The organism is Pseudomonas sp. P4_C4 (genome assembly GCF_056402055.1).
Window position 1 is genome coordinate 1 of record NZ_JBFUID010000012.1, and the last position, 103837, is coordinate 103837.

At 60.1% G+C, this 103837-nt stretch carries 98 protein-coding genes, 3 tRNA genes and 6 pseudogenes; 54 read left to right on the forward strand and 53 right to left on the reverse strand.

What is annotated here, in order from left to right:
• Positions 1–724: pseudogene (locus AC1DXW_RS08755) on the forward strand (hypothetical protein); the annotation flags it as partial.
• A gap of 175 nt (positions 725–899) precedes the next feature.
• On the opposite strand, the gene AC1DXW_RS08760 reads toward AC1DXW_RS08755, so the two are convergent.
• Positions 900–1541, reverse strand: coding sequence for an SDR family oxidoreductase (locus AC1DXW_RS08760; protein WP_477759964.1), 642 nt, complete (start codon positions 1539–1541; stop codon positions 900–902).
• 153 nt (positions 1542–1694) lie between these two features.
• Between AC1DXW_RS08760 and AC1DXW_RS08765 the strand changes: the two genes are divergently transcribed.
• Positions 1695–2954, forward strand: a complete 1260-nt coding sequence (locus tag AC1DXW_RS08765) for a hypothetical protein (RefSeq protein ID WP_477756774.1) — start codon at positions 1695–1697, stop codon at positions 2952–2954.
• Positions 2953–3271 (forward strand): annotated as a pseudogene (locus tag AC1DXW_RS08770) (transposase family protein); the annotation flags it as partial. The gene AC1DXW_RS08765 and the pseudogene AC1DXW_RS08770, both read left to right, overlap by 2 nt.
• Before the next feature lie 120 nt (positions 3272–3391).
• Here AC1DXW_RS08770 and AC1DXW_RS08775 read toward each other — a convergent pair.
• The 5 genes from AC1DXW_RS08775 to AC1DXW_RS08795 form a co-directional block, all read right to left on the reverse strand.
• Entirely contained in the window at positions 3392–4159 is a 768-nt protein-coding gene (locus AC1DXW_RS08775) for an SDR family oxidoreductase (protein ID WP_477759946.1), read from the reverse strand.
• A gap of 178 nt (positions 4160–4337) precedes the next feature.
• Complete coding sequence (locus AC1DXW_RS08780) at positions 4338–5405, reverse strand: phosphotransferase family protein (protein WP_477753273.1); 1068 nt, start codon at positions 5403–5405, stop codon at positions 4338–4340.
• A gap of 144 nt (positions 5406–5549) precedes the next feature.
• Positions 5550–6515, reverse strand: a complete 966-nt coding sequence (locus AC1DXW_RS08785) for a 2-hydroxyacid dehydrogenase (RefSeq protein WP_477753274.1) — start codon at positions 6513–6515, stop codon at positions 5550–5552.
• The gene (locus AC1DXW_RS08790; RefSeq protein WP_477753275.1) at positions 6506–7147 is read right to left on the reverse strand and encodes a TetR/AcrR family transcriptional regulator; all 642 of its coding nucleotides are present in this window, start codon (positions 7145–7147) and stop codon (positions 6506–6508) included. Before AC1DXW_RS08790 ends, AC1DXW_RS08785 begins: the two co-directional genes overlap by 10 nt.
• 29 nt (positions 7148–7176) lie before the next feature.
• The gene (locus AC1DXW_RS08795; RefSeq protein ID WP_477753276.1) at positions 7177–7560 is read right to left on the reverse strand and encodes a tautomerase family protein; all 384 of its coding nucleotides are present in this window, start codon (positions 7558–7560) and stop codon (positions 7177–7179) included.
• A 379-nt stretch (positions 7561–7939) separates the two neighbouring features.
• Here AC1DXW_RS08795 and AC1DXW_RS08800 point away from each other — a divergent pair, with 379 nt between their 5' ends.
• From AC1DXW_RS08800 to AC1DXW_RS08810, 3 genes are all read left to right on the forward strand, one after another.
• A complete protein-coding gene (locus tag AC1DXW_RS08800) occupies positions 7940–9220 on the forward strand; it encodes a serine/threonine transporter (RefSeq protein WP_477759947.1) in 1281 nt (426 codons plus the stop codon).
• Between the two features lie 180 nt (positions 9221–9400).
• Entirely contained in the window at positions 9401–11053 is a 1653-nt protein-coding gene (locus AC1DXW_RS08805; RefSeq protein WP_477759948.1) for a SulP family inorganic anion transporter, read from the forward strand.
• 362 nt (positions 11054–11415) lie between these two features.
• Positions 11416–12453, forward strand: a complete 1038-nt coding sequence (locus AC1DXW_RS08810; protein WP_477753279.1) for a GGDEF domain-containing protein — start codon at positions 11416–11418, stop codon at positions 12451–12453.
• Here the strand turns inward: AC1DXW_RS08810 and AC1DXW_RS08815 are convergent.
• The 4 genes from AC1DXW_RS08815 to AC1DXW_RS08830 all read right to left on the reverse strand — a co-directional run bounded on the left by AC1DXW_RS08815 (position 12450) and on the right by AC1DXW_RS08830 (position 16599).
• Positions 12450–12809: a cupin domain-containing protein gene (locus AC1DXW_RS08815; protein WP_477753280.1), complete on the reverse strand. Its 360-nt coding sequence runs from the start codon at positions 12807–12809 to the stop codon at positions 12450–12452. The genes AC1DXW_RS08810 and AC1DXW_RS08815 overlap by 4 nt on opposite strands.
• Before the next feature lie 13 nt (positions 12810–12822).
• Complete coding sequence (locus AC1DXW_RS08820; RefSeq protein ID WP_477753281.1) at positions 12823–14220, reverse strand: NAD(P)/FAD-dependent oxidoreductase; 1398 nt, start codon at positions 14218–14220, stop codon at positions 12823–12825.
• A 71-nt stretch (positions 14221–14291) separates the two neighbouring features.
• Complete coding sequence (locus tag AC1DXW_RS08825; RefSeq protein WP_477753282.1) at positions 14292–15566, reverse strand: nucleotide disphospho-sugar-binding domain-containing protein; 1275 nt, start codon at positions 15564–15566, stop codon at positions 14292–14294.
• A 100-nt stretch (positions 15567–15666) separates the two neighbouring features.
• Entirely contained in the window at positions 15667–16599 is a 933-nt protein-coding gene (locus AC1DXW_RS08830; protein WP_477759949.1) for a GntR family transcriptional regulator, read from the reverse strand.
• A 198-nt stretch (positions 16600–16797) separates the two neighbouring features.
• On the opposite strand from AC1DXW_RS08830, the gene AC1DXW_RS08835 reads away from it, so the two are divergent.
• From AC1DXW_RS08835 to AC1DXW_RS08875, 9 genes are all read left to right on the forward strand, one after another.
• A complete protein-coding gene (locus tag AC1DXW_RS08835; RefSeq protein ID WP_477753284.1) occupies positions 16798–17853 on the forward strand; it encodes a polyamine ABC transporter substrate-binding protein in 1056 nt (351 codons plus the stop codon).
• Positions 17854–17935: 82 nt separating this feature from the next.
• Positions 17936–18796 carry an ABC transporter permease gene (locus AC1DXW_RS08840; protein ID WP_477753285.1) on the forward strand — a complete coding sequence of 287 codons (861 nt, stop codon included), beginning with the start codon at positions 17936–17938 and terminating at the stop codon, positions 18794–18796.
• Positions 18793–19599 carry an ABC transporter permease gene (locus tag AC1DXW_RS08845; protein WP_477753286.1) on the forward strand — a complete coding sequence of 269 codons (807 nt, stop codon included), beginning with the start codon at positions 18793–18795 and terminating at the stop codon, positions 19597–19599. The genes AC1DXW_RS08840 and AC1DXW_RS08845 overlap by 4 nt, the downstream gene beginning before the upstream one ends.
• Positions 19592–20671, forward strand: a complete 1080-nt coding sequence (locus AC1DXW_RS08850; protein ID WP_477753287.1) for an ABC transporter ATP-binding protein — start codon at positions 19592–19594, stop codon at positions 20669–20671. Before AC1DXW_RS08845 ends, AC1DXW_RS08850 begins: the two co-directional genes overlap by 8 nt.
• A gap of 32 nt (positions 20672–20703) precedes the next feature.
• Positions 20704–21987: a nucleotide disphospho-sugar-binding domain-containing protein gene (locus tag AC1DXW_RS08855; RefSeq protein ID WP_477753288.1), complete on the forward strand. Its 1284-nt coding sequence runs from the start codon at positions 20704–20706 to the stop codon at positions 21985–21987.
• On the forward strand, positions 21980–22348 hold the full coding sequence (locus tag AC1DXW_RS08860; protein WP_477753289.1) for a cupin domain-containing protein: 369 nt from the start codon (positions 21980–21982) through the stop codon (positions 22346–22348). The genes AC1DXW_RS08855 and AC1DXW_RS08860 overlap by 8 nt, the downstream gene beginning before the upstream one ends.
• A gap of 160 nt (positions 22349–22508) precedes the next feature.
• Positions 22509–22853 (forward strand): cupin domain-containing protein, encoded by a 345-nt coding sequence (locus tag AC1DXW_RS08865; RefSeq protein ID WP_007976122.1) that lies wholly within the window; start codon positions 22509–22511, stop codon positions 22851–22853.
• 5 nt (positions 22854–22858) lie between these two features.
• Entirely contained in the window at positions 22859–23932 is a 1074-nt protein-coding gene (locus AC1DXW_RS08870; RefSeq protein WP_477753290.1) for an aminoglycoside phosphotransferase family protein, read from the forward strand.
• Positions 23913–25424, forward strand: a complete 1512-nt coding sequence (locus AC1DXW_RS08875) for an aldehyde dehydrogenase family protein (protein ID WP_477753291.1) — start codon at positions 23913–23915, stop codon at positions 25422–25424. Before AC1DXW_RS08870 ends, AC1DXW_RS08875 begins: the two co-directional genes overlap by 20 nt.
• A gap of 55 nt (positions 25425–25479) precedes the next feature.
• Here the strand turns inward: AC1DXW_RS08875 and AC1DXW_RS08880 are convergent, their stop codons facing one another.
• Positions 25480–26439: an HlyD family secretion protein gene (locus tag AC1DXW_RS08880; protein ID WP_477759950.1), complete on the reverse strand. Its 960-nt coding sequence runs from the start codon at positions 26437–26439 to the stop codon at positions 25480–25482.
• A 3-nt stretch (positions 26440–26442) separates the two neighbouring features.
• Positions 26443–26814: a DUF3302 domain-containing protein gene (locus AC1DXW_RS08885; RefSeq protein WP_477753293.1), complete on the reverse strand. Its 372-nt coding sequence runs from the start codon at positions 26812–26814 to the stop codon at positions 26443–26445.
• Between the two features lie 151 nt (positions 26815–26965).
• Between AC1DXW_RS08885 and AC1DXW_RS08890 the strand changes: the two genes are divergently transcribed.
• Positions 26966–27628 carry a hypothetical protein gene (locus tag AC1DXW_RS08890; protein WP_477753294.1) on the forward strand — a complete coding sequence of 221 codons (663 nt, stop codon included), beginning with the start codon at positions 26966–26968 and terminating at the stop codon, positions 27626–27628.
• Between the two features lie 77 nt (positions 27629–27705).
• Positions 27706–28788 (forward strand): sterol desaturase family protein, encoded by a 1083-nt coding sequence (locus AC1DXW_RS08895; RefSeq protein ID WP_477753295.1) that lies wholly within the window; start codon positions 27706–27708, stop codon positions 28786–28788.
• A 144-nt stretch (positions 28789–28932) separates the two neighbouring features.
• On the opposite strand, the gene mug is transcribed toward AC1DXW_RS08895, so the two are convergent.
• Together mug and AC1DXW_RS08905 are read right to left on the reverse strand one after the other, a co-directional pair.
• Positions 28933–29454, reverse strand: a complete 522-nt coding sequence (gene mug / locus AC1DXW_RS08900) for a G/U mismatch-specific DNA glycosylase (RefSeq protein ID WP_477753296.1) — start codon at positions 29452–29454, stop codon at positions 28933–28935.
• Complete coding sequence (locus AC1DXW_RS08905; RefSeq protein WP_477753297.1) at positions 29447–30073, reverse strand: TetR/AcrR family transcriptional regulator; 627 nt, start codon at positions 30071–30073, stop codon at positions 29447–29449. The genes mug and AC1DXW_RS08905 overlap by 8 nt, the downstream gene beginning before the upstream one ends.
• Before the next feature lie 260 nt (positions 30074–30333).
• Between AC1DXW_RS08905 and AC1DXW_RS08910 the strand changes: the two genes are divergently transcribed.
• The 5 genes from AC1DXW_RS08910 (at position 30334) to AC1DXW_RS08930 (ending at position 36435) form a co-directional block, all read left to right on the forward strand.
• Positions 30334–31470 carry an HlyD family secretion protein gene (locus AC1DXW_RS08910; protein WP_477753298.1) on the forward strand — a complete coding sequence of 379 codons (1137 nt, stop codon included), beginning with the start codon at positions 30334–30336 and terminating at the stop codon, positions 31468–31470.
• A complete protein-coding gene (locus tag AC1DXW_RS08915) occupies positions 31470–32966 on the forward strand; it encodes a DHA2 family efflux MFS transporter permease subunit (protein WP_477753299.1) in 1497 nt (498 codons plus the stop codon). Before AC1DXW_RS08910 ends, AC1DXW_RS08915 begins: the two co-directional genes overlap by 1 nt.
• Positions 32967–32985: 19 nt before the next feature.
• Positions 32986–34464, forward strand: a complete 1479-nt coding sequence (locus AC1DXW_RS08920; protein WP_477753300.1) for an efflux transporter outer membrane subunit — start codon at positions 32986–32988, stop codon at positions 34462–34464.
• Positions 34465–34487: 23 nt separating this feature from the next.
• Positions 34488–35438, forward strand: coding sequence for an aldo/keto reductase (locus tag AC1DXW_RS08925; protein WP_477753301.1), 951 nt, complete (start codon positions 34488–34490; stop codon positions 35436–35438).
• Between the two features lie 64 nt (positions 35439–35502).
• Positions 35503–36435, forward strand: a complete 933-nt coding sequence (locus AC1DXW_RS08930) for a LysR family transcriptional regulator (RefSeq protein WP_477753302.1) — start codon at positions 35503–35505, stop codon at positions 36433–36435.
• Positions 36436–36491: 56 nt separating this feature from the next.
• Here the strand turns inward: AC1DXW_RS08930 and AC1DXW_RS08935 are convergent, their stop codons facing one another.
• A complete protein-coding gene (locus AC1DXW_RS08935; RefSeq protein ID WP_477753303.1) occupies positions 36492–36764 on the reverse strand; it encodes a DUF2790 domain-containing protein in 273 nt (90 codons plus the stop codon).
• A 216-nt stretch (positions 36765–36980) separates the two neighbouring features.
• A pseudogene (locus AC1DXW_RS08940) lies at positions 36981–37205 on the reverse strand (Lrp/AsnC ligand binding domain-containing protein); the annotation flags it as partial.
• A gap of 4 nt (positions 37206–37209) precedes the next feature.
• Between AC1DXW_RS08940 and AC1DXW_RS08945 the strand changes: the two are divergent.
• A pseudogene (locus AC1DXW_RS08945) lies at positions 37210–37293 on the forward strand (polar amino acid ABC transporter ATP-binding protein); the annotation flags it as partial.
• 292 nt (positions 37294–37585) lie between these two features.
• On the opposite strand, the gene AC1DXW_RS08950 reads toward AC1DXW_RS08945, so the two are convergent.
• The 4 genes from AC1DXW_RS08950 to AC1DXW_RS08965 form a co-directional block, all read right to left on the reverse strand.
• Positions 37586–38011, reverse strand: a complete 426-nt coding sequence (locus tag AC1DXW_RS08950) for an N-acetyltransferase (RefSeq protein ID WP_477759951.1) — start codon at positions 38009–38011, stop codon at positions 37586–37588.
• A 275-nt stretch (positions 38012–38286) separates the two neighbouring features.
• Positions 38287–39342 (reverse strand): YkvI family membrane protein, encoded by a 1056-nt coding sequence (locus AC1DXW_RS08955; protein ID WP_477753305.1) that lies wholly within the window; start codon positions 39340–39342, stop codon positions 38287–38289.
• 96 nt (positions 39343–39438) lie between these two features.
• Positions 39439–39819, reverse strand: coding sequence for a RidA family protein (locus tag AC1DXW_RS08960; RefSeq protein ID WP_477753306.1), 381 nt, complete (start codon positions 39817–39819; stop codon positions 39439–39441).
• A gap of 27 nt (positions 39820–39846) precedes the next feature.
• Positions 39847–40983 (reverse strand): NAD(P)/FAD-dependent oxidoreductase, encoded by a 1137-nt coding sequence (locus tag AC1DXW_RS08965; protein WP_477759952.1) that lies wholly within the window; start codon positions 40981–40983, stop codon positions 39847–39849.
• A gap of 183 nt (positions 40984–41166) precedes the next feature.
• Here AC1DXW_RS08965 and AC1DXW_RS08970 point away from each other — a divergent pair, with 183 nt between their 5' ends.
• Positions 41167–41781 carry a helix-turn-helix domain-containing protein gene (locus tag AC1DXW_RS08970; RefSeq protein ID WP_477755646.1) on the forward strand — a complete coding sequence of 205 codons (615 nt, stop codon included), beginning with the start codon at positions 41167–41169 and terminating at the stop codon, positions 41779–41781.
• A gap of 105 nt (positions 41782–41886) precedes the next feature.
• Here AC1DXW_RS08970 and AC1DXW_RS08975 read toward each other — a convergent pair whose 3' ends face one another.
• The gene (locus tag AC1DXW_RS08975; protein WP_477755647.1) at positions 41887–42321 is read right to left on the reverse strand and encodes a helix-turn-helix domain-containing protein; all 435 of its coding nucleotides are present in this window, start codon (positions 42319–42321) and stop codon (positions 41887–41889) included.
• Positions 42322–42402: 81 nt separating this feature from the next.
• Between AC1DXW_RS08975 and AC1DXW_RS08980 the strand changes: the two genes are divergently transcribed.
• On the forward strand, positions 42403–42897 hold the full coding sequence (locus AC1DXW_RS08980) for a DUF2938 domain-containing protein (protein WP_477755648.1): 495 nt from the start codon (positions 42403–42405) through the stop codon (positions 42895–42897).
• A 71-nt stretch (positions 42898–42968) separates the two neighbouring features.
• A complete protein-coding gene (locus AC1DXW_RS08985; RefSeq protein WP_477755649.1) occupies positions 42969–43739 on the forward strand; it encodes an APH(3')-II family aminoglycoside O-phosphotransferase in 771 nt (256 codons plus the stop codon).
• On the opposite strand, the pseudogene AC1DXW_RS08990 reads toward AC1DXW_RS08985, so the two are convergent.
• Together AC1DXW_RS08990 and AC1DXW_RS08995 are read right to left on the reverse strand one after the other, a co-directional pair.
• Positions 43722–43958: pseudogene (locus tag AC1DXW_RS08990) on the reverse strand (DJ-1/PfpI family protein); the annotation flags it as partial. The gene AC1DXW_RS08985 and the pseudogene AC1DXW_RS08990 overlap by 18 nt on opposite strands.
• Positions 43959–44024: 66 nt before the next feature.
• Entirely contained in the window at positions 44025–44783 is a 759-nt protein-coding gene (locus AC1DXW_RS08995; protein ID WP_477755650.1) for a DUF899 domain-containing protein, read from the reverse strand.
• 84 nt (positions 44784–44867) lie between these two features.
• Between AC1DXW_RS08995 and AC1DXW_RS09000 the strand changes: the two genes are divergently transcribed.
• Entirely contained in the window at positions 44868–46088 is a 1221-nt protein-coding gene (locus AC1DXW_RS09000; protein WP_477755651.1) for a tetratricopeptide repeat protein, read from the forward strand.
• 35 nt (positions 46089–46123) lie between these two features.
• Positions 46124–46756, forward strand: coding sequence for a Vgb family protein (locus AC1DXW_RS09005; RefSeq protein WP_477755652.1), 633 nt, complete (start codon positions 46124–46126; stop codon positions 46754–46756).
• Between the two features lie 574 nt (positions 46757–47330).
• On the opposite strand, the gene AC1DXW_RS09010 is transcribed toward AC1DXW_RS09005, so the two are convergent.
• From AC1DXW_RS09010 to AC1DXW_RS09025, 4 genes are all read right to left on the reverse strand, one after another.
• Complete coding sequence (locus AC1DXW_RS09010; RefSeq protein WP_477755653.1) at positions 47331–48191, reverse strand: CAP domain-containing protein; 861 nt, start codon at positions 48189–48191, stop codon at positions 47331–47333.
• Between the two features lie 148 nt (positions 48192–48339).
• Positions 48340–48969 (reverse strand): helix-turn-helix transcriptional regulator, encoded by a 630-nt coding sequence (locus AC1DXW_RS09015; protein ID WP_477755654.1) that lies wholly within the window; start codon positions 48967–48969, stop codon positions 48340–48342.
• A 19-nt stretch (positions 48970–48988) separates the two neighbouring features.
• A complete protein-coding gene (locus AC1DXW_RS09020; RefSeq protein ID WP_477759953.1) occupies positions 48989–49618 on the reverse strand; it encodes a hypothetical protein in 630 nt (209 codons plus the stop codon).
• 126 nt (positions 49619–49744) lie between these two features.
• Complete coding sequence (locus AC1DXW_RS09025; RefSeq protein ID WP_477756125.1) at positions 49745–50533, reverse strand: alpha/beta hydrolase; 789 nt, start codon at positions 50531–50533, stop codon at positions 49745–49747.
• Positions 50534–50659: 126 nt separating this feature from the next.
• Here AC1DXW_RS09025 and AC1DXW_RS09030 point away from each other — a divergent pair, with 126 nt between their 5' ends.
• Together AC1DXW_RS09030 and AC1DXW_RS09035 are read left to right on the forward strand one after the other, a co-directional pair.
• Positions 50660–51604, forward strand: coding sequence for an aldo/keto reductase (locus AC1DXW_RS09030; protein WP_477756126.1), 945 nt, complete (start codon positions 50660–50662; stop codon positions 51602–51604).
• Between the two features lie 123 nt (positions 51605–51727).
• The gene (locus tag AC1DXW_RS09035; protein ID WP_056727305.1) at positions 51728–52381 is read left to right on the forward strand and encodes a peroxiredoxin; all 654 of its coding nucleotides are present in this window, start codon (positions 51728–51730) and stop codon (positions 52379–52381) included.
• A gap of 142 nt (positions 52382–52523) precedes the next feature.
• Here the strand turns inward: AC1DXW_RS09035 and yghX are convergent, their stop codons facing one another.
• From yghX to AC1DXW_RS09065, 6 genes are all read right to left on the reverse strand, one after another.
• The gene (gene yghX / locus AC1DXW_RS09040; RefSeq protein ID WP_477756127.1) at positions 52524–53411 is read right to left on the reverse strand and encodes a YghX family hydrolase; all 888 of its coding nucleotides are present in this window, start codon (positions 53409–53411) and stop codon (positions 52524–52526) included.
• A gap of 161 nt (positions 53412–53572) precedes the next feature.
• Positions 53573–53974 (reverse strand): heme-binding protein, encoded by a 402-nt coding sequence (locus tag AC1DXW_RS09045; protein WP_477756128.1) that lies wholly within the window; start codon positions 53972–53974, stop codon positions 53573–53575.
• A gap of 19 nt (positions 53975–53993) precedes the next feature.
• Positions 53994–55211: a glycolate oxidase subunit GlcF gene (gene glcF / locus AC1DXW_RS09050; protein WP_477759954.1), complete on the reverse strand. Its 1218-nt coding sequence runs from the start codon at positions 55209–55211 to the stop codon at positions 53994–53996.
• Positions 55212–55214: 3 nt separating this feature from the next.
• The gene (glcE, locus tag AC1DXW_RS09055) at positions 55215–56279 is read right to left on the reverse strand and encodes a glycolate oxidase subunit GlcE (protein ID WP_477755861.1); all 1065 of its coding nucleotides are present in this window, start codon (positions 56277–56279) and stop codon (positions 55215–55217) included.
• A complete protein-coding gene (glcD, locus tag AC1DXW_RS09060; RefSeq protein ID WP_477755862.1) occupies positions 56279–57778 on the reverse strand; it encodes a glycolate oxidase subunit GlcD in 1500 nt (499 codons plus the stop codon). Before glcD ends, glcE begins: the two co-directional genes overlap by 1 nt.
• Positions 57779–57938: 160 nt before the next feature.
• Positions 57939–59702: an L-lactate permease gene (locus AC1DXW_RS09065; RefSeq protein ID WP_477759955.1), complete on the reverse strand. Its 1764-nt coding sequence runs from the start codon at positions 59700–59702 to the stop codon at positions 57939–57941.
• A 180-nt stretch (positions 59703–59882) separates the two neighbouring features.
• Here AC1DXW_RS09065 and AC1DXW_RS09070 point away from each other — a divergent pair, with 180 nt between their 5' ends.
• Positions 59883–60119, forward strand: coding sequence for a hypothetical protein (locus AC1DXW_RS09070; RefSeq protein ID WP_090456183.1), 237 nt, complete (start codon positions 59883–59885; stop codon positions 60117–60119).
• Between the two features lie 23 nt (positions 60120–60142).
• Here the strand turns inward: AC1DXW_RS09070 and AC1DXW_RS09075 are convergent, their stop codons facing one another.
• On the reverse strand, positions 60143–60403 hold the full coding sequence (locus AC1DXW_RS09075) for a hypothetical protein (protein ID WP_477755864.1): 261 nt from the start codon (positions 60401–60403) through the stop codon (positions 60143–60145).
• Positions 60404–60723: 320 nt separating this feature from the next.
• Between AC1DXW_RS09075 and AC1DXW_RS09080 the strand changes: the two genes are divergently transcribed.
• Together AC1DXW_RS09080 and AC1DXW_RS09085 are read left to right on the forward strand one after the other, a co-directional pair.
• On the forward strand, positions 60724–61788 hold the full coding sequence (locus AC1DXW_RS09080; protein WP_477755865.1) for a hypothetical protein: 1065 nt from the start codon (positions 60724–60726) through the stop codon (positions 61786–61788).
• 17 nt (positions 61789–61805) lie between these two features.
• A complete protein-coding gene (locus AC1DXW_RS09085) occupies positions 61806–62159 on the forward strand; it encodes a DUF1428 domain-containing protein (RefSeq protein ID WP_477755866.1) in 354 nt (117 codons plus the stop codon).
• 14 nt (positions 62160–62173) lie between these two features.
• Here the strand turns inward: AC1DXW_RS09085 and AC1DXW_RS09090 are convergent, their stop codons facing one another.
• Positions 62174–62368, reverse strand: coding sequence for a hypothetical protein (locus AC1DXW_RS09090; protein ID WP_056727280.1), 195 nt, complete (start codon positions 62366–62368; stop codon positions 62174–62176).
• A 391-nt stretch (positions 62369–62759) separates the two neighbouring features.
• On the opposite strand from AC1DXW_RS09090, the gene thpR reads away from it, so the two are divergent.
• Positions 62760–63308 carry an RNA 2',3'-cyclic phosphodiesterase gene (thpR, locus tag AC1DXW_RS09095; RefSeq protein ID WP_477755341.1) on the forward strand — a complete coding sequence of 183 codons (549 nt, stop codon included), beginning with the start codon at positions 62760–62762 and terminating at the stop codon, positions 63306–63308.
• A gap of 258 nt (positions 63309–63566) precedes the next feature.
• Here thpR and AC1DXW_RS09100 read toward each other — a convergent pair whose 3' ends face one another.
• From AC1DXW_RS09100 to AC1DXW_RS09120, 5 genes are all read right to left on the reverse strand, one after another.
• Positions 63567–64664, reverse strand: a complete 1098-nt coding sequence (locus tag AC1DXW_RS09100) for a polyamine ABC transporter substrate-binding protein (protein WP_477755342.1) — start codon at positions 64662–64664, stop codon at positions 63567–63569.
• Between the two features lie 192 nt (positions 64665–64856).
• Positions 64857–65741 carry an ABC transporter permease subunit gene (locus tag AC1DXW_RS09105; protein ID WP_477755343.1) on the reverse strand — a complete coding sequence of 295 codons (885 nt, stop codon included), beginning with the start codon at positions 65739–65741 and terminating at the stop codon, positions 64857–64859.
• Positions 65738–66652: an ABC transporter permease subunit gene (locus AC1DXW_RS09110; RefSeq protein WP_477755344.1), complete on the reverse strand. Its 915-nt coding sequence runs from the start codon at positions 66650–66652 to the stop codon at positions 65738–65740. Before AC1DXW_RS09110 ends, AC1DXW_RS09105 begins: the two co-directional genes overlap by 4 nt.
• Positions 66649–67791 (reverse strand): polyamine ABC transporter ATP-binding protein, encoded by a 1143-nt coding sequence (potA, locus tag AC1DXW_RS09115; RefSeq protein WP_477755345.1) that lies wholly within the window; start codon positions 67789–67791, stop codon positions 66649–66651. Before potA ends, AC1DXW_RS09110 begins: the two co-directional genes overlap by 4 nt.
• 366 nt (positions 67792–68157) lie before the next feature.
• Positions 68158–68919 carry a gamma-glutamyl-gamma-aminobutyrate hydrolase family protein gene (locus AC1DXW_RS09120; protein ID WP_477755346.1) on the reverse strand — a complete coding sequence of 254 codons (762 nt, stop codon included), beginning with the start codon at positions 68917–68919 and terminating at the stop codon, positions 68158–68160.
• 284 nt (positions 68920–69203) lie between these two features.
• On the opposite strand from AC1DXW_RS09120, the gene AC1DXW_RS09125 reads away from it, so the two are divergent.
• The 6 genes from AC1DXW_RS09125 (at position 69204) to AC1DXW_RS09150 (ending at position 75712) form a co-directional block, all read left to right on the forward strand.
• Positions 69204–70580 carry a glutamine synthetase family protein gene (locus AC1DXW_RS09125; RefSeq protein WP_223456650.1) on the forward strand — a complete coding sequence of 459 codons (1377 nt, stop codon included), beginning with the start codon at positions 69204–69206 and terminating at the stop codon, positions 70578–70580.
• 184 nt (positions 70581–70764) lie between these two features.
• Positions 70765–72255, forward strand: coding sequence for an aldehyde dehydrogenase (locus AC1DXW_RS09130; RefSeq protein WP_477755347.1), 1491 nt, complete (start codon positions 70765–70767; stop codon positions 72253–72255).
• 53 nt (positions 72256–72308) lie between these two features.
• Positions 72309–73607, forward strand: coding sequence for an NAD(P)/FAD-dependent oxidoreductase (locus tag AC1DXW_RS09135; protein ID WP_477759956.1), 1299 nt, complete (start codon positions 72309–72311; stop codon positions 73605–73607).
• Positions 73608–74058: 451 nt separating this feature from the next.
• Positions 74059–74607 (forward strand): cupin domain-containing protein, encoded by a 549-nt coding sequence (locus AC1DXW_RS09140; protein ID WP_108216007.1) that lies wholly within the window; start codon positions 74059–74061, stop codon positions 74605–74607.
• 83 nt (positions 74608–74690) lie between these two features.
• On the forward strand, positions 74691–74975 hold the full coding sequence (locus tag AC1DXW_RS09145) for a hypothetical protein (RefSeq protein WP_477756593.1): 285 nt from the start codon (positions 74691–74693) through the stop codon (positions 74973–74975).
• The gene (locus tag AC1DXW_RS09150) at positions 74972–75712 is read left to right on the forward strand and encodes an ATPase (protein WP_477756592.1); all 741 of its coding nucleotides are present in this window, start codon (positions 74972–74974) and stop codon (positions 75710–75712) included. The genes AC1DXW_RS09145 and AC1DXW_RS09150 overlap by 4 nt, the downstream gene beginning before the upstream one ends.
• Positions 75713–75772: 60 nt before the next feature.
• Here AC1DXW_RS09150 and AC1DXW_RS09155 read toward each other — a convergent pair whose 3' ends face one another.
• Positions 75773–76066, reverse strand: coding sequence for a fructose-bisphosphate aldolase (locus tag AC1DXW_RS09155; RefSeq protein ID WP_477756591.1), 294 nt, complete (start codon positions 76064–76066; stop codon positions 75773–75775).
• A 486-nt stretch (positions 76067–76552) separates the two neighbouring features.
• Positions 76553–76912, reverse strand: a pseudogene (locus AC1DXW_RS09160) (alpha/beta fold hydrolase); the annotation flags it as partial.
• 142 nt (positions 76913–77054) lie between these two features.
• On the opposite strand from AC1DXW_RS09160, the gene AC1DXW_RS09165 reads away from it, so the two are divergent.
• The gene (locus tag AC1DXW_RS09165; protein ID WP_108232172.1) at positions 77055–77501 is read left to right on the forward strand and encodes an anti-virulence regulator CigR family protein; all 447 of its coding nucleotides are present in this window, start codon (positions 77055–77057) and stop codon (positions 77499–77501) included.
• 120 nt (positions 77502–77621) lie between these two features.
• Complete coding sequence (locus tag AC1DXW_RS09170; protein ID WP_477756328.1) at positions 77622–78119, forward strand: hypothetical protein; 498 nt, start codon at positions 77622–77624, stop codon at positions 78117–78119.
• A 247-nt stretch (positions 78120–78366) separates the two neighbouring features.
• Here AC1DXW_RS09170 and AC1DXW_RS09175 read toward each other — a convergent pair whose 3' ends face one another.
• Complete coding sequence (locus AC1DXW_RS09175) at positions 78367–78819, reverse strand: hypothetical protein (RefSeq protein ID WP_477756327.1); 453 nt, start codon at positions 78817–78819, stop codon at positions 78367–78369.
• Positions 78820–79143: 324 nt separating this feature from the next.
• Here AC1DXW_RS09175 and AC1DXW_RS09180 point away from each other — a divergent pair, with 324 nt between their 5' ends.
• The 3 genes from AC1DXW_RS09180 to AC1DXW_RS09190 all read left to right on the forward strand — a co-directional run bounded on the left by AC1DXW_RS09180 (position 79144) and on the right by AC1DXW_RS09190 (position 82823).
• Positions 79144–80865: a SulP family inorganic anion transporter gene (locus AC1DXW_RS09180; protein ID WP_477756326.1), complete on the forward strand. Its 1722-nt coding sequence runs from the start codon at positions 79144–79146 to the stop codon at positions 80863–80865.
• Between the two features lie 58 nt (positions 80866–80923).
• The gene (gene ppk2, locus AC1DXW_RS09185; protein WP_477759957.1) at positions 80924–81742 is read left to right on the forward strand and encodes a polyphosphate kinase 2; all 819 of its coding nucleotides are present in this window, start codon (positions 80924–80926) and stop codon (positions 81740–81742) included.
• A 298-nt stretch (positions 81743–82040) separates the two neighbouring features.
• Positions 82041–82823: a DeoR/GlpR family DNA-binding transcription regulator gene (locus AC1DXW_RS09190; RefSeq protein ID WP_477756999.1), complete on the forward strand. Its 783-nt coding sequence runs from the start codon at positions 82041–82043 to the stop codon at positions 82821–82823.
• Between the two features lie 154 nt (positions 82824–82977).
• Here the strand turns inward: AC1DXW_RS09190 and AC1DXW_RS09195 are convergent, their stop codons facing one another.
• The 9 genes from AC1DXW_RS09195 to AC1DXW_RS09235 form a co-directional block, all read right to left on the reverse strand.
• Positions 82978–83751 carry a 3-hydroxybutyrate dehydrogenase gene (locus AC1DXW_RS09195; RefSeq protein WP_477759958.1) on the reverse strand — a complete coding sequence of 258 codons (774 nt, stop codon included), beginning with the start codon at positions 83749–83751 and terminating at the stop codon, positions 82978–82980.
• 7 nt (positions 83752–83758) lie between these two features.
• A complete protein-coding gene (locus tag AC1DXW_RS09200; RefSeq protein ID WP_150723644.1) occupies positions 83759–85150 on the reverse strand; it encodes a GntP family permease in 1392 nt (463 codons plus the stop codon).
• Positions 85151–85438: 288 nt separating this feature from the next.
• A complete protein-coding gene (locus AC1DXW_RS09205; protein WP_477756268.1) occupies positions 85439–86854 on the reverse strand; it encodes a sigma-54 interaction domain-containing protein in 1416 nt (471 codons plus the stop codon).
• A gap of 168 nt (positions 86855–87022) precedes the next feature.
• Complete coding sequence (locus AC1DXW_RS09210; RefSeq protein WP_477759959.1) at positions 87023–88600, reverse strand: ABC transporter ATP-binding protein; 1578 nt, start codon at positions 88598–88600, stop codon at positions 87023–87025.
• A gap of 13 nt (positions 88601–88613) precedes the next feature.
• Entirely contained in the window at positions 88614–89636 is a 1023-nt protein-coding gene (locus AC1DXW_RS09215) for an ABC transporter permease (RefSeq protein ID WP_477759960.1), read from the reverse strand.
• Positions 89636–90697 carry a microcin C ABC transporter permease YejB gene (locus AC1DXW_RS09220; RefSeq protein WP_477756408.1) on the reverse strand — a complete coding sequence of 354 codons (1062 nt, stop codon included), beginning with the start codon at positions 90695–90697 and terminating at the stop codon, positions 89636–89638. The genes AC1DXW_RS09215 and AC1DXW_RS09220 overlap by 1 nt, the downstream gene beginning before the upstream one ends.
• Complete coding sequence (locus tag AC1DXW_RS09225) at positions 90697–92565, reverse strand: extracellular solute-binding protein (RefSeq protein WP_477759961.1); 1869 nt, start codon at positions 92563–92565, stop codon at positions 90697–90699. The genes AC1DXW_RS09220 and AC1DXW_RS09225 overlap by 1 nt, the downstream gene beginning before the upstream one ends.
• Before the next feature lie 135 nt (positions 92566–92700).
• Positions 92701–92982, reverse strand: coding sequence for a peptidylprolyl isomerase (locus tag AC1DXW_RS09230; protein ID WP_477756370.1), 282 nt, complete (start codon positions 92980–92982; stop codon positions 92701–92703).
• A gap of 106 nt (positions 92983–93088) precedes the next feature.
• Positions 93089–93970, reverse strand: a complete 882-nt coding sequence (locus AC1DXW_RS09235; protein ID WP_477756369.1) for an esterase/lipase family protein — start codon at positions 93968–93970, stop codon at positions 93089–93091.
• A gap of 338 nt (positions 93971–94308) precedes the next feature.
• Here AC1DXW_RS09235 and AC1DXW_RS09240 point away from each other — a divergent pair, with 338 nt between their 5' ends.
• The gene (locus tag AC1DXW_RS09240; protein ID WP_477756368.1) at positions 94309–95373 is read left to right on the forward strand and encodes a hypothetical protein; all 1065 of its coding nucleotides are present in this window, start codon (positions 94309–94311) and stop codon (positions 95371–95373) included.
• Positions 95374–95430: 57 nt separating this feature from the next.
• On the opposite strand, the gene AC1DXW_RS09245 is transcribed toward AC1DXW_RS09240, so the two are convergent.
• Complete coding sequence (locus tag AC1DXW_RS09245; protein ID WP_477759962.1) at positions 95431–96510, reverse strand: 3-deoxy-7-phosphoheptulonate synthase; 1080 nt, start codon at positions 96508–96510, stop codon at positions 95431–95433.
• Between the two features lie 664 nt (positions 96511–97174).
• On the opposite strand from AC1DXW_RS09245, the gene AC1DXW_RS09250 reads away from it, so the two are divergent.
• The 8 genes from AC1DXW_RS09250 to AC1DXW_RS09285 all read left to right on the forward strand — a co-directional run bounded on the left by AC1DXW_RS09250 (position 97175) and on the right by AC1DXW_RS09285 (position 102834).
• Entirely contained in the window at positions 97175–97648 is a 474-nt protein-coding gene (locus AC1DXW_RS09250; RefSeq protein ID WP_477757092.1) for a GNAT family N-acetyltransferase, read from the forward strand.
• Positions 97649–97745: 97 nt separating this feature from the next.
• Positions 97746–98387 (forward strand): response regulator transcription factor GacA, encoded by a 642-nt coding sequence (gene gacA / locus AC1DXW_RS09255; RefSeq protein ID WP_008015884.1) that lies wholly within the window; start codon positions 97746–97748, stop codon positions 98385–98387.
• Between the two features lie 2 nt (positions 98388–98389).
• Positions 98390–100213, forward strand: a complete 1824-nt coding sequence (gene uvrC / locus AC1DXW_RS09260; RefSeq protein WP_477756493.1) for an excinuclease ABC subunit UvrC — start codon at positions 98390–98392, stop codon at positions 100211–100213.
• A 32-nt stretch (positions 100214–100245) separates the two neighbouring features.
• A complete protein-coding gene (pgsA, locus tag AC1DXW_RS09265; protein ID WP_477756494.1) occupies positions 100246–100806 on the forward strand; it encodes a CDP-diacylglycerol--glycerol-3-phosphate 3-phosphatidyltransferase in 561 nt (186 codons plus the stop codon).
• 63 nt (positions 100807–100869) lie between these two features.
• A tRNA-Gly gene (locus tag AC1DXW_RS09270) sits at positions 100870–100945 on the forward strand.
• Positions 100946–100992: 47 nt separating this feature from the next.
• Positions 100993–101066 (forward strand) — tRNA-Cys (locus AC1DXW_RS09275).
• 195 nt (positions 101067–101261) lie between these two features.
• Positions 101262–101348, forward strand: a tRNA-Leu gene (locus AC1DXW_RS09280).
• Positions 101349–101520: 172 nt separating this feature from the next.
• Complete coding sequence (locus tag AC1DXW_RS09285) at positions 101521–102834, forward strand: tyrosine-type recombinase/integrase (protein WP_477759963.1); 1314 nt, start codon at positions 101521–101523, stop codon at positions 102832–102834.
• Positions 102835–103837 lie beyond the last annotated feature (1003 nt).

Here is a 103837-nt window from a genome sequence, read left to right on the forward strand (position 1 = left end):
CGGCACGTTCAAACTGGAGTTGAAAGGTGCGGACATGTCCACTGGCATTACGCTGCCCGTGTGCAAGGTGATATCGCGCAACCTGGCTGATGAGGTGATAGTTAAATTAAACGGCGTTGCGATACCGGCAACCGGGGCAGATTTCATCGGTGGCGGGGAAGCCCAAACACTCACTTTGGATTACAAGAACGCAGAAATGTTGAGGGGTGTTCCCTTGGCCCTTGACTGGGATCCTGCCTCGGGTCTTGTAACGGGTGATCTTGTTAGCCAGCCGCCTCTTCGCCAGCTATCCACAACCCACAAGTGGGCGCTCACAGGCGCAGCGAAAGATGGAACGTTCAAGTTGAAGTTGTCTAGCGAGGGAGAAGCCACGAGGCTTCTTACGCCGACTAACCGATTATTGGGACGTTATAAGCTGAGGTTCTTGAAGGCGCTTGATGGTGACTACGTGGAATTACCTGTTCCCCCAGCCGTGATAAGACTCCCGGAAGGTTATTATGACGCAGCTGTTCGGGTTACCGGACCGAACGACGCCCCCGTAGCGAATGTTTCATTGACGGTTGATGGCTCCGCTATTCTCTTGCCAACAATGAGCAGAACTGATAGCAGCGGGATATCGTCTGGCCAGCTGATATTACCCCTTGGTGAATATCATCTATCAGCAGTATCGACACTGGGTGGAAAACAGTACATGGGGACGATACGTTTGAATGTGCGGAATTGATAATTTAGTTGCATTTTCGGAAAATGGATAACCATCAATTTTTGCAGGGTTATTGGGGTTGGAGGTGTATCAGGCATTGGAAAATATCGATCCGCAGGATTCACCTAGGTAATTGATCGACGGCAAATAACAAAAGGCAGTCAGAGACTGCCTTTTGTTCATCCAGTGCAGCCGTTCAGGACAAGAACCCCCCATCCACATTCAACGAAACCCCAGTCGTGTAACTCGAAGCATCACTGGCCAAATAAAGCACTGCCCCCGCCATCTCACTCGGATCCGCCACCCGCTTCAGTGGAATCTGCTGTAAAGCAGTGTTCAGAATGGCTTCGTTTTTCACCAGCGCCGAAGCGAATTTGGTATCGGTCAGCCCCGGCAACAACGCATTGCAACGAATCCCGAACTGCGCACATTCCTTGGCAAACACCTTGGTCATGTTGATCACCGCCGCCTTGGTCACCGAGTAGATGCCCTGGAAGATCCCCGGCGAAACGCCGTTGATCGAGGCGACGTTGATGATGCTGCCGCCGCCGTTTTCGCGCATCAGCTTGCCGGCTTCCACCGACATGAAGAAGTAGCCGCGGATGTTCACGTCGACGGTTTTCTGGAAGGCGCTGAGGTCGGTGTCGAGCACGTTGCAGAACTGCGGGTTGGTCGCGGCGTTGTTGACCAGGATGTCGAGGCGGCCGAACTGTTCCTTGATGCCGGCGAAGACCTGGCTGGCCTGTTCCATTTCACCGATGTGGCAGGCGATGGCTTCACCAATGCTACGGCTGGCGCCGGAGACAAACGTGACCCTGCTGTCGAGTCGAGCACTGATTTCATTCCGTACATGACTTTGATAAGAAAGTTGGAGCTTTTATTGCATTTTGTTCTAATTGACCTGTCAGTTATGACAGTTTCCGACACATCGATTTTTCCTGATAGTTAACGGACTGTTTTTTATGTCCATCGCTGAAAAGGAATCGTCGTCATGACCGCCGAACTAAACGCTGTAACCGCTGCAGCAAGCCCTTGGGAACAAGCCACGTTAACCGTCAACGGTAAGGAGGTGAAATGGAACGAACCCATTTTGTTGCACCGTGGGCAGGCAAGCGATGTAACGGTGGAGGCTCCACCGGGAATTGCCAGGGAGCTCAACCTGGGGCTGGCTGAGGGTGGCGGTTTGAACATCGCAGCATCGCCGAGTTTTGGCGATTGGGTGACTCCCGTCGATGGCCAGTTCAAGTGGAAGATTACGCCGGACGCTGGCAAGAGCGGTCGTATCACCCTGGTGTTTTTCAGCAGGGAAGTGCTGGTGTCTTGGGAGCATCGAAGCCTGGTGATTTCGAGCAACCTGGCTGATGAAGCAACTGTGTTGATTGATGGTCGTCCAGTTCCCGAGAACGGGGCAGATTTTCTTTGGGAAAGACCCCGCGAACTGACCTTGGAGGTCGATCCTGATAGTCCTGTCGCGATCCTGCCCATTTCGTTGAATTGGGTTAGCGGTACGGGGGTTGCACGTGATGATCTTGACGTAAGCCCTGAACTGGGGGAGCCACAGACAGAATACAAATGGACCATTACAGGGCGGCCAACTAATACGGGTACCTTCAATATGGCGTTTGTCGCCAAGGATTTGCCTGTGCCACTTTCGCTTGAGTCCTGCAGGCTGGTTGACCGTTTAACGTATAAAGTTTTGATCGACGGTGTGGAGCACAAGCCTGGGGTGGATGTGGCTTATCCGGTCCGGAATAAGTACATGTTGATTACATTGAAACCGGAGGCCGGTTCAAAGAATGATCCTGTATTTTCACTGAAGCGACCTTTCTATCCAGGGACAATCGAACCGACCCCGGGTTTTGGGATTTCTGTGCCAGTAGGTGTTGATGGACATACCTGGCGTGTGTATTTGTCTGGTGATGACAGGCCCTTCATTCTTGAATTTGGTGGAACGCAAACCATTGCATTGAGCATGTATCCGGGCTTTCACAGGTCAGATTTTAGTTTAACGCGTATTACAAGTATTATTGGTGGCAGCACGAGGGTTGTTAAGGTAACGGTACTTGGAGATGGTGAACTAAGACCCAGTTATGTCAGGGTTTCTTGGGAGTTTAATGGAAAAATCTGGCATTCCTTTTCAGGGTTGGATGGTGTATGTACGACGGAGATACCCAGTACCCAGACAGGTCTATTTAGTGCCTGGGTCTATGTTCAAGGGGAGCGTCACTCCGTCCAGCAAATTCGGTTCTGAGCGTTTCGGCCCTTGGTCAACGGTTTATCAACGTTTTCGTGACTGGGGCAATCGCGGGACGTTTGACCAGATGCTCAGACGGCTTCACATCAAGCTGAGCGAGCAAGGGTAAATTGATCTGGAGACTTGGATGATTGACTCCACGGCAGTAAGCGCAACCCGGGCCTCTTCTGGTGCCGGGAAAAAAGGGGGCCTGAAGAACCGCAGATCATGCGCTCGGCCGCAGCCCGGGCGGCCTGACCACCAAGATTCACATGCTGTGCGATGCCAACGGTGTACCCCTGACATTTCTATTGTCGGGCGGACAAGCCAGTGACCCGAACCTGATTAACGTTCAGCCTTGACCTGTTGGTTGGCAAGTGGACCAGTGGAACCCGATTGGCACCGATAGCGTTCCCACGAACGCTATCGTTTTTTTGTCAATCCGGTGAACCGTATCAGGACAGGAAACCCCCATCCACATTCAACGAAACCCCAGTCGTATAACTCGACGCATCACTCGCCAAATAAAGCACCGCCCCCGCCATCTCACTCGGGTCCGCCACCCGTTTCAGCGGAATCTGCGCCAGTGCGGTCTTCAAAATCGCATCGTTCTTCACCAGTGCCGAAGCGAACTTGGTGTCGGTCAGCCCCGGCAACAACGCATTGCAACGAATCCCGAACTGCGCACACTCCTTGGCAAACACCTTGGTCATGTTGATGACCGCCGCCTTGGTCACCGAGTAGATGCCCTGGAAGATCCCCGGCGAGACACCGTTGATCGAGGCGACGTTGATGATGCTGCCGCCACCGTTTTCGCGCATCAGCTTGCCGGCTTCGACCGACATGAAGAAGTAGCCGCGGATGTTCACGTCGACGGTTTTCTGGAAGGCGCTGAGGTCGGTGTCCAGCACGTTGCAGAACTGCGGGTTGGTCGCGGCGTTGTTGACCAGGATGTCGAGGCGGCCGAACTGTTCCTTGATGCCGGCGAAGACCTGGCTGATCTGTTCCATTTCGCCGATGTGGCAGGCGATGGCGGTGGCCTTGCCGCCGGCGGCGATGATCGCGTCGGCTACGTGCTGGCAGCCTTCGAGTTTGCGGCTCGAGACGATTACGTGGGCGCCTTGCTGGGCCAGCAGTTTGGCGATGGCTTCACCGATGCCACGGCTGGCACCGGAGACGAAAGCGATCTTGCCGTCGAGGTCGAACAACTGAGTCTTGGACATTGGGATTCCCTTATAAAAAGTCTTGTTATCGAGTCGAATGCCGGGGTTTTGCTGATGCTGTTTGGTAGGGACGGCTTGCTGCGTTTGGTCAGTAAGCGAGCGTTATCGTTAAAGACCTTCGCGAGCAAGCTCGCTCCTACAGGAGTTCGGTGGATCGGTGGATTGAATAGAATCAGGCTCAGAGGCTGGATTTCTGGATGACTTGCAAGCTCATCTGCTCCAGCAGCTTGTTCATGTGAATGAACTGCGCGAAGCGTTTGTCCTGGGTCTGGCCGTGGTAGAAGCGGTAGTAGATCTGCTGCACGATGCCGGCCAGGCGGAACAGGCCGTAGGTGTAGTAGAAGTCGAAATTGTCGATGCGGATGCCCGAGCGTTCGGCGTAGTAATCGACGAACTCGCGGCGGGTCAACATGCCCGGCGCGTGGCTTGGTTGGCGGCGCATCATCTGCACCGGCGCCGGATCATCGGCTTCGATCCAGTAGGCGAGGGTGTTGCCCAGGTCCATCAGCGGATCGCCCAGGGTGGTCAGTTCCCAGTCGAGCACGCCGATGATCTGCATCGGGTTGTTCGGGTCGAGGATCACGTTGTCGAAGCGGTAGTCGTTGTGCACGATGCTGGAGACCGGATGGTCGGCCGGCATCTTGTCGTTGAGCCAGGCCTTGACCGTTGCCCATTGTGGCGCATCGGGGGTCAGGGCTTTTTCGTAGCGATCGCTCCAGCCTTTGATTTGCCGCGCCACGTAACCTTCGGGTTTGCCCAGGTCGCCCAAGCCGTAGGCGTTGTAGTCGACCCGATGCAGTTCCACGAATTTGTCGATGAAGCTCTTGCACAAGACTTCGGTTTTCGCCGGATCCAGGCCCAGTTCCAGCGGCAGGTCCGAGCGCAGGATGATGCCGTTGACCCGTTCCATGACATAGAACTCGGCACCGATCACCGATTCGTCGGTGCAGTGCACATAGGCTTTCGGGCAGTACGGAAAGCCGTCGCGCAGTTGATTGAGGATGCGGAATTCACGGCCCATGTCGTGGGCCGACTTGGCCTTGTGGCCGAAGGGCGGGCGACGCAGGACGAATTCCTGTTCGGGGTATTCCAGCAAGTAGGTGAGGTTGGAAGCGCCGCCCGGAAACTGGCTGATCCGTGGCAAGCCGCTGAGCCCCGGAATATGGGCCTTGAGGTACGGATCGATCAGGCTGGCATCGAGCTCTTCGCCGGTGCGGATACGGGTGGACTGGTCATTAAGCGCCATGCTTATCCCTTCTGCTTATTCTGGAGGCCTGAAACTATTGGCTAATCTAATGCCCAGACTGCGCACCCACAACCGCGAATGGCTCTTATAGGCGAGCGTGTTGCCGGCCAATCATTGTTTTTGATACAGCTGTTTGAATCGCTGTCACTGGGCGACATGGCTCGTGGCAGGTGGCAAGTCGATCGGCGTCAGCACCGGTTGGCTGGAGAAAAACGCCACGAGGTTCTTGCCCACCAGTTCGACGGTACCTTGGGTGGCTTCCGGGGACAGCCCGGCGACATGGGGCGTGAGGATCACGTTGCTCAGGGTCTTGAGCACATCCGGCACCTTCGGTTCGGTGTCGAATACATCCAGCGCGGCACCGGCGATCCGGCGTTGCTCCAGGGCGCTGATCAGGTCAGCGGTGGCAATCACGCTGGCCCGGGCGATATTGACGATAAACCCCTGGGGACCCAACGCGTTGAGCACCTGGCGATTGACCAGGTGCCTGGTGGCCGGGCCGCCGGGCGTGGCGACGATCAGGAAGTCCGAGGTGCGCGCCAGTTCGGTCGGGGTCGAGCAGAAGGTGTAGGGCGCATCGCTGCGAAGCTGGCGATTGTGGTAACCAATGGTCATGTCGAAACCGGCGCTGGCGCGTTTGGCGATGGCCATGCCGACCGCGCCGAGGCCAAGGATGCCCAGGCGTTTGCCAGCGAGGGAAGGGCGCATGATCTTCGGCCACTCGCCGCGTCGTACGGCAGCATCACAGCGGGGTATGTCGCGCACCAGCGACAGCAGCAGCGCCATGGCATGGTCGGCGACGGACGAGGCGTTGACCCCGGCGCCATTGGTGACGGTGATGCCCCGGTCGGCGGCGGCCTGCAGGTCGACGTGTTCATAGCCGGCGCCGATCACGCAGATGATCTTGAGGTGGGGCAGCGCGGCGATTTCATCGGCATACAGCCCCAATGGGCCACGGGTGAGGACGGCGTCGATCTGTCCGGCGTGCCGGTCGATGGCTTCGGCGCGCTCGGCGGGTGTCGGGGCCAGAATCAGATGGAAGCCCTGATGCTCGAGGATGGGCAGGTAATCATTGATGGTTTCAACCAGTACCAGAACGGTTACGGGCATGCTTGGCTCCCTGTGGGCATCGTAAAATCAGCTCGAGCGGCGCTTTGTTTCGGCGACATGAGGGTGGCACGGGCGGCTTCGAGAATCTCGTCCGAGAGCGGGTCGCCGCGGGTGGCCCGGGACAGCATCAGCGCGCCGAACATCAGCGAATACTGCACCAGCGCCTGCTGCCGTTTGCCGGCTTCGTCCTCTGCGTCCAGCAGCGAGCCGAGGGAATCGAGCAGGTTGTTCAGGCCCTGCATGTAGGTTTGGCGCAAGCCACTTTCGGCGGCCTCGTGGCACATGTCCCCGGCAAAGGCCACCACCGGGCAGCTGTCGCCCGGATGGTCCCGGCTTTCGCGAGACAGGTACGGTTCGACCACGGCGCGGCGGGCGGCGTCCTTGCTGTCATGCTCGGCCACCCGCGCTTGCCAGCGCTGCGCGGCCTGCTCGAAGGCTCTGCCGCTGGCCTCTTGCGCCAGGGCTTCCCTGGATTCGAAGTGCCCGTAGAAACCGCCGTGGGTCAGGCCCGCGGCGGCCATCACATCGACCACACTGATCCCGTGCAAACCGCGTTCGCGAAACAGCCGTGTGGCGGCTTCGACTATGGTCTCGCGGTTGAGATCGGCTTGTTTGCGGGAAACTCGGGGCATGGGGCATTCTCGGGGTTGCAGGTTGAGTATCAGAGGGCGTATTGGGCAATCCCGTTGCCGAACGACCAGTTCTCTTTTTTCACTTCCACCAGATTAATGAAAACGTCCTCCAGGCGCACGGCCAGCTCTGTGTTAAGGCTCTCGGCGATTGTTTTGTAGAGGCGTTGTTTCTGCTCGACGGTCCGGCCTTCGCTCATGGTGATCTGGATTACCACCAGTTGGTCCGTGCGGTTGATGCCCAGATAACCGGGATCAAAGATGAAATGCTGCGCATCGTGTTCGGCGAGTATCTGGAAATTATCGTTCTCCGGCACGCCGATGGTGTTGTGCATGGCGGCATAGATCAGTTGGCCGATGCGCTTGGCGTAGTTGGGGTCCTGATGTTTTTTGATGTCGACGCGAACCAGTGGCATGGGAAGACTCCAGAAGGAATGCAGGTCAGTTAAAAATACATGACGATGGACCTTTATCAAGTGACGGATGCCATCTGGCGATGAAACGTAGCCTCGAAAACACCGCAATTCCTTGTGGGAGCGAGCTTGCTCGCGATAGCGGTGTGTCAGTCAAATAGATGTTGGATGTGCCAAAGCCATCGCGAGCAAGCTCGCTCCCACAGGGGATCTCCCACAGGGGATTTTCGTCTATCTGGTACCACCGTTCCTCACCTAAGCCTTTGCTTCTGTTCACTAATCCTCCAGAATCGCGCCCCTGTTTCGGCCGGACGCCGCCTGTCGGGTATTCCGACGCGTCCAGGCCGGGTGGCAAGTGACCGGAATGTGGAGATCCCACCGGATGAATGATCAGGCCAATAGCGTTAACGAACGCTATGTAGACGCGACACCAGCAACACTGTCGAGCTGGAATCGCCAAGACACCACCTGGATGCTGGGCCTGTTTGGCACGGCGATTGGTGCGGGTACTCTGTTTTTGCCGATCAACGCAGGCCTGGGCGGTTTCTGGCCGCTGCTGATCCTGGCGTTGCTGGCATTCCCGATGACGTTCTACGCACACCGCGGGCTGACCCGTTTCGTACTGTCCGGTCGCGAAGGCGCCGACATCACTGAAGTGGTGGAAGAGCATTTCGGCATCAAGGCCGGTGCCCTGATCACCTTGCTGTACTTCTTCGCCATTTTCCCGATCCTGCTGATCTACAGCGTGGCGCTGACCAACACCGTGGGCAGTTTCCTCGAGCATCAACTGCACATCATGCCGCCACCGCGCGCCGTGCTGTCGCTGGTGCTGATCCTTGGCCTGCTGGCGGTGGTGCGTTGCGGTGAGCAGCTGATCGTCAAGGCCATGAGCCTGATGGTCTACCCGTTCATCGTTGCGCTGCTGTTCCTGGCGGTGTACCTGGTTCCCCACTGGAACGGCGGGATCCTGGCCACCGCCAGCAGCGTGCCGGCACCATCGGCGCTGTTGCATACCCTGTGGCTGGCGATTCCGGTGATGGTGTTCTCGTTCAACCACTCGCCGATCATCTCGGCGTTCGCCGTGGACCAGAAGCGCCGCTATGGGGAGCACGCCGAGGAGCGCAGCTCGCAGATCCTGTCCCGCGCCCACCTGCTGATGGTGGTGATGGTGCTGTTCTTCGTCTTCAGTTGCGTGCTGACCCTGTCGCCAGCGCAACTGGCTGAAGCCAAGGCGCAGAACCTGTCGATCCTGTCGTACCTGGCCAACCACTTCAGCAACCCGACCATCGCCTTTGCGGCGCCGCTGATAGCCTTCGTGGCCATTTCCAAGTCGTTCCTGGGCCACTACATCGGCGCCAGCGAAGGTCTCAAGGGCCTGATCGTCAAGAGCGGCAAGCGTCCATCCGCCAAGAGCCTGGACCGTATGACCGCCGCGTTCATGCTGGTGGTGTGCTGGATCGTCGCCACGCTGAACCCGAGCATCCTCGGCATGATCGAAACCCTGGGTGGCCCGGTGATTGCGGCGATCCTGTTCCTGATGCCGATGTACGCCATCCGCAAGGTGCCGGCGATGGCACGCTATCGCGGTCAGGCGTCCAACGTCTTCGTGACGGCGGTGGGCCTGGTGGCGATTACGGCGCTGATCTACTCGCTGACTGCCTGACGTTAAAGATCAAGAGATCGCAGCCTGCGGCAGCTCCTACAGAGATCGGGTTGACCGATACATCGCAGCGGTTCGCGGCCGGTGTAGGAGCTGCCGAAGGCTGCGATCTTTTGATTTTCAGCTACAGTGGCCGCTGCACGTGATATGTGCAGCGGTTTTTTTTCGCCTGGAGACACCGGATTGTCGAGCGCCCCAAACGCTAATCCCACCGAGCAACCCAATCGCTGGCAGGACCTGTTGGCAGGGTTGTCGATTGCCGGCCTGTTGCTGCCCGAAGCGGTCGCCTATTCAAGCATCGCCGCACTGGCGCCCCAGGCCGGGGTGATCGCCTTGTTCGCCGGGTTGCTGTGTTATGGCCTGTTCGGCACCAGCCGATTTGCGATTGTCTCGGCCACTTCATCTTCCGCCGCCGTGCTGGCCGCCGCGACCGCCACCCTGGCCAATGGCGATCCTGAGCTTCGCTCGACCCTGGCCATCGGCCTGGTGCTGGTGACTGGGGGGTTCTTCTTGCTGGCCGGGCTGTTCAAGCTCGGCAGCGTGACCTCGTTTATCGCCAAACCGGTGCTGCGCGGGTTTGCCTTTGGCCTGGCGCTGACCATTATTTTCAAGCAGGTCGCCAGCGTGGTCGGCGTGCATTTGACCGAGGCCAGCCTGGTGGGTTTTCTGCCGCAATTGCTGGAACAACTGCCGCAATGGAACTGGGCGGCGGCTGGCGTCGGCGCCGTGGCATTGGCCTTGTTATGGCTGTTCGCGCGCTTGCGGCGCCTGCCAGGTGGTTTGTTGGTGGTGGTGATCGGCATTGCGGCGGGGCAGTGGCTGGACCTGCCGGCTTATGGCGTGAAGCTTATCGGCGTGATCGACCTGAGCCTGGAGGTGCCGAAATTGCCGGTACTGCCGTTTGCCGACTGGCTGCGTCTCGGTGAATTGGCGTTCGCCATGGTGATGATTCTGTATGCGGAGTCTTATGGCTCGATCAGTGCCTATGCGCTCAAGCACGGTGATCGCGTCACCTCGAACCGCGACCTGCTTGCGCTGGGGGCATCCAACCTGTTGTCCGGCCTGTTCCACGGCATGCCGGCGGGGGCAGGGTATTCGGCAACGTCGGCCAATGAGGCGGCGGGTGCCACTTCGCGCCTGGCCGGTGTCGTGGCGGCGCTGGTGGTGCTGATCATTGTCGTGACGGTTCTGCCTTACATCGCCCTGACCCCGGAACCGATCCTCGCCGCCATCGTCATCCATGCCCTGGGGCGCGGCTTGAGCCTGCAGCCGCTGGGACGGTATTTCATCTGGCGCCGTGACCGCTTGCTGGTGATCTGCGCCGTGGGTGCGGTGTTGGTGCTGGGGGTGCTGGACGGCTTGCTGGTGGCGGTGGCGATCAGTATGTTGCTGATGCTCAAGCAGATGTCGGCGGCGGATATCCAGATTCTGGGGCGCATCGATGGCGGTCACGACTTTGTCGACCTGCAACGCCACCCAACGGCGCAAGCAGTGTCTGGCGTGATGATTGTGCGGCCGGGGGAAGCGTTGTTCTTTGCCAACGTCGAGCGGATTCTTGGCGGCGCCTTGCGTCTGATCCGGCATTCGCAATCGCCGATTCATACGGTGATTCTCAGTCTTGAGGAATCGCCCGATCTGGATGGCACCAGCATCGAGGCGTTGCAGGAGTTTTTTGTGCGGGTGCATCAGGAAGGCAAACAGCTGATTCTGGCGCGTCTGAAGGACGACGCACAAACGGCGTTGGCGGCGTTGCCGCAGGTGGAGGTTAGCGGGGTGCTGCTGAGTGGGTTTAGCGTGGATGGAGCGGTGCAGCAAGCCCTCAGGCTGAACAAATGACTGTGCTGGCCTCATCGCGGGCAAGCCCCCCAGTGATTTATGTCGTTCACAAAAACCTGTGGGAGCGGGCTTGCCCGCGAAGGCGGTATGTCGGTCACATCGATGTTGGATGTGCCGCCGTCTTCGTCGGAACGCCGCCCGGAGCAGGCTCGTTCCCACCAAAAGCAGGCTGGCCAATTGCGATACCGCGTACCGTCGGCGCCAGAACATGGCCGGTTTGATGCCGACCAACAGTTGATCGGGCCTGTGGGACAGGCGTACCGGGTTGAAATGATTGTGTGATTCGGGATGGTCGTTTGTCGGGCGTATGGCTATGCTCAGCGAGTTTGCCAATCGCCGATGATAACAACCACAGTGAAACCATGAGCCAATCAGACACGCGTGCGACTGTTCTAGCGCTGTATCCGGAAGACTCCCGCGAGGCAGCGGCGTTGCTCAAGCAGGCAGTGCCGCTGATGGTTCGTCACAACATTGCGCCCAACCCGGTGCACTACGCGCTCTGGTACACCTACAGCAAAGGCCAGGAGCCGGAACTCAATCGGCACCTGGACCGGGTGGTCAGCGACTTCGACTATTTCCCGCCGGAGTCGGCCGCCAAACTGTTTCGCGAGTACATCATCCGCGATGAACTGACGGACGCCCGTTCCGGGCAACAGGAAGCGATCAACCTGGTCGACGACATGGAGCGCGATGTTTCGCGCAGCGTGAAGGGCAATCAGAATTTCCAGGCCAACCTTGGCCAATACCTGAAAATGCTCGAAGAGCCCGCCAGCGAGCACTTGCCGAGCATCCTGGTCCAGCTGCAACAGAGCACTCGGCTGATGCAAGGGCAGCAGGAACACTTCCTCGCCCAGTTACAGTCGGCGCAGCATGAAATCAAAAGCCTGCGCGACAAACTGGAGCGCGCCCAACTGGCCGCGACCCTCGATGGCCTGACCGAATTGCTCAACCGCACCACCTTCAATCGCAAGCTCGAGCAGGCGATGAACAACGCGGCGACCGGCGTGGCCCTGGTGATGCTGGATATCGACCACTTCAAGCATTTCAACGACCAGTACGGCCATCCCCTGGGTGACCGCGTGCTTCAGCATGTCGCCCAGGTGTTGCGAGACTCGCTGCCGGCCGAGGCCATTGCCGCGCGTTACGGTGGTGAAGAATTCTGTGTCGTGCTCAAGGATTGCCCGGATCTGGCGGCCGCCGGTGCTTTTGCCGAGCGCCTGCGCCTGAAAATCCAGGCGCTGCGGGTCAAGGCCCGAGGTACTGACACGGTGCTGGACACCATCACCGCGTCGTTCGGCGTGGCTCATGCTCAACCCGGTGACACGCCGGAAACCCTGCTGACCCGTGCCGACGATGCGCTGTATCAGGCCAAGCGCAGCGGGCGTAATCAGGTACGTTAGCCGAGGATGAAGTAGACCTTGCGCACCGGGGTGAGGTTTTCCCAGGTGCCATTGAACCCGCTGGCTACGACGAAAGAATCACCGGGGCCGAACGTGCGCGCAACGCCCTTGGCATCGGTCAGACGCACCGTGCCTTGCAGAATGTGACACAGCTCATCGTAATCGCACTGACAGCGCTCCCGATGCGGTCCCGCCTCCCAGATGCCGGCCACGGCGTTTTTCCCGGGTGCCACAAAGTGCCGCCAACTTTTGCTGCGATAAGGCGCGTCGACCACGGCCGGGTCGTTGATTTCAGTTTCACGGGGGGCAAGGTCGCTGGCGAAGTCGAGGACATGCCGGGGCAGGGCTGTGGACATGGTGGTCTCCGGATCAGGAATCGAAGCCGATGCCAAAGGCATCGAAGGACTTGAGCAGCCAGTCGCGGTGACCGTCGCGGTCTTCGCGCGCCAGTGAGCGTTGGGCCAGTTTCACCCCGACGTAACGCAAGGGTTCGGGCGGAAAGCGGAATGGCGCCTTGGAGGTCATCAGCAGCTCGGTGCGTTCGGTGCGCTCGCCGGCCAGCAGGTCGAGCATGTTCAGTGCGGCGAAGCGGCTGGCGGACACCCCTTGCCCGGTGAAGCCCAAGGCATAGGCGACGCGGCCCTGGTGCTCGCAACCGGTGAACATCGTGGTGCGTGCGGAGGTGTCGATGATGCCGCCCCAGGCATGGCTGAAACGCACATCGCCCATGGCCGGGAAGGTCTGTTGGAATTGTTCGGCGAGGCGCTGGAAGCTTTGCGGGCGCTGGGTCAGTGCCTCGTCGCGGCGTCCGCCGAAATGGTAGATGGCATCAAAGCCGGCCCAGAGAATGCGGTTGTCGGCGGTCTTGCGCAGGTAGTGGAACCGGTTGCCGGCGTCGGCGATGCCGTAGCGGCCGGTCCAGCCGATGGCTTGCAGCTGCGCATCGCTCAAGGGTTCGCTGACCAGGCTGTAGTCGTAGACCGGGATCACGCTCGATGCCAGATGGCCGAGCAGCGGCGGGGCGATGTTGGTGGCGAGGGCGATTTTCCCGGCGCTGACTTCGCCGTCGGCAGTGCGCAGGCGCAGGCTGTCGTTGCGGGCATCCAGTTGCAGGACCGGGCTGTTTTCGAACAGTTGAATCCCTTGTTCAAGGCAGACGCGGCGCAGTTCGGTGGCCATTTTCGCCGGGTTGAGCAGGGCGTAATTGGGCTCGAACAGGCCCGCCGCATACGCCGGGGAGTCGAGTTTCTGTGCCAGATCGCTGCCTTCCAGCCACTGGCAGTCAATACCGAACTGCGCATAGTTGCGCTGCATCGAGCGCAACCCGTCGATCTGCCACGGTTGGCTGGCGACGTTGAGTTTGCCCTGGCGTTCGAACTCGACGTGCATGCCAAAGCGTTGCAGGTCGGCGGCCAGTTCATCAAGGTTCTGCCGGCCGAGGCGGATCAGTTGCTGTGCTTCATCCGGCCAGCGCTTGAGCGCGTTGGACACCCCATGGGAAATGCTCGGTGCGCAGAAACCGCCATTGCGCCCGCTGGCCTCGCCGCCGCAGCGTCGCGCCTCGATGATCGCGATGCTCAGCCCGGGGTTGCGCTGGCGCGCCAGTAACGCCGTCCACAATCCAGTAAATCCACCACCGACCACTGCCAGGTCGCATTGCAGCGTGCCGGTGACGGAAGGTGCAGCGGGCGGTGGGGTGACAGTGTCCTGCCAAAAAGGATGGGGCAGGACATGGTCGAGGGAATCGAGACGCGGTGGGGCCTTCATGCTGAAACTCCGGCGGTGTGTCGGGCAGCGACGATTGCGTTCGGTTGCCCGACGGGTTTTTGTTGTTTTGGCTAGAGATCAAGAATGGCGCGCGCGGCAATGTCGGTGCCGCGGGTCGCCTGCATGCGTTCGCTGAACGCTATGAGGCGTTGTTTCATCGGTTTATCCGCCAGCAGCTGTTCGAGGGCGGCGGGCAGGGCGGCCAGGGGATCGGCAAAGCGCGGCAGATAGCGGCCGACACCGACTTCCTCGGCGCGGGCGGCATTGTCGTGGCCGTCCCAGCAATACGGAATGATCAGCGACGGCAAGCCGAAATACAGCGCCTCGCAGAAGCTGTTGTTGCCACCGTGGTGGATGAACACATCGCATTCCTTGAGCACCGCCGGCTGGGCAAACCAGCTGTCGAGGTACACGTTGTCCGGCACGGTGGTGTACATGTCGCGGTAGGCACCGACGTTGACCAGGAAACGGTACGGCAAGGTTTCGATAGTGTTGATCAGGCGTTTCATCATCCCGGTGTCGGCCGCGCCGAGGCTGCCGAAGCTGAGGTAGATCAGCGGCGCGTCGTTGTGCCGTGGAAAGTCCGGGACGATGTACGGCGCTTCCCGTCGTACGCAGCCGTCGAGGTAGACGTAGCGCTGCGGGTCGAGCGGTTGCTGGCGTTCATAGCGCACTGGCGTCGGCGACAGCAGCAGGTTCAGCCATGGCGAGTCAGTGAGGAACTGCCCTGCAGGACACGGCGCCGTATTGTTGCTCAGGAGAAACTGCGAAAAGCGTTCATGGGCCGGTGCGACGGCTTTGAGGTAATGCTCGGAGTAACGCTCGCAGGCCTTCGTGTCACTGGCCAGGCATCCGGACAGGTACGGCGGGACGGCCGCATCCGGCAGCTCGGTTTCAGCGCAGGACACCATCCGCACCCACGGGCAACCGGCGTTGGCAATGGCCGGGAACATCACCACGTTGTCGAGCACGATCACGTCGGGCTTGAGGCGGCCGAGCAACTGCTGCAAGGGTTTTTCCGCTTCGATGGCGGTGTCGGTGATGGCTTCCCAGGCCGGCGCCACGTAGCTGTCGATCTGCGCCAGCGGGGTCTGGTCGAAGTAGGGAATGCTGCGCTCGATGAAGCGCTCCCAGTAGTGCTGGTGTTCCGCCGCCGACAACGGGCTCACTTGCGGAATCGGGTATTCATCGAAACCGTATTCGGCGAACAACCCCTGGAAATGTTCATGGCAGATGAACACCGGCCTGGCGCCCAGTTCGCGCAGCGACTGGGCGATACCAATGCAGTTCAGGGCCGCGCCGAAACTGGCTTCCGGAAACAGGGCGATCAGTTTTTGTTTTTGCATGGCGAGGGACTGTCCATGGCGGGTCAGCCCCGCCGCTCCTGAAGGTGTTTTGGATGCTGTCTTATTTTCAAAAAAAAATCATCATGTTTTTACGTGATGATTAGCGACGCCCGAACAGATGACTTTGCGGGATGCCACGGTTGGCGGTTTGCGGGCGTTGCGCGGCGCTCAGGCGCAGGTGCAGGCGCAGCAGGTCGGCGGCGATCTCCATCTGCCCGCGTTCGATCTGCGCGATGATCTGCAGGTGTTCGCGCAGCGCCTCCTGCAGGCGGTGCACGCTCACCGATGGCAGCAGGTTCGGCAAGCGGCGCAGGCCCTGGTGTTGGAGCAGGGCGTCGCTGATGAAGCGGTTGCCGCAGCTTTGGGCCAGCAGTTCGTGGAAGCTGATGTCCAGTTCGCGAAACTGCTGGATATCGAAGTCTTCCACCGGGCTTGAGAGCAGGCTTTGCGTGGCGCTACGCAACAGCGCCAGGCGTTGCGGGTCGGCATTGAAGCTCGGGCTGAGCAAGGCTTCGGGCTCGAGAATCAGGCGGAACTTCAGGCTTTCTTCCAGAGCGGCCAGGCTGTTCAGCGACGGACGAAACAGCCAGGACTGGCCGGGGCCGCGCTCGATGGCCTGGCTTTCGCTCAATTGCTGCAGGGCCTTTTGCGCCGCTGGCCGGCCGATGTCGTAGCGGCGCATCAGTTCGCTGATGCTGATGCTGTCGCCCAGGCGCCCGGCCATGCGATCGCGCAGTACCGAGGCAGCCAGTTCTTCTTCCTCGGCTTGCGGCAGGGTGGCGTTGAATGCCTGGCCTGTCGGCGATGCCAGCAATCGGTAACCCTTGCCGGCTTCATGGCTCAGCAGGTTTTCTTCCAGCAGCACTTTCAGCGCGCCGCGAATCAGCGTGCGCGAGACCTGGAACGTGCGGGCCAGGGCCTGTTCGGCCACCGGGTCGCCGGCCATCAGGCCGCTTTCCTGAGTGTGCTCGAGGATGCGCCGGGCCAGTTCCAGGTGATTGGTGCGCGGTTTTTTTTCGGCTGTCGTGCTCAAGCGTCTGTTCTCGTGGTGATCCGCTGTCGGGCTCGGTTGCTCATCTTATGTCATGCGCCGGTCAGTCGTCAGGCCGGAAAAAAGCGTTGACATCTTTTGATACTGGTCCTAATTTCTAAAAAAAAACACCAGCAATCGTTTCTCGTTTTGCCGTACTGCCTTCGAACACAACAATAAACAATCGTCGGGTGAGTATTTATGAGCAAGCTGAATGATCTTCTGTGCGTGGGGTTGGCCGTTTCCCTGGCGATCGCTTCACAGGCTGCAAGTGCGAAAGACATGGTGATTTCCATCTGGGACGGCTACATGGCTCCGGATGCGCTGGAGAAGTTCAAGGTTGCCAGCGGTGTGGACGTCGACAAGGCGCTGCACGCCACCAACGAAGAAATCATGGGCAAGCTGATGGCGTCCGGTGGTGAAGGGTATGACGTGGTGTTCGTCTCCTCGCCTTTCGCCGAAGTCCTGCACAAACAGGGGCTGCTGGCGGACATCGATCCGGTCAAGGTCCCCAACCTGAAAAACCTCTACCCCGAAGCCACTCACCTGGAATATGACCAGGGCAACCAGTTCTCCGTGCCTTACACATGGGGCACCACAGGCATCTGCTATCGCTCCGACAAGGTGACGCCGGCGCCGCAGAGCTGGAACGAGCTGCTCAATCCGAGCGATGCCCTCAAGGGCAAGGTGACGATGCTCGCCACCGACCGCTGGATGCTCGGTGCCGGTTTCCTCGCCAAGGGCTGGTCGGTCAACGATAGCGACCCCGCGCAAATCGCCGCGGTTCGCGATCAACTGATCGCCACCAAAAAACGCATTCTGTCCTTCGACGACACCACCTTCTATTCCAAGCTGGCCTCCGGCGAATCGCTGATGGCCCACGCCTGGGACGGCTGGTGCAACTACGGCACCCAGGCCAACGCGGCGATCAGGTTCGTGGTGCCCAAGGAAGGTTCCGACCTGTGGGTAGACACCATGGTGGTGCTCAAGAATTCCAGGCACCAGGACCAGGCCTTCAAGTTCATCAACTTCATGTTGGCCAAGGAAAACCACGCCTGGGTCGCCGAGAACATCCTCTACAAAGTCCCCAACCAGGCGGCCATGGCCGGGTTGTCCGCTGACTTGCTCAAGCAATACCCCAACCTGACCATTGCCCCCGCCGAGCTGCTGAAAATGGAGCAATTGCGCGACCTGGGCGGCACCACGCAAAAGGCCTACACCCGCGCCGTCACCGAAATCATGGCGGCGCAGAACTAACGCCACGTCGACCCGAGGCATGCCCGGCACGCCTCGCCACGCTCGCAAGCCGCCTCTGCCCTGAGGCGGGAGGATATGGGTAATGAGTGCTTTGCATGCTGACAGGCGCCTGTCGGCCTGGCTTCTTGCGCCCGGCTTCGGCTGGCTGCTGATGTTCCTGGTGATTCCGTGCCTGCTGGTGCTGGTCTACAGCTTTGTCGAACGCGGCGCGTATGGCGGCATCGACTGGTTGTTCACCTGGGAAAACTACCAGCGCGCGTTCGATCCGCTGTACCTCGGCATCCTGCTCAAGTCAGCGAAGATCGCCGGGCTGGCCACGGTGTTTGCGGTGTTGATCGGCTACCCGGCGGCCTATGCGATTGCCCGCGCGCCACGGCGGCGTCAGGCGGTGTATCTGTTTCTGGTGATGCTGCCGTTCTGGAGCAATTACCTGATCCGTACTTACGCCTGGATCGTCCTGCTCAACCGCGAAGGCCTGATCAACCGCCTGCTGCAAGTGTTCGGCTACAGCGGCGACCCCATCAGCCTGCTGTACACCGAATCGTCCGTGGTGCTGGGGCTGGTCTACAACTATATCCCCTTTGTGATCCTGGCGATTTTCTCGTCGCTGTCGCGGATCAACAACGAATTGTGGGACGCCTCGAAAGACCTCGGCGCCTCGGGCTGGATGACCTTTCGCCGGATCATCCTGCCGCTGAGCGTGCCGGGTATCGCAGCGGGCGCGGTGTTTGTGTTCGTGCTGAGCATCGGCAACTTCATCACTGCCGACCTGCTGGGCGGCAAGCAGGTGCAGATGGTCGGCAACCTGATCTATTCGCAATTCCTCACGGCGCGGGACTGGCCGTTTGGCGCGGCGCTGAGCTTCTTTCTGATCGCGATCATGTTGATCCTGTTGTTCATCCAGGCACTGGTGGCCCGTCGTGCAGAAGGGGCGCGTTCATGAGTCAGTCTCGTTCTGTCAGCGGCACCGTGCTGGGTTCGCACCTGGGTCTGGTGTACGCCTTCCTTTATATACCGATCCTGGTGTTGATCCTGCTGTCGTTCAACAAGTCCGGATTGCCCACCGCCTGGGGCGGCGTATCGCTGAAGTGGTACGCGGCACTGGCGCACAACACGGCGATTCTGTCGGCGGCGCTCAACACCCTGATCGTTGCGTTGTCGGCGACCTTCATTGCCTGCGTGCTTGGCACCTTCCTGGCACTGGGCATCGAGTTGCGCCGCAAGGGCAACGACAAAGGCCAGGTGGTCGACACCTTGCTGATGGCGCCGATGATCATCCCCGACATCGTGCTGGCGATTGCGCTGCTCAGCTTCTTCAACCTGCTCAAGGTCGGCCTGGGGCTGCACTCGATCATCATCAGCCACGCCGTGTTCAACATCGCCTTCGTCTGCGCGGTGGTGCGCACGCGGCTCAAGCACTTCGACTATTCGATTCTCGAAGCCTCGATCGATCTCGGCGCGAGCTGGTTCACCACGTTCCGTCGAGTGCTGTTGCCGGTGATCTTTCCCGGCGTGCTGGCGGGCGGTTTGCTGTCGTTCACCCTGTCGGTGGACGAATTCATCATCGCCTTTTTCAACTCCGGTTCCGGCCAGGCGTCCACCACCTTGCCCATGCAGATCTACGCCATGATCCGCTTCGGCGTCACCCCGGAAATCAACGCTCTGGCGACGCTGGTGATGCTGGTCAGCATCACCGCGCTGCTGGCTTCGCAGCGTCTCAACAAGGCTCCTCGCACCCATGAATAATTCATCTGCGGTATTGATCCTGGATAAGGTCAGCAAGTCTTATGGCAACGGCCTGGCGGTCAACGAGGTGTCGCTGAGCATCCGCGAGAACGAGTTCTTCGCGCTGCTGGGGCCGTCCGGCTGCGGCAAGACTACGCTGCTGCGCATGCTCGCCGGTTTCGAGACCCCCAGCGGTGGCTGCATCTACCTGGACGGCAATGACATCTCGCCGCTGCCGGCCAACAAGCGTCCGCTGAACCTGATGTTCCAGTCCTACGCGCTGTTTCCCAACATGACCGTGCGCAAGAACATTGCCTACGGCCTGGAAATGGAGCGCCTGCCGGAAAGCGAAATCCGTCGCCGGGTCGATGAAGTGCTGGGCACCGCGCAACTGGGTGAGCTGGCCGAGCGCAAGCCCGATCAGCTTTCCGGCGGCCAGCGCCAGCGAGTGGCATTGGCCCGGGCACTGGTCAAGCGTCCTCGGGTGTTGCTGCTCGACGAGCCCTTGGGCGCCCTCGACAAGAAGCTGCGGGAAAAGATGCAGCTGGAACTCAAGCGCCTGCAACACGAGAGTGGCATCACGTTCATCATCGTCACCCACGACCAGGAAGAAGCGCTGGTGATGTCCGACCGCATGGCGGTGCTCGACGGCGGCAAGGTCTGCCAGTGCGGCAGCCCGGCCGAACTCTACGAAAACCCCAACAGCCGTTTTGTCGCCAACTTCATCGGCGTCAGTAACTTGCTCGAAGGCGTGCGCTCGGGCCAGCACTCGGTGCGGGTCAATGGCCAGGAGCTGAGCGTCGAAACCGACGCACCGCTGGTGACCGGCCAATCCGTCGCCGTGGTGGTTCGTCCCGAACGCCTGCAAGTGCTGACGGAGCAGGGCGGCGATTGCGCCAATCAGGTCAGCGGCAAGATCGTCGAAGTCGCCTACCACGGCCTCGACACCAACCTGCACGTGCTGACCCCCCTCAGCGACAAGCCGCTGATCGTGCGCGTGCCGTCCTCACAGTTCGAATTCGCCCATTTTGCAATCGACACGACCATCCGGCTGGGCTGGCAGGCCCGGCATGCCCGCGTATTGACGCGCTGAACAATAAAAAGACCAGGCAGGAGCAGCACTCGATGAAACAGAAAGTGATCGCATTCTTCCCCGAAGCCGCCTACGGCCCGGCGCTGAACTCAGTCGGTATCGCCCAGGCCTGTGAAGCCCTGGGTCATAAAGCGGTGTTCCTCACCGACCCGGGCATGAGCGGTGTGTACGCCGGTTATGGTTTTGAAGAGCACAGGGTCAACATGTCGGCACCGATGCCGGCCGAAGAGATGGCCCGCTACTGGGTGGACTTCATCAACGGCCACATACCGAATTTCCGCAAGTCGCCGCTGGGCCAGATCGACAACTACGTCAAGGAGTGCTGGGCGGCCATCGTCGAAACCGCCAAGTGGGCGCAAAAGGACCTGCCGGCGGTGCTGGACAAGGTCAAGCCCGACCTGATCTGCGTCGACAACGTGATCCTGTTCCCGGCGATCAAGCAATACGGCAAGCCGTGGGTGCGGATCATTTCCTGCTCGGAAAACGAGATCGAAGACCCGGATATCCCGCCGCACCTGTCGGGCATGAGCATCGACGACAAGGCGGGCCACGCGCAATTCCGCCAGCGTTTCGAGGAAGTGGTCGGGCCGATTCACGAGGACTTCAACCAGTTTCTGCAGGCCCATGGCGAGCAGCCCTATCCGCTGGGCACCTTCTTTGAAGCCTCACCGTACATGAACCTGTTGTTGTACCCGGATGCGGTCAAGTTCGACCGCCGCCATCCGTTGCCGGCCGAGCGTTTCCATTACCTGCAAGGTTGCGTGCGCCACGACACGCCGTACGAGATTCCGCCGTTCCGCGCCCACAACGACAGGCCGCTGCTGTACGCCAGCTTCGGCAGCCTCGGTTCCGGCGATGTCGAGTTGCTCAAGCGCCTGATCGATGCGGTGGGCAAGCTGCCTTACCGGGCGCTGTTCAACGTCGGCGAACACCTCGACGAATACCCGGACCTGCCGGACAACGTGCAGATTTCCAACTGGTTCCCGCAGCCGTCGGTGATTGCCCAGGTCGACGCGGTGATCCACCACGGCGGCAACAACAGCTTCACCGAGTGCCTGTTCTTCGGCAAACCGGCGATCGTCATGTCCTACGTCTGGGACGGCCATGACAACGCCATGCGCGCCGAAGAAAGCGGTCACGGCTTCAAGCTCGATCGCTACGAATGGAGCGAAGAACAGCTCGCGGAAAAACTCCACGCGTGCCTCAACGACGAGGCGATGCGCCAACGCCTGCAGCGCACCAGCGCGCAAATGCAATCGCGCAAGGGGCCGCAAGACGCGGCCGCGATTCTCGACAAGGTGCTCAACGATGCCTGATTCATCTACCACGGCGGGTATCACGCCGTACCTCGAAGCCGTCAGCAGCCGCACCGACCTGGTGGACTGGGGCGTGCAGAGCGACGCCGTCGAAGGCGTCTCGCATTCCAGCGGTCGGCTGCTGTTCAAACGCCCGGACAACAGCCCGGAAACCGGGTTGTGGGTGTGCACCCCCGGGCGCTGGCGGCTGTCGATTCCCCGGGACGAGCTGTGCCACTTCATCGCGGGGCACGCCACGTACCGCAACGACAACGGTGAAGTGATCGAAGTGCGCCCCAACACCCTGGTGCTGTTCCCGGCGGGCTGGACCGGCGAATGCGACGTCCGGGAAACCCTGCGCAACGTTTATATGCTGGCTTGAGCCTGTGGGAAACACTGCAATCCCTGTAGGAGCCAGCCTGCTGGCGAAGAGCGTCAGGGCAACGCGGCCATCCAGACAGCACGCGTCATCGTTGACGTCCATCGTCGGAACGCCGCCCGGAGCAAGCTCGCTCCTACATACACAACCTGGAGAGCAACACATGACTACCCCGTTTCTGTACGACCCGCTGAGCATCACTGACGTCAAGGATTGGGGCGTGATTCCGACCATGCTCGAGGGTGAATCCCGTGTCTCCGGCGTGGTGCTGCACAAAGGCCCCGAAGGCCAGTCCGAATGCGGCATCTGGATCTGCACCCCGGGCAAGTGGTTCTGCCATGTCACCAGCGACGAGTTCTGCCACTTTCTCGAAGGTCGCTGCACTTACGTCCACGAGTCCGGCGAGGTGATCGAGATCAAGCCGGACACCGCCGCCTTCTTCGGCAAGGACTGGAAGGGTGTGTGCACCGTCCACGAAACCATCAAAAAGGTCTACATGATCCGGTGATCGCCATGACAGATGCATTGGCGCAATTGCCAACCCGTGAGGACCAGCGCGCCGCCTTTCTGGCACACGCCGGTTACGCCGGGGCCTTGCTGGTCGCCTTGCCGGCGGACGCTTCGACCCGGCGTTATTTCCGCCTGGACGGCGCCGGCCTGTTGCTGATGGATTCGCCGCCACACAGCGAGCCCATCGGCCCGTTCGTGCGGATCGCCCGGCAGTTGCAGGGGCTGGGCCTGTCCGCGCCGGCCTTGCTGGCGGTGGACGAGGCGGCGGGGCTGGCGTTGATCGAGGATTTCGGGCACGACACCTACACCCGGCTGCTGCTGGCCGGGCATTCGGAGTCGGCGTTGTATCACCTGGCGGTCGATACGCTGGTGGCGTTGCATCGCGCAGCGCCAGCCGCGGAACTGGCGCCATACGACGAGCATCGACTGGCGGACGAGTACGCGCTGTTTATCGACTGGTATGTGCCGTTGTTGATTGGCAAAGAGGCGGCACAGGCCTTGCGCGATGAGTATCTGGCGCTGTTCGCCGAGGCCTGCCGCGACGTTGCACAGTGTCGCGAAGCCTTGGTGCTGCGCGACTTTCACGTCGACAACCTGATGCTCCTGCAAGGCCGCGAAGGCGTCGCCGCCTGCGGCTTGCTGGATTTCCAGGATGCCCTGGTCGGGGCGGCAGCCTATGACTTGATGTCGCTGCTCGAAGACGCCCGGCGCGATGTGCCCGAGGAACTGCGGGCGGCACTGATCAGTCATTACCTGCTGCAACGCCCGGAGCTGGATGCGCCGGGTTTTCTCGAAGATTACCGGCGCCTGGCCGCCCAGCGTCACGCCAAGGTGCTGGGGATTTTCGTGCGCCTGGCCGGTCGTGACGGCAAGCACGGTTACCTGGCGCACCTGCCGCGCACCCTCGGTTTGTTTGTCCGCGCCCTGGACGCCGAGGCCTTTGCGCCGCTGCGCCAATGGCTCGACCGGCACGTGCCGGGCTGGAGTGAAGAACTGCCCGCCGAGACCCTGGCGACGTTACGCGAAACCCCTTATCGATTGGTTCAAGGATCATCCCATGGCCACGTTCAACACTGACACTGCATTGCGTTTCATCAATTCTGAATTCCTGCCGCTGACCGATGGCCGTGTGCGCGAAGTGCTTGACCCGGCGACCCTGCAACCGGTCGGGCAAGTCGGCGTGTGTGGCGACGCCGATGTGCAAGCCGCCATCGATGCCGCCACCGCCGCACAAAAACAATGGCGCGTAGTGGATGCCAAAAGCCGCGCCGCGCGCCTGCATCAACTGGCCAACGCCATCGAGCAGAACGTCGCCTGCAACCGTGAAGTGGCGCGCCTGATGACCCTGGAGATGGGCAAGCCGTTTCCCGAAGCCATGGGCGAACTGGCCAACTGCGCGCCGATCTTTCGCTACTACGCGGAGATGGCCCGGGACGATGCCGGCAAGGTTGCCGGCACCACGCAGATCGGCTCGTTCCAGCATGTGCGCTACGAGCCGCATGGCATCAGCGTGCACATCATGCCGTTCAACTTTCCGATCCTGCTGATGTGCTGGACGGTCGCCGCGTCGCTGGCGGCGGGCAATGCCTGCATCATCAAACCGGCGGAAGCCACGACCCTGTGCACCCTCAAGTTCATGGAGCACTTCACCGCGCTGTTGCCGGGGTTGGTGTCTTGCGTGCCGGGCGATGCTGTCACCGCGCAGTTGTTGGTGCAGTCGGCGCAGACCCACGCGGTGGCCTTCACCGGCAGCGTGGCAGCAGGCAAAGCGGTCGCCGTGGCCTGCGCCGAACGGATGAAGCCTTGCGTGATCGAGGCCGGTGGCAGCGATCCGTTGATCATCTCCCGACATGCACCGCTGGAAGTGGCGGCGGCGGGCGCAGTGACCGCTGCGTTCCACTTGAGCGGGCAAATCTGCACCTCGGCGGAACGCTTCTACGTCGTCGATGAAATCCATGACGAGTTTGTCGCGAAATTCGCCGAGCGCGCCCGTGCCTTGCGCATTGGCCATGGCCTGGAGCGTTCGGAAATCGGGCCGATGGTCAGCGAGGCGGCGCGTAATAAAGTCATGCGCCTGGTCGATGACGCCGTGGCCAAGGGTGCGAAAGTGGTCTGTGGCGGACGGATTCCACCCGGGCACAGCGTCGGCTGGTTCTATGAGCCGACCATCCTCACCGGCGTGACCGGTGACATGGCGATTCTTCAGGAAGAGTGTTTCGGCCCGGTGGCGGCGATCTGTCGTGTCAGAGATTTCGATGAAGCGGTGCGGTTGGCCAACGACTCGCCGTTCGGCCTCGGTGCCTCGCTGTTTACCACGGATCTGGCCGAAGCCATGGAAGCCGCCGAGCGCCTGGAGGCGGGGATGGTCTGGGTCAACAATCCGCTGATCGACAACGATGCGCTGCCGTTCGGTGGCTGGAAGATGTCGGGGCTTGGGCGTGAGCTCGGGCGTCAGGGGCTGGAAGCGTTCCGCCGCTCGAAAATGGTCATCATCGACCACCAGCCGAAGATTCAGGACTGGTGGTATCCGTATACCGACGACGTGTTCTATCGCGATCAGGCCGGTTAGCTGTACCGGCAACTGACCCAATTCAAGGATTGAGCCAGTTGCCGTCGCTGCCGGGTTAGTGGAACGGAAAGATGTAGTTCATCCACGCGGCCATGCGCAGAAGGATCTTGCGCATCATCGCGATGTGATGGAAATGCTGGCTGTACAGCGCCGCCTGGCCGTAGGCGCCGCCGGGCATCTGGTCGGCGTACTGGGCATAGTCGGGATCGGTGATTTCAATGACCACCGGGACCCGGCCGGCTGGTGGTGAACCGGTGAAGCCGAGCAGCGTGCCCGAAGGTTGGACCTGGCCTTCGGCGATGACCGAAACCACGGTTTTGACCTTGCCTTCGAAAACCTTTCCGGGAATGCCGTCGAAAGCGACTTCGGCCTCGTCGCCCTCGGTCAGGCGCAACAGGCTGTTCTGGCGCATCCACGCTGCGAAGTAATGCCCTTCGGCGGGAATGAAGACCATCGAGGGGCGCAACGGCAACTTGGTCGCCATCATGCCCGGACGCAACGAAACGTGGGTAACGAAGCCTTTGCTCGGCGCGCGCACCGTGGTGTTGTCGAGTTCGTACTGCGCGCTGTCCAGTTGTGCCTTCAGGTCATCACTGCGAGCGACCACCGCATCCAATTCCCGTTGGGTGCCGAAATTACGCTTGATCAGCTCGGTGATCCGGGCGCGATCGGCCTGGGCGGCAACCAGTTGTGCCTTGAGGGATTTCAGCCGGTATTCGAAAGGCGCGGGATCGATGCGAAACAGCACATCGCCTTTTTCCAGGGGCTGGTTGGTCTTCACCGGCACGTCGATCACCTGGCCGCTGACCACGGGTATTACCGGAACCGATACGAAATAGGAACGCGCCACCTCGGAGTAGGGGTGGTTGTAGTTCATCGTGAAAATCAGCGCGCCGATGATCACGATCCCGCCCAGCACCGCCGTGGGCACCGTCCATTTGTTCAGGGGAATGCGGAAGATCTTGAAGATGGCTACGCAGAGAGCGGCATACGTCAGAATGAGTAAGAGATCCATGGCTCAAATGCCCTCGCCGAGATTGTCCGTTGGCAGCCTGCTCAGTGTCGTGCCCGTCGCCGCCTCGAGGCGCTCGATCCGCCCTTGCAGTTCGGCGACCTGTTGTTCGAGGTGAACCACATGGCTTTTGGGTGAGTGTCCGTCACTGAAACCCCAGCCCCGGTCCTCTCGATAGGCCATCGCCCAGATCCACAGGAATGGCCAGAGCGCATGCAGGGTGAACAGGCTGACCCAGCCGGTGGCGTGGATCGCATCCTGGTGAGGGTGGTTGCGGTGGACGGCAATTTCATAGGGGATGTCGTGGAGCAGGATGACCCCGTAGAACAAGATGAGCCCGACAAAGATCAGCAGGCCCAGCGCGAAGTAATCAAGCATGAATCACTCCTCTTGAAACAGGTGACGTGTGCGCATGAGTGTAGCCGTTCAATCTACACTTGACGGGGACGCGGATATCCAGCTTGAGCACCCGCTGCCTGGGCGAAGCGTTGACCGATATCGTGCAGGTACCCCCGGGCGAGGTGAATTCATGCAAACCCAAGGTCAATTCGAAAGGGCGCCTGTACTTGACCCTGTCGAGCGCATTACCGAGGTGATCTTCGGCCTGCTGATGGCCATGACGTTCACCGGCACCATCAGCGTGGCCACGGCAGACCAGGCAGCCGAGCGCTCGATGATGATTGCCGCACTCGGTTGCAATCTCGCCTGGGGACTGGCCGATGCAGTCATGTACCTGTTGCGCGCACTGGTCGAGCGCACGCGCAGGATCAAGCTGTACCTCGCCCTGCGCAATGGCACGGACGCCGCGGCCGGTCAGGCACTCATTGCGCAAGTGTTGCCATTGCAATTGGCGGTGGCAGCCGGCAGCGAGGGCCTGGAGTTGTTGCGCCGTCGACTGCTCGAGCAGCCCCCCTTGCCGACCAGGGCGGGCCTGGGCTGGAACGACTTCAAGGGTGCGCTCGGTGTTTTCCTGTTGGTCGTGTGCTCGACATTTCCACTGGTGGTGCCGTTCATACTGCTCGATCAGACGGCACTCGCCATCCGCCTGTCCAACCTGATCGGCCTCGTGGTGCTGTTCATCGCCGGCTGGATGCTCGCCAGATACGCTGGCGCCACGCAATGGCAGGGTGGGGTGATCATGGCTGCCACGGGGGGCGTGCTGATCCTTGCAATCATTGCGTTGGGTGGCTGACAACTGGGCATAATTCAACACACTAAAGACTCATTCTCATTTACTATTGCCCTTCCATTTACGTCGGGCAGCCTGGTATGGATGTTCTTGCCGCAATCCATTTTCATTTATTCCAGTGGGTGATCGAGCCGGTCACCCGGCAGTTCCTGGGCATTTTCGACGTCAACGGTCGACTCGGTCTATCCTTTCTCTGCATGTCTTACGGCGCCGCTTATTGCCTGTTCCGCTGGCGAAAATCCCGGGGCTTGACCGACGCACGTTCGTTCGGCCAGTTCATCGGCGGCCGTCGGGTTTACCTGCACCGCTCGGCGCTGCTCGACTACCGCTATTACTTCGTACTCGCCATCCTCAAGGTTGCCCTGGTGTTGCCCATCGTCGGCCTGGTCGATCCGTATGTCTTGCGTTCAGCGGACTACATCGCGTTCTTCACCCACCTGTGGGGCGCGCGCACGCAAGTGGAGGAACACCTGGCGCTGACCCTGCTTTATGGGCTGGGCGTATTTCTGGTCAAGGATTTCAGCCATTACTGGGGCCACCGCGCTTTTCATTCGCGGTACCTGTGGGCGTTCCACAAAGTCCATCATTCGGCGCCCGTGCTGGTGCCGGCGACGGCCAGCCGGGTGCACTTTCTGGAAGAAGTGGTCGAAAAGCTCACGGACATCATCTGCGTCGGCGCCTTTGCCGGTGTCTTCTGGTACGCCTGCGGCGGGGAGATCAGCCGCTATACGCTGTTTGGCGTGACCTACATGGTGTTTATCTTCAATAGCCTGGCGGCCAACCTGCGCCACAGCCATGTCTGGTTTTCCTTCGGGCCGGTGTTTGAGCGGGTGCTGAGCAGCCCGGCGCAACACCAGATTCATCACAGCGATGCACCGAGACACTTCAACAAGAACTTCGGCATCAATCTGTCACTGTGGGACTGGATGTTCGGCACGCTCTACGTCACCCGGTCCAGACCCGAGTCCATTCACTTCGGCACGGGTGAGCAGGATCACGAGCGTTACCTGACGCTGCACGGTTTGATCGTCACGCCGTTTGTGGACATTGCGCGCAAACTCCTCTCTGGGAAACGCGCGAAAGCACGGCCTGAAAGCGGATCTGATCCGTATTTTTCAGCGCAATCTGCCTCTGTAACGGATACAGCCACCAGCCCACAATAAATCTCCGGTACGGCAGCGCACGACGCCCCTGTACCGCCAATTCATAGTGTGGGAGGCCGCATGGCCAAGATGACGATTTTTCTCGGCGGTTTTCTGCTGTTGACCATCCTGATCGGTGTGCTCGCGACGATTCCACCGACGTGATTACACCCGCTGCTGTTCGTCGACGGCCAGGCGCAGTTCGCGGTAGGCCGTCACCAGTTGCTCGAGGCTGAACCCACGATTTCTGCCGCTGGGGTTGGGCAAAACCCAGACCGAGGCATGGCCGAAGGTTTTCGCTTGAAGGCCCCAGGCAATGTCGCGCTGACCGGACAGCGCGCCATACGCTGCCTTGCCCAAAAACGCCACGAAACGCGGCGCATGGCGTGCGATTTTCTGTTCGAAGTCCGCTGCGGCAGCGCTGAACTCATGCACGGACAACTGATCCGCGCTGGCCGTCGGCCGTTCGACCACCGCGGTCAATCCGCATCGATAGCTCAAGATCGTCCGATCGTCTTCCGGTCGCACAAGCTCCGGGGTAAACCCGGCGAGATGCAGCGTGCGCCAGAAGCGATTGCCGCGCCCGGCAAAATGGTGCCCCTGGGCGGCGGCCGTCATTCCGGGGTTGATGCCGCAGAAGATCACGGCCAACTGTCCGGCGAGGACATCTTCGAGTTTTTCACTCACCGCAGATCACTCTGATCGCCTGGCGTGCCAGCGCCGTCAGTTCGGCTCGGGATTTACCGGCCCGGGCACGGATCGAAATACTGTGCAGCAGAGACGAGGCGAGCACGGCAAGAGCCGACGGGTCTGCATCGCCTTTCAACTCGCCGGCATTTTTCGCCGCTTGCAGGCGAACTTCCAGGTCGGCATCCAGCCGGCTCAAGCGGTCGGACAGCACTTCACGAATTTCCGGGTCTTCGACGGCTTCGGTGGTTGCCGTGCCGATGGCGAAGCAACCGCGCGGCTGGCCGTCTCCCGAGAAGTAAATCGATAACTGCCCCTCGTAGAAACGCTGCAAGGCCTCGGCCAACGGCAGCTCCAGGTCCGTCAGCGCCTCGCGCATGGACGCCGCGGCAAACTCCCAATATTGCTCCAGCGCTTTGATATAGAGCGCGTGCTTGTCGCCGAATGCCGCATAGAGGCTGGGGCGATTCATGCCGGCGGCGGTGGCGATGCTATCGAGCGACGCGCCGGAATAGCCGGTGTTCCAGAACACACCGAGCGCCTGTTGTAACGCTGTCTGCGGGTCGTAGGCGCGAGGGCGGCCGCGGGCTTTGCCCTCTGTCGATTTATTTTGTGCCATGTCGTACAAAATCCTTGTAGGAGGATGGGTCGAGGGATATTCTTACACCATCGCACAAAATTAAGGAATCAGAAATTCCTTGTTCCAGGGTTTGTGGTAGCCGAGCGCGAACTGAGTGTTGCGGCGACGAAACCGACGCGGTGGGAGCGATCCTCCTGACCGCGCACGGGCTTGTTTGTTTACAGCATTTATTGACCTGCGGGCCGCTGGCGCTTGTTGCCGATGCCGGCCCGATTACCCGGCTAAAGGTGAACTCGATCATGACCAAATCGTTCGATATCCCGGCTTCGCAGACCTTCGAGCACCCAGGCCCAATCCCGGCTGACTCGCGTATCAACAAACCACTGAAACAGCGGTTGCGCCCCTGGCTGATGGTGGGTGTTCCTATCCTGTTCGCGGCGCTGGGCTATGCCCACCATGTGTCGGGGCAGGCGTATGTTTCGACCGACAACGCTTACGCCCGAGTGGCGAAGGCATCGATCAATGCGCGGATCTCTGGACAAGTGGTAGAGATCGCCGTCGAGGACAATCAGCAGGTCCGCAAGGGCCAGGTGTTGTTCCGGATCGACCCGAAACCGTTCCAGATCGCCGTCGACCGCGCGCAAGCACAACTGGGCGTGGCGCGGCTGCGTATTGACGGGCTCAAGGCCAGCTATCGCCAGCAACAAGCTGAACTGCAATCGGCGAAAGAGTCGGCTGACTTCGACCAGAAGGATTTTGCCCGCAAGAAGGCCTTGGTTGCGACTGAGTTCGTTTCGAAGTCGATTTACGAACGTGCCGACACCGACGTGAAGGTGGCGCGGCAACGGATCGCGTCCATCGAACAACAGATCGCCAGCACCGTGGTTGCCTTGAACGGCAATCCGGACATCGATGCCGACAGTCACCCGACGGTGCGCGAGGCCCGGGCGCAGCTCGACGAGGCGCAGTTGTACCTCTCGTACACCACGGTGTATGCGCCGCAGGATGGCATCGTGGCCAAGGTCGATGACCTGCAGGTGGGCAACCATGTGAACAACGGCGCGCCGGCCTTTGCCTTGCTGTCCGGTCACGAGATCTGGGTCGAGGCCAACTTCCGCGAGACCGACGTGACCCACATGCGCCCGGGGCAGGAAGCCACCATCCGCATCGATACCTACCCGGATCGCGTGTTCAAGGCCCACGTCACCAGCATGAGCCCGGGGGCCGGGTCGGATTTCGCGCTGCTGCCGCCGGAAAACGCGACCGGTAACTGGGTCAAGGTGACGCAGCGGGTGCCGGTACGGCTTGAACTCGACGAAGTCGACCCGGCACTGCCGCTGTTCTCCGGGACCAGCGCCACGGTGCGGATCAATACCCAGTTTCAAAGCCCCTGGTGGCACCCGCTCAAGGCATTGCTGACCGCAGGTAACTTCTGATGAACACCCAATCGGTGGTAAACCCCGGAGGGGAGGGGGCGCGCTCGCTCAGGTTCGCCGCCTTGCTGGCGACCTACATGCAGTCGGCGAACCTGCCGCTGCCGAACGCGGCACTCAGGTTGATTCAGGGCAGCCTGTCGATGAGCGACGATCAGGCGGGCTGGATTTTCACTTCGTACCTGGCCGCGAGTGCGATCAGCATGCCGCTCGCGCAATGGCTGGCCGGACGCTTTGGTTTGAAGCTCGTGTATCAGGCGGCGCTGGCGATGTTCGTCCTTGGCTTGTTGCTCGCCACGGTGGCGGCGACGCCGCTGGAGTTCGTGGGGGCGCGCATCATTCAAGGCATCGCCAGTGGCGTACTGGCGCCGCTGTCGATGGCGATTGCCATGGAAACCTTGCCGCAGGACAAGCGTGCAACGTTTGGCGCGAAGTGGACGGCGATTGTGCTGTTCGGCATCGTCAGCGGCCCGAGTATCGGCGGCTGGATCGCCGAACATTTTGGCTGGCGGCCGATGTTCTACCTCAGCGTGCCACTGTCGGCGTTTATCTTCCTGGTGGCGGCGCTGTTGCTGACCGAGAAGAAGGCGGAGAAACCTCCTGCGTTCGATTTCTTCGGTTTCGGCACCTTCACCCTCGGCCTGATCAGTCTGCAAATGTTGCTCGACCGGGGTGAGCGCCTGGACTGGTTCGCTTCGCCCGAGATCTGGCTTGAAGCCGTGGCGTCTGCGTTGGGGGCCTATCTGTTCGTGGTGCATGTGCTGACCTCGAATGTGCATTTCCTCAACAAGCGCCTGCTCAAGGACCGCAACTTTGTGTTGTCGACGGTGATCTTTTTCGCCCTCGGTTTCGTGCTGTTGTCGACCATGGCCCTGACCTCACCGATGCTGGACGAGATTCTCGGCTATCCGCCGGACACTACCGGCGCCTTGACGATTCCCCGTGGCATGGGCCTGGTTGGCGCTTTTCTGCTGATGGGGCGGCTGCCCGAGCGCTTTGACCGTCGTCCCTTCGTGGCGGCAGGCGTGGCGGTGGTGGTTTATGCCAACTGGCTGATGCTCGGCTATTCGCCGCTGATGGACGAGTGGCCCGTGGCCGTCGCCGGTGCGATCCAGGGCGTGGGCCTGGGCATCCTGATGCCGGCGGTGACCAAGGTCGCGTTCAGCACGCTCGACCCGACGCTGCGCCCCGAAGGCACAGGCCTGTTCAACCTGGCTCGTGTCTACGGCAGCACCCTGGGCGTGGCGATCGTGCAGTTGTTCTTCTTCAACAACACCCAGGCGATGCACATGGCGCTGGCCAGCAACCTGACGCCGTACCGCGCTGCTGCGCATTCGCTGGCCTCGGCGCCGTTGCAGGTGCTGGGCGGGCTCAACGAAATGATCACCGGCCAGGCCGCGTTCATCGCCGTGATCGACCAGTTCAAGATCCTGATGGTGGTGATGCTGGTGGTGAGCCCGCTGGTGTTGTTGCTTCGCAAGCCCGTTGCGGCCAATTAGTTTTCGTGGAGTTTGCCAAATGAAATCTTATGCGCTGGTCATCAACCGCTATCTGCTGCAAACGAAATTCGCGGCGTTGTCGCTGCTTGCATTCCTGACGGCCTGCACCGTTGGCCCCGACTACCAAACACCGGCGGCGAGTACGTCGCAGCACTATGACCCACAGGCCGAGCAGCGTCTGGCCCAGGGTGGCAACCCTCGCATCGACCTCGGCAGGAAGGTCAGTGGTGACTGGTGGACTGCCTTTCGCTCGCAGAAACTCGACCATGTGGTTCGTCGAGCAATCGACGGCAACCTCGATCTGGTGGCCGCCGATGCCACGATCCGGCAAGCCGCGTCTTCTGTGGCGGCGGCGCAGGGTGCGCTGTATCCGCAGGTTGATTTCGCTGGCGTGGCCGGTCGTCAACGGCTGCACAACACCAAGGAACCCTCCATTTCCAATTTCTATGCGATTGGGCCGCGGGTGGGGTTCGACCTCGATGTATTTGGTGGCAACAAGCGATTGGTCGAACAGCAGCAGGCGTTTACCGAGCTGCAAAAACACCGCTTCGAAGCGGCGTACCTGACGTTGACCGGCAACGTCGCCAGCCAGGCGTTGCTGGTGGCTTCCGCCAACGCGCAGATACAAGCCGTGGAAAAGCTGTTGGCCAATGACGCAAGGAACCTTGAGCTGGTGCGCATGGCCCACCTCAATGGCAGCACCACGCAGATCGATGTATCGCTGGCCGAGACCCGTCTCGCCCAGGACCGCACGCTGTTGCCGCCTCTTGCTCAGCAACGCGATGCCGCACGCCATGCGCTGTCAATCCTGACGGGGAAGGGGCCGGCGGACTGGATCGCTCCCGACTTCGACTTGAGCGAGTTTGCCCTGCCGTCGAACATGCCGGTGAGCCTGCCGTCGGAAATGGCCCACGACCGGCCGGATGTGCTGCAAGCCGAGGCGCAACTGCACATGGCCAGCGCAGCGGTGGGCGTGGCGACGGCGAATCTCTATCCCCACGTCACGCTGTCCGCGTCCCTGGCGCAGGCGGCTTCCGGCAATGGCGGCGCGGCACTCTGGGGTTTCGCTGCCGGGTTGGCCGGACCGCTTTTCGATGGCGGCACGCTCAAGGCTGAACAACAAGCTGCCGTCGACGGCTACAAAGCGACACTCGCCGGTTACCAACAGACGGTCATTACCTCGTTCGGCCAGGTCGCCGACACCTTGCAGGCGATCAACCATGACGCCGAGGAACATCTGGCCCAGACCGACGCATTGCGCGCGGCCGAAACCAGTTTGCAGTTGAACCAGCAGGCCTTCGCGCAAGGCGAGAACAGCATTCTCCAGGTCCTGGAAGCGGAGCGTGCCTATGAGCAGGCACTGCTGGGACAGATCCGCGTGAAAACCGCGCAGTACCTCGACACCGTGCAACTGTTCGTTGCGCTGGGCGGCAACTCCGTCGGTGCCTTCGAGCAACGCGTTGCGTCGGGCGACGGGCAGAAACCTTCGTATCAATAATGGCTGCGGCCTGGAGTAATGACATGACCTATGAAGCCTTTCACGACGGACTGCGCGATACCGGATTCCTGCTCAACCATGGTGCGGTCGAGATGCCGGCGGTTGGATTCGGGACCTTGTTCCGTGATCTCGCCACCACGACTGAAGCGGTGAAGGAGGCGCTGGCCGCCGGTTTCCGCCATTTCGATTGCGCCGAGCGTTATCGCAACGAAGCGCAGGTTGGCGTTGCATTGAAGGAAGTGCAGGAGGCCGGCAAAGTCCGGCGCGAGGAACTGTTCATCACCACCAAACTGTGGAACACCAACCATCGTCCCGAGCGCGTCGAGCCCGCGTTCGAAGCCAGTTGCCGACGCCTGCAAGTGGACTACATCGACTGCTACCTGATCCACACGCCGTTTGCCTTTCAACCCGGCGACAACCAGGACCCGAGGGATGAGCAGGGCAATGTCATCTACGACGACGGCGTGACGTTGATCGAGACGTGGCGGGCGCTTGAGCGGCTGGTGGATGAGGGGCGGGTGAGGTCCATCGGGGTGTCCGATATCACGCTGCAGGCGCTGAAGGCGCTGGTTGCCGACGCCCGGATAAAACCCGCCGTGGTGCAGGTCGAGTCCCACCCTTATTTGCCGGAGTGGGAGTTGCTGGAGTTCTGCAAGGCGCACGGGATTATCCTGCTGGCGTTTGCGCCACTGGGGCATGGCATGGAACCGAATGTGCTGCAGGACCCGGTGCTTGCCGGCATCGCCCGGCGTGTGCAGAAAACCCCGGCCCAGGTGGCGCTGGCCTGGTCGGTACAACGTGGGGTAGCGTTCCTGACCACCTCGGCAACGCCGAGCCATATCCGGGAAAACATCGATATCTCGACCTTGCCGCTCAGGGCCATGATCGAGATTCAACAAGACATCACAACCCGTATACGCTTCAACTCGGTGGTTGAAACCGGTATCCCCGGATTCATTCCGCGCAAGCAGTAGTTGCTGACGCCAGGGCGGTCCGTCACGGGGCCGTCCTGTTTGCCTATCCCTTGAGGTGAAAACGATGGATGTTTTCCAGACCCTGCGTTGTTTCGCGGCAGTGGCCCAAAGCGGCAGCTTCACCGCGGCGGCCGCGATGTTGGACACCACCACGACCAACGTTTCAAAAGCCGTTTCCAGCCTGGAGGCCCGGCTGCAAACACGGCTGATCAACCGCACCACCCGGCGCCTGGCTCTGACCGAAGCCGGCGTGCGCTATTTGCAGCGCTGCGAGCGGATTCTGCAGGACATGCGCGAGGCCGACGAAGAGGCGGGTACGGCTCAGGTCATGCCCGCAGGCCGGCTGAAAATCCATGCCATGTCGGCCATCGGCAACCATTACGTGATCGGCGCCATTGCCCGCTACCGAGAAACCTATCCTTCGGTTCTGTTTGACCTGACCGTGACCAATCGGCTGCCGGATTTGCTGGAGGAAGGCTATGACATGTCGATTGTACTGGCGCGGGACCTGCCCGATTCCGGGTTTGTCGCCCAGCGGCTGGGTATCACCTACAGCATTCTCTGCGCCTCGCCGGCTTACCTGAAAAAACGCGGGACGCCCGAATCGCCGGGTGATCTGGAAGGCCATGATTGCCTGCGAATCGTCAACACGGTCATGCCAGCCGAGAACTGGGTGTTTGAAGGCCCGCTTGGGATAGAAACGTTCAGCACGCCGGTGTCGCCCTTTCACGTCAACACAGCCGACGCCATGACTTTCGCGATCAAGAACGGGATGGGGATTGGTATTCAACCGATTGCTTCGGCCGTCGAGGGCCTGCGGGCGGGGACTTTGGTGCGGGTACTGCCAGGGTATCGGCTTGAAGAGCTGAACCTGTTTGCGATCTACCCGTCACGCAAGTTCGTGGATGCAAAAATAAAAACCTGGGTGGAATTTCTGAAGCATTCCATTCCGGGTTTGCTCGCGGCTGATGAAAAAATTGTCGGTGCATCTGTATAGCGTTGTGGTTGGCGCTGTACGCATGGAGTGTCGACCCTCCATCGTCCATACAGTGCTCAACCGTTCGAGCAACCGCTGCCCATTACTTGGTACTCAATGGTGCGGCGTTGACCCCGGGAATCTTCATAGGTCATGCGCGCCGGGACCGGTCCGCATTCATCGGCGACTTCCGATACTTCGATGACGCGCTTGATATCGAGCCTGGTGCCGTATGTGTAGGTTTCAACCGGCGTTTGGCTGGTGGCGGCAGTTGAGTGGCTGTCCTCTGCAAAGGCCTGGGCACCGGCGGCGCCAAGGGCAACAAAGAGTGCGATGTTCAACAGTTTCATGATCTTCACCTCGTGGTTGAAGCGTTGTCCTGCAAGGATGTTTAACCTTGTGAGCGGGTTGCATCTGACTGGGTTTGCTCACTTGGGTAGAGCCGATATTAGGCGTTTGGCGGGGGCGCAAAAATCGGTCGGCGGGATAAACACTGTTGCCGGATTGCTCATGAATCGAGGGGGCTTTGGCGGGGAGCCGGTCTCAAGACTTCTCCCCCAGGCAAATCAGGAACTCTGCCGATCAATATCGCGTCGCAGAACGACAGCGGTGGTGATGTCTTCAACGGATTCGTGACTGGCTACTGCATCTCTGACCCGGTTCAGATCATCAATGGTTCGCGATTCGACCTCAATGACCAGGTCGAGCTGGCCACTGACCGAGGAGACTCGTCGTACCTGCGAGTTTTGCGCAAGCAGGTCCAGCAAGCTGATTGCGGGTGTGCGTTTCAGGCATGAGGGGGCACCGCAAGAGATCCTGCAAAACCCTGTCCAGGAACGAACCCGGTCGTTCTTGAAAAAACATCTGCACGATAGATAAGTTGCGCTTTCGCTTCTGAACGCCCGGGGCAGGCGCGATCAAACGTCGAAGTTACGACGCGGGCAATGGACTGAGTCGCTTCTGGAGCTGCTGATCTTCATCGGCGTTACGGTTTGAGATCGCGGATGGTACGGAGTACCCGCCGGGGTTGCGCCAGCTGTTGATTGCTCCTTGTCCGACTTCCCATCGAAAATCACAGGCCCTTAACGACGCAAGGTCAGTTGGGCAGACGCTTACGCTGAAGCTAGCGCGACCTGTCATTTTCCTTTCGCCTGTAGCTACATTAGTCAGATTAGGCGACCCAGCGCATCACCTTCTCAAGGTGGCCAGTGTGCGCATCCAGTTGTTCATTGAGAACTACAAAGCCCTGGTTCTCATAGAAATGGATACTGGGCGCATTCGCCGAATACACAGTCAGCTGTAGAGTTGACTTGGATGCCATGACGTCCGCGAGAAGCTGCGTACCTATGCCGTCCCCCTGACGCTCAGGCGATACGAATAGCGCCGCAAGTGTGTCTCCATACACAGAGCAGAATCCTGCTACCGTCCCGTCTGCCTCAAACACTCGGGACATGGCGCCGGGTAGGTAGACCTCACGCATGGCAGCAAGCTGGCTACGCCAGAATTCGGGGGCTATGAAGTGATGCGCCTGGATTGACGCTCGTAGCCAAATGTCCAATACGGGCTCCAGGTCAACGTTTCGAAAGTCGCGGATCATGAGGCCTCAACGATTGAGTCAGGAAGAAAACATTGTGCCAAATGCGTGCTCCGCGCAACGGTCCTCCGTTTGCAGATCTACCTGGCACTGATTCTGATCGATCAGCCATACATGGGGCTGGAACTGTGACCGCCAACGCCAGCACCGGTTTGCTCTGGACGCTGACAGTCTATTTGAGCCGCTGGCATGAGTATCGCCCCGTACGGCCTGCCGATTCCGTTGATGGTCATGGTCGCACTGATCGTTTTTTTGCTCAGCACGCCACTATCGACTGATTAAGCCTGGGCCAGGCGTCCTACGCGTAACCAGCCAACGACCACTGCGCCAATCAGCAAAAAGCCCAGGTAGCCAAAGAGTGGATAGACCTGGCCCACCAGGTTGACAAACCCGACCAGGCTACCGACGAAAGCCAGTGCGCCAGCGGCCGCTGAGCCGACGCGGAATTTGCGAGTGCCTGCCGGCAGTAGCCGGGCCGAAAAGGAATACAAGGTACCGACGGCCGTGTTGACGATCATCAGGAAAATGATCACCGCCATCAGCAGACCGAGGACTGGCGAAACCTCCGTGGCGATGGACAGCATGGGCATTGGCAAATCCGCCACGCTGTCCAGGCGTGACAGCAATCCCAGGCTCATCACCAGCATCAGCAGCCCCAGCAACGCGCCACCGAAGATGCCACCCCAGATGGCTTGCTTCTCGGATTTCGCAGCGCCGCCCATGATCGCCAGAAACGGCACCCCGGCCACGATGTTGTAAGACACGTACAATAACGCTCCCAGCAGCCAATGGCTCGCGCCAGCGTCTTGCTGGCTGGCCAGTTGATTTAGCTCACCGAAACTCAAGCCCCGGGTGGCGACGCCATACAGGGCCACCGCTACCGCCGTCAGGATCAACAGCGGAGTGACGGCGCCAATCATGCCAATCACTTTCTGCACATCCAGGCACACGATGGCGACCACGATCAGGGTCACCGCCACGCTGCCGAACATGGCGGGAATGCCGAACTGTTGTTCCAGCAAGGCGCCGCCGCCGGCCAACATGACCACGGTCACCGCAAACATGAAGAAGGTGATCATCAGGTCGACAAAGGTGCCCAGGTAGCGTCCGCACAGTGCATGGACTACGTCCTTGTGGGACTTTGCCTGCAGTCGGCTACCCATGCCCGCCAATGCCATCCCGAGAAAGGTGAAGAGTGCGGCGCTGACCACCGTCCCGAGCAGTCCCCATACGCCGAAATCCACGAACATCATCTGCAGCTCCCGGCCGGAGGCGAATCCTGCACCGACAATCACACCGACAAATGCACCGGCTATTTTCAGACTTTCTTTCATGACGATTTCCCTCGAATTGTTTTTGTTATGGCTTATGGGGACGACCACTGTTCATGGCCGTCCCGGGGCATCGCACTGGCAAACGGCAGGGGTGGATCAGCGGGCGCCGACCCAGGCCTGGACTTCGATTTCCACGTCGACCCCCAGCGCCAACTGGGCGCCGCCGACCGTGGAACGCACCGGGTAACCATTCTCGAAGTGGCGCTTGTACACCTCGTTGAAACCGGCGAAATGTTGCATGTCCGTCAGCCACACTGTGGCCTTCACCACCTGGTCAAAACCCACGCCGCATTCGGCCAGGGTCTCCCCGATGCGGGCCATGGCAGCCTCGGTTTGCTCGCGGATATCACCGAGCACCACTTCGCCCAGAGGGTTCATCGGGACTTGCCCCGAGAGGAACAGAAAGTCGCCGACCCGAATGGCCTTGGAGAACGGATAGGGCAGGTGGCTGGGGTAACGCTGGAAATTGTCAGACATGGTATGCAACCTCATTGGGGTGATTGATTAGCGCAAGCGACCAAGTGCCAGGCGTTGTGGCTCGACGCCCTGGCGGCGCAGTGCTTCGGGTAGGGGTTGATCGAGCAATTGGGCACAGGCCAGTTGCGATACGCCAGCCGCGGACTGAATGCCATAACCGCCCTGTGCCGCCAGCCAGAAGAAGCCTTCGCGGTGATCGTCCCAGCCAACCACCAGATCACCGTCGGCGACGAACGAGCGCAGGCCGGCCCAGCTGTGGCGTGGGCGGCGGATGGACAAGGAGGTGGCGGCTTCGATGTGGTAGATCCCGGTGGCGATGTCCAGCTCTTCGGGCATCACGTCCTGTGGCGGGACGGGATCGGCGTTGGCCGGCGAACCCAGCAGTTGGCCGGCGTCCGGTTTGAAGTAAAAGCTTTCGTCGATGCCGATCACCGCAGGCCAGCGTGAGAAGTCGATGCCTTCAGGGCCGTCGAAGGTAAAGGCGCTGCGTCGGCAGGGCTGCAACCCAATGGGCTGCACGCCGCACTGCTGTGCCACCTGGTCGGCCCAGGCGCCCGCGGCATTCACCAGGTTGCGTGCGCGCAACTGGCGGCCGTCGGCCAGTGTCAGGTGCCAGTGACGACCTTCGCGGGTGGCGACGCTCAGTTGGGCATCGCACTGCAGCACGCCACCGGCACGGCGCATGGCCCGTAAAAAACCCTGGTGCAACGCGTGGACGTCCAGGTCGCGGGCGTCGGTTTCGAGCATCGCCCCGACAATCGCTTCCGGGCGCAGGCAGGGCACCAACGCGAGGGCCTGCTCGGTATCAATCAATGAAACATTGCCAGCCTGTGCCTGCCCGGCATCGAAGGTTTGTTGCAGCAGGGATTGTTGCCCCTCGCCGGCGATGTACAGACAGCCGCGAGGCTCCAGCAGTGCATGTTCGGTGAAGTCAGTGGGCGGTTGCTCATAGAAGTCCCGGCTGGCGCGGGTCAATGCCTGGATCTGCGGTGTGCCATAGCTTTCCATGAACATCGCGGCGGAGCGTCCGGTGGCGTGATAGCCCGGCTGGCTCTCACGCTCGAGCACCACAACGCTGGCTTGCCCGGCCAAGCGATAGGCCAGGGAGGCCCCCGCAATACCACCGCCGATGATGGCGAAATCGAAACATTCGCTGTCCTGCATACCGAAATCACTCCTGTCTCTGGGGATGGGGAAAAAAGTTTTCCCCTTATTTTTATAATTCTCAGATACGAGAAATGTAAGATATGAGAATTCCGCAGTCAACCCATTGCCTTGAGGTATTATTTCCAGCCCTTGTCTTGGCTCAGCCCCAGGCACCGTTTTTCGTACGACAGAGAAGTCTGCATGAGTTCCGATCGAGTCTCGTGTCCCACGGACCATCCCTTGATAGATCGCGCCCAGGTCGGTGCGCGCCTGCGTGTCATCCGCAAAAACCAGAAGTTGACGCTTAAACAACTGTCCGAGCGTTCGGGCGTGGCGCTGTCGACCTTGTCGAAGATGGAGCTGGCGCAAGTGTCGGTGAGTTACGAAAAACTCGCGGCCGCCGCTCGTGCCCTGAGTGTGGACATTGCCCAGCTTTTCAGTCCGGCCAAGGCGGGGGTCAGTGCTGTACAGCCCACGGTGGTCAGCACCGCCATCGACAGTGCGGCGGGTTACAGCACGGGCAATTACGAATATCACCCGATGGCGGGGGATTTCCCCGGACGCAGCATGACGCCCATGTACGCGCGGATCTGTGCGCGCGAACTGAATCAGTTCGAAGACTACATCCGTCACCCCGGACAAGAGTTCGCCGTCGTCCTTTCAGGTCGTGTGCGCATTCAATTCGAAACGGGTGAATCCCTCAGCATTGGCTGTCGAGAAACAGCCTATTTCAACAGCTCAATAGGTCATATTTATCTGGCGGAAGGCGAGGATGGCGCCGACGCTGAAGTGATGGTGGTGATGTCGGAGTATTGACGCTGAGGGGGCTGTCAGTTCCAGGTTGAACTCACATTCCAGCTCGAGATAGCGACTGCCATATTCCAAGGATGCCAGGAACTCCATTGCGCTCGTGCGGTGTGCTCAAGGCCGAACGGGCGCAGGATGTGGCGCCGAATGCCTGCCCCGTTTAAAGACGCCAGCCGCTGCGACCTTGAGTAACCGATGAAATCTCGGGCATTCTGCGTGGCTAGGGGCTGGACATGCGGCCGCATGCCGCAATCCCCGGCTCATCGCCTGTAGTTGCTTGACGGTCGCATCAATCTCATCCGCCTTGGCCAAAAGCACGTCTCTATCAACAACGGCCTTACCATTCGGGGAAAGCATGGCACGTATCTCGTCCAGTGAGAGACCGCCTGCCTGTCCGAGTGCGATAACAGCCAACTGCTCAACCACGGCAGACGCAAACTGGCGGCGAGCCCCGCGCGGGCTGACTGACGCGATCAAGCCTTTCTTCTCGTAGAAACGCAATGTGTGGGCAGGAACTCCCGTGCGTTTGACGACCTCAGTGATATCCATTTTCAGCCCATTGACTTGAAGTTGACTTCAACTTCTATCATGCAACGGCAAGATTAATTGGTCCATGAACAAGAGGTAGGTATGGCATCGCTGGAAGTGGTTGCACACGTTTTTCTGTTGGGGGTTGGCGCTACCGTCGTCATGGATTTGTGGATGTTCCTCATGAAGGCCTTTGGCGTTCCAACGCTGAATTTCGCTTTCGTCGGGCGCTGGGTAGGTCATGTATGCCAAGGCAAATTCGCTCATGCCAGCATTGGACAAGCGATGCCGGTGCGAGGTGAAGTGGTCCTGGGCTGGGTGGTGCACTACGCCACGGGAGTTGCTTTCGCGGTGTTACTGGCGTGCATTCAAGGCGTCGCCTGGCTGCAGGAACCAACTTTCCTGCCAGCAATCGCTTTGGGCGTGGCAACAGTGGCAGTCCCGCTTTTTGTTATACAGCCCGCCATGGGGGCAGGATTTGCATCCTCCAAGACGCCGACGCCGGCCAAGAACTGCATGCGCAGTTTAATAAATCATACCGTCTTTGGCGTTGGCCTCTACCTGTCCGCGGTGGTGATTGCCTTGGCTTCGAAGTGAGCAGGGTTTGAGTCTTGCTTGTCATGCAACCGACTGGCAGTAAATCCGCCAACACTTGAGTAAGTGACAGTATGTACATTCCTACCCAATGGTCCCAAACATTCAGTGGGGCGCCTATTGAACGACAAACTATCGGAGAGTCAGGAGCCGAGGTTTCTCGCATCCGCTGCATCAATGGGGAACACCTGTTCGTGAAGTCCGAGCCCATTGGCGTACACAGTGAGCTGCCGGAAGAGATTGAGCGTCTTCGTTGGATGAACCGGCTTGACCTGCCTGGGCCAACAGTTCTTGATGCTACGACAGAAAATAATCGCCATTGGTTACTCATGAGTGCCGTCCCTGGACATGATCTGGCCAGTGCCAACGATTTGTCTCCACCCCAAGTCATCAGCATCCTGGCGGCGGCACTACGTACTCTGCACCAGATGCCAATTGATACATGTCCCTTTGATCACCCCTTGGAGCAGCGCATAGCCGCCGCCAGGAGTCGAGTGAGTGCCGGGCTCGTTGACGAGGCAGACTTTGACGATGAGCGGCTGGGTCGGACCGCTGAGGGTGTTTTCGCAGAGATGCTGTCGACGCTCCCTGAAACCTGTGATCTTGCGGTCACCCACGGCGATGCCTGCCTACCGAATTTCATGGTCGAAGGAAGCAGCTTTACCGGCTACATCGACTGCGGCCGGCTAGGCATCAGTGACATCTATCAAGATCTTGCACTGGCTGTCCGAAGCATAGAGCGCAACCTTGGACAGGCATGGGTAGCGCCATTTTTTCGCGCCTATGGTGTAGAGCCAGATCAGCAACGTATAGCGTTTTACTGTTTGCTAGACGAGTTCTACTGATGAGCCGACTTCTCCTTGTCGGATGCGGAGCCCGATCAAGGCATCATAGAGCTCTTGCTGCCCAGCTGGCAGAACCGGGAGCAGCGTCGCGCGGCGTTTGTCGACATCGAACCAGGACTCGACCAGCCGTCCCACAAGATAGAGCGCCGCAAGGCATCCGCCAGCGGTTGCAACGTTCCCCTGCCATACCAGCGGCTGGTCCATGGGCTCCAGTTCTAGACCAAGCCTGCGTCGGTGGACAAACTGGCGGATGTCTTCATCGACGGTCAGTGACGCCGCTGGCGCTCACTGGTATTCATCATGCCGGCGCCACCAGGGCCCCGTTTCATTGCGCCCCTTGGGCGCGCGGTCGAGCCATTGGTACATGCCCCACAATCCGTCCAGGCCCCGGGCGTAGGTGGAGTAGGTGTGATAAATCTCGCCGTCCTCCAGCACGAACGTACTCAACCCCGGCCGGTCGCGGGTGTAGGTCGGCGCATCGGTGCCACAGGTCGCGGCGAACTGTTTCACCGGTTCCGGTATTTCACTGGCGTCCATGGCATGGCCGCCGCGCTGATAGTTGTACTCGACCTGCCCTTCACGCTGCTGCGCTTCGGTGAAGTAAACGTTGAAGTCGGCGGTGAAATCGCTGTCGGCGGCCGAGGCCCAGGGAAAGGTCCAGCCCATCCGACGTTTGTAGGCCTGCAGTTTCGCCAACGGCGCGCGGGATATCGCCATCAGGGTCACGTCGTGGTTCGCCAGGTGGATGACGACGGGGTCGAAACTATCGGCGATGGCTGAGCAGGACGGGCAGCCGGCCGTGTAGTCGGGCCCGAACATGAAGTGGTAGACCAGCAGTTGCGAGCGCCCTTGAAAGAGCTCGGCCAGGGTTGCGCCGCCGCTGTCGGTATCGAAACGGTACGTCTTGTCGAGGCGAACCCATGGCAATGCCTGGCGTTGCCTGGCGACTTCATCGCAGCGTCGGGTCAGGGCCTTTTCCGCTTCGAGCAGTTGCAAGCGTGCCGCCAGCCATTGTTCCCGGGTCGCGGTTTTGTGCGTGTTCATCGTTGTACGCTCCTGGTGAAAGGTCGTGATTTAGACTAAACCCGGGTATCGAATGATGGGAGTGACAAGCGTGGCGGGATTTCGATGGACTCGATGATCGCGGCCGCCGCCCAGGCGCTGGCGGCGGGCAATCCGCTGGGCGCACTGGACCGTGTGGCCTTGCGCGACGATGCGCCGGCGCTGGCCCTGCGCGGTATCGCCATGGCGCAACTGGGCGATCTGGTGCGGGCCCGGGCGCTGGTCAAGCGTGCGCAACGGGCCTTTGCGCCCAGGGAAGTGCTGGCCCGTGCCCGATGTGTGGTGGCCGAGGCCGAAATCGCCCTGGCTTCGCGGGAACTCGGCTGGCCGGTCAAGGCGCTCGAAACGGCGCGGGTCACCCTTGAACACCACGGTGACCGGGTCAATGCCGCCCATGCGCGGTATCTGCAAATCCGCCGGTTGCTGCTGATCGGGCAGCTCAACGAGGCGCAGCAGTTATTGGCCGAACTCGACCCCGACCCATTGCCGCCAGCCTTGCGGGCAACCCATGAACTGGTGCTGGCGGGGATCGCCATTCGCCGCCTGCAATCGCACGCGGCGCGGGAGGCGTTGAACAGGGCCGGGCAAGCTGCCAGTCAAGCGGGGATTGCCGCGCTGATGGCTGAGGTCGAACACGCTGCGCGCCTGCTCGATGCCCCGGCGGCGCGCCTGATTGCGCGGGGTGAAGTACGGCCGCTGTTGCTCGATGACGTTGAAGCGTTGTTCTGTTCAACGTCACTGGTGGTGGATGCCTGCCGGTACGTTGTGCACGGCTGTGGCATGTCGGTGTCGCTCGCTACAAGGCCGATCCTGTTCGTACTCGCCCGCACATTGGCCGAGGCGTGGCCCGCCGACGTTACGCGGGAAACGCTGATCGCCCGGGCGTTCCGTTTGAAACTCTCGGATGAATCCCATCGCGCACGGCTTCGCGTGGAAGTCGGCAGGCTGCGTCAAGCACTCAAGCCCTTGGCCGGCATCACCGCGACGGCTCGCGGTTTTGTCCTGCAATCACCGGTGTGTACACAGGTGGTGACACTGGCGCCGCCGGTCGAGGAAAAATTTGCCGCGGTATTTGCCTGCCTCGCCGATGGCGAGTCGTGGTCGAGCTCCGCCCTGGCATTGGCGCTGGGTACCAGCCAGCGCACGGTACAGCGGACACTCGAGACACTGGCGGAGGAGGGCAAGGTGCAATGGTTTGGCCGTGGCCGCGCGCGGCGCTGGATGACGCCGCCCGTGCCGGGATTCACGACGACCTTGTTACTCCCGGCGCCGCTGCCCGGTGGCTAGGATGAACGCCACCAACCCCAATGAGGAATGCCGGAATGAAACACGCAACTGCTGAAATCATTCGTGAATATGGCCCGTTTGCCGATGTCGACCATGTGTGCGGCGTCACTTGGGACGGCGAAAAGGTCTGGTTCGCATGCAACAATAAAATCAACGCCCTGGACCCGGAAAGTGGCAAGGTGCTGGGCTCGATCGATGTCGCTGCCCATGCCGGCACCGCGTTTGATGGCGTACACCTGTTCCAGATCGCCGAAGACCGCATCCACAAGATAGACCCCCGCACCGGTCGTATCCTCTCGACCATTCCTGCCCCCGGCGCAGGCACCGATTCGGGGCTGACCTGGGCCGAAGGGACGTTGTGGGTGGGCCAGTATCGCGAACGCAAGATCCACCAGATCGACCCCGAGACCGGCAAGATCCTGCGCACCATCGAATCCAACCGTTTCGTCACTGGTGTGACCTGGGTGGACGGCGCGCTGTGGCACGGTACGTGGGAAGGCGATGAAAGCGAGCTGCGCCGGATCGATCCGCAATCGGGCGAAGTGCTGCAAAGCCTGAAAATGCCCGAAGGCGTGGGCGTGTCGGGGCTTGAGTCCGATGGTGGCGAGCGGTTGTTCTGCGGTGGCGGCGATAGCGGCAAGGTGAGGGTGGTGCGTCGGCCTGCCTGAGGCACCGGTGTTGGATGTGCCGGCCCCTTCGCTGTGTAGGAGCGAGCTTGCTCGCGAAGGGGCCGTTAGCTTCAACATCAATGCTGACTGATACTCCGCTTTCGTCGGAACGCCGCCCGGAGCAAGCTCGCTCCTACACAGCGAAGGCGGCGTGTCAGGCGCCATCAATGTTGGATGTGCAGCCCCTTTCGAACCGCGCTGCGGGCTTAGTTTTTTTCCGTCCAGCCATGTTTTCTGCTGGTCGAAATCGGTCTAAAAGCCTGGTTGGCAATCGTGTCTGTTTTGCTATCCTCAACCTTGTAGGTGAAGACGCAGACTGATGCGCAAAAGGATAGCAAGGAGACGTGGGGCGCGTTCCGAAGGGTACACGGTTAGAAAGATCCCCGCGCTGGGATCCAGCCCTTATGCCGTGTGAAGCAGAAGAGTTCCATTACAGTTTCACGGCTCTTTTGTGGGAGGCCTGATAAACCTTGTAAGCCGGAGACCAGCGCCGGCCACCTACTTATTACATTCACCCACGAAGCCCGCCCAGTGCGGGCTTTTTAATGCCCGCAAGGTGGGTCCGGTCAGCGGCTCAGGGCGCGCCAAACAGCATCGTCCAGTAAACACCGTTGTCGCTGCGCGCGTTGGCGGCGTACGCGGCACCGACCTGGGTGAACATCGGGTTCATCAGGTTGGCGCAGTGCCCGGGGCTGGCGAGCCAGCCGGCCATGGCCTTGCTGGGTGAACCTTGCCCGGCGGCGATGTTTTCACCGATCTGCCGGCCACGGTAGCCGGCGGCCTTTGCACGGTCATAGGGCATGTCACCGTCGGGATCTTGATGCGCGAAATAATTGCCGTAGGCCATGTCCTTGCTGTGGCCTTGTGCTGCGGAGCCCAGGGCAGCACTCCAGGACAGCGGCCGTGCGGCGGCAAAACGCTGGCGACCGCAAAGTCGCGGCTTGGCCCGGGCCGCGTTGACCTGCGCCAGCAACGCCTGTGCGGCGCTGCGTGGATCGCTGGTTTGCCCGTCGAGTACCGGCTTGGCGAGTACCACTTGCCACTCGCTCCCGGCGCGGCTGACACCGATGTCGGCGTATTGGTTGTCGAGCAGTGCGGCGCAGTGCTCGTCCTGGAACATATCGAAGGCTTCTTCGGCATCCCGTGCACCCACCACGCGGATGGACCGCACCATGGTTGCCTGATAGCCGGAAGCCTTTAACCGGTCCCGCAACCCACCACCATAGCCAACGGGCAGGGCCAGGTTCGACTTGAGCTTCAGGGGTGATAAGCGTTGCGTCGGCCGCCGGTCGCAGCGTTGCGGATGGGCGCGATAGTCGTTGATGGCGTCTACCAGTTGCCGTTGCCCATCGGCGTGGGCGGGGCTTGCAAAAACCGGAAGCAGGGAAAACAGGCACAGCGAAGAAAAGCGCAAGGCAACGACAGTTTGGCGCATGGGACGGGCAACTCGGATGAGATGACGACGATAGGAGTGGGGAAAGCGCTGGGTATGACTGGTGACTCGACACAAGGTTCACGGCGGACAAACAGCTGCCTGTCGTCCAGCCGAGGCGTCCGACGAAGGGTAAGGCGTGGTGCGCCGTTTAAACGGGATCCTGGTCCTCGCTCGGTCGCAGCCTGAAACGACAGACATGCCCGCCGCGCACCATGCATTCGCTGTGTTCGACTTCACCGCCGCCCAGTGCGCCGATCAAGGCCAGGTCCAGTTCGCAGACCACCGGGTGGGCGGCGGCCAGGCGATGGAACACGCAGTTATGCGCGACGATTTCCGGGGTGCCTCCTGAGCGAAAAAACACCTCGGCTTCGTAGCCCGTCTGGTTCATGTGCTGCACGATCCTGGCTTCATCCACGACCTGTTGCTCCAGGTCCGAAGCCAGTTTTCGGCCCATGCTGCGCATCAGCGAGGCCAGGGCTTCAGGACCGATGATGCCCGCCACTTCATCAATCAATATGCTGGCCAGTAGCTGATAGTGGCGAGGGAACTGCTCCCGCGCGTGGTCGGTGAGCCGATACAGCTGCTCCGGACGCCGGCCCGTCGGACGGGTGTCGCCGCGCAGCACCAGAGCGTCACGCTCCAGCGCCGCCAGGTGTTGGCGGATCGCCGTGCGCGTGACGGCCAGGTGTTCAGCCAACTCGTCAATGCTCATGCCGCCCGCATGGTGCAGCAGTGCATTGAGCAGGTCCTGCTGTGTTCGGCCCAGTCCTTCCAGCATGGGATGCCCTCGCGCGATATCAGAACTTGTCAGGGAATTGCTTGACCAGCGCGGCGGTCAGCGCGTCGGCCAGGGCCAGGATGTGCGTGCGCATCATCGCCCAGGTACGGGCTTCGCCGGCGTAATCGTGGGCGGCAAACTCATCGATCTGGGCGACGTGGTGACCGCCATGGGCCGACAACATCGTCACCAGTGTCGCCTCAGGCAGATTGGGGTTCGCCGTAGCCAGAAACGCCGCAATCGCCTTGGCATTGCTGGTCAACTCGGTGACGGCAGCCTGCTTGCCCTTGGCGTCTTTCGCGACGGTGGCATCGCTGTAGTGTTTCACCGCGCCCCAGTGACCGGCAAGCAGCTTGAGCAGTTGATCCGCCGCCGGTTGGCCGTAGAGCGGGGCGATGCTGTTGGCGATTTTGGTCGCGTTGTCGACGACTTGGTCCGCCGCGACTTTGGCTTGCTTTTTGTCGGCGGATTGATTGGCCAGCGCGTAGTTTCTGATCCAGAAAATGTGTTCGACCCAAAGGTCACGCTCGGCCAGGCGCGTGGTCAGCGCGGGGCTGTCGGCAGCGGCAGGTGAGGCGGCGGGCGTCTGGCTCCAGACCGGTTGCGCACAGAAAGCCAGCAGGAGCAAAGCCAGGGTTTTGATATTCATGACGGCACCCTCTGAGAGTGGGAACGTTCGACAATATCAATATAGGCATAAAAATATGTTTTTATTGAGTGCTGGTGAATTCTCGGATGAACGGCCACAGGTCACAGGTATGTTCTACCTTGCTTGCTACAACCCATCCCCCAGCCTCTTGAGGTACTCAGGGCTGTCGCTGATCGAGTTATGTCCTGTCCCCGGTATCACCTGCAATGACGCCACACCGCGGGTGAAATGACTTAACAGACGCTCGGTACTTGAGCGCGGAATCACTTCATCATGCTCGGCGGCAATCAGACGAGTCGGCACCGTGATGCGGGCGGCGTAGCGCCAGGACTGGTATTTATCCTTCAACAACCAGCGCACCGGAAACCAGCGAAATTGACGGGCAGCCAGCCCTTCGAGGCTGTTATAGGGCGTGATCAACACCAGTCGCGCGGCCGGGCGTTCGCTGGCCAGGCGCACGGCAACCCCGGAACCCAGGCTGCGTCCGACCACCGCCACATGCGGATGGCTGACATACACCTGGTCGAACAAGGTGATGGCATCGCGGGCAATGGCCTCTTCGGAAGGTGAGCCGGAACTGCCGCCATAACCCCGGTAATGCAGTAGGTACAGCGCGTAGTCAGGGAAGGCTTGGGAGAACTCGGGCAGGTTGCGCGAGACGTCTTCGGCATTGCCGCCGAAATAGATCAGCGCGTTGGGACCCTCGTGCGGTCGGATGGAGACCAGCACCTGTGCGTCGGCGACAGGCAGGGTGAGCAGCGTCGCGGCGGTCCCGATGGCGCGCGGTTGCGGGTAATAAATCAGCGCCCGCTGGAACACGAACAGCGCCACGCACAGCGCCAGGTACAACGCAGCGATGATGACGACGAGTAATAACAGGGTGCGCGACATTCGACTAACGTTAGTGGGCGGCATTGACTGCTCGGGGTTTGAAAGTGGCTGGCGCAAGGCTTTCTGAGTGTAGTCAATCGACCCTTGGCGCGGGTTTTCCGGGTTGTCGGCGCAACAGCCCGGACCCCGGCGACTGGTGAGAAGCGTTTTATGAGCCATCCTGAGGGTTACACCCGTAGAGAAGTACTCACGCTGGCTGCCGGTGCTTCGGCGGTCTTCACGTTCGGTCCGGCGGGTGCACAGCCCGAGCCGTCGACGGGAACAGGAGGCAAGACCATGCAGACCCGCGCCATTCCTTCCAGCAACGAGTCCTTGCCGATCGTAGGGTTGGGCACTTATCGCGGATTCGATGTCGAACCTGCGCAACCGGCCTGCAAAGACTTGCCCGCGGTGCTCGATGCGTTGTTCGACAAGGGTGGCAAGCTGATCGACAGCTCGCCGATGTACGGTCGCGCCGAACAGACCATCGGCGAACTGCTGTCGATCCATGAGCCGCGCTCACCGGCGTTCCTGGCCACCAAGGTGTGGATCCGGGGCCGCGAAGAAGGCATCGCGCAGATGGAACAATCCTTCGCCCTGTTGCAAACCGACCGGATCGATCTGATGCAGATCCACAACCTGCTGGACTGGCAGACGCACTTGCCGACCCTGCGCCACTGGAAGGAACAAGGGCGTATTCGTTACATCGGCATCACCCATTACACCGCATCAGCCTATGAAGAAGTGGAAGCGGTACTCAAGGCCGAGCCACTGGACTTTTTGCAGATCAACTACGCCCTGGATGATCGCGCAGTCGAGAAACGCCTGCTGCCGTTGTGCCGTGAGCGTGGGGTAGCGGTGATTTGCAACCGGCCGTTCGGCGGTGGCGGCTTGCTGGCCAGGCTGAGGGATAAGCCGCTGCCAGGCTGGGCGGCGCAAGTCGGGGTCAAGAGCTGGCCGCAACTGGCGCTGAAGTTCCTGCTGTCGCATTCGGCGGTGACCTGCGTGATTCCGGGCACCGGCAACCCGCGCTACATGGCGGAAAATGCCCGGGCCGGTTTCGGCCCGATGCTGACCGACGCCCAGCGTCAGCAACTGATTGCGCTGGTGGGCTAGCGACTCAGCCAACGCAGGCCGGCGAGTCCCGGAACCTCTCCTATACTGTTTCGCGTCCATGCCGTTGAAAGCGCATTCGCTGCCCTGACGGCGTCCCTGTCCATCACTGCAAGGAGATCGAACATGGCTATCCGTATTGGCGACGAAGCACCGGACTTCACCGCCGACACCACCGAAGGCACCCTCAACTTTCACCAATGGATCGGCGATGGGTGGGCCATCCTGTTTTCCCATCCCAAGGATTTCACCCCGGTGTGCACCACCGAACTGGGCTACCTGGCCAAACTCAAGCCGGAATTCGACAAGCGCAACACCAAGGTCCTCGGCCTCAGCGTCGACCCGGTCAGTGACCATAACCGTTGGGTCGGTGACATCGCCGAGACCCAGGGCACGGCGGTCAACTATCCGCTGATCGGCGACGAAAACCTGGTGGTGGCCAAGCTCTACGACATGATCCATCCCAATGCCAGCGGCGGCGCGCGCACGGCAGTGGACAACGCCACGGTGCGTTCGGTGTTCATCGTCGGCCCGGACAAGAAGGTCAAGGCCATGCTGATCTACCCAATGAGCGCCGGGCGCAACTTCGATGAAGTGCTGCGCCTGCTCGATTCCCTGCAACTGAATGCCAAGCACACCGTTGCCACGCCAGTGAACTGGCGGCCGGGTGAAGACGTGATCATCCCGACCTCGGTGTCTGACGAAGACGCGAAGAAGAAATACCCGGATGGCTTCAAGACCTTGAAGCCGTATCTGCGGACTGTGGCTCAGCCGAAGTAGTCACCAGCAGTGGGACCGCCATCGCGAGCAAGCTCGCTCCCACAGGGATCTCCAGCGAACACAAGAACTGTGTACGACAGAGATCCAATGTGGGAGCGAGCTTGCTCGCGATGAGGCCAGTTCTGCCGGCCTCAACTTCCGGTCAAACCAGATACTTCTTAAACCACCCCAACGTCCGCTCCCACGCCAGCTTCGCCGCCGCCTCGTCATAACGCGGCGTCGAATCATTGTGAAAGCCATGATTGCAGCCCGGATAAATATAGGCCTCATAGGTCTTGCCCCCGGCCTTCAACGCTTTCTCATAGGCTGGCCAGCCTTCGTTGATCCGCGTATCCAGTTCGCCGTAGTGCAGCATCACCGGTGCCTTGATCCGTGGCACCTCCTCGGCCGTTGGCTGACGGCCATAAAACGATACGGCGGCACCCAGTTCCGGATAGGCCACGGCAGCGGCATTGGTCACGCCACCGCCGTAGCAGAACCCGGTGATACCGACTTTTCCAGTGGCGGCGGGGTGTTTCATCATCCACTCGACGGCGGCGAAAAAGTCGTTCATCAGCTTTTCCGGGTCGACCGTGGCCTGAAGTTCGCGGCCCTTGTCGTCATTGCCGGGATAACCGCCGACCGAACTCAGGCCGTCCGGGGCGAGGGCGATGAAACCAGCTTTGGCCACACGCCGGGCGACGTCTTCGATGTACGGGTTGAGCCCGCGGTTTTCGTGCACGACCACCACCGCCGGCACCTTGCCGGTGGCCTTGGCCGGACGCACCAGATAACCACGAACCTGGCCGTGGCCCTTGGGCGACGGGTAGGTGATGTATTCGGCAAGAATGTCCGGATCGGTGAACTCGACCTGCTCGGCCAGTGCGTAGTTGGGGCTCAACGCGGCGAGCAGGGCACCCGCGGTCAAACCGCCGAAGGTAAACAGCGCCGCACGGTCGAGAAACTCCCGGCGGTTGATCTTGCCGTGGGCGTAGTAGTCGTAGAGTTCCAGCAGTTCAGGGGCGAAGTCTTTGGCAGTTAGACGGGTCATTGCTGCAACTCCTCTCGGCTGGTTTAACACGGACCCTTGTGGGAGCGAGCTTGCTCGCGATGGCAGAGTGTCATTCAACATAGATGTCGACTGGTCTGCCGCCATCGCGAGCAAGCTCGCTCCCACAGGGGGCTATGGTGGATGTTTGATGTGCATTCTGTTCATTTCACGCACTGCGCCCCGGCCTTGGCCACCTGCGCATCCTGCCCGGGCTTGACGCCCGACACACCAACAGCACCAATCACCTGCCCATCGAAAACGATCGGCACGCCACCCTCAAGCGAGGTCAGCAACGGTGCTGACAGGAAAGCGTAGCGCCCAGCGTTGACCATGTCCTCATAGCTTTTCGATTGGCGCCGCCCGAGGGCTGAGGTCCGCGCCTTTTCGGTGGCGATGTAGGCACTGCCAGGCGCGCAGCCGTCGAGGCGCTCGAGGGCCAGCGGGTGGCCGCCGTCATCGACTACCACGATGGTCACGGCCCATTGATTGGCCTGTGCTTCGGCGCGGGCGGCTTTGATGATCTGCTGGACTTCGGTCTGGCTCAGCACGGCTTTGCGGTTCATGGACATCTCCAGGGTTTAGTTAAGGCAGGGCGTCTTCGACCAGTTCGATCCAGTGCCGCACCGGGGTTCGGCCCGCGCCGTCGAGGTGCGTCTGGCAGCCGATGTTGGCCGTGACAATCACCTCGGGATGGCCGCTTTCCAGGGCGTTGAGCTTGTTGTCGCGCAACTGCCGCGACAGTTCGGGCTGAGTCAGCGAATAGGTGCCCGCCGAGCCGCAGCACAGGTGCCCGTCGGGGACTGACGTCAGGTTGAAACCGAGTTCGGTCAGCAGTGCTTCCACGGCACCGCCGAGTTTCTGTCCATGCTGCAAGGTGCAGGGGCAATGGAAGGCCACGCGTTGGGAGGCGTGGATGCCAAGTTTCCCCAGCGGCTCGTCGCGCAACACTTCCACCAGGTCCCGGGCCAGCACGCTGACCTTTTTTGCCTTGTCGGCATAGGCCGGGTCGCTGGCGAGCAGATGGCCGTAATCCTTGATAAAGGCGCCGCAACCGCTGGCAGTCTGCACAATCGCTTCGGCGCCTTTTTCGATGCCCGGCCACCACGCGTCGATGTTGCGCCGGGCGCGATCGAGGCCGGCGGCCTGGGCGTCCAGATGGTAATCCACGGCGCCGCAGCAACCGGCCTCGCGGGTCGCGATGACGCTGATCCCCAACCGGTCCAGCACCCGCGCCGCCGCGGCATTGGTGTTGGGTGACAGGCTGGGCTGCACGCAACCTTCGAGCATCAGCACCTGACGCTCACGCAGGGTCATGGGCCGCGGCTTGGCCGGGTAGACAGTTCGCGGCAACTTGCTTTGCAGGGTGCCGGGCAGCAACGCGCGGAACACCTGACCGCTATTGACCAGGCTTTTAAACAAGTCCGGATGCGGCACGGTCTGCCGCAACCCCTCGCGCAACAGGCGCTGACCGAGCGGGCGCGGCACCGCCGCATCGACCACCGCTCGACCGATGTCCAGCAGGTTGTGGTAGTCGACGCCCGACGGGCAGGTGGTTTCACAGTTGCGGCACGACAGGCAGCGATCCAGGTGCTGCTGGGTCTTTTGCGTGACGTCGTTGCCTTCCAGTACTTGCTTGATCAGGTAGATACGGCCCCGTGGACCGTCCAGTTCATCGCCGAGCAATTGATAGGTCGGGCACGTGGCATTGCAGAACCCGCAGTGCACGCAGGTGCGCAGGATGCTTTCGGCTTCTGCGGCGCGGGGCAGATGGCTGGCGCTTTCACTCAAGGTCGTCTGCATGGTTCAAAGCTCCGCGTACAGGCGTCCGGGGTTGAAGATGCCCCGTGGATCGAGTTGTTGTTTGAGGTTGCGGTGATAACGCATCAGCGCCGGGGGCAGTGGATGGAAGGGGCTGTCGGTCAGGCCGTGGCTGAAGCAGGTGACATGGCCGCCGACCTCGTCGACGACCTGGCGGATGTACGCTGCTTCGGCATCGGATTTCAGCCAGCGCTGGGCGCCCCCCCAGTCGATCAACTGACGCCCCGGCAGCGACAGGAGCGGCGTGTTGTTCGGCAAGGACAGGCGCCAAAGCGGTTGGTCTTCATCGAAGAAACTCAAGCGCTGTTCATTGAGATCGTCCCACCAGCAAGCCTCCAGCCGTTCGCCTCCGAGGCGCTCGTGGGCCGCTGCCACCGAACCTTCACCGCCCTCAAGCCGCAGGTGCAGGCGTGAGCCGTCGTGACAAGCCGCGCTGATCGGCAACGGCTGCTGGCCCCATTCCGCCAGACGCAGCAAGGCGCGTTCAGGGTCCATTTCCAGGCTGATGCTTAAGGCTTGCCGGGGTTTGGGCAGCACTTTGAGGGAAACTTCGGAGATCAGCCCGAGGCAGCCATAACTGCCGGCCATCAGGCGTGACAGGTCGTAGCCGGCGACGTTTTTCATCACTTCGCCACCGAAGCGCAACAGCTTGCCTTGCCCTGTGATCACCCGCGTGCCAAGAATGAAGTCCCGCACCGAACCGACCCACGGGCGTCGTGGCCCGGACAGCCCGCAGGCGATCATGCCGCCGACGGTGGCGCCGTCGCCAAAGGCCGGCGGTTCGCAGGGCAGCATCTGTTGCGCGGCGTCCAGCACCTGCGTCAGTTGCGACAACGGTGTGCCGCAACGGGCGGTGATCACCAGTTCAGTCGGGTCGTAACTGACGATGCCCCGGTGCGAGCGGGTGTCGAGAATTTCCCCGGCCGTGGTGCGGCCGAGAAAGGCTTTGCTGTTGGAACCCTGGATGCGCAACGGCGTGGCGTTTTCCAGCGCCTGATTGACCTGTTCCAGCAGTGACTGGCTGTCATCGAAATCTTCAGGGCTGCGCATCAGAAACGCTCCAGCTCAGGGAAGGGCAATTGACCGCCATGTATGTGCATGGCACCGAATTCGGCGCAGCGGTGCAGGGTCGGGATGTTCTTGCCGGGGTTGAGCAGGCCGCTCGGGTCGAAGGCGGCCTTGATGGCATGGAACAGGGTCAGTTCATCGCTGTTGAACTGTGCGCACATCTGGTTGATCTTCTCGCGGCCCACGCCGTGTTCACCGGTGATGCTGCCGCCGACTTTCACGCACAACTCCAGAATCCTGCCGCCCAGGGCTTCGGCGCGATCGAGTTCACCGGGTTGATTGGCGTCGAACAGAATCAACGGATGCATGTTGCCGTCGCCGGCATGGAACACGTTGGCCACCCGCAGGCCGTATTCGTTCGAGAGTTCGGCGATGGCGTGCAGTACGCCGGGCAGTTCGCGACGGGGGATGGTGCCGTCCATGCAGTAGTAGTCCGGGGAGAGGCGGCCCACCGCCGGGAAGGCATTCTTGCGCCCGGCCCAGAAACGCACGCGCTCGGCTTCGTCTTTCGCCTGGCGCAACTCGATGGCGCCGGCCTGTTGCAGCACCTGGCGCACCCGGTCGCAGTCATCGCAGACATCGGCTTCAACGCCATCGAGTTCGCACAGCAGAATGGCCTGGGCGTCCACCGGATAACCGGCGTGGATGAAGTCCTCGGCGGCGCGGATGGCCAGGTTGTCCATCATTTCCAGGCCACCGGGGATGATGCCGGCGGCGATGATGTCGCCGACTGCGCGCCCGGCTTTTTCCACGGAATCGAACGCAGCCAGCAGCACTTTGGCGGTCTGCGGTTTGGGCAGCAGTTTGACCGTGACTTCGGTGATCACCCCGAGCAGGCCTTCGGAGCCAGTGAACAGCGCCAGCAGGTCGAAACCGGGAGAGTCGAGGGCATTGGAGCCCAGGCTCAAATGCTCGCCATCGACGGTAAGGATGTCGACCTTGAGCACGTTGTGGACCGTCAGGCCGTACTTCAGGCAATGCACGCCACCGGCATTTTCCGCGACGTTACCGCCGATGGAGCAAGCGATCTGCGAGGACGGATCCGGCGCGTAATACAGGCCGAACGGTGCCGCCGCCTGGGAAATCGCCAGATTGCGCACACCGGGCTGAACCCGTGCGGTACGGGCGGCGGGGTCGATGCTCAGGATGTTGTTGAAGCGCACCATCACCAGCAGCACGCCTTTCTCCAGGGGCAGCGCCCCGCCGGACAAACCGGTGCCCGCGCCACGGGCCACCACGGGGACGTGCAGCTCATGGCAGACGCGCAGCACCCCTTGCACTTCGTCGATATATCGGGGCAACACCACCAGCATCGGCGTGGTGCGATAGGCCGACAGTCCGTCGCATTCGTAGGGCCTGAGTTCCTCCTGCTGATGCAGGATTTCCAGATTCGGCAACCGGGTTTTCAGGGCGTGCAACAGCGCCTGTCTGTCGACGTCGGGCAAGGCGCCGTCAACGCGCTCATCGTAGAGAATGTTCATCGATTCATGACTCCCGCTGGAGGCCACTGACTTTCATCATTGGCCCGTCAGGCTCCGCTGTCCATGAGATCGTTGTCTGCTCGACGTACCACCGTCCACTGTGGGAGCAAGCTCGCTCCCACAGTGATCAGGTTTGAGCAGGATTACGCGTGTATTCGATTCAGTGCCCACCCACCACCATATGGCTGAACGGCGCGACGTAGGCCTGCAACGACACCAGCCCGCCAACCAGGATCGCCAGCACAATCGAGTGGAAGAACACGTAGCGCAGGATTTCTCCTTCATGGCCGTACCAGCGGGTGGCCGTGGAGGCAACCACGATCGACTGGGCGTCGACCATCTTGCCCATGACCCCACCGGAACTGTTGGCGGCGGCCATCAACACCGGGCTGATGCCCAACTGCTCGGACGTCACCCGTTGCAAGCCGCCGAACAGTACGTTGGACGCCGTGTCCGAACCGGTCAACGCCACGCCGAGCCAGCCGAGCAAGGTACCGAACATCGGATAGAAGATGCCCGTCGCGGCGAAGGCCAGGCCCATGGTCGCATCCAGGCCCGAGTAGCGCGTGAGGAAGCCCAGCGCGAGCATCGCCGCAATGGTGATCAGCGAGTAACGCACCACCCACAGGGTGCGCAGGTACTGGCGAATCAGTTGCGGGATCGAGTAACCCATCAGCAAACCGCCGACAATCGCCGCCAGCAGAATGCCGCTGCCGGTGGCGGTGAACCAGGTGAACTTGTACACCGCCTCTTCGGTTTTCGGCGCGGGTACCACTGGCGGGACTTTCTCGACCTGCAAGTGCAGGGTGGTGAAGGTCACGACCGGCGCAAACAGCGGGTTCGCCTCGCGCAGCGGTTTACCTTGAGGATCGAGCTTGGCAGCACTGGTTTGCGGGTCGATGGCAGGGCGGGTGTCGAAGGTGTTCTTGAAGCCCTGGGTGCCCCAGATGAATACGAAGATCGTCAGGATGATCCACGGCATCCACGCGCGCATCACTGCCGGCTTCGCTTCGTTGGCGAAGGTTGCAGTGGGTACGGGTTTCTCGTCGTGCTCGGCGTCGATCTTCGAATTGTCGACCCGGCCGGACAGCGCCGCGGAGGTGTGCACGGTGGCCGGTTTCCACACCCTGAGAAAGCCGGTCAGGCAGGCCATGGAAATCAGCGCGGCGATCACATCCACCAGCATCGGCCCGTGATAGTTGGAAACCAGGAACTGCGGCACGGCAAAACTGACCCCGGCCACCAGGATCGCCGGCCAGATTTCCAGCATCTTGCGCCAGCCGGCAAAGGCCCAGATCAGCCAGAACGGCACCAGCACCGAGAAAAAGGGCAACTGTCGGCCGACCATCATCGACAGCTCCATTTCATCCAGCCCGGTGACCTTGGCCAGGGTGATGATCGGCGTGCCGAGGGCACCGAACGCCACGGGGGCAGTGTTGGCGATCAGCGCCAGCCCCGAAGCGGCAAGCGGCGAAAAGCCCAGCCCGATCAGAATCGCCCCGGTCACCGCCACCGGCGTACCGAAACCGGCCGCGCCTTCGAAAAACGCACCGAAGCAGAAAGCGATCAGGAGCAATTGCAGGCGTCGGTCATCGGTGATGCGCGCCAGGGAGTCTTGCAACACTTTGAACGAACCGTTCTCGGTGGTCAGGCGGTGCAGGAAGATGATGTTCAACACAATCCAGCCAATCGGCAGCAGACCGTTGGCTGCACCGAACAGCGCAGCCGACCCCGCCATGTTCGCCGGCATGCCGAAGGCGAAGATCGCGATCAGCAAGGCCGAGGTCAGGGCGAGCAACGCCGCCAGGTGTGCCTTGACATGGAAAAACGCGAGGGACGCCAGCATCACCACCACCGGCACAGCCGCCATGAGCGTTGAAAGCACCGGGTTACCGAACGGATCGTAGACTTGCTGCCAGACCATGTTCCACCTCTGCTTTTTATTGTTGGACGTGCAGATCCCCTGGGGGGGAGGTGGACTTCAGTATAGGTGGCATTGCGCCGCTGTCAGGGCAAGCCTCCGGTCCTGCCAATCGGCGCATTTCGGAGGGCTGAGCTAGCATGGCCAGTAGGGTTTGAATTCAGTCAGGGGAGCAATGCAGTCATGACCGAGCGCCATATGGAACACAAGGAAACGCTATCGAACGGATGCAACATCAAGGTCAAGGCCGAGATATTGAAGGACGGTTCGTTGGGCATGTTCATCGGTGTCTATCGGCCGGACGGCTCGGCCATCGATGAAAACCACGACCCACGGCCGCACATGCTGGACATGGAAGCGGCGATGGATTGGGGGATCGATATTGCCAAGGGGATTGGCAATAGCCAGCGAACGTTGTGAGCCCAGGCGACCGGCGGTCGCTGTCAGAACCCGAACGAACGGGTCGAGCCTTTTACCAGCTCGATATCCAGCAGATGCTCGACCAGCACGTCATTCAAAAAACGGAACTGATCATTGAATCCGACCACTTCGTTGCTGAAGTGATGATCGGCTGCCGGGATCAGCAATGCCTCGAACTTCTCGTCGAACAGCAGAGTCAACTCTTTACGCGACTCGAATTTCTGCGCGTAGAAATTGTTGCCGAACACCGGAAAACGCACGGCGAGGGTGACGGTGTGAATCATGATGTTTGCTCCTCGCTCAGGACGTACCAGGAAAATACGCACAATGTGAAAGCCGTCAGAGCCAGGCAGGTCAGCAGATGGATCAGCATGATGTCCCCCTCCGATTCGGGGTTTCGTGTTGGCTTGGGATCGATCCTACGCTGACGGCCATCAAACGGAAGGCAATCGCGGCGATGGTGATTATCGATGCAAGTGATGGCGGTTTTTTCGCTGTTGATGCGGGCCCTTTCGCGGGCTCCGGGACATCGCCACCTATACTTAAACCGAAAGTTTTGCGTGTCGGGCATTTCGCCCGGTGCCAACTTCAGGAAGCCGCCATCTTGAACCTGCGTTCGCTGATCATTGCCGTGCTGGTGGTGTTGGCGGGGTGTGCCACATCTGTGCGCGCGCCGGTGGAAGTGGCACCGGTAATCGTTCCTGCCAGCACCTGGCAACAAGTGGACCGGGAGATCGTCATCGCGTCGCAGGCGGCCACCGAGCAGAGCAAAATCTACGCCCGCGGCGCCATGGATTACTGGCGCACACGGGTCTATGAATTGACCGAACAGAATTTCATTCCGTGGTTCAGCAGTTACTGGACCCAGGAATGGCTGTCGATGAAGGTCAGCTGGTACACCATCAGCGCCAAGGGTGAGCAGGACGCCGTGGAAAAACGCCTGGCGGCGTACCTGCTTGAAGCCTATCAGGATAAGGTCCTGGCCCCGGCGGCCGTGGAAATCGATCCCGATGCGATTCTCGGCCTGGCAGCGGCGTTCTATGTCGACATCCTCAAGGAAGAACTGCAGAAAATCTCCAACCGCCACGGCGTGCCGATGGCCCAGCTCAACGGGCGCATCCAGAAAGTCCCGGCCATCGCCCTTGGGCCTCCGCCGACGAGGGACGCCTCGTTGTACCAGGTCGTGCACACCGAACCGCTGAACTCCTTGCCGGCCTTCGCCGCGCTGATCGACAAAGTCCATAAGGCCGGTGGCGACAAGGGGGTGGGCTCGACCGACACCGCGATGGCGCCGGTGGCCAGGCGCGCCAGCCGGCGGATGGAAGCCGAAATGGCCCCGCGCGGGGCCGCCAGCGCCGTGGCCGCAGCGACCGGGAAACTGGCCGGTGGCTTGATCACGCTAGGGGTGGCTGGCATTCGCGCATTCATCCAGGCCTTTGACCGGCCCGATAGCGAGGCGCTGATTCGCCGTAGCCTGGGCAATACCTTCGACAAGGCCTGGACCAAACTGGTGCAGAGCCCGACCAGCGGCGTCATGGCCTGCACGCTTTACATGGCGGCGCAGATCGAAGGCAGCCTGGCGGAACGCACTGCACCGCCGGTCGGTTTGAGCACCGGCACTGTCGATCGGACGCCAGCGCAATCGACTACCCAGCAGCACACCCCATGACCGAAGGAGAAAAACGCATGTCTTACGTCGATGGTTTTATCGCTGCCGTACCCACCGCCAACCGTGAGCAATACATCAAACACGCCGAAATCGCCGCCTCGATCTTCAAGGAAAACGGTGCCTTGAGCGTGGTCGAATGCTGGGGCGAAGACGTGCCGCAAGGCAAGGTCACCTCGTTCCCGATGGCGGTGAAACTCAAGGACGGCGAAACCGTGGCTTTTGGCTGGATCATCTGGCCGGACAAGGCCACCCGCAATGCCGGGATGGACAAGATGATGCAGGACCCGCGCATGCAGCCAAACGTCAATCCGATGCCGTTTGACGGTCAGCGCCTCGTGTATGGCGGGTTTGAAGTGCTCCTCAAAGTCTGACGCCGGCCGCGGGATCACTCCGGCGTCGGGGTGATCCTGCAACTCTTGCGCTGGCGGATCTCGTCGTCCGTCGGCCGCTCGCGGATGAACTCGAAGCGCGGCTCGCCTTCGCTGTAATGCACCAGCCAGCCCCATTCCAGCTTGAGTTCATCCTGGCCGGGCTCGGGCGGTCTGGCCCACCATGGTTCCTTGCTGATGATCTGTCGCATGGCCCCCTCCGGTTTTTCGGGATGCTAGGGGGCGTTCTCAATTAGTTTTCCCGTCGCGTTGTTGCCTTAAAGCGGGCCAGGCAAGGCGCAGGCCGCTGGGAATGGTTGTTCCCTTTCCAAGGCCTGCAACGCAGCCTGGCCCGCTTTAAGGCACAACCCGAAGGGCCGGGCCTGCTGTTGTGCAGGGCTGCGTTGCTCGAAGCTTATTTGGAATGACCAAACCACGCTTCTCGCGCCTTGCCCTGCACAACAGCAGACCCGGCGCGGCGGGAAAACTAATTGAGAACGCCCCCTGGAACTATAACGCGCCTGCCCCACGGCGCCAGAAATGCGCTGGCCGGAACGCGGCTGTTGAGTACACTCAGGCAGTCTTATCCAGGAGGTGTCCGGCATGAACGACGAATCCCGCGAGCCGTTCAAACGCCTGTTCTTTGCGCTGAACTGTGCCCCGGCCATGCGCCGGGAGATCGCCCAGTGGCGCAGTGCGCTGCAACTGCGCAACGGACGGCCGGTGCCGACGGAAAACTTTCACCTGACGCTGAAGTTTTTGGGGGCGGTGGGTGTGGCGCAGATCGCCGAGCTCTGCACCGCTGCGGCGTCCATCCGTACACCGGGCGAGCGCTTGACGGTGGTGCTGGATCGGCTGGACGTGTGGCGCAGGGCAGGGGCGCTGGTGCTCGCGCCGCAGCAGGCGCCCCCGGCATTGCTGCGCCTGGTGTATGCCCTGGAACAGGCGATGTTGCCGTTCGGGCTGGAGGAAGCACCAAGGGAATATCGTCCGCACCTGACCCTGGCACGGCAGTATCGGGCGCCGGTGCCGGAGTCCACGACCGCACCGGAATTCTTCCTGCGTGCCGACCGATTCACCCTGTTCGAATCCCACAAGGGCCGTTATCGGGCGCTGGCCGAATGGCCGTTGATTGATTTTGATCGCCCATAAAAAAGGCGCCCGAGGGCGCCAAACTTCACCTGAACCGAGGGAGCCAGGTGAGGCCGTTCTACTGCAGGAGAGGCAGCGGTGGTAAGGCGCTGCGTGAACGGAAATGGGTAAAGCTGAAATGTGTGCTGGATGTACTGGCCTCATCGCGAGCAAGCTCGCTCCCACAGGGACAGCGCGAACTTCAAGGTACATGCGGTACCTGTGGGAGCGAGCTTGCTCGCGATGGCAATGTCAGACTCAGTAGATCAATTGAGTGAACTACTGGCCCAACTTCACCTTGGTCCAGCCACGGGTCATGATCCGCTGGATGGCAATCGGCTGGTCCGGCACGGCATAGAGCGTGGCCATCACCGCTTGTGGCGGGTAGGAGCCCGGATCGTTACGGATGGCTTCATCCACCAACGGCGTGGCCGCAGCGTTCGCGTTGCTGTAGCCGATGTTGTTGGTGATGTCGGCGATCACGTCGGGGCGCATCAGGAAGTTCATGAACAGGTAAGCGTTCTCGACGTTGGCGGCATCGCGGGGGATGGCGAGCATGTCGTAGAAACTGGCGGCGCCTTCTTTCGGGATGCTGTAGTCGATCTTCACCTTGTCCCCGGCTTCCTGGGCGCGGGCCTTGGCCTGCAGCACGTCGCCGGAGTAACCGACGGCCACGCAGATGTTGCCGTTGGCCAGGTCCGAGATGTATTTCGAGGAATGGAAGTACGCCACGTTCGGGCGAATCTTCATGAACAGCGCCTCGGCTTCGGCGATGTGCTGTTTGTCCTGATCGTTCACCGGGTAGCCCAGGTAGTGCAGGGCGGTCGGGATCATTTCAGTCGGTGAATCGAGGAAGCTGATGCCGCAGGCTTTGAGCTTCTCGGCGTTTTCCGGTTTGAACAGCAGATCCCAGGAGTTGGTCGGGGCGTTGGCGCCGAGCACTTCCTTGACCTTCTGCGGGTTGAAGCCGATGCCGATCGAGCCCCACATGTACGGAATGGCGTGGGCGTTATCGGGATCGCTCGCCGAGGCATTTTTCAGCAGCACCGGGTTGAGGTTTTTCCAGTTCGCAAGCTTCGACTTGTCCAGTTCCTGATAGACGCCGGCCTTGATCTGCTTGGCCAGGAAACTGTTGGACGGCACGACGATGTCGTAGCCTGATTTGCCCGCCAGCAGGCGCGCTTCAAGGGTTTCGTTGCTGTCGAAGACATCGTAGGTCACCTGGATGCCAGTCTCGTCCTCGAACTTCCTGACGGTATCCGGGCCAATGTAATCCGACCAGTTATAGACGCGCAGAACCTTGTCATTGGCCTGGGCGCCAGTGGCGATTGCGCCCAATAAGGACAGTGTCAGCAGAGTCCTGCCAAACATTTTCATCGGTACAACTCCATTTCTTTTTTATTCAAAAACACATAGCAAACATTTGTGGCGTGAGCGCTCCTTTGTAGGAGCGAGCTTGCTCCGGGCGGCGTTCCGACGAAAAACACAAGGACGTCGCGTTAATTCAGACAGCCCACGTCATCGTTTACGTCCATCGCGAGCAAGCTCGCTCCTACAGGGGGGGCGGCACTAGGCCGTCGCTCCTGCCATTTTCTTTTCAGGTTGCTGCCAGGATTCGCTGGCGGTCTGGTCCATGGCTTCCTGGATCGCGCGCTTGCGGGTGGCTTCGGCACGGCGGCTGAAGTACCAGACCATAAACGTCACGATCGATACCGCCAGCAGGATCAGGCTGGCCACGGCGTTGATCTCGGGCTTAACCCCAAGGCGCACCGCCGAGAACACTTCCATCGGCAGGGTCGTGGAACCCGGACCGGACACGAAGCTCGCCAGCACCAGGTCATCCAGCGACAGGGCGAACGACATCATGCCGCCGGCCGCCAGTGACGGCGCGATCATCGGAATGGTAATCAGGAAAAACACTTTGAAAGGCTTGGCGCCCAGGTCCATAGCCGCTTCTTCGATGGACAGGTCCAGCTCGCGAAGGCGGGCGGAGACTACCACCGCCACGTAGGCCGCACAAAACGTGGTGTGGGCGATCCAGATGGTGACGATGCCGCGTTCCTGCGGCCAGCCGATCAACTGCGCCATGGCCACGAACAGCAGCAACAGCGACAGACCGGTGATCACCTCAGGCATCACCAGCGGCGCGGTGACCAGGCCACCGAACAGGGTGCGACCCTTGAAACGGGTGACGCGGGTCAGGACGAACGCGGCTAACGTCCCTAGTGCGACTGCTGCGACGGCGGTGTAGCAGGCGATTTCCAGCGAGCGCACCACCGAACCCATCAGTTGCGAGTTGTCGAGCAAGCCGGTGTACCACTTGATCGACCAGCCACCCCACACCGTCACCAGTTTCGAGGCGTTGAACGAGTAAATCACCAGAATCAGCATCGGCAGGTAGATAAACGACAGGCCGAAAATCAGCATGAACTTTGAAAATCCGAAGCGTTTCATCCCCGTGCCTCCATCTCTTTGGCCTGGCTGCGGTTGAACAGCAGAATCGGCACAATCAGGATCAACAGCATCACCACCGCCAGGGCAGACGCCACCGGCCAGTCGCGGTTGTTGAAGAACTCTTGCCACAACACACGGCCGATCATCAGGGTTTCCGGGCCGCCCAGCAGTTCCGGAATCACGAACTCACCAACCACCGGAATGAACACCAGCATGCAGCCTGCGATGATCCCGTTCTTGGCCAACGGCACAGTGATTTTCCAGAAGTTGTTGAAATTGCTCGAGCCCAGATCCGACGCGGCTTCCAGCAGGCTGCCATCGTGCTTCACCAGGTTGGCGTACAGCGGCAACACCATGAACGGCAGGTAGGCGTAAACGACCCCGATGTAGACGGCGGTGTTGGTGTTGAGGATCTCGATCGGCGCCGAGGTCAGCCCGGTCCACATCAAGAATGCGTTGAGCAAACCGTTGTTGCTGAGGATGCCCATCCACGCGTAAACGCGGATCAGGATCGCGGTCCAGGTCGGCATCATGATCAACAGCAGCAGGACGTTTTGCGCTTCCTTGCTGGCCTTGGTGATCGCGTAGGCCATCGGGAAACCGATCACCAGGCACATCATCGTGCTGAGCAGCGCTACTTTCAACGAGCCGAGGTACGCCGAGATGTACAGTTCGTCCTGGGTCAGCAGGCTGTAGTTACCGAGGTTCAACAGCAGTTGAAATTTCTGCTCGGCGAAGGTGTAGATCTCCGAGTAGGGCGGAATGGCCAGCGCTGCTTCCGAAAAACTGATCTTCATCACCAAAAAGAACGGCAGCATGAAGAACAGGAACAGCCAGACGAATGGAATCCCGATGACGAACTTGCGCCCGCTGGGGACCAGTCTCAGAAATTGCTGATTGAAGGTTTTCATGCGCGCAGTACCACGCCGCTGTCGTCTTCCCACCACACGTAGACCTGATCGTCCCAGGTCGGACGCGCACCACGGCGTTCGGCGTTGGCCATGAACGACTGGACGATCTTGCCGCCAGGCAACTCGACGTAGAACACCGAGTGGCCGCCGAGGTAGGCGATGTCATGCACCTTGCCGCTGGACCAGTTGTAGCGGTGCTCGGGCTTGACGGTGCTGACCAGCAGTTTTTCCGGGCGGATCGCGTAGGTGATCGACTTGTCCTGCACCGAGGTGCTGACGCCGTGGCCGACGTAGATCTTCTGCGCAAGGTCCGGGCTGTGGATGATCGCGTGACCTTCCAGGTCTTCAACCACGGTGCCGTCGAAGGCGTTCACGTTGCCGATGAATTCGCAGACCATGCGGCTGACCGGTGCTTCATAAATGTCGACCGGGCTGCCGATCTGGGCGATCCAGCCCAGGTGCATGATCGCGATGCGTTCGGCCATGGTCATGGCCTCTTCCTGGTCGTGGGTCACCATCACGCAGGTCACGCCGACGCGCTCAATGATCTCGACAAGCTCAAGCTGCATCTGCGAACGCAGCTTTTTATCCAGTGCGCCCATCGGCTCGTCGAGCAGCAGCAGTTTCGGACGCTTGGCCAGGGAACGGGCCAGGGCCACGCGCTGACGTTGGCCGCCGGACAGTTGATGTGGCTTGCGCTTGGCGTACTGGGTCATGTGCACCAGGCGCAGCATTTCCTGCACGCGGGCTTCGATTTCGGCCGCTGGCAAACGGTCCTGCTTGAGGCCGAAGGCGATGTTCTGCGCCACCGTCATGTGCGGGAACAGCGCGTAGGACTGGAACATCATGTTGATCGGTCGTTCGTACGGCGGCATGTCGGTGATGTCGACACCGTCGAGCAGAATCCGGCCTTCGGTCGGGCGCTCGAAACCGGCGAGCATGCGCAGCAGGGTCGATTTGCCGGAGCCGGAACCGCCGAGCAGGGCGAAGATTTCACCCTGGTGGATTTCCAGGGACACATCGTCCACCGCGGTGGTTTCGTCGAACTTCTTGGTGACGCGATCGACTTTCACCAACACCTTTTTCGGTGCCTGGTGACCTTCAAGAGCCTTCCTGTAGATGCTGGAGGCGTTTGCCATGTGAAACTCCCAACAGGTTTCAGTCGCCAGGCCAACACGGCCCGGCTTAATAGTGGATTGCAAACCCGTATCGGGGACTTCGGTCAGAACACAGACCCTGTGGGAGCGAGCTTGCTCGCGATGAGGCCGGCACAATCGACATTGATGTCGCCTGACACACCGCTATCGCGAGCAAGCTCGCTCCCACAGGGATTTGCGTTTGCTGATCGAACTCACCCATACCTCTCGGGCTTATTCGGCGCCGCCATCCTGGCTGCCTGGTCGTACTTGTTGTTATTGCAGTGTGTTGTTTTCGCCAGCGGGGCACGCACAAGCGCCTGCCCGCTCGCGTTGGGCAGTTAATCGTTGAATGTGGGTATCAGGTCGTCAGCGCGAGTGACGCAGTGCCGCCCGTTGCCGGCAGGCTTCGCCGAACGCCTGGAAAATACTCAAGTAAGGAGGGTTATCCAGCACTTGCCATTCCGGGTGCCATTGCACGCCGAGGGCGAAGGCCTTGCTGTGCTCGACCGAGATCGCCTCGATCAGGCCATCGGGCGCAACGGCTTCGGCGCGCAGGCCGGACGCGAGGCGGTCGATGCCCTGGCTGTGAATCGAGTTGACCTGGAACACCGCAGGCAGCTCCAGCGCTTCGAACACACCGCCGGGCTGCACATTCACCCCATGGGCGGGTGCGTATTGCACGGCCAGGTCCGGATGGTCGGCCTCGCGATGGTCGAGGAAGCCAGGCAGTTCATGGACTTTCTGATGCAGGCTGCCACCGAACGCCACGTTCATTTCCTGGAAACCACGGCAGATGCCGAGGACCGGCACGCCCGCTGCAATAGCGGCGCGGATCAGGGGAAGGGTGGTGGCATCCCGCGCCGGATCATGATCCGTACCGGGGGCGCTGTCGGGGCCTTGATAGTGGAAGGGTTCCACGTTCGACGGCGAGCCGGTCAGCAACAGACCGTCGAGCTGCGGCAGCAGGTCATCGATTTCGGTCAGGTCGCCTAAGGAAGGAATAACGACAGGCAGCCCCAGCGCCGCAACGCTGACAGCACGCAAGTACTTGTCACCGCTGATGTGGTAAGGGTGCAGGCCAATCTGTTTGACGCATGCAGTAACGCCGATCAATGGCTTGAGTGCCATTTTTATCACCTCGAAGTTTCACACTTGAACGAGCTTTTCTGGAGCTTAGCCTTGTTGATTTTAATTAACAACTCTCATGTAAAAAATTCTAAACGCTGCGCGTCCAATGTTCAGGGTTTACGCGTGTTTGAGGGTGCATCTGGCACTCTCGTCCTTCTTTGAGGCCCGAAAATAAACGCTTAAAGGCTGAGTGTTCGCTATTGACTTCACTTTGTCGTTCGGGTTGACTGGGTTCGTGAAAGGGTAGTGAACATAATAATTAACAGCTAAAAAATAGGTGCATCATGTCGGTCCCTCTGCGTGCCGTTCAACTCAACGAAGCAAACGCATTCCTTAAGAAATATCCTGAGGTTTTGTACGTCGACCTTCTGATTGCGGATATGAACGGTGTGGTGCGCGGCAAGCGCATCGAGCGCACCAGTCTTCATAAGGTTTACGAAAAAGGCATCAACCTGCCGGCGTCACTGTTTGCTCTGGACATCAACGGTTCTACGGTGGAAAGCACGGGCCTGGGCCTGGACATCGGCGACTCAGACCGAATCTGTTTCCCGATCCCGGGCACTCTCAGCATCGAACCCTGGCAGAAGCGCCCGACTGCGCAACTGCTGATGACCATGCACGAACTCGAAGGCGAGCCATTCTTCGCCGACCCGCGTGAAGTGCTGGCCAATATCGTGCGCAAGTTCGACGACATGGGCCTCACCATCTGCGCCGCGTTCGAACTGGAGTTCTACCTGATCGACCAGGACAATGTGAACGGTCGTCCGCAATCGCCACGTTCGCCGGTGTCCGGCAAGCGTCCGATGTCGACCCAGGTGTACCTGATCGACGACCTCGACGAATACGTCGATTGCCTGCAAGACATCCTCGAAGGCGCGAAAGAGCAGGGCATCCCGGCCGACGCCATCGTCAAGGAAAGCGCCCCGGCGCAGTTCGAAGTCAACCTGCATCACGTGGCTGACCCTATAAAGGCTTGCGACTACGCCGTCCTGCTCAAGCGTCTGGTGAAGAACATCGCCTACGACCATGAGATGGACACCACCTTCATGGCCAAGCCGTATCCGGGCCAGGCGGGCAACGGTCTGCACGTGCACATTTCGATTCTCGATAAAGAAGGCAACAACATCTTTGCCAGCGAGGATCCCGAGCAGAACGCCGCGCTGCGTCACGCGATCGGCGGTGTGCTCGAGACCCTGCCGGCGCAGATGGCGTTCCTTTGCCCGAACGTCAACTCGTACCGTCGTTTCGGCGCACAGTTCTACGTGCCGAACTCGCCGAGCTGGGGCATCGACAACCGCACCGTGGCCGTGCGTGTACCGACCGGTTCGCCAGACTCGGTGCGCATCGAGCACCGCGTAGCGGGCGCCGATGCCAACCCGTACCTGCTGATGGCTTCGGTATTGGCGGGCGTGCACCACGGCCTGACCAACCAGATCGAACCGGGCGCCCCGGTGGAAGGCAACAGCTACGAGCAAAACGAGCAGAGCCTGCCGAACAACCTGCGCGATGCCCTGCGCGAGCTGGACGACAGCGAAGTCATGGCCAAGTACATCGACCCGCTGTACATCGACGTGTTCGTGGCATGCAAGGAAAGCGAGCTGGCCGAGTTCGAGAACTCCATCTCGGACCTTGAGTACAACTGGTACTTGCATACCGTTTGATGGCGTTGGAGGTGCACACAAATCCTGTGTGCGCCGCCAACCCCTGTGGGAGCGAGCTTGCTCGCGATGAGGCCGTCACATTCAACATTAATAGTGACTGTTCCACCGCTATCGCGAGCAAGCTCGCTCCCACAGGGATTGCGGTTTTTTTCAGATTCTTATTCCCCTGCGTCGAGTCACAACCATGACAAACACTCGCAGCGACTGGGAGCAACGCTTCCAGTCCCTCTCTATCGAAGGTCGCGCATTCATTGACGGCCAATACTGCGCGGCCGCCAGTGGCGCCACGTTCGAATGCGTAAGCCCCGTGGACGGTCGCTTCCTGGCGAACGTCGCCAGCACCGACGAAGCCGACGCCAACGCCGCAGTCGCCGTCGCACGCCGTACCTTCGAATCCGGCGTGTGGGCCAACCTGGCCCCGGCCGAGCGCAAGCGCATCCTGATCCGCTTCGCTGATCTGATCCTGGCGAACCAGGAAGAACTGGCCCTGCTCGAAACCCTCGACATGGGCAAGCCGATCAGCGATTCGATGAGCATCGACATTCCAGCGACCGCCAACGCGATCCGCTGGACCGCCGAGGCCATCGACAAGCTCTACGACGAAGTCGCCGCCACGCCCCACGATCAGCTTGGTCTAGTGACGCGCGAAGCGGCCGGCGTGGTCGCGGCCATCGTGCCGTGGAACTTCCCGCTGATCATGGCCAGCTGGAAATTCGCCCCGGCCCTGGCGATGGGCAACTCGTTCATCCTCAAGCCTTCGGAAAAATCCCCGCTGACCGCGATCCGCATCGCGCAGCTTGGACTGGAAGCGGGCATCCCGAAAGGCGTGTTCAACGTCCTGCCGGGCTACGGCCACACCGTGGGCAAGGCGCTGGCGTTGCACATGGACGTCGACGTGCTGGCCTTCACCGGCTCCACGGCGATTGCCAAGCAGCTGATGGTGTACGCCGGGCAGAGCAACATGAAACGCGTTTGGGCCGAAGCCGGTGGCAAGAGCGCCAACGTGGTGTTCGCCGACGCGCCGGATCTGCGCGTCGCCGCACAAGCCGCGGCCGGTGCCATTGCTTTCAACCAGGGCGAAGTCTGCACCGCCGGTTCGCGCCTGCTGGTGGAGCGTTCGATTCGCGAGCAGTTCATTCCATTGCTGGTGGAAGCCCTGCAAGCCTGGAAACCGGGCCACGCACTCGATCCTGCGACGACCGTTGGCGCGGTGGTCGACCAGCGTCAGCTGGAAAACGTATTGCGCTACATCGAAGTCGGCAAGCAGCAGGGCGGTCAACTGATCGCCGGCGGCAGCCGCACCCTCGAGGACACCGGTGGCCTGTACCTCGAACCGGCAATTTTCGACGGCGTGACCAACGCCATGACCATCGCCCGGGAAGAAATCTTCGGCCCGGTGCTGTCGGTCATCACCTTCGACACCTTCGATGAAGCCCTGGCGATTGCCAACGACAGCATCTTCGGCCTGGCCGCCGGCGTCTGGACCAGCAACCTGAGCAAGGCCCACACCTTCGCCCGTGGCCTGCGTGCCGGCAGTGTCTGGGTCAACCAGTACGACGGCGGCGACATGACCGCGCCGTTCGGCGGGTTCAAGCAGTCGGGTAACGGTCGGGACAAATCGCTGCACGCGTTCGACAAGTACACCGAACTCAAAGCGACCTGGATCAAGCTCTGACACCTTTTAAACGGCGGTCACCGGCACGCTGCCGGCGACCCTCGGAGAAACCTATGAAACAAAGCTCTGATAAACAAACTCATGTAAACAGCTACTACGCCGCCACCCGCAACTTCACCGGCGATTTCCCGGTGCTGGAAGGCGCGGTGGACTGCGACGTCTGCGTGATCGGCGCCGGCTACACCGGCCTGTCCTCGGCCCTGTTCCTCGCTGAAGCGGGCTACAGCGTGACCGTACTCGAAGCGGCCAAGGTCGGCTTCGGCGCCAGTGGTCGCAACGGCGGCCAATTGGTCAACTCTTATAGTCGCGACGTCGATGTCATCGAAGAGCGCTACGGCGACAAGACCGCCGAAGTCCTCGGCAGCATGATTTTCGAAGGCGCCGACATCATTCGTCAGCGCATACAGCACTACGACATCCAGTGCGATTACCGTCCCGGCGGTATCTTCGCGGCGATGAACAAGAAGCAACTCAAGGGCCTGGCCGAGCAGAAGAAAAGCTGGGAACGCTACGGCAACAAGAACCTGAAAATGCTCGACGCGGCCGATATCAAGCGCGAAGTCGGTTCCGATGCCTACGTCGGCGGCCTGCTGGACATGCAGGGCGGCCACATTCACCCGCTGAACCTGGCACTCGGTGAAGCCTCGGCGATCATCGGCCTGGGCGGCAAGATCTACGAGCAATCGGCGGCGGTGGAAATCACCTACGGCGAGCCAATCACCGTGCGCACCGCCAAAGGTGTGGTGAGGGCCAAGTACCTGCTGATCGCCGGTAACGCCTACCTGCCGCAAGGCCTCGACAACCGCGTGACCAGCAAGAGCATGCCGTGCGGTTCGCAGATCGTCGTCACCGAGCCGTTGTCGGAAAAGCAGGCCCGCAGCCTGATCAAGAACAACTACTGCGTCGAAGACTGCAACTACCTGCTCGACTACTACCGCCTGACCGCCGACAACCGCCTGCTGTACGGCGGTGGCGTGGTCTACGGTGCGCGCGAACCGGACGACATCGAACAACTGATCCGCCCGAAAATCCTCAAGACCTTCCCGCAATTGAAGGACGTGAGGATCGACTACCGCTGGACCGGCAACTTCCTGCTGACCATGTCGCGCATGCCGCAATTCGGTCGTATCGAGAAAAACGCCTATTACATGCAGGGCTACAGCGGTCACGGCGTTACCTGCTCGCACCTGGCCGGCAAACTGATCTCGGAAATGATCCGTGGCGACGCCGAGCGTTTCGACGCGTTTGCATCCTTGCCGCACATGCCGATGATCGGCGGGCGCACCTTCTCGGCGCCATTGACCGCCCTCGGCGCCGTGTACTACTCGCTGCGCGACCGTTTCGGCATCTAAGCTTTACCTCGCCGGTGGCTTCTGCCCAAAGGGTGCTGCCGGCTTTTTAACACCTGAAACACCACGGTCCTTTGTGGGAGCGAGCTTGCTCGCGATAGCGGTCTGACATTCGACATTGATGTTGACTGACCCGCCGCCATCGCGAGCAAGCTCGCTCCCACAGGTCTTGTGTCTTGACTGAGAATTATCATCAGCCGGTTCTTTTCTTCAGCCGTTTATCGAACCTGCTGAGCATTACGAACAAACGTGATTTAATAGCCGCCTTTCACGTTTCCGGGACCGGAAAACGGCGTGATCCGCGCCTGCACTCCACCCCTCCATTATCCCTGTAGGAGCGAGCTTGCTCCGGGCGGCGATCCGACGATAGCGCCGGTTCAATCAACATCAATGTTGCGGCTAAAATCGCAATCGCGAGCAAGCTCGCTCCTACGGGTTGGCACATAAGGCTGTCATGGACACGGGCTCACGACTCAAACTAGTACGCGAAAGCTACAAAATGTCCCAGCGCGAGCTGGCCCGGCGTAGCGGCGTCACCAATGCAACCATCTCCCTGATCGAACAGAATCGGGTCAGTCCTTCCGTCAGCTCCCTGAAGAAATTGCTGGAGGGCATCCCCATGTCCCTGGCCGACTTCTTCACCTTCGATCAGCCACCGCGCGAACACCAGTACGTCTTTCGCGCCAACGAACAGCCCGACCTCGGCCGCCATGGCCTGCGCCTGCTGCTGATCGGTGCGTCCGTGCCGAGCCGGCAGATGCGCTTGCTGCGCGAGCAATACGCACCGGGCGCCAGTTCGGGTGAAGAGCCGATCGTGCATTCCGAAGGCGAGGAGTGCGGGTTGGTGACACGGGGTACCGTGGAATTGACCGTGGATGGTCAGGTGAGCGTGCTGAACGCCGGGGATGGTTACTACTTCCCGACGACGTTGCCGCACAAGTTTCGCAATATCGGGGCGGATGAGGCGGAGATTATCAGTGCCAACACGCCGGCCAACTTCTGATGAGGCAAATGGCCTTGCTCGACGCTTTCGGAGATGTATGTTAATTATTGGTTGTACGTATCAAGTGCAGACCGGAGTCAGAAATGTCTCGTAAAAAAGAGAAACAACCCAAGACCGAAGCGCAAATTGTCGCTCAGGAGTCCATGATTCCCTCGATCGCAGCCAAGGCGTTTCGCGATGCCTACAATGTTGCGCTTTCGAAGGGGGAGTCTGTCCTTGTGGTTCGCGCTGGTCAGTTGGTGAAAGTCTCCAATACCGAATCTGTAGTGCTTCGATCGGTTGAGACCTACGGCACAATCAAATCCGGGACTCGAATAAAGGTCAAGAAAGCGCTGAATGGGGATTTTGTTCCTCAGGTCCAGGCTTGAGTACACCACGGGTCAGAATCTTCGCGGGACCCAATGGCAGCGGAAAGAGTACGTTCAACTCAAAAGTCCCTGCTCACCTGCTCGTTAACTACATTAATCCTGATGCGATTGAGTTAGGCATTCGTGAAACAGGGTTCTTCGATTTTTCGCAATTCAAGCTCCAGGCATTTGTAGGACGCGCAATCCCGTTTTTGCGTACCAGCAGCCTTCTTTCCAAATTCCCTGAGTCTTTGGCCAAGATCGATGATTTAGCCATCGAAGGTACTCTCCTTGTATTCCCGTCACGACAGATAGATTCATATATCGCTTCGGTGCTTTCGGACTTTGTCCGTGTATCACTTATTGATGAGCTTTCCAGCTTCACGTTTGAAACCGTTATGTCGGATATCAGCAAGGTCGAGTTGCTACGGCAGGCGCGGTTGGCGGGATATCGGGTGTATGTGTACTACGTGGCTACAGCGGATGCAGAAATCAATGTGGCTCGGGTCGCTTATCGGGCCTCGATAGGTGGGCACGATGTACCATCGGACAAAATTCGATCGCGCTACAAGCGATCTCTGGAGAATCTTTCTGATGCCATCCTGCTATCAAACCGGGCTTACATCTTTGATAACTCTCAAGATGGTGACTCCGGCTTCGCCCAAATTGCCGAAATAACCGAGGGGGAAGACATTGCAATCGTGTCGGATACCCAGCCAGCGTGGTTCATGCATTACGTACTGGATAAACTCACCTGATGATTGAAATCGAGGCGAAAAAAACCGCAGTAATGCGGTTTTTTTTCGGCTGAAAATTGGTCATTTCTCCTTGGGTACCTCAAACCCCCGCAACTCAATCACCCCAAACACATCCCGCACATCCTGCAGCAGAATCCGCGAAATGTTGGTGACCGTGTTGATGTCGTTTTCGGCGTAGTCGGGGAGGCTGGTGCAGGCCATGAGGTTGAGGTATTGGAGGACGGCGTTGAGGCGCTCGGCGGCGCAGTTGTGAAGTTCGCGCAGGGGCGCGTCGCTGTCGATGAGGAGGACGGGGTAGCTGGTGGCGATTTGTTTCATGGGGGTGAAGCGGCGATGCGGACTATTAGCAGTCATAAGTAAAACTTCCTCGTATCTGTAAGAAGAACTACTCCCTGTCGCTGCGAATCGAATGGGGTGGTAGCTATGTGCGGGTTCGCAGACCGAGGATACGAGGAACCCGGCAGACCCGAAGATCTCCCACACACAGCCACCATAAAACGAAATACGGCCGCAGACGCGTCCGTCAGTGGTTTTGTGAGCTGCAAGGTTACTACACGTATCAACAGGGCTGCGAAACCCTATCGCCAATTCAAGTCAGCGACGGGCGTACATTAGGCATCGATTGCCGGTGCTGCAACCGGCCTGTAGGACGCCAAATAGCCCCTGTGGGGAGGGAGCTTGCTCCAGTTCGGCGGCTCTGCCGCCGTAAACCGGGCACTGCGGTGTGTCCTGGGAAATGGTTTGCAAGGAATTAGGGCTGCTTCGCTGCCCAGCGGGAGCAAGCTCCCTCGCCACGGTGGGTAAATTCCTACATGTTTTTCGGATGTCAGGGATGTGCCGTCACTGCGCCATAAACCCTCGAATCGCGGCAATCGTCTGCGTCGGCGCTTCCTCCATCAACCAGTGCCCAGCCCCCGGAATCACCACTTCCGTCACCTTGTCCGCCGCATTGCGCATCACGATGGCTTCATTGGCGCCGAAGGATTTCTCACCCCCGACCGCCAGCACCGGCATGCTCAGTTTCTTGACCATCGACGCTTCGTTTTCCACGGCGTCCTGACGAATGCTGCGGAACTGGGTGAAGGCGGCGTGCATGACGCCGGGGCGGGCGTAGAGTTTGGCGTAGTGCTGGCGGATGCCTTCATCGACCTTGGCGGGGTTGCCGGCGAATTCGTTCCAGAAGCGGTCGAGGTAGAATCGACAAACCCCATCCTTCGGCAAACGCCTGCAAGGCTTCGATCGGATGAGCGTAGACGGTTTGGCGGTTGGTGACTTGATGGAACCAACACCGTCAATAGCGTCTAAATTTCAGAGCATCTTCCCCACCACGAAGGAACGACTCATGTACAAGTCTCGATCATTGATTGCAGCGATTACCTGTTTGACCCTGATCAGCGGCTCGGTGACGGCGCTGGCCGATCCCGGTAACGGCCAGGGCAACGGGAAGGTCAATCATGGCAACCAGGGTGGTCATGGCAACAAGAACAAGAATTCCGGCGGCGGGGACTGGAGCAACGGCCCGAGCATCAACCGTGGTAGCGTGCTCGAGATCATTGGCGTGAATACGGGCTACTGGAGCCCCGGGCCTGACCTGCCACCGGGTATTCAAAAGAACCTTGCCCGAGGCAAGCCGCTTCCACCCGGCATTGCGAAAAAACTGGATGGCCGACTGGTCGGCCGGCTGCCCCACTATGATGGCTACGAATGGCAGCAAGTCGGCACGGATCTGATCCTGGTTGCGCTGGCCACCGGGCTTGTCTATGAAATTCTCGACGGTGCGTTTGATTAAAGTGTGGAAGGTAGTCTTCCCGCTGACTCAAGGTGCTCCAGCCGTCTGTCGTAGTGCTTGAACTGTTGGAGGGATATCGCGTCATACGTCACGCGATATCAACCTCCTACGGAAGCAATCATGCTTTTTAAAAACAAGAGTCTCGTTGCTGTAATGTCATGCGCCATGATGCTTGCAGCCGCCCCGTTACTCCCTGATGGCCTGTCGATCATGGGTTCCGCATACGCGAAGGACGGCGGTGGCGGTGGCGGTGGCGGTGGCGGCGGTGGCGGCGGTGGAAACGGCGGCGGAAATGGTGGCGGAAACGGCGCAGGCCACGGCGGCGGTATGGGTGGCGGACACGCCGGTACAGGCCACTCTGGCAGTAACGGCCGCGGCAACGGGCTGGACAGCGACCATGCTGGCAAATCCGTGCGCGACCATGGCCTGAGCGGGAACCACTACGGTAGTGAGCGCAACGATGACAACGGTCATGGCACCACGACCTCAGGCCTCGCCCATTCCAAGGATACTCGCGGCATCTCCAAGGCCAGGGCTATTTCGGCTTCGACGCCAGGTGATCACAACACCAAAGGCTTGAGTAAAGCCGGACTGTCGACCTCGAAAAAATCCCATTGAGTTCGCGGTTGTAGACATCAGTTTCTGAAAAGCCCAAAACCCGCTGAAAGGCGGGTTTTTTTGCAATTGGAATTTGATCGCCGGACATTACACGGACACGCAAAAGCGCCAGGACGTTATCAATGAGTAATGACAGGTTCGTGACCGCAGCTTCTACCGGCCCCATTTGCACTCACCAGACGCCACCGCTCGCACCGGACAACCGGTGGCACGAGCGGTACCGAGGGCTGGCCTGAAAGGGTCGCGGCTATTTCGCCGGCACTTCAGGCTTGATATCCCCGCAAAAAATATCGACGTTGCCATCGGTCGCAGCCGTGCGCACGACCACCGAATACTTGCCGTCAAGCAACGTCTGCAACGGCACAGGCGCGGTTCTGGTAAAAGACCAGCCGCGTACGGCTTGGCGTTCGGTGTTGACGGTGTCGTTCATCGCATAGGCGACTGACCCGGGTTGCTGGCAAGTGCCGTTATTGATGAACGAGTAAAGGCGCAAGGGCAGGATAACCCCGGTTGGAACACCGCTGACGAAGAAACTGAGCCCGGTTTTCTTGTCCCAGTCGGTCAACGTGACGGTGCCGATCTGACCGGCGTTTTGCCGGGTGGCGACCAGGGTAACGTTCACGCCGTGGGTCGATGAAGTGGTGCAGCCAAACAGGCTTGTCGCAACCATGAGTGCTGCCAGTGAGGTTTTGAGCTTCATTGCCAAACTCCTGAGCTGAAGAACTGCAATGGGGGGGAGTTAGCCGGTATAGCTCATTTATCGCTTTCATGACGTCGTCCATATAAGGCTTTCCATTTTTGACCGGTGATGGTGGGGCGTCTGTCCCCTTCGCCAGTCATATGGCGGCGTAGCCGCGCAAACCGGCTACATTTGTAACTGGTCGAGCCTGCGTGGACTGCCTGCCGGTACACGCGCTTCGCTGCCGATGAAGGTTTGCAGTGGTTACACGTGCAGTTAAAGGATTGTGCGGTCAGTTGAGTCTACTCATCATCCGCATGGGACGATTGGCGACTGGAGTGACTCATGAATCAACAAGGCAGCCATCCGCAAGAGCGGAGTCCAGGCACTCCACCGCGGGGTACCGTGCGCAGCCTGTTGATCCCGCAATGGCTCGGCAACTATCGGCCCGACTGGCTGCGAGGCGATGTGGTCGCCGGGCTGACGGCAGCGGCCGTGGTCATTCCCAAGGCGCTGGCGTACGCCACGATTGCCGGCCTGCCTGTGCAGGTCGGGTTGTACACGGTGCTGGTGCCGATGGTGATCTATGCCGTGCTCGGCACCTCGCGCCCGCTCAGTGTCAGCACCACGACCACCCTGGCCATTCTCGCCGGCTCCGCGTTGGGCCAGATCAGCCCCGATGGCGATGCGGCGACCTTGCTCGCGGCTTCCGCCACGCTGGCCCTGATGGTGGGCGCGATCCTGATCGTCGCGGGGTTGCTGCGCCTGGGTTTCGTCGCCAATTTCATTTCCGAACCGGTACTGGTGGGTTTCAAGGCCGGCATCGGTGTGGTCATCGTGCTCGACCAGCTACCAAAATTGCTCGGTACTCACATCGACAAAGGTGGCTTCCTGCACAATCTGCTGGCCACGGTTCAGAGCATCGGTCATGCCTCGCTGCCCACCGTGGCGGTCGGTGTGTTCATGGTACTGCTGCTGGTCGGCATGAAGCGTTTTACGCCGCGGCTGCCCGCACCCTTGATTGCGGTGGCGCTGGGCATAATCGCCATGAGCCTGTTTGGCCTGGAGAGCTTTGGTGTGTCCGCCGTCGGCCTGGTGCCGATCGGATTGCCCGCGCCGACCCTGCCGGTATGGTCGTTGGCCGCAACCCTGTGGCCTTCGGCGATGGGCATCGCGCTGATGAGTTTCACCGAAACCATCGCGGCGGGGCGCGCGTTCGCCCGCAGTGACGAGCCCGTGCCACAGCCGAATCGGGAGCTGCTGGCCACTGGCGTTGCCAACATCGGCGGCGCATTTCTCGGGGCCATGGTCGCGGGTGGCGGGACCACTCAAACGGCGGTGAACCGTTTGGCCGGTGCCCGTTCGCAACTGGCCGCACTGGTCACCGCAGCACTGGCTTTGGGTACTTGCCTGCTGCTGGCGCCGCTGATTGGCCTGATGCCCAATGCCACGCTCGCAGCCGTGGTGATTGTGTATTCGGTGGGCTTGATCGAGCCGGCGGAATTTCGCGAGATCCTGTCGGTTCGCCGTACCGAATTTGCCTGGGCCGTAGTGGCCATGATCGGCGTGATGTTGCTGGGCACGCTGCAAGGGATCGTCGTGGCGATTATCGTCTCGTTGCTGGCCCTGGCCTATCAGGTCTCGGACCCGCCCGTGCATGTCCTCGGGCGCAAGCCTGGCACCAATGTGTATCGGCCGCAGTCCGCCGAACACCTCGATGACGAACACTTTGACGGGCTGCTGTTGCTTCGGCCTGAAGGGCGGATTTTTTTCGCCAACGCCCAGCGCATCGGCATGAAGATGCGACCCCTGATCGAAGATGCAAGGCCCCGCGTGGTGATACTGGACCTGCGCAGCGTGTTCGACCTGGAGTACACCGCCCTGAAAATGCTCACCGGGGCGGAACAGCAACTGCGGGAAAAAGGCATTTCACTGTGGCTGGTGGGCATGAGCCCTGGCGTATGGGACATGGTCACCAAGGCACCGTTGGGTCGTACGCTGGGTGAAGCGCGCATGTTCCTGAACCTGGAGCAGGCGGTTGAACATTACCAGCGCAGTCGAGGCTGAATGAACGCGGCCGGGCGCACTCCGGACGCTGTGTGACGCATTGAAGGAGGTAACGGGCATGGCAAAGAAGAAGGCTGCACCGAAAAGCAAACCGGTCGAAGGCGACAAGCTCAAGAACAAGGTGTATCTCGAGGAACTGGCGAAGCTGCATGTCGAGCTGGTCAAGCTGCAGGAGTGGGTGCAGCACACGGGCGCGAAGATTTGCATCATCTTCGAGGGCCGTGATGGCGCCGGCAAGGGCGGGACCATCAAGGCACTGACCGAACGGGTCAGTCCGCGAGTGTTCCGGGTGATGGCGTTGCCGGCACCGACCGACCGGGAAAAAAGCCAGATGTATTTGCAACGTTATCTGCCGCACATGCCGGCGGCCGGTGAAGTGGTGATCTTCGATCGCAGCTGGTACAACCGCGCCGGGGTCGAGCGGGTCATGGGATTTTGCAGCGAAGAGCAGGTGCGCACGTTTCTCACCGTGGCGCCGCGCGTCGAACAGGCACTGGTCGAATCGGGAATCATCCTGATCAAGTACTGGCTTGAAGTGAGCGAGGAGGAACAGACCCGTCGCCTCAAGGCACGTATCACCGACGGGCGCAAAATCTGGAAGCTGTCACCCATGGACCTCAAGTCCTACAACCGTTGGTACGACTACTCCCGTGCCCGGGACGACATGTTCAAGTACACCGACACCAAATTCGCCCCTTGGCGGGTCGCCAACTCCAATGACAAGCGGCGGGCGCGGCTGAACATCATCAGCGATGTGCTGAAAAGCATTCCTTATAAGGAAGTACCGCGGGCAAAAGTGAAACTGCCCAAACGGCAAGACCCCGGTAACTACCGGGAGCCGAACTATCCATACAAGTACATCCAGGAAAAATTCTGATCGATGCATTGGGCAGGAGCCAGCCCAGGCCGGCTCCTGCTGCAGGCCATCAGGCGTGAACCAGCGCAATCGTAAACGAGACCACGATCATGCACGCAAAGGCAAAATTGATATTCATGAAGTTTCCATCCAAAACATGAGTGACGGCGCCATCTTGAACAGGTCACAGAAAAATAAAAAATTCGCCGTAATGATTTGAAAGATCGAAAAAAATGATACTTGGCCGGTTCGTTGTTTTTGCTCCGGGTTGCAGATACTCTCGTGTAACACGCAGTTACATGCATAAACGAGCAAAAACATGCACGACAACCATTCTGCTGCCGAACTTCCATCGGTGCGCCGGCAAAAAATCCTGTTGATCCTAGAACGTGACGGCAAGGTCATGGCCTCGGAGATGAGCCACCATTTCGCGGTGTCCGAGGACACCATCCGCCGCGATCTGGCGGAGCTGGCCAGCGCTGGTCTGGTGCAACGGGTGCACGGCGGGGCGTTGCCCCGGCCCAAGGATACGGGCAAGGACTATTTCACCCGGATCAGCGAAACCGACGAGGTGAAAACCCATCTGGCGCAACTGGCCGCGCGACGGGTGCAGGACGGTCAGATCGTGGTGTTCGATTCCGGCACCACCACCTTGCAGATTGCGCGTTCGCTGCCGGCGGACATCGCCATCACCGCGATCACCGCGTCGCCGATGACGGCCATTACCTTGTCCGAATACCAAGGCATCAAGGTGATCCTGGCCGGCGGCCAGCTCAACCCGGCGACGATGTCGGCCAGCGGCCACGAAACCCTGCGGCTGCTGGCGGGCATCAAGGCCGATCTGCTGTTTACCGGGGTCTGCGCGATTCACCCGCAGGTGGGCTTAAGCTCACTGCACTTCGATGAAGTACCGGTGAAACAGGCGATGCTCGACTGTGCTTCCCATGTGATTGCCGTCACCACCGCGGACAAGCTCGGTGCGGTGGAGCCCTTTGTCGTAGCGCCTTGTAACCGTGTGCACACGTTGATCACCGAACGGCATGTGGCGTCAGGCAATGTCGAGGACTACCGGGCGTTGGGGATCGAGGTGGTGCAGGCTTGAGCGTTTTTTGCTGGCAGGTGTATTGAATGTTCCGGCCCCTTCGCGGGCAAGCCCGCTCCCACAGGTTTTGTGTTTGACGCCGAATTTGGGAACGGTACAAATCCTGTGGGAGCGAGCTTGCTCGCGATGAACGATAACGCGGTCTAGCAGATGGTCACTGCGCCAACCACCCACCATCAACATTCCATGCCGCGCCCCGCACCTGGCTGCCGGCTTCGCTGCACAAAAACAGCACCAGTTCACCCAGTTGCGGCGGTGTCACGAACTCCAACGATGGCTGCTTTTCAGCGAGCAAATCGTGTTGCGCCTGCTGCGGGTCAACCCCTCTGGCGGCACGATCATCAATTTGCTTCTGCACCAGTGGCGTCAATACCCAGCCTGGGCAGATCGCGTTGCAGGTGACCTGGGTGGTCGCGGTTTCCAGCGCGACCACTTTGGTCAAGCCGATCACCCCGTGCTTGGCGGCGACATAGGCTGACTTGCCCACCGAGCCGACCAGGCCATGTACCGAAGCAATGTTGATCACCCGGCCCCAGCCCTTGGCGCGCATGCCCGGCAGGCTCAAACGGGTGCTGTGGAACACCGACGACAGGTTGATGGCGATGATCGAATCCCAGCGCTCCACCGGGAACTCATCCACCGCTGCCACGTGTTGAATGCCAGCGTTGTTGACCAGAATGTCGACGCCGCCAAACTCGCGCTCGGCGTAGGCGATCATGTCGGCAATTTGAGCCGGATCGCTGACATCGGCCGGGTGATGGCCGACCTTGCCGCCGAACTGTTCGACTTCGGCAATCACCTTGGATGCATCGCCAAAGCCGTTGAGGATCAGGTTGGCCCCGGCCTTGGCCAGGCTGAGGGCTATCCCCAGGCCGATGCCGCTGGTGGAACCGGTGACCAGTGCGGTCTTGCCCGAAAGAGTCGTCATGAATACCTCACACAATGCCAGTGGCGTAGAAGGTGCCGATCACTACGAAAACCGCCAGGGTCTTGATCAGCGTAATACAGAAAATGTCTTTGTAAGCTTCGCGGTGGGTCAGCCCGGTGACCGCCAGCAGGGTAATGACGGCGCCGTTGTGCGGCAGGGTGTCCATGCCACCGCTGGCCATGGCGGCGACCCGGTGCAGCACTTCCAGCGGAATGTTCGCCGCATGGGCGGCGCTGATGAACTGCTCGGACATCGCCGCCAGCGCGATGCTCATGCCACCCGAGGCGGAACCGGTGATGCCGGCCAGCAGGGTCACGGTAATCGCTTCGTTGACCAGTGGGTTGGGGATGCTCTTGAGCCAGTCGGCCAGCACCAGAAAGCCCGGCAAAGACGCGATCACCGCGCCGAAACCGTATTCCGAGGCGGTGTTCATCGCCGCCAGCAAGGCACCGCTGACTGCACTTTTACTGCCTTCGGCGAGCTTGCGGCTGATCGCCTTGTAGCCGAACGCCAGCACCATGAGGATGCCGACCAGCAAGGCTGCCTGGACCGCCCAGATCGCCGTGAGCTTGGCGATTTCCGTGGTCACTGGCGCGGCCATGCCTGGCAGCGCGAGGCTGTGGGTCTTGCCGTACACCTGCGGAATCCAGTGGGTGAACAGCAGGTTCATGATGCCCACCGCCAGCAGTGGCGACAGCGCCAGCCACGGGTTGGGCAGCTTGAGGTCGGCGGCGGTTTCCGGTTCGTTACGCAGGTCAGAACCATAGCCTTCACCGGCACGCTGGGCCTTGTTGCGCTGACGCTGGAGAAACAGCATGCCGGCACAGAACACGAAGATTGTGCCGATCACCCCCAGCCACGGCGCCGCCCACGCGGTGGTGTTGAAGAAGGTGCTGGGGATGATGTTCTGGATTTGTGGCGTGCCGGGCAGGGCGTCCATGGTGAACGAGAAGGCGCCCAGGGCAATGGTCGCCGGGATCAGCCGCTTGGGGATGTTGCTCTGGCGGAACATTTCAGCGGCAAACGGATAGACCGCGAACACCACCACAAACAACGACACACCGCCGTAGGTCAGCAGGGCGCAGACCAGCACGATCACCAGCATCGCCTGGCGGGTGCCGAGCAGGCGAATCGCCGCCGCGACGATGGAGCGCGAGAAACCGGACAGTTCGATCAGCTTGCCGAACACCGCGCCAAGCAGGAATACCGGGAAATACAGTTTGATGAAACCGACCATTTTTTCCATGAACACCCCGGTGAAAGCGGGGGCGACGGCAGACGGGTCAGTCAGCAGGACAGCGCCGAGGGCGGCAATCGGGGCAAAAAGGATAACGCTGTAGCCACGGTAGGCAGCCAGCATCAGCAGCGCGAGGGCTGCCAAGGCAATGATCACACTCATCGTGTGTCTCTCCTGGGTTGTTATTTTTGTTGGGTGAAGCCTGGTAGGAGAGGCGTATAGCGAGTTTTGTGCCAGATGGTTAAGTCGTTGAAATATAAGGATATATTTTTAGAATGGTGGTTCTATCGGGTGATTTTGTCTCTGATTTGAGACTTTCTTTGGCAGTGCTGGCCTCATCGCGGGCAAGCCCGCTCCCACAGGTTGCCCGTGTACTCAAGAAGTAGGCGATCAAATGTGGGAGCGAGCTTGCTCGCGATGGACTTTCTATCAATCGAGATATGTGTCTCTTTAATGAGATTCAGCAATCCCCAACGCCACCATCTTCTTGTACAACGTCGACCGGCCAAGCCCCAGCCGCGCTGCGGCATCGACCACCTTGCCCCCACATTGCGCGAGGGTGGACTCAATCAATTGCCGGTCAAATCGCTCCCGCGCCGCACTGAACGTCTCATGGGCAAGCGGTTCGATGGTCAAGGGCGCCACGCGCTCCACCTGGGAGAACGTACCAATCGCCGAGCGGATGTCCGCCGCCGTCAGGCGCAAGTCATCACTGAGCAGTGCGGCCCGCTCCAGCACATTGCGCAGTTCCCGGATGTTCCCCGGCCAGGCGTGTTGCCCCAACAGTTCCAGGGCCTCGTGGTGCAATTCATGCTGGCTGCGCAGTTCCTCAAGAATGGCTTCACTGAGCGCCGGCACGTCATCCAGGCGGTCGCGCAGGGGTGGAACCTGGATCGGCAGCACATTGAGGCGGTAGTACAAGTCGGCGCGGAATTCGCCGCGCTTGATGGCCGCTTCCAGGTCGGTCGAGGTCGCGGCGATCACCCGCACATCGCTCTGGATCACTTCGTTGGAGCCCACCGGCTCGAATTCCTTTTCCTGCAATACTCGCAGTAGTTTGCTTTGCAGGGGCAGCGGCATGTCGCCGATTTCATCGAGGAACAGCGTTCCGCCCTGGGCAATCTGCAATTTGCCGGCGCGGCCCTTGCGGTCGGCACCGGTAAATGCGCCAGGGGCTGTGCCGAAGAATTCGGCCTCCAGCAGCGATTCGGGAATCGCCGCGCTGTTGACACTGACAAACGCCTTGTGTGCACGGGGCGAGGCATTGTGGATCGCCTGGGCCAGCAACTCCTTACCGGTGCCGGTTTCACCAAGCAACAGCACCGGCGATTCGGTACTCGCACTGCGCCGGGCGCGGCGTTTGACTTCCAGGCTGGCGGTGCTGGTGCCGATGAAATGGGCGAAGTTGTATTTGGTCTGCCGCGCCCGCAGCAGCGAGCGGGTGGAGGCCAGTTCTTCCTGCATGCTCATGTAGCGCTTGAGCATCGGCGACAGGCTGCGCAATTCATCGAACAGGGCGAAACCAATGGCACCGATCACCATGCCGGCATCGTCGTGAATCGGCAGGCGCATGACCACCAGCGGCTCTTTGGGGGTGTCTTGCATATCCAGCAAAATCGGCCGGCCGCTGCGCACCACTTCACGCAACAGGCTGCCGGGGATCACGCTTTCGCAGGGCTTGCCGATTGCAATTTCCGCCGATTGCAGGCCGAAGCGCCGGGCGTAGCGTTCATTCATCCAGACGATGTTGGCGTCGCGATCGACAATCACCGTGCCCTCGCTCGACTGCTCGATGATCTCGAACAACGAGCGGATCGCCAGCAAGCGAACGCGCTGGTAGTCCTTGAGGCTTTCGGTGGTGTTCATCGGTATTGATCCTGATTATGTTTTGCCTGTGCCGGCCTCTTCGTCGGAGCGCCGCCCGGGGCAAGCCCGCTCCTACAGTTGATCTGTGTCGTTGACAAATCCCCTGTGGGAGCGAGCCTGCTCCGGGCGGCGCTCCGACGATGGCTGCGATGCGGTCTAACGGCCAGATTATGCCTGCCCCAACATCGCCGCCGCCAACAGCTCCTTGGTGTACGGATGCTGAGGTGAGTCAAACACCTCATGGCTGGCGCCGCGCTCCACCACTTTGCCATCCTTGATCACGATCATGTCGTGGGCCAGGGCGCGCACCACCGCCAGGTCATGGCTGATGAACAGGTAGGTCAAACCGTGTTTTTCCTGAAGCTGGCGGAGCAGGGCGACCACTTGTTTCTGTACCGTGCGGTCGAGCGCTGAGGTCGGTTCGTCGAGCAGGATCAGCGCCGGCTTCAGCACCAGCGCCCGGGCGATGGCGATGCGCTGGCGTTGCCCCCCGGAGAACTCGTGGGGATAGCGATGGCGACTTTGCGGGTCGAGCCCGACTTCACTCAGTGCCCGGATCACTTCGGCATTGCACTCTTCAGTGCTCAACTGGCTGTGCACTTCCAGGCCTTCGCTGATGATTTGCGCCACGGACATCCTTGGGCTGAGGCTGCCGAAGGGGTCCTGGAACACCACCTGCATTTTCTTGCGCCACGGTCGCAGCTGTTTTTGCGTCAGGTCGTCCAGCGCCTGGCCCTGAAAGCGGATGCTGCCTTCGGAGTCGAGCAAACGCAGAATCGCCTGACCGAGCGTGGACTTGCCGGAACCGGACTCACCGACGATGCCCAGGGTTTTGCCGCGCTGAATATTCAGGCTGATACCATCGACCGCGCGCAGCCAGGTCTTGCGTTGAAACAGGCCGCCACCGACGGGAAACCGCACCTGCAGGTTGTCCACCTCCAGTACGTTTTCGCGCTCGTCCCGGGGCAAGGCTTCGCCCTCGGGTTCGGCGTGCAGCAATACGCAGCTGTAAGGGTGCTTCGGTTCGGTGAAAAGGACTTCGCAAGGCGCCTGCTCGACGATTTCCCCGGCCTTCATCACGCACACGCGCTGGGCGATGCTGCGTACCAGGTTGAGGTCATGGCTGATCAGCAGCAGCGACATGCCCAGTCGCTGTTGCAGGGATTTGAGCAGCAACAGGATCTTGCGCTGCACTGTCACATCCAGCGCAGTGGTCGGTTCGTCGGCGATCAGCAGTTCCGGTTCGCACGCCAGGGCCATGGCGATCATCACCCGCTGGCGCTGCCCGCCGGACAATTGATGGGGATAGGCCTTGAGGCGTTCCTCGGGTTTCTGGATGCCCACCAGGTGCAGCAATTCAAGAATCCGCTCTTGCGCCGCCTTGCCCGCCAGGCCTTTGTGCACCAGCAGCGTTTCGCCGATCTGCTTTTCGATGCTGTGCAGCGGGTTGAGGGAGGTCATCGGCTCCTGGAAGATCATCGCGATGCGATTGCCGCGCAGTTTTCGCAACTTGCCGGCATCGGCGCCCACCAGTTCCTGGCCGCGATAGCGGATGCTGCCCGTCGTCTCGGTATCGGTTTGTGGCAGCAGTTGCAGGATCGAGTGGGCCGTCACCGACTTGCCCGAGCCCGATTCACCCACCAGCGCCAGGCATTCGCCGGGGCGGATGTCCAGGCACAGATTGCGCACCACGGTCTGGCCGCTGAAGGCCACGCTGAGGTCACGGATTTCGATCAGGTTGGTCATATCAACATCCGCATCAAGAGCGGGGATCAAAAGCGTCGCGCAGCGCTTCGCCAATGAACACCAGTAAAGAAAGAATGAGCGCCAGGGTGAAGAACGCCGTCAGGCCCAACCACGGCGCTTGCAGGTTCTGCTTGCCCTGGCCGATCAGTTCGCCCAGGGAAGCGCTGCCCGCAGGCATGCCGAAGCCGAGGAAGTCCAGCGCCGTCAGGGTGGAAATCGCCCCGGTGAGAATGAACGGCAAGTAGCTCAAGGTCGCGTTCATGGCGTTGGGCAGAATGTGCCGCACGATGACTTTGCGGTCAGTCAGGCCCAGCGCGCGCGCGGCCTTGACGTACTCCAGGTTGCGCCCGCGCAGGAACTCGGCGCGCACCACGTCCACCAGGGCCAGCCATGAAAACAGCGCCATGATCCCCAGCAGCCACCAGAAATTCGGCTCGACGAAGCCCGACAGGATGATCAGCAGATACAGCACCGGCAACCCGGACCACACCTCCAGCAGGCGCTGGCCGAGCAAATCCACCCAGCCGCCGTAATAGCCTTGCAGGGCCCCGGCCGCGATGCCGATCAGGGCACTGACAAAGGTCAGCATCAAGGCAAACAGGATCGACACCCGGGCACCGAAGATCACCCGGGCCAGAACGTCCCGTGCCTGGTCGTCGGTGCCCAGCCAATTGACGCTGGAGGGCGGGCTGGGGGCGGGTTTATCCAGGTCATAGTTGGGCGTGTCGTCACTGAACGGAATCGGCGGAAACAGCAACCAGCCACCGTCCTTCTTGATCAACTTCTGCACGTAGTCGCTGCGGTAGTCGGCCTGGAACGGCAGATGCCCGCCGAACTCCAGTTCGGTGTGGCGCTTGAAGACCGGGAAGTACCACTGGCCTTGATAGCTGACCATCAGCGGTTTGTCGTTGGCGATCAGTTCGCCGCCCAGGGTCATCAGGAACAGGCCGACAAACAGCCAGAGCGACCACCAGCCCCGGCGGTTTCTCTTGAAGCGCTCGAAGCGCCGACGCGCCAGCGGTGAAAGCTTGAGCATCAGGCGTTCCTCGCGGCAAAGTCGATACGCGGGTCGACCAGGGTGTAGCAGAGGTCGCCGACCAGTTTTATCAAAAGGCCGAACAGGGTGAAGATGAACAGCGAACCGAACACCACCGGATAGTCCCGGGATACCGCCGCTTCGTAGCTCATGCGGCCCAGGCCGTCGAGGGAGAAGATCACTTCGATCAGCAGGGAGCCGGCAAAAAATACACTGATAAAGGCCTGGGGTATGCCCGACACCACCAGCAGCATGGCGTTGCGGAATACGTGTCCATACAGTACCCGCCGTTCACTCAAACCCTTGGCCCGGGCGGTGACCACGTACTGGCGGGTGATTTCATTGAGGAACGAGTTCTTGGTCAGGATGGTCAGCGTGGCGAAACCGCCGATCACCAGCGCGGTCACCGGCAACACCAGATGCCAGAAGTAGTCGGCCACTTTGCCTATGGTCGACAGCGATTCGAAGTTGTCCGAGACCAGCCCGCGAACCGGGAACCAGTTCAGCGAAGTGCCACCGGCAAAGACCACGATCAGGAACATCGCAAACAGGAACGCCGGCATGGCATAGCCGATGATGATCGCGGTACTGCTCCAGATGTCGAACTGGCTGCCATGGTGCACGGCCTTGCGGATGCCCAGGGGAATCGACACCAGATAGGTGATCAGCGTCGCCCAAAGCCCGAGGGAAATGGTCACGGGCATTTTTTCGAGGATCAGGTCGGTGACGGTGGCACCGCGGAAGAAGCTCTTGCCGAAGTCCAGGCGCGCGTAGCTGGTGAGCATCAGCCAGAGGCGTTCGTGTGCCGGTTTATCGAAGCCGTACTGTTTTTCAATGTCCTTGATCAGCTGCGGATCGAGCCCGCGACTGGCCCGGGACTTGCCACTCATGGCTTCGCCGGAACCGCCGCCGACTGCGGCGCCGCCAATGCCTTGCAGGTGTGCGATGGCCTGTTCGACCGGCCCGCCCGGCGCTGCCTGGACGATGACAAAGTTGACCAGGAGAATGATCACCAGCGTCGGAATGATCAGCAGCAGGCGCCGCAATATGTAAGCCCACATCAGTGCGGCCCTCCGGGTTTGCCACGGCTGATACGCTCGGCCGTCATCTGTTGGTTGGTCAATGGCGTGGTGCTCATCTCCCACCAGCTCTCGATGGCTTCGTCATTGCTCGCCTGCACGTTCGGGATGCCAAAGCGGTTCCACCACACCGTCGAGGTGCCCGGCGGGTAATAGTTGGGAATCCAGTAGTAATTCCATTGCAGCACCCGATCCAGGGCATGGGCGTAATGCAGCATGTCAGCCTGGGTATTGGCGCGGATCAGCCCGGTGATCAGCGTGTCCACCGCCGGGTTCTTCAACACCATGTAGTTGTTGGAACCAGGGTCGGTGGCTGCCGCCGAGCCGAAATAATTGAGCAGTTCGTTTCCCGGAGAGGTGGTGACAGGGTAGCCGGTGACGATCATGTCGTAGTCGCGGTTCATCAGGCGATTGACGTACTGGGACGAGTCGATGCGGCGGATGTTCAGGTCGATGCCGATCTGTTTCAAGGTGCGCTTATAGGGCAGCAGCAGGCGGTCCATGCCGTTCTGACTGACCAGGAAGGTGAAGCTCAGCGGCTCGCCGTCGGCATTGACCAGTTGGTCGCCAACGGGTTTCCAGCCGGCCTGTTCGAGCAAGTCCAGGGCTTGCAGCTGCTTGTCGCGAATCACGCCGCTGCCATCGGTCTTCGGTGCTTCGAACACCTGGGTGAAGACTTCGTCGGGAATCTGCCCGCGCAGCGGTTCGAGAATCGCCAGCTCACCGGCATCCGGCAGTTGCCGGGCCGCGAGGTCGGTGTTGGAAAAGAAGCTCTGCTGGCGGATGTACATGTCACGCATCATCTGCCGGTTGCTCCACTCGAAGTCCCACAACATCACCAGCGCCTGGCGCACGCGACGGTCCTGGAACATGGGCTTTTGCAGATTGAACACAAAACCCTGGGCCGGCTGCGGTGCCTCGGTGGCGAGGTGGGCCTTTTGCAGGCGACCGTCGCTCAGGGCCGGGCTGTCGTAGCCGATGGAATAGCCGGTGGCGGAAAATTCCCGGTTGTAGTCAAAGGCGCCGCCGCGCAGGACCTGGCGCGCCACGTCGGTATCGCCGAAGTACTCGATGCTGAAGTGATCGAAGTTGTACAGGCCACGACTGACCGGCAGGTCCTTGCCCCACCAATCGGGATTGCGCTCGAAGGTGATGCTGCGTCCGGAATCGATCTTGCCGACTTTATAGGGGCCGCTGCCCAACGGCGCTTCATAGCCGCCGCCACCGGCGAAATCGCGGCTCTTCCACCAGTGTTCGGGAAACACCGGCAAGGTCGCGATATCCAGGGGCAGGGTGCGATTTTCGTTGTTCTTGAAATCAAAGCGCACGGTCAGTGGCGATTCCACTTCGACGCTTTTGACGTCGGCGAACTGGGTGCGGTAACGCAGGCTGCCCTGGGTCATCAGCAGGTCGAAGGTGTAACGCACGTCTGAGGCGGTAATCGGTTTGCCATCGGCAAAACGCGCCTTGGGGTTGAGGTAAAAGCGCAGGGACAGGCCGTCCTCGGAGCGCTCCATCTTCTCTGCCACCAGACCGTACACGGTGTAAGGCTCGTCCAGTGAACGTTGGGCCAGTGGTGAATAGAGCAAACCGTCGATCTGTGTGACGCCGATGCCTTTGTCGATGTAAGGCAAAACGTGGTCGAACTGACCGATTTCGATCGCCGAGCGCCGCATCGTGCCGCCCTTGGGGGCCTGCGGGTTGGTGTAGGCGAAATGACTGAAGCCGGCAGGGTATTTCGCCGGTTCGCCGTACACGGTCATTGCCGGTTGCGGTGCTGCATTCACACCCGCGGCAGCCATCAGCAGGGTCACGGCAGTGAATAACAAGGTAGGGAAAGCCAGTCGCATTGTCAGCCTTGGAGCCGGGTGGTCGTTAACGACAATTTGTACGCTAGCGGCGCGTCCCTCGCCAGCCGAATTACGCACCTGAAACACAACGGCCCACCAAAAGGCGGGCCGTTGTGAGAGTAACTCAAGCGTCGATCAGTCCTGGCGGCTGGTCACTTCCAGCAGGTGGAAACCGAACTGGGTCTTGACCGGGCCCTGAACCACGTTGATTGGTGCGCTGAAAACCACGGTGTCGAATTCCTTGACCATCTGGCCCGGGCCGAACGAACCCAGGTCACCGCCCTGGCGGCTGGAAGGGCAAGTGGAGTTTGCCTTGGCAACTTCAGCGAAATCGGTGCCAGCCTCGATTTGGGCCTTGAGTTCGTTGCACTTTTCTTGCGAGGCAACAAGGATGTGACGGGCAGTGGCTTTAGCCATGGAAAAATTCTCCTTTCAATATTCGATAAAGCGCTGAGCCTACCGGATTCCGTGAGCTATTTCTCCTCAAAGTTCCGTTCCACACGGGATCACGGCAGGTGGCACCTCAAAGGCCAGCGTCTCTCAAGCGTTTGGCATGCTGGACATACAGTTCGATCGGGTCGACACCTGTGCGCAACTGGCCGGTCGGTTGACCAATGGTGTCCAGATGATCCAGCGCATAGTCGGAGCGGATAACCGTACCCAGATGGGAACTGAAGCGACCGACCAACCCGTCGTTCTGCTCGCTTTCCGTGACGAAATAACCGGAAAGGGCCCGGCAGAACGCGTTGAGCGGATCGAACGCATCGAGCCCTGCTTCGAGAACATTCGACTGCAGCACGCCGCTCCACGAGTAGTAACGCACACCGTTGACCCGTTCGCGCCCCTTGCCACCCCAGATGGTGGGCAGCCCTTGCGGGTATTTGTCGTTGAATGCTCCTACGCCTTCGGTGGTCAGCGCATTGAGGGCCGCAATGGCGTTTTTCGGTTGGTACTGATTATCGCTTAATGCTGCCAGGAAGTCGGTGAACAGGGTCACCACCGTCTCGGCCACCTGTTCCGGCAGACTGCCTGGTGTCAATGCCTTGCGCAGGAAATCGGCCAGTTCCGAACCATGATTCGGCCCGCTGACGGAGGTCACCGACGCCACGCTGTGTGGCGCGATCGCTGCGGCATAACGTGCGGTCAGTGCGCCCTGGCCATGACCTATGAGGTTGACTTTGCGTGCACCGGTTCCTTCAAGTACCCGCTCGATCTGCGTGAGCAATTGGTCACCGCGTACCTCGTTGTCATGGGTGGCCGACAAGTAGGGGACGAACACCCTTGCTCCGGCGTTCCTCAGCGCCTGCCTGATGTCGTGAAAGAGTTCGAATTTGCCGATTCTTTCGAAGCCGAAAAGGCCGTGGGCCAGCAGTATTGGATAACAAGTGCTTGCATTCCTTTGCATGTTCATACCTTTGCACAGAAGTTCGTTGGGACTGCATGGCGTTTCACTCTAAAACACTCGTGGTTGGCGCGATGTATGAAAAGTCCGCCGAAACTTGCGGAAAGCGGAATAGAACAAGTGCGAATGCTCAGGAGCGGCTGAGGCCTTAGTCGGAATAAATTGATGACTTTTCACGGCAATCAGGTTGCTGCTGATCAAAGACCTACTTCGTATGTATCGATTTTCCGAGTGAGCCGGGGTGAGAGGCCGACATCGCGGCTGTTTGCCGTGAGGTTAAATAGTCGTCATCCAAAGCCGGCCACCTGTTCGGTGTTTATTCCAAGGACTGGAGCGAATGAATGACTGTTTATGAACCCGATACCTTGAATCTCGCGCAGCAACCATTACCACCTCCAATTCTTGAACAGGCGGAAAACGGCGTTCTGAACCCCTCTGACAGAAAAGCCGTCATCAGGGTCCAGCCTTATCCGGGCATGACTTGCGGCGACAAATTGCTATTGAGTTGGGCGGGTCTGGATGCCGATGGCGTCGCCTGCAATCATCAGGTCGCGCGCTTTGTCACTGAGGACCGGGTCGGCGAGGACATGATCTTTGCCGTGGTTAGCGCACATATTGCGACGCTTGACGGTGGTTCACTCGAAATCAGTTACTCACTCACGAGCACCCGTTTTGCCGAGCCCTTGCACTCCCACCGTTTGCAACTGAGTGTGGGTGATGTGCAATCCGACCTGTTGCCTGCGACAGTGAACGACGCGGTGGGTAGAACGCTTGATCCGGATCGGGTGAAAGAAGGGGCGATCGTTACGATCAAACCCTATGCACGCATGGCGGCGGGCGACTGGGTATTGCTGGCCTGGGCTGGCGTTTCGGTCGAAGGAAGTTTCAGTGATGCACTCAAGGTCGAGTCCTTTGCTGTGGGGGAGGAGCTGTCGTTTTGGGTCAGCCCGGAGTGCATTGCGTCGAATCTGGGCTCCTCCGTTTCCATCGATTATTGCGTCAAGCAAGCAGGTCAGGGGCCTCGTTACTCTGAAGTGACGGCACTGATGGTTGACATCCTGGAACGGCGACCACTGCCAGGGCCCATTGTGCTGGAGGCCGACGAAGGTTGGGTGGATCTGCATGATGCACAGGATGGCGTGACTGTCGTCATCGAAAACGCCAGGGCTGATAAAGGTGAACTGATTTACCTGAGATGCGACGGGGAGAAATTCAATCACTGTAACGAGCGCGAAGTAACCAGAGACACTGCGGGCGAGCCGTTGGTGTTCATCGTTCCCTACCGGTTCTGGAGGGAGCATCGAGATTCCGCGATCCGTGTTTCCTATTCAGTCGAGCGCCTTGACGGCACCCGCCAGCAATCCGGAGTGACACTGGTTCAGGTGCAGTCCCTGATGGGGCATTGATTGCCATTTGCCCTCCAGTCTTCGCATGAAGGCCGGAGGGCGAAAGGATGATGCCAATTATCGGGCGTTGTTTGATGCCCGCAGCCGATCTGCCGCATCAAGCAACAGTCGTTCTGTCCCGGCCCAACCGAGGCAGCCATCAGTCACTGACACACCGTATTGCAATGACGAACTCAACGGCTGGCAGCCCTCGAACAAATGGCTCTCGATCATCATGCCGATCAGCGAACGGTCACCTTGCAGACGCTGTTCAAGTACATCCTTGAACACGGCTGGCTGGCGCAACGGGTCTTTGCCGCTATTGGCGTGACTGCAATCGACCATGATTCGAGCCGGAATTTTGAGCCTGGTCAGGTCGCTGTTTACCTGGACAACGCTGGCGCTGTCGTAGTTCGGCCCGCGATGGCCGCCGCGCAATACCAGGTGAGTGTCCGCATTGCCCGGGGTTTGAATGATCGCCGGATGTCCCTGGCTATCGACACCGAAATGGCGATGGGGATGGGCGGCGGAACGCATGGCGTCGCTGGCGACACCGACACCGCCGTCAGTTCCGTTCTTGAAACCGACCGGCATCCCCAGGCCGCTGGCCATTTCCCGATGGATCTGCGACTCCGTGGTCCGGGCGCCAATCGCCACCCAGCTCAACAGATCGTCGAAGTAGCCGGCCGCCATCGGTTGCAGCAGTTCAGTGGCAACGGGCAGGCCCAGGCGGAGCATTTCGCACATCAGCTCGCGGGATAGCGTCAGGCCAGCGGCCATGTCATCGCTGCCATCCAGGTGTGGGTCGTAGGCCAGGCCTTTCCAGCCAACCGTGGTACGGGGTTTTTCGACGTAGGCGCGCATCACCAGCAGCATTTCGTCGCTGACTTCGGCGGCGAGGCGGGCAAGGTTGCCAGCGTATTCGAGGGCTGACTTGGGATCGTGTATCGAGCATGGGCCGACGATGACCAGCAAGCGGGAGTCTTCGCGGTTGAGGATCGCGCGAACCGCCTGGCGGTGGGCGGTGACTTGCCGGGACAGGGCATTGCTGAGGGGTAATTGCTGTTTGAGTTGCAATGAGCTGGGCAGGCGCAGGGTCAGCGCTTCATTGGCAGGGCTCATGGTGGACAGCGGCAGTGCGGAGACGGACGAATTCATATTCAAGGCTTCCTGGGCTGGTGGCGGGTTTGTGCCCGCGCGCTCGGCCCTACTGGGGTGTTCGACAATTGGCCAGATTGGCTGCGTGTGTGTGCTTGCCACCTGTGGGTGACCGATCGGAGGCGGCAGGCTGTCCCGAGCGGAGGGTGGTAAATCGCCAGGCGGTAAAACTGTCGTAACGGTAATCAGTGGCGTAGTTCATGTGCTGAATCCTCTAAATGTCTGGTGTGTGGCTAAAAGTGTTAGGACTGAAAAAAACAAAACCCCCGGTCGGGAGGCCGACCGGGGGTTGAGAATTCTCTGGTGGCGACCCGTTTAAAGTGGGCGCCGTGTGGGTATCAGGCGCGCCAGTGGCTAAACCAATACCCAAAATAAAAGCTGACCGGAGCACAACCGTCGTTCACCCGGGCAGCCGCAACCGAGCGCAGGGCGCTGGCGGTACGAGGCTGTAAGAGGGTGTTGAACATGGTCTGTCTCCGATGGATGGGTCGAGCTTACTAGAGGCCGGTACGCAGATTCAATCAGAAAATGCTATCGGCCAACGACCCCGCTTTCTATCGCTTGAGTGCCCCGAAGGTTGTGACACACTCTGCGCCTCAACAAAAAACACATCGTCACAAGGACGCCTCATGACGGTACTGTCCCTTGCAGTGGAGCTGGAATGATGGAGCGTCAATGGCGTCCGGCATCGCCTGATGACCTGAAGTTCGCCCGCGAACTGACCTGTAGTGGCATGCTGCGCTACTACATTCAGCATGATCTGCTGTGGCAGGACGAGGCGTTTGATGTGGCCTGGGCAGGGCGCGACAACCGGTTGATCGTATGCGGCGAAAATGTCCTGGGTTATGTCAGTCTGAGCCGTGATGCCAGAGCCTTGTACATCCGCGAATTGCATATTGTCGAAGCGTTTCGTGGGCAGGGCACTGGAACCTGGGCGATCGATCAGGTGCTGGCTCTGGCGTGCAAGGAGCGGCGTCCGGCGTTGCGCCTGACGGTTTTCGAAAACAACCCGGCGCAAGCGTTGTACGGGCGCAAGGGATTAAGGGTGGTGGGCAAGGACGAATGTTTCTTGAGGATGCAGCTGGATTTCTCCGATCGGGATTGCTGCAACACGCTTGCAACAAGCCTTTCAAGATGAATTGAAACTTTTAATCTGACGCTTTCCGCTAGGTCTGCCAGATGCTTTTTGCTAAGGTGTCTGGCAATCCAATAAGACCATATTGCGAGGTGTCTGCTTGATTAGGGTGCTAGTAGTCGATGACCATGATCTCGTTCGTACAGGCATTACACGAATGCTGGCTGACATCGATGGCCTGCAAGTAGTCGGCCAAGCCGAGTCGGGAGAGGAATCCCTGCTCAAGGCGCGTGAGCTGAAACCCGATGTGGTGCTGATGGACGTCAAGATGCCGGGTATCGGCGGTCTTGAAGCCACTCGCAAATTATTGCGCAGTCATCCGGATATCAAAGTCGTCGCGGTGACCGTGTGTGAAGAGGACCCGTTTCCTACGCGGCTGTTGCAGGCAGGGGCGGCAGGGTACTTGACCAAAGGGGCGGGTTTGCCGGAAATGGTCCAGGCCATCCGCCTGGTATTCGCCGGACAACGCTACATCAGCCCGCAAATTGCCCAGCAGCTGGCGATCAAGTCCTTCCAGCCCACCAACGATTCGCCTTTCGATGCCTTGTCGGAGCGGGAAATCCAGATCGCGCTGATGATCGTCGGCTGCCAGAAAGTACAGATCATTTCCGATAAGTTGTGCCTGTCCCCGAAAACCGTGAACACCTACCGTTATCGCATCTTCGAAAAGCTTTCGATCAGCAGTGATGTCGAATTGACGCTGTTGGCGGTTCGTCACGGTATGGTCGACGCCAGCCTCTGAAAATGACCGAAACCTTTGATCCGAGCGCCTTTCTGTCCACCGTTAGCGGGCGCCCCGGCGTGTACCGCATGTTCGACAGCGAAGCGCGTTTGCTCTACGTCGGCAAGGCGAAAAACCTCAGGAATCGCCTGTCGAGTTACTTTCGCAAGACCGGGCTCGCCCCCAAGACCGCCGCACTGGTAGCGCGTATCGCCCAGATCGAAACGACGATCACGGCCAACGAAACCGAAGCCTTGCTGCTTGAGCAGACGCTGATCAAGGAATGGCGTCCGCCCTACAACATCCTGCTGCGCGACGATAAATCCTACCCCTACGTCTTTCTCTCCGACGGAGAGTTTCCGCGACTGAGCATTCATCGCGGCGCGAAAAAGGCCAAGGGTAAATATTTCGGTCCTTACCCGAGCGCTGGCGCGATTCGCGAAAGCCTGAGCCTGCTGCAAAAGACGTTTTTCGTTCGGCAATGCGAAGACAGTTTTTACAAGAATCGCACCCGTCCTTGCCTGCAATACCAGATCAAGCGCTGCAAGGCGCCCTGCGTCGGGCTGGTGGAGCCCCAGGTGTATGCGGAAGATGTGCGCCACTCGGTGATGTTTCTTGAAGGGCGCAGCAATGCTCTGACAGACGAGTTGTCCGCCGGGATGGAAGAGGCGGCGATCAATCTCGAGTTCGAACGAGCAGCCGAGTTGCGGGACCAGATTGCGTTACTGCGCCGGGTTCAGGATCAGCAGAGCATGGAAGGCGGGACCGGGGACGTCGATGTGATTGCCGCCTTCGTCAACCCGGGCGGTGCCTGTGTTCACTTGATCAGCGTGCGGGGCGGGCGGGTACTGGGAAGCAAGAACTTCTTCCCTCAGGTTGGTATTGAAGAAGACGTTAGCGAAGTCATGGCCGCATTTCTCGGCCAGTATTTTATCAGCAGTCCTGAGCGCGACTTGCCAAGTGAACTGATCGTCAATGTGGTCCACGACGACTTTCCAACACTGATCGCCGCCATCGACGAGTTGCGCGGTCGTGAACTGACCATCAGCCATCGTGTGCGTGGTACGCGGGCGCGCTGGCAGCAATTGGCGGTGACCAATGCCGAGCAGGCACTGAGTGCGCGCCTGGCGAATCGTCAGCACATTACGGCACGCTTCGATGCGCTGGCCGAGGTGCTGAAGCTGGATGAGCCTCCTCAACGACTTGAGTGCTACGACATCAGTCATTCCAGTGGCGAGGCGACGGTGGCGTCCTGCGTGGTCTTCGGCCCCGAAGGCCCGATCAAATCCGATTACCGCCGGTATAACATCGAGGGCGTTACGGCCGGCGATGACTACGCGGCGATGCATCAGGCGTTGACCCGACGCTTCAGCAAGCTGAAGGACGGGGAGGGCAAACTGCCGGATATCCTGTTGGTGGATGGCGGTAAAGGCCAGTTGTCCATGGCCCGCGACGTACTCGATGAATTGGCCGTACCCGACCTGATTCTGCTGGGCGTGGCAAAAGGTGCGACGCGCAAGGCCGGTTTCGAAACCCTGTACCTGAACGACGCTGCACATGAGTTCACGTTGCGCGGCGATTCTCCCGCGTTGCACCTGATCCAGCAGATTCGCGACGAAGCCCACCGGTTTGCCATCACCGGGCACCGCGCCCGGCGTGGAAAAACCCGTCGGACATCTACACTGGAGGGCGTCGCCGGCGTCGGACCCACACGTCGGCGGGATTTGTTGAAACATTTTGGTGGATTGCAGGAGCTGTCTCGTGCAAGCATCGAAGAAATTGCCAAAGCCCCCGGGATCAGTAAAAAGCTCGCAGAGTTGATTTATGCAAATCTGCACAGCGAGTAGAATGCCCCCTCACCTCGTAGCCAGTTGTGCCGATGAATATCCCTAATCTGATTACCGTTCTACGCGTTCTACTCATACCGATCTTCATTTTGCTGTTCTACCTGCCTTACCAGTGGAGCTACCTGGCCTCCGCCTCGGTCTTCGCATTCGCTGCCGCCACCGACTGGCTGGACGGGTACCTGGCCCGCCGTCTGGAACAAAGCACACCGTTCGGGGCTTTCCTCGATCCGGTTGCCGACAAGCTTATGGTTGCGGTTGCACTGGTACTGTTGGTGCAGGAACACGGAAACCTGTGGCTCACGCTGCCTGCTGCCGTGATCATCGGTCGCGAGATTGTCGTCTCGGCGCTGCGCGAATGGATGGCCGAACTGGGTGCTCGTGCCCACGTCGCCGTATCGAACCTGGGCAAATGGAAAACCGCCGCGCAAATGCTGGCGCTGGTGATCCTGCTGGCCAATCCCAAGGAGTTCAGTTTCTGGGTCTTGCTGGGCTACACCTTGCTGATGGTGTCGGCTGGCCTGACTTTGTGGTCGATGGTCCAGTACCTGCGGGCTGCCTGGCCACATCTGAAGACCGACGTTGAAAAGAAATAAAACTTTTTTGAATCAAAGGGTTGACGGGGCTTCTGGATTCTATAGAATGCGCCACACCAAGACGCGGGAATAGCTCAGTTGGTAGAGCACGACCTTGCCAAGGTCGGGGTCGCGAGTTCGAGTCTCGTTTCCCGCTCCAAGTTTGTACGCATTTGATGTCGCGCTACTAGATACCAAATGTTTTGAGGCCGAGTAGCAAAATGGTTATGCAGCGGATTGCAAATCCGCCTACGCCGGTTCGATTCCGACCTCGGCCTCCACTAATAAACGAGCTCCGTAGATCTATGATTTACGGAGCTTTTTTATTTGCAGTAGCCTGCAAGATTTAGTCTTGAAAAGGGTATTTGCGAACTTGCTTCACCGGGGCGGGATGTATATATTTCCACCTCTGCTGCACAAGCGTCAGAACTGCCAGATCGTTATTTGACAGAACCTGGACGCTTCACCGCGCTACCGCCCGAATGGCGAAACTGGTAGACGCATGGGACTTAAAATCCCCCGCTCGTAAGGGCGTGCCGGTTCGATTCCGGCTTCGGGCACCATCTTGCATTCCACTGAGCGCTTTTAAATTCTTTGGAAGCCTTGAAAAACCTGCCTTCTGGCGGGTTTTTTCGTTTTAGCATTCCGTCGGATTCTCGTCCATTCTTCTGGATTCCAGTCATTTAGAGGGTAGAGTTAGGGGTAGTCTTTGGTTCGATTAAGGATGATACCCTTATGTCGCGCACAACTGCTCCGCTTACCGACGCTGCTTGCCGTTTAGCAAGGCCAACGGACCGTCCCTACAAGCTTTTCGACGGCGACGGTCTCTATCTCCTAATTCAACCCAATGGCCGTAAAGGCTGGCGTCTCAGGTATGTAAAGCCTGACGGCCGGGAGGGGTTGACCTCCCTCGGCAGCTATCCCGTGATTGGCCTGGCCGAAGCTCGCCAGAAGCGTTTAGATGCGAAGCGGATGCTCGCAGACGGCATTGATCCCGTCGAGAACAAGCGTAAAGCCAAAACTGTTAACGGCCGTACTTTTGAAAGCGTTGCGTTGGACTGGCACAAGAACATGTCGGCCAGATGGACACCAGACCATTCCAAAAATGTGTTCAACCGTCTGAATAACTATGTGTTCCCGTTTATCGGTGCTCGCGCGATTGCTGATCTCGATACTTATGATCTGATGCAACCTTTGGAGGCGATCAGAAAACGTGGAACGATTGACGTCGCCTTAAGGGTACAAAGATACCTGCAAAGTATTATGCGTGAGGCAAAACGCCTTCGTCTTATTCCGATGAACCCTGCGTACGATCTTCAGGGCTTGATCAAAGCGCCGCGAGTCTCCCATCGGCCTGCATTGCCCCTATCACGCCTGCCTGAATTGCTGGCACGAATCAATGCCTACAAGGGCCGAGAGCTGACCCGGCTAACGCTCATGCTGTCGCTGCACGTGTTTGTTCGCTCGAGTGAATTACGTTTCGCTCGCTGGTGTGAGTTCGACCTCAAGCGTGGCGTATGGGAGATCCCGGATACTCGGCCGGAGCTAGAGGACGTACGCCATTCAACGCGGGGGACGAAAATGGCGGGCGATGTTCATCTTGTGCCTTTATCGCCGCAAGTTGTGGCCGTGCTTGAACAGATCCACACCCTCACTGGCACATTCGACCTGGTATTTGCCGGTGATGCTAGGGCCTGGAAGCCGATGTCAGAAAACACCGTGAACAAAGCGTTGCGCACTATGGGGTACGACACCAAGACCGAGATCTGTGGTCACGGCTTCCGCTCAATGGCATGCAGCGCACTGGTTGAGTCAGGGATGTGGTCAGAGACTGCTATTGAAAGACAGATGAGCCATCGAGAGCGGAACAGCGTTCGTGCCGCCTACATTCACAAGGCAGAGTTCATTGAAGAGCGCAGGCTGATCATGAACTGGTGGAGCCGGTACCTTGAGGCCAATCTTCAGGAGCATGTCACCCATCACGAGTTTGCGAATCAGGCCGGCGAGAATGTCACTCGGTTAAAAGTAAAACGTGGCGCAATGAAGTAGGCGTGCCAGTTATGCTTCGTTGGGGTAGCGATTAAAAGGTCGTTCGCCAATTGATGTCCTCACTCCGGATAATTTCGACGTGACCACGGGGTTCGTGTGCAGTGCTCTGGGCTCAAGCTGAGGTGTTAACTTCGAGCGGTGGCAAAGGATGTTACCGTTACAGTTGAGTGCTTCTGATGGGCGTTTGTTGTTCTTCGAGTTGCCACTGGAGGGCTGGACTTCACATGCCACCTGAGGCATCGGGAGAAACTCGAAAAATGACGGTCTGCATCTGATTTCTACGGGCTAATGATCACGATATGCTGCCCTTGAGTCGGATTTTTTATTGTGCAGGAGAGCACCATTTGGCAATATCTTGCCCCCCACACTCTCTTGTCAGCTCTCCATCCCTCTCATTTGGGGGCTGCGTCTCGGAGAGGGTGGGTAACCCGGCCTTCGTGTCGGGTTTTTTATTTACAAGCCAACCACAGCCGGCAGAAAAAATTAAATATTTCTCTGCCCTCTTAAATGGGGTGCTAGGGGTCGAGTGTTCGAATCACTCCGTCCCGACCATTTATTCTTAAAGAAATCCAGTCACTTAGCGGTGACTGGATTTTTTTATGATTTATTGTTTTTGCGCGGAGCTGATTTTTGCCCCACTTTTTGCCCCACTGAGGATTTCGATTATCTGTGAGTTCGCGCCGCTTTTGGCCCCTTTTCGCGCTGCCTTTGGCACCAATCCTGTCTGATATTTCTCTTCCTTTCTCCGCTTTTTCGCATGTCAGATAGCCTTGCCAAACGCCCTGTTTCCGGGCGATTAGGGCGTTTTTTCTCACCCGCTCCGCGGCGCTAAACCCTGGAAGCTCAGTTCCGATTTTTCGTTCTTAAAGGTCACCATCCCAAATCAGCGAAACCGGCTGTACGTCACGCGGGCCGTGCCTTTGAAGACAAACGGAAGCAGCGAAAGCCGGACTTCCGATTGTGCGCTAGGGAAACGGAACAGAGCGCGGGGATGCGGGGAGGG

What these genes read in the sequence shown, in the direction of transcription:
- AC1DXW_RS08765 (WP_477756774.1), top strand. Translation starts at nt 1,695, where the DNA reads ATGACCGCCGAACTAAACGCTGTAACCGCTGCAGCAAGCCCTTGGGAA.
- AC1DXW_RS08775 (WP_477759946.1), bottom strand. Translation starts at nt 4,159, where the DNA reads ATGTCCAAGACTCAGTTGTTCGACCTCGACGGCAAGATCGCTTTCGTC.
- AC1DXW_RS08780 (WP_477753273.1), bottom strand. Translation starts at nt 5,405, where the DNA reads ATGGCGCTTAATGACCAGTCCACCCGTATCCGCACCGGCGAAGAGCTC.
- AC1DXW_RS08785 (WP_477753274.1), bottom strand. Translation starts at nt 6,515, where the DNA reads ATGCCCGTAACCGTTCTGGTACTGGTTGAAACCATCAATGATTACCTG.
- AC1DXW_RS08790 (WP_477753275.1), bottom strand. Translation starts at nt 7,147, where the DNA reads ATGCCCCGAGTTTCCCGCAAACAAGCCGATCTCAACCGCGAGACCATA.
- AC1DXW_RS08795 (WP_477753276.1), bottom strand. Translation starts at nt 7,560, where the DNA reads ATGCCACTGGTTCGCGTCGACATCAAAAAACATCAGGACCCCAACTAC.
- AC1DXW_RS08800 (WP_477759947.1), top strand. Translation starts at nt 7,940, where the DNA reads ATGAATGATCAGGCCAATAGCGTTAACGAACGCTATGTAGACGCGACA.
- AC1DXW_RS08810 (WP_477753279.1), top strand. Translation starts at nt 11,416, where the DNA reads ATGAGCCAATCAGACACGCGTGCGACTGTTCTAGCGCTGTATCCGGAA.
- AC1DXW_RS08815 (WP_477753280.1), bottom strand. Translation starts at nt 12,809, where the DNA reads ATGTCCACAGCCCTGCCCCGGCATGTCCTCGACTTCGCCAGCGACCTT.
- AC1DXW_RS08820 (WP_477753281.1), bottom strand. Translation starts at nt 14,220, where the DNA reads ATGAAGGCCCCACCGCGTCTCGATTCCCTCGACCATGTCCTGCCCCAT.
- AC1DXW_RS08825 (WP_477753282.1), bottom strand. Translation starts at nt 15,566, where the DNA reads ATGCAAAAACAAAAACTGATCGCCCTGTTTCCGGAAGCCAGTTTCGGC.
- AC1DXW_RS08835 (WP_477753284.1), top strand. Translation starts at nt 16,798, where the DNA reads ATGAGCAAGCTGAATGATCTTCTGTGCGTGGGGTTGGCCGTTTCCCTG.
- AC1DXW_RS08840 (WP_477753285.1), top strand. Translation starts at nt 17,936, where the DNA reads ATGAGTGCTTTGCATGCTGACAGGCGCCTGTCGGCCTGGCTTCTTGCG.
- AC1DXW_RS08845 (WP_477753286.1), top strand. Translation starts at nt 18,793, where the DNA reads ATGAGTCAGTCTCGTTCTGTCAGCGGCACCGTGCTGGGTTCGCACCTG.
- AC1DXW_RS08850 (WP_477753287.1), top strand. Translation starts at nt 19,592, where the DNA reads ATGAATAATTCATCTGCGGTATTGATCCTGGATAAGGTCAGCAAGTCT.
- AC1DXW_RS08855 (WP_477753288.1), top strand. Translation starts at nt 20,704, where the DNA reads ATGAAACAGAAAGTGATCGCATTCTTCCCCGAAGCCGCCTACGGCCCG.
- AC1DXW_RS08860 (WP_477753289.1), top strand. Translation starts at nt 21,980, where the DNA reads ATGCCTGATTCATCTACCACGGCGGGTATCACGCCGTACCTCGAAGCC.
- AC1DXW_RS08865 (WP_007976122.1), top strand. Translation starts at nt 22,509, where the DNA reads ATGACTACCCCGTTTCTGTACGACCCGCTGAGCATCACTGACGTCAAG.
- AC1DXW_RS08870 (WP_477753290.1), top strand. Translation starts at nt 22,859, where the DNA reads ATGACAGATGCATTGGCGCAATTGCCAACCCGTGAGGACCAGCGCGCC.
- AC1DXW_RS08875 (WP_477753291.1), top strand. Translation starts at nt 23,913, where the DNA reads ATGGCCACGTTCAACACTGACACTGCATTGCGTTTCATCAATTCTGAA.
- AC1DXW_RS08880 (WP_477759950.1), bottom strand. Translation starts at nt 26,439, where the DNA reads ATGGATCTCTTACTCATTCTGACGTATGCCGCTCTCTGCGTAGCCATC.
- AC1DXW_RS08885 (WP_477753293.1), bottom strand. Translation starts at nt 26,814, where the DNA reads ATGCTTGATTACTTCGCGCTGGGCCTGCTGATCTTTGTCGGGCTCATC.
- AC1DXW_RS08890 (WP_477753294.1), top strand. Translation starts at nt 26,966, where the DNA reads ATGCAAACCCAAGGTCAATTCGAAAGGGCGCCTGTACTTGACCCTGTC.
- AC1DXW_RS08895 (WP_477753295.1), top strand. Translation starts at nt 27,706, where the DNA reads ATGGATGTTCTTGCCGCAATCCATTTTCATTTATTCCAGTGGGTGATC.
- AC1DXW_RS08905 (WP_477753297.1), bottom strand. Translation starts at nt 30,073, where the DNA reads ATGGCACAAAATAAATCGACAGAGGGCAAAGCCCGCGGCCGCCCTCGC.
- AC1DXW_RS08910 (WP_477753298.1), top strand. Translation starts at nt 30,334, where the DNA reads ATGACCAAATCGTTCGATATCCCGGCTTCGCAGACCTTCGAGCACCCA.
- AC1DXW_RS08915 (WP_477753299.1), top strand. Translation starts at nt 31,470, where the DNA reads ATGAACACCCAATCGGTGGTAAACCCCGGAGGGGAGGGGGCGCGCTCG.
- AC1DXW_RS08920 (WP_477753300.1), top strand. Translation starts at nt 32,986, where the DNA reads ATGAAATCTTATGCGCTGGTCATCAACCGCTATCTGCTGCAAACGAAA.
- AC1DXW_RS08925 (WP_477753301.1), top strand. Translation starts at nt 34,488, where the DNA reads ATGACCTATGAAGCCTTTCACGACGGACTGCGCGATACCGGATTCCTG.
- AC1DXW_RS08930 (WP_477753302.1), top strand. Translation starts at nt 35,503, where the DNA reads ATGGATGTTTTCCAGACCCTGCGTTGTTTCGCGGCAGTGGCCCAAAGC.
- AC1DXW_RS08935 (WP_477753303.1), bottom strand. Translation starts at nt 36,764, where the DNA reads ATGAAACTGTTGAACATCGCACTCTTTGTTGCCCTTGGCGCCGCCGGT.
- AC1DXW_RS08950 (WP_477759951.1), bottom strand. Translation starts at nt 38,011, where the DNA reads ATGATCCGCGACTTTCGAAACGTTGACCTGGAGCCCGTATTGGACATT.
- AC1DXW_RS08955 (WP_477753305.1), bottom strand. Translation starts at nt 39,342, where the DNA reads ATGAAAGAAAGTCTGAAAATAGCCGGTGCATTTGTCGGTGTGATTGTC.
- AC1DXW_RS08960 (WP_477753306.1), bottom strand. Translation starts at nt 39,819, where the DNA reads ATGTCTGACAATTTCCAGCGTTACCCCAGCCACCTGCCCTATCCGTTC.
- AC1DXW_RS08965 (WP_477759952.1), bottom strand. Translation starts at nt 40,983, where the DNA reads ATGCAGGACAGCGAATGTTTCGATTTCGCCATCATCGGCGGTGGTATT.
- AC1DXW_RS08970 (WP_477755646.1), top strand. Translation starts at nt 41,167, where the DNA reads ATGAGTTCCGATCGAGTCTCGTGTCCCACGGACCATCCCTTGATAGAT.
- AC1DXW_RS08975 (WP_477755647.1), bottom strand. Translation starts at nt 42,321, where the DNA reads ATGGATATCACTGAGGTCGTCAAACGCACGGGAGTTCCTGCCCACACA.
- AC1DXW_RS08980 (WP_477755648.1), top strand. Translation starts at nt 42,403, where the DNA reads ATGGCATCGCTGGAAGTGGTTGCACACGTTTTTCTGTTGGGGGTTGGC.
- AC1DXW_RS08985 (WP_477755649.1), top strand. Translation starts at nt 42,969, where the DNA reads ATGTACATTCCTACCCAATGGTCCCAAACATTCAGTGGGGCGCCTATT.
- AC1DXW_RS08995 (WP_477755650.1), bottom strand. Translation starts at nt 44,783, where the DNA reads ATGAACACGCACAAAACCGCGACCCGGGAACAATGGCTGGCGGCACGC.
- AC1DXW_RS09000 (WP_477755651.1), top strand. Translation starts at nt 44,868, where the DNA reads ATGGACTCGATGATCGCGGCCGCCGCCCAGGCGCTGGCGGCGGGCAAT.
- AC1DXW_RS09005 (WP_477755652.1), top strand. Translation starts at nt 46,124, where the DNA reads ATGAAACACGCAACTGCTGAAATCATTCGTGAATATGGCCCGTTTGCC.
- AC1DXW_RS09010 (WP_477755653.1), bottom strand. Translation starts at nt 48,191, where the DNA reads ATGCGCCAAACTGTCGTTGCCTTGCGCTTTTCTTCGCTGTGCCTGTTT.
- AC1DXW_RS09015 (WP_477755654.1), bottom strand. Translation starts at nt 48,969, where the DNA reads ATGCTGGAAGGACTGGGCCGAACACAGCAGGACCTGCTCAATGCACTG.
- AC1DXW_RS09020 (WP_477759953.1), bottom strand. Translation starts at nt 49,618, where the DNA reads ATGAATATCAAAACCCTGGCTTTGCTCCTGCTGGCTTTCTGTGCGCAA.
- AC1DXW_RS09025 (WP_477756125.1), bottom strand. Translation starts at nt 50,533, where the DNA reads ATGCCGCCCACTAACGTTAGTCGAATGTCGCGCACCCTGTTATTACTC.
- AC1DXW_RS09030 (WP_477756126.1), top strand. Translation starts at nt 50,660, where the DNA reads ATGAGCCATCCTGAGGGTTACACCCGTAGAGAAGTACTCACGCTGGCT.
- AC1DXW_RS09035 (WP_056727305.1), top strand. Translation starts at nt 51,728, where the DNA reads ATGGCTATCCGTATTGGCGACGAAGCACCGGACTTCACCGCCGACACC.
- yghX (WP_477756127.1), bottom strand. Translation starts at nt 53,411, where the DNA reads ATGACCCGTCTAACTGCCAAAGACTTCGCCCCTGAACTGCTGGAACTC.
- AC1DXW_RS09045 (WP_477756128.1), bottom strand. Translation starts at nt 53,974, where the DNA reads ATGAACCGCAAAGCCGTGCTGAGCCAGACCGAAGTCCAGCAGATCATC.
- glcF (WP_477759954.1), bottom strand. Translation starts at nt 55,211, where the DNA reads ATGCAGACGACCTTGAGTGAAAGCGCCAGCCATCTGCCCCGCGCCGCA.
- glcE (WP_477755861.1), bottom strand. Translation starts at nt 56,279, where the DNA reads ATGCGCAGCCCTGAAGATTTCGATGACAGCCAGTCACTGCTGGAACAG.
- glcD (WP_477755862.1), bottom strand. Translation starts at nt 57,778, where the DNA reads ATGAACATTCTCTACGATGAGCGCGTTGACGGCGCCTTGCCCGACGTC.
- AC1DXW_RS09065 (WP_477759955.1), bottom strand. Translation starts at nt 59,702, where the DNA reads ATGGTCTGGCAGCAAGTCTACGATCCGTTCGGTAACCCGGTGCTTTCA.
- AC1DXW_RS09070 (WP_090456183.1), top strand. Translation starts at nt 59,883, where the DNA reads ATGACCGAGCGCCATATGGAACACAAGGAAACGCTATCGAACGGATGC.
- AC1DXW_RS09075 (WP_477755864.1), bottom strand. Translation starts at nt 60,403, where the DNA reads ATGATTCACACCGTCACCCTCGCCGTGCGTTTTCCGGTGTTCGGCAAC.
- AC1DXW_RS09085 (WP_477755866.1), top strand. Translation starts at nt 61,806, where the DNA reads ATGTCTTACGTCGATGGTTTTATCGCTGCCGTACCCACCGCCAACCGT.
- AC1DXW_RS09090 (WP_056727280.1), bottom strand. Translation starts at nt 62,368, where the DNA reads ATGCGACAGATCATCAGCAAGGAACCATGGTGGGCCAGACCGCCCGAG.
- thpR (WP_477755341.1), top strand. Translation starts at nt 62,760, where the DNA reads ATGAACGACGAATCCCGCGAGCCGTTCAAACGCCTGTTCTTTGCGCTG.
- AC1DXW_RS09100 (WP_477755342.1), bottom strand. Translation starts at nt 64,664, where the DNA reads ATGAAAATGTTTGGCAGGACTCTGCTGACACTGTCCTTATTGGGCGCA.
- AC1DXW_RS09105 (WP_477755343.1), bottom strand. Translation starts at nt 65,741, where the DNA reads ATGAAACGCTTCGGATTTTCAAAGTTCATGCTGATTTTCGGCCTGTCG.
- AC1DXW_RS09110 (WP_477755344.1), bottom strand. Translation starts at nt 66,652, where the DNA reads ATGAAAACCTTCAATCAGCAATTTCTGAGACTGGTCCCCAGCGGGCGC.
- potA (WP_477755345.1), bottom strand. Translation starts at nt 67,791, where the DNA reads ATGGCAAACGCCTCCAGCATCTACAGGAAGGCTCTTGAAGGTCACCAG.
- AC1DXW_RS09120 (WP_477755346.1), bottom strand. Translation starts at nt 68,919, where the DNA reads ATGGCACTCAAGCCATTGATCGGCGTTACTGCATGCGTCAAACAGATT.
- AC1DXW_RS09125 (WP_223456650.1), top strand. Translation starts at nt 69,204, where the DNA reads ATGTCGGTCCCTCTGCGTGCCGTTCAACTCAACGAAGCAAACGCATTC.
- AC1DXW_RS09130 (WP_477755347.1), top strand. Translation starts at nt 70,765, where the DNA reads ATGACAAACACTCGCAGCGACTGGGAGCAACGCTTCCAGTCCCTCTCT.
- AC1DXW_RS09135 (WP_477759956.1), top strand. Translation starts at nt 72,309, where the DNA reads ATGAAACAAAGCTCTGATAAACAAACTCATGTAAACAGCTACTACGCC.
- AC1DXW_RS09140 (WP_108216007.1), top strand. Translation starts at nt 74,059, where the DNA reads ATGGACACGGGCTCACGACTCAAACTAGTACGCGAAAGCTACAAAATG.
- AC1DXW_RS09145 (WP_477756593.1), top strand. Translation starts at nt 74,691, where the DNA reads ATGTCTCGTAAAAAAGAGAAACAACCCAAGACCGAAGCGCAAATTGTC.
- AC1DXW_RS09155 (WP_477756591.1), bottom strand. Translation starts at nt 76,066, where the DNA reads ATGACTGCTAATAGTCCGCATCGCCGCTTCACCCCCATGAAACAAATC.
- AC1DXW_RS09165 (WP_108232172.1), top strand. Translation starts at nt 77,055, where the DNA reads ATGTACAAGTCTCGATCATTGATTGCAGCGATTACCTGTTTGACCCTG.
- AC1DXW_RS09170 (WP_477756328.1), top strand. Translation starts at nt 77,622, where the DNA reads ATGCTTTTTAAAAACAAGAGTCTCGTTGCTGTAATGTCATGCGCCATG.
- AC1DXW_RS09175 (WP_477756327.1), bottom strand. Translation starts at nt 78,819, where the DNA reads ATGAAGCTCAAAACCTCACTGGCAGCACTCATGGTTGCGACAAGCCTG.
- AC1DXW_RS09180 (WP_477756326.1), top strand. Translation starts at nt 79,144, where the DNA reads ATGAATCAACAAGGCAGCCATCCGCAAGAGCGGAGTCCAGGCACTCCA.
- ppk2 (WP_477759957.1), top strand. Translation starts at nt 80,924, where the DNA reads ATGGCAAAGAAGAAGGCTGCACCGAAAAGCAAACCGGTCGAAGGCGAC.
- AC1DXW_RS09190 (WP_477756999.1), top strand. Translation starts at nt 82,041, where the DNA reads ATGCACGACAACCATTCTGCTGCCGAACTTCCATCGGTGCGCCGGCAA.
- AC1DXW_RS09195 (WP_477759958.1), bottom strand. Translation starts at nt 83,751, where the DNA reads ATGACGACTCTTTCGGGCAAGACCGCACTGGTCACCGGTTCCACCAGC.
- AC1DXW_RS09200 (WP_150723644.1), bottom strand. Translation starts at nt 85,150, where the DNA reads ATGAGTGTGATCATTGCCTTGGCAGCCCTCGCGCTGCTGATGCTGGCT.
- AC1DXW_RS09205 (WP_477756268.1), bottom strand. Translation starts at nt 86,854, where the DNA reads ATGAACACCACCGAAAGCCTCAAGGACTACCAGCGCGTTCGCTTGCTG.
- AC1DXW_RS09210 (WP_477759959.1), bottom strand. Translation starts at nt 88,600, where the DNA reads ATGACCAACCTGATCGAAATCCGTGACCTCAGCGTGGCCTTCAGCGGC.
- AC1DXW_RS09215 (WP_477759960.1), bottom strand. Translation starts at nt 89,636, where the DNA reads ATGCTCAAGCTTTCACCGCTGGCGCGTCGGCGCTTCGAGCGCTTCAAG.
- AC1DXW_RS09220 (WP_477756408.1), bottom strand. Translation starts at nt 90,697, where the DNA reads ATGTGGGCTTACATATTGCGGCGCCTGCTGCTGATCATTCCGACGCTG.
- AC1DXW_RS09225 (WP_477759961.1), bottom strand. Translation starts at nt 92,565, where the DNA reads ATGCGACTGGCTTTCCCTACCTTGTTATTCACTGCCGTGACCCTGCTG.
- AC1DXW_RS09230 (WP_477756370.1), bottom strand. Translation starts at nt 92,982, where the DNA reads ATGGCTAAAGCCACTGCCCGTCACATCCTTGTTGCCTCGCAAGAAAAG.
- AC1DXW_RS09235 (WP_477756369.1), bottom strand. Translation starts at nt 93,970, where the DNA reads ATGCAAAGGAATGCAAGCACTTGTTATCCAATACTGCTGGCCCACGGC.
- AC1DXW_RS09240 (WP_477756368.1), top strand. Translation starts at nt 94,309, where the DNA reads ATGACTGTTTATGAACCCGATACCTTGAATCTCGCGCAGCAACCATTA.
- AC1DXW_RS09245 (WP_477759962.1), bottom strand. Translation starts at nt 96,510, where the DNA reads ATGAATTCGTCCGTCTCCGCACTGCCGCTGTCCACCATGAGCCCTGCC.
- AC1DXW_RS09250 (WP_477757092.1), top strand. Translation starts at nt 97,175, where the DNA reads ATGGAGCGTCAATGGCGTCCGGCATCGCCTGATGACCTGAAGTTCGCC.
- uvrC (WP_477756493.1), top strand. Translation starts at nt 98,390, where the DNA reads ATGACCGAAACCTTTGATCCGAGCGCCTTTCTGTCCACCGTTAGCGGG.
- pgsA (WP_477756494.1), top strand. Translation starts at nt 100,246, where the DNA reads ATGAATATCCCTAATCTGATTACCGTTCTACGCGTTCTACTCATACCG.
- AC1DXW_RS09285 (WP_477759963.1), top strand. Translation starts at nt 101,521, where the DNA reads ATGTCGCGCACAACTGCTCCGCTTACCGACGCTGCTTGCCGTTTAGCA.